Origin of the sequence: Arthrobacter sp. LjRoot14, assembly GCF_964253905.1 — a bacterium.
GTDB lineage: Bacteria > Actinomycetota > Actinomycetes > Actinomycetales > Micrococcaceae > Arthrobacter.
The window spans coordinates 2275354-2389739 of the sequence record NZ_CAXURL020000001.1 but is presented as its reverse complement, the minus strand read 5'-3'; the positions used below and the strand labels follow the sequence as shown (position 1 = coordinate 2389739).

The window sequence follows — 114386 nt, the reverse complement described above, 5'->3', positions numbered from 1 at the left end:
TCGACAACGATGTGTTCCGCAGCATCAAGGCGGTCACGCCGGGCAGCTACACGTTCATCCTTCCCGCCACGAAGGAAGTGCCCAAGCGCCTGCTGCACCCGAAGAAGAAGACCGTGGGCGTCCGCATCCCGGACAACGCTGTGGTCCAGGCGCTGCTGGCCGAGCTGGGAGAGCCGCTGCTCTCCAGCACGTTGCTGCTGCCCGACGAGGAAGAGCCGCTGACCCAGGGCTGGGAAATCAAGGAACGGCTGGACCACGTGGTGGACGCTGTGGTGGATTCCGGCGACTGCGGCGCGGAGCCGACCACGGTCATCGACTTCTCGAGCGGTTCGGCGGAAGTGGTCCGCCGCGGCATGGGAGATCCGTCCCGGTTCGAGTAGCCGCCTTGCCGCCCGGCAGGCGCCGCGGCCCGGCCGGGTTTAGTCTTTCTTGCGTGCCCTGCTGGGCTGGACCCGCGGAGGCTCGCCGGGCATCTTGGGATAGTCCGGAGGGAACGGAAGCTCCCCCAGCCCGGAGCCGACGTCCCGCTCCCACCACTCGAGCAGCACGTCAATTTTTCCCGGGTTGGCGTTCATGTCCGCCCACGGGTCCCCGACGGTCCGGAGCCGTTCCGGGACGGTGAGAATCGTGAAGTTCTTAGGGTCCGCGCTGCCCAGTTCGTCCCAGGTGATCGGGCAGGACACCGGGGCGTGGCCCAGCGCCCGGGGGCTGTAGGCGCCGGCTATGGTCCGGTCGCGGTTTGCCTGGTTGAAGTCCACAAACACCCGTTCGCCGCGTTCTTCCTTCCACCAGGCCGTAGTGACCTTGTCCGGCATCCGACGCTCCAGTTCACGTGCGGCAGCGATGACGGCGTGGCGGACGTCAAGAAACTCGCGGGTGGGCTCCACCGGCGCATAGACGTGCAGGCCGCGGTTCCCCGAGGTCTTGATAAAGGTGGTGAGTCCGGCTTCCGCAAGTACCTCCTTCAGCTCCAGGGCTGCAGGGATGGCGTCGTCGAAGTCGGTGCCCGGCTGGGGGTCCAGGTCGATCCGCAACTGGTCGGGGTTGTCAGTGTTGTCGGCACGCGACGGCCACGGGTGGAACACCACCGTGTTCATCTGGGCAGCCCAGACGGCGGCGGCCGGTTCGTCCAGGACCAGCATGGGATGCGAGCGCGCACTCGGAAAGACCACGTTCACCGACCGGATGAAGTCCGGCGTGCCCTTGGGCGGATTCTTGGAGAAGAACTGCTCGCCGTCGACGTTGTCCGAAAACCGCTGCAGTGCCACCGGACGGCCGCCGTTCGCCGCGATAAAGGCGTCCCCCACTTCCGCGAGGTAGCGCGCAAGGTCCAGCTTGGTCAGCCCGAGATCCGGCCACAGGACACGGCCGGGACTTGAGATCCGCATGTCGCGGGGGCCGTTCGGTCCGTCGACCGTGAGGGTGGTGGATTCGCTCGCCATGGTGACAACCTACCCCGCCCGGTCCGCTCCGTCAGCAGTTGGCTACCGAACGGAAGAAACTTCGGCCTGCTCACTGGGCACGCGACGTGCGTTCTGTAAGGATGTGAACTGGCCGGTCAACCCACGTGGCGGCCAACCGTCGAAGGAGACCCGTTCCATGATTGAAGCCGCTGGTGTGGACCAGGCAGCGAAGCAACTTGCACTGAACGCGCTGGCTGCGCATGAGGACCTCGTATCCAGCGGGCAGGACAGTGTGGACTTCCGGCGGCGCTTCGACCGTTATTTTCCTGACCTGTACCGGCTCTTCCACACCCTGTACGGCAGCAGACCGGACTTCCAGGAGCAGTTGACGGCGCTGGTTCTCCAGACCGCCCGCGCCTGGAACGAACGCCCGGCGGACCTCAAAGCCCTGGACGCGGAACGGGAACACCATCCCGGGTGGTTCCTCGCCAACAGCATGCTGGGCGGCGTCTGCTACGTGGACCGCTATGCGGAGGACCTCGAAGGAGTCCGCGCCCGGATTCCGTATTTCAAAGAGCTTGGCCTCACCTACCTGCACCTCATGCCGCTGTTCCTGGCACCTGAGCCGCATTCCGACGGCGGTTACGCCGTCTCCAGTTACCGCCGGGTCAACCCGAAACTGGGGACCATGGAACAGCTGCGTGAACTTGCCGCTGAGCTGCGGTCCAACGGCATCAGCCTGGTGGTTGACTTCATCTTCAACCACACTTCGGATGAGCACGAGTGGGCAAAGCGGGCCGCGGCAGGCGATCCCGAGTACAGCGATTACTACTGGATCTTCCCGGACCGGACCATGCCGGACGCCTTCGAGCAGAACGTGCGCGAGATCTTCCCGGAGAACCACCCGGGGTCCTTCATCCGGATGGAGGACGGCCGCTGGGTCTGGGCCACGTTCCACACGTACCAGTGGGACCTGAACTACTCAAACCCGGACGTCTTCCGGGCCATGGCCGGAGAGATGCTCTTCCTGGCCAACCAGGGGGTGGACATCCTGCGGATGGACGCAGTCGCCTTTATCTGGAAGCAGCTCGGAACTCCGTGCGAGAACCTCCCTGAGGCCCACACCCTGCTGCAGGCCTTCAACGCCGTCTGCCGCCTGGCCGCGCCGTCGCTGCTGTTCAAGTCCGAGGCGATCGTCCACCCCGACGAAGTGGCGCTGTACATCGATCCGGCAGAGTGCCAGCTTTCCTACAACCCGCTGCAGATGGCGCTGATCTGGGAGGCCATGGCCACCAGGGACGTGGCCTTGCTGTCGCAGGCCCTCGAGCGCCGGCACACCATTCCGGAGGGCACTTCGTGGGTGAACTACGTACGGAGCCATGACGATATCGGCTGGACCTTCGCGGACGAGGACGCCGCGGAACTGGGGATCAACGGCTTCGACCACCGCCGCTTCCTCAACTCCTTCTACGTCAACCGCTTCCCGGGCAGCTTCGCGCGCGGCGTTCCCTTCCAGGACAACCCGCGGACGGGTGATTGCCGCATCTCCGGCACGACGGCGTCGCTCTGCGGCCTGGAGGACAGCACCGGCCAGGCGGTGGACCGGATCCTGCTCGCCCATTCGGTGGCCTTCAGCACCGGCGGCATCCCCCTTCTCTACCTTGGCGATGAGGTGGGACAGCTCAATGACTACGGCTACGCCCTCGAGGAAGGCCACGGCGCGGACAGCCGCTGGGTGCACCGCCCGCACTACCCTGCCGGGAGATACGCGAAGCGCCGTGACCCGGCCACACCCGAAGGTGCGGTGTTTGAGGGCCTTCGGGCCATGATCTCGGTGCGGTCAGCAACCCCAGAATTCGCCGGAACACGGCTGGTCCACTTCGACACCAAAAACCGCGGCGTCCTGGGCTACCAGCGGCCGGGCGAAGGAACCCACATCCTGGTCCTCGCCAACTTCAGCGACGGAAACCAGACCATCACGGCGCAGACGCTTTCCGGATTCGCGGCCGGGGCGGTGGACCTGCTGACCGGGAACCCGGTGCGAATAGAAGGAGGGGTCACTCTCCGGCCACAGGAGTTCCGCTGGCTGCGGGTTACCCCGGCCGGCGGCTGAGCCCTGGCAGATCCGGCATCATGGATTCATGCCTGTACCCGAATCCTCCGTAACCATCACTGTCGGCGATGTCCAGGTCTCCGGCATCTACGCCCGGCCGGAGAAGCCGTCCGCAACACTTGTGCTTGCGCACGGCGCCGGCGCAGGCCTGGAGCATCCCTTCATGGCGGGCTTCACCAACGCGTTGAACGACGACGGCGTCGCCACTTTGCGCTTCAACTTCCCGTACCGCGAGGCCGGACGGAAATTCCCTGACCGGCCGCCGCTCGCGATCGCCACCTGGCGTGCGGCCATGGCGGAGGCCGGAGCCAGGGCGGCCGCACACTCCGACGCAGGCACGGTGTGGGCAGCCGGCAAGTCGTTCGGCGGAAGGATGGCGTCCATGGCCGTGGCCGAGGGAATGCCGGCGGCCGGGCTGGTGTACCTCGGCTATCCGCTGCATCCCCCGGGCAAGCCGGAGAAGCTGCGGGATGAGCACCTCTACGGCATCACCCTTCCCATGCTGTTCATGCAGGGTACTCGGGACACGTTCGCCACGCCCGAGCTGCTGGAGGGTGTGGTTGCCCGGATCGGGCCCACCGCTACCCTCCACTGGTACGACGGCGGTGACCACTCATTTGCGGTCGCCGGCAAAAAGCGGAGTCCGGAGGAGATCGGCGCTTCCGTCGCGGCCACGGTTGCGGCGTATTTGCGCTCACATGGCTAGGTTCACAATGCAAGGCCCACAAAGCTCCGGCCTTACTGCCTCGGAGCCGTATGGGCCATGTTCGGGGGCAGGGGCTCGTGGCGAAGGTAGGTCCGCCGGAAACGGCCGGTGCCCGCTGTCAATGCCCGCAAGTCCACCGCATAGCGCAGCAGTTCCTGTTCCGGTATCTCTGCACTGATTTCTGTGCCGCTGCCGTCGGCCGAGGCCGTTCCGGTCAGCCGCCCGCGCCGGGAGGAGAGATCGCTCATCACCGCGCCCACGTAGTCTTCGGCGACGCTGATGGTCACCGCCAGGACGGGTTCGAGGAGCTGGATCCGGCCCGCGGCCGCGGCTTCCCGCAGCGCAAGCGCCCCCGCCGCCTGGAAGGCCGCATCCGAGGAATCGACGCTGTGCGCTTTGCCGCCGGTGAGCGTCACCCGGATGTCCACCACCGGGAATCCCGCTGCCACGCCCTTCTGCATTTGCGCCCGGACACCCTTCTCGACCGAGCCGATGTACTGCCCCGGAATGACCCCTCCCACGGTCTTGTCAACGAACTCGAAACCCGCGCCGCGTTCGAGGGGCTCAACATCAATGTCACAGATGGCGTACTGGCCGTGGCCTCCGGACTGTTTGACGTGCCGGCCGTGGCCCGACGCCGGCGCCGCGAACGTTTCCCGCAGCGGGGTGACCACGTCCACGGTCTGCAGCTTGACCCCCTGCTCGCGCAGCCTGTCCAGCACCACCTCGCCGTGTGCTTCGCCCATGCACCAGAGGATCAGCTGATGGGTTTCGGCGTTCCGCTCAACGCGCAGGGTCGGGTCACCGGCTGCCACCTTCCCCAGGGACTTGGCCAGGGCGTCCTCGTCGCTGCGGGTTGCTGCTTCCACTGCCACGGGCATCAGCGGCTCCGGCATCTCCCACGAGAGCACCAGCAGCGGCGCCTCCCTGGCTGAGACGGTGTCGCCGGTCTCGGCATTGGCCAGCTTGGCGATTGCGCAGATATCCCCTGCCACGCAATACGGTACCGGCCGCAGGGTTGACCCCACCGGCGAGTAGAGGTGGGTGAGGCGTTCGTCGCTGTCGTGGTCTTCGTGGCCCCGGTCGGCCAGCCCGCGGCCGCTGACGTGCACGGCGGAGTCCTCGCGCAGCGTGCCGGAGAAAACCCGCACCAGGCAGACGCGGCCCAGGAACGGGTCGATAGTGGTCCGCACCACCTCGCCGGCGAGGGGGCCCGCGGGATCGCATGCCAGCGGCGGAACCGGTTCGCCGGCCAGACCGGTGACCTGCGGCAGGGTGCGCTCCAGCGGAGACGGAAAGGCGCGTGTCAGCATTTCCAGGAGTTCCGCCACGCCCAGGCCCGTTTCGGCGGACGTTGCCAGCACGGGAAAGAATGTTCCGCGGGCGACGGCGGTCTCCAGGTCGCTGACGAGGGCGTCGACGTCGATTTCCTCACCGCCGAGGTATCGGTCCATGAGGGTTTCGTCCTCGCTTTCCGAGATGATTCCCTCAATGAGCGTGCCGCGGGCACTTTCGGACGCCGCCATCTCCTCCGTGCCGGCGGGCCGCACTTCCGGTACGGGTGAGTGTGCGGAGTAGTCCGACACCGTTTGCGAGAGCAGTCCCAGCAGCCCGGTGGTGGTGTCTCCGGTGCGCACCGGGAGGTAGGCCGGTACCACCGAGTCGCCGAACGAGCGCTGGCACTCGGCCACAGTCGCCTCGAAGTTGGCACGCGGGTGGTCCAGCCGGCTGATCACAACCGCCCTCGGCATCCCTACCTGGTCGCATTCAGCCCAGAGCGCGGTGGTGGCGGCGTCGATGCCCTCGATGGCAGACACCACGAAAAGGGCCGCGTCCGCTCCCCGCAGTCCTGCGCGGAGTTCGCCGGTGAAGTCACCGTATCCCGGCGTATCCAGGAGATTGACCTTGATGCCGTCCACCACGAGGGGGGCTATGGAGAGCACCACGGACCGCTGTTGGTGCACTTCGGAGGGTTCGGCGTCGCTGACCGTCGTCCCGTCCGTGATCGATCCCATCCGCGAGATCACGCCGGTTGCGGCAAGCAGTGCCTCCACCAGCATTGTCTTTCCGGCACCGGAGTGGCCGACGAGAACCACGTTGCGGACTTTCTCCGGCGAATCGGCGGGCGCCCCGGCGGAGGCGTCCGCCCGCCGGGAATCAGAGGTGCTGCGGGCCGGGCTCTTGGCCCGGCCGTTTGAGCTTTTTACCGACATGAGCAACTCCAGGCGTCTTAGTCGTGAGCCGTCATGCGGCCTCTGTAAGACGATTCGACACCCTGAGGCCGCCGAACTTCAAGAGGGTGAGGTGCAGCCCCTGCCCGCGGGGTTAGCTTTCGTCGTGCCACCACCCTTCCCAGGGGGTGGATGTGAGCTGCCCGCTGGGGAAAGCGCCCATGGAGCCAGCCCCGCCGGCATGCGGATCCTTGTCCTTCCAGCCGGAGTGAAGGGAGAGTGTCAAAGTGCTCAAAAGAGTCATCATGGTGTGTCCTTCCGTTCGCTGCATGGACCGCTGTGTCCAGGTAGGAATGAGCGTAACCGTGCAATGTTTCGCGGCAACGACGCAAGGTTTCCGGTGTGTATCAGTTACCTCACTGGGGCACTTGCGGCCCTGGAGATCTACTCTGCAAGGATCAGGTACAGCGCGCGGCGGGCTTCGTCGATCTTTTCGACGGCGGCCAGACGCTGTTCGTCGGACGCCGCAACCCGGAACTGGTGAATGACACCCATGAGTTTGCCTACACTCTGATGAAACGCGGGACCCGTGCCCTCGGGGTCGGTGTTCCAGGCGTTGCCCAGCTCATCCTGGTGCTCCTCCACATACGCCTTGCCTGCATCGGTGAGAGTGAACTCCGTGCGCCTGCCCTCACCAACGGGCGCGATGAGTTCTTCGTCGACTAGCTGCTGCAGCGTCGGGTAGACAGAGCCGGGGCTGGGACGCCACGCTCCGGACGTTTTTTCCGCGATTGTCTTGATCAGCCCGTACCCGTTGGAGGGTGTCTCCGCCAGCAGGGAAAGAATCGCCGCGCGGACATCGCCCCTGTTGGCCCTGCGCGGGCCGCCCGGCCCAAAACCCGGCCCGAACCCTGGGCCAAAGCCAGGTCCGAAGCCGCGTCCGAATCCGCCGCCGCCATGTCCATGGGGTCCGCGGCGGCTGCGGCCGCGCTCAAAACGTCCCCGCTCGGGGCCATTGTCTGAAAATTTGTCGTGAATGCCTCTCATGGTGGCCTCATCTTTCCGTGTCATATCGCCGAGCACCGGCGATAGTTAACGATATATCGGTAGATATCGCCGGTCAAGAGCTCCGGGTTGCCGGCCGCGGGGAAACGAAACCGGGCGGCTACATCCTGTTCTTGGTCCGGGCGGTGGCCGGCGCGGTCCACGGGTCCTCCGGCCAGGGATGCTTCGGGTACCGGCCACGCATCTCCGCCCGCACCTGCGCGTAGGGTCCTGACCAGAACGACGCAAGATCGTCCGTCACCGCCAGGGGCCGCCTTGCCGGCGACAGAAGATGGAACAGCACCGGCACCCGGCCGCCCGCCAACCGCGGTGTTTCGGCCCAGCCAAAGCATTCCTGCAGCTTGACCGCCACAACCGGCCGGCCGTCGTCGTGCTCCGCGTCCGGGTAATCGATCCTGACGCGCGAACCGCTCGGAACCTCCAGCGTCTCCGGCGCCAATTCCCCGAACCGGGCCGCGTCCGGCCACGGCAAGAGTCGCCGCAGGGGTTCCGTGAGGTCGATCCCGGCGGTGGCGGCCCCGCCGGCAAGGGTTTCGAGTTCGGGCGCCAGCCAGTCATCAAGCCGGGACAACAGCGCCCCCTCGGACACATCCGGCCATGGACTGCCCAGTTCATGGTGCAGCAGCGCGAGGCGGCGGCGCAGGGCGTCCGCAGCCGTCGACCATCCGATGGTTCCCAACCCTTCCTTCGCCAGTGCGCGGGCTACGGCCGCCCGCCCCTCGGCGGCTGAGGGCCGCACCGGTGTCGAGGACAACACGATGGCACCCAGGCGGCGTTCCCGCCGGGCCGTGACCCGTCCCTGGGTGAAGCCGGCCTCCACGGTTTCCCGCAGCAGGTGCCGGGCGGAAGCCTCCGCCGTGTCAACGGAAAGCGGCGCCGCAGAGCGGATGACGGCCCCGGTTCCCGCAGCGTCGCGGCCTTCCGCGCGCGAGACTTCGGCAACCGCCAGCCACTCATGGCCGGACAGCGGGCTGCCCGCCGGAAGGCCCGCCCGGGTACCGGAAGAGAGCAGGTACCGCTCCCCCGCACCGGGCACGCGGCGCGCCACCCGGTCCGGGAAAGCGAGGCCGACGACGAACCCGACCGCCTCCGCGGCGGTCACCGGCGCCACGCCGCGTGACCGGTCGACGACGGCGAGTTCCTTGCGGACGATCCCTTCCATCCGCCGGACGTCCTCTTTCCAGCGCCGCGCCGCCGGATCCGTGCCTGAGCGCAGCGTGGCAAGCAACCGGGTGAGGTCGGCGCCGGGAGCGCGCTGGTCACCGGCGACGACGGCGACAGCCTCCGCGGCAGTCCGGTGGCCCACGGTTGCGGCACCGTCCAGCAGGGCGCGGGCCAGCCGCGGGTCGGCCGGAATCCTGGCCAGGGTCTTTCCAAGCTCCGTTGCGAGGCCGTCCGGTCCAACGGCGCCCAGCTCGCGGAGGACCTCCACGGCCTCATCCATCGCTGCCCCAGGCGGCGCGTCCGGAAGGGCCAATCCACGTCCGCCGGGTGATCCCCAGCAGGCCAGGACCAGGGCCGCTGCGGTCAGGTCGGCCACCACGATTTCGGGGGTCTGGTGCGCCGGCGCGGCTCCGAAGGCCTTCTGGTCATAGCACCGGACCACCCGGCCCGGGCCCTGGCGTGCGGCGCGACCGGCGCGCTGTTCAGCAGAGGCGCGGGAGCAGGACACGGTCACCAGGCCGGACATGCCGCGGTTTGTGTCGCGCCGCGGCTCGCGGGCCAGCCCGGAGTCGATGACCAGCCGGACTCCCGGAACGGTCAGCGAGGATTCGGCAAGCGCTGTGGAGACGATGATCCGGGCACGTCCGCCGGTGTCCCGGCCCGACACTGCCCGGTCCTGTTCCGTCGGGCTTACCTGGCCGTGCAGCTCGAGCACTTCGGCGTCCACCCTGCCCCGGAGGCGGCCGGCAACGTGCGAGACTTCCCGGGCGCCCGGAAGAAAGACCAGGGCATCGACTCCCGGATCCGCTGCCAGCGCTTCGGTGTGTGCTGCGGCGGCGGTGTCTGCCACGTGGTCCAGGAACCCACGGCTCACGCCCCGCGGGTCCAGCCGCGCCACAGCGGCCGGCGCCCACTCGGTTTCCAGGGGGTACAGCGCGGACGGACAGTCGACGACGGCAGCCGGGGCGCCGCCGTCGTGCGTCGCGTCCTGTCCTCCCGCTAGCAGTGCGGCGAAGCGCGGCGCGTCCAGTGTGGCGGACATGGCCACCAGCATGAGATCGCCGCGCAGCTCGCGGACCTCGGCGAGCATACCGAGCAGCAGATCGGTCTCCAGCCCTCGCTCGTGGACCTCGTCGAGGATCACGGCGTCCACGGTTTCCAGGCCCGGGTCGGACAGGAGCCGCTGCAGCAGGATGCCGGGCGTGACGAACTCGATCAGGGTGCCCGCCCCGCCGACGCGCTCGCCGCGGACTGTATAGCCGATGCGGTCGCCGAGCCGGCTGCCGTCCAGGTCGGCCAGGCGGCGCGCCGCAGAGCGCGCGGCGACACGCCGCGGCTGGGTCACAACAACCCGCGGGGTCCGGCCTTTTCCGCCTGGAGCCCCTGCGCCACCGCTCACGGCGGCGGATGCGATGTTGGCGAGCAACGGCGGAACAAGGGTGGTTTTACCGGTACCGGGGGGCGCCTGGACGACGGCGGTTCCGGCCGCGCCGCCGGCGCGCAGGGCCTCTGACAGCTCTCCCAGCGACGCGGCAAAGGCCAGGCCCGCGCTGATGATGCCCAAATCGAATGGTGGATTGGAGCGGGCGGCGGCCGGCGGGAGCGGAGAAGTCACGCCTCCATTGTGCCTACAAAGTTCGCACGGTCCTTCTCAGCGCCGGTCCCGGCCGGTGACCCGCCGCGCGGTGCCCCGACGGGCGGGAAGAGTCAACTCGCAGGAGCGCTGACCGCGATGAAGCCGCCCTGGGGGTCGCCGATTACCGCGTTGCGGAATCCCGGCGTGTTCATCGGCGCCATCAGGATACTGCCGCCCAGCTCTTCCGCGTGCCGGGCGACGGAATCCGTGTCCCTGACGGCGAAATTGACGCTCCAGTGGGGCGGAACGGCGACGCCGTCAGTCGCGGTGACGACAGCAACCACCTGGCCTGAGCGGCGCCACAGCGCAAAGGGGGCATCCGGCACCGGTTCCAGTTCCCAGTCGAACATAGTGCCGTAGAACGCCTGCGCTTTCCCGACGTCGGTGGTGTGCAGCGAGCTCATCGCCCAGGTGTTCGGCTCATCGGCCAGCACGGCGTCGTCGCTCCCGCCGGCCTGCCACAGGCAGAACGGAACTCCCGTGGCGTCTGCGACCACAGCCAGACTGCCAGCTGTGCCGCCACCAAACGGTCCTGCGAGGAGGATACCTCCGGCGTGCTCGGCACGGGCGAGCGCCGGACCGACGTCGTCGACGCGTACGTGGGTGTTCCACGTGGGCCGGGACAGCGCCGGAGCCTGGCCGATACCGGAAACCAGCCGCCCGTGAAGGCGGGCAGCATAGTAGTTGCCCTCGAGACCGGCCGGCATAGGGGCGGGATCGTCAAAACTCCAGCCGAAGAGCGGGCCGTAGAACTCCATGGCCGCCCGGGGATCCGGCTGGAAAGTTTCGACCCGGCACGGCGCGCCGGCTGTACGGGTATCACGGGTTGTCACTAAGGCGCCTTCCTGTTCCCTCCGGGTTCTTTCCTTTGTGCAGCGTATGCAGCCAGGGACTCGGCTTCAAGCCTTTGCGGACGTTGCTGCCTGCGCGTCCATCCGCGGGCGCCATGGCCCTCCTGGCAAGGCTAGGATCTGGATATGGGGTCCATGGAGGATTTGTTCGATGGGCCGGCCACCGGATTGCCTGACCCGACCCCGCGGGGCCGCGCGGTGTATGCGGAGGAGCCGGGCCGTGAAGCCCGGGTCAGGCATGTCGGGGGCTACTCCGCGTTCATCGGTTTCTGTGCCGGCCACAATGTGAGCGCGGAAGAGTTGGCCGACGACCCGGCGCGGCTCATCTGGTTCCTGCACGCATTCGCTGCCGGGATGGAACCCGGCAGTGATGTCAGCGCTGCAGCAGCAGTGTTCGCCGGAAACACCATTGCGCGGATGAGACCGGATGCGGAGTGGACCGCCTACGAAGGCGGTGCTCCCTTGGTGGGAAACCGGCGGACGAAGTTCGAGGTGGGCCGCCTGCTCGAGGTTTTACCGACTGCGGACGATGATTCCGTCCGGGGCCTCGTCGACAAGCTCCTGGACTGGGCCCGGGAAACGGAGGACCCGCCTGCAGCCCGGCCCGCGCCGGTCCCGCCGCCTGCAGGAAAGCCACGTTATGTCCGGACGCCACTGCCGACGACGACGTATTACTCGCCGGAAGGTGCACCCGTCCCCTACGGCGGGCGGTGGGGTGCCGACGGTCCTGACCCTGATTCATACAGCGTTGACAGCCATCCGGAGCGATTCGCGGGGCTTCATGTTGTCGCGTTGGCACTGATCGACCACCTGTCAGCCCTGTACGACGTGGACGTCGATAGCGGTCCGGCTCATGCCGCCGGGTTGCAGGTGGTTGCCCGGGACGTGCTGCAGGCCATCCGGGTCACGCCACGGCGCTCCGGAGCGGCGGCGCTGACGTTTGTGTTGACCGGGTATCCGGGAGTCCTGATCCGGGCCGGCCTGCTGCATGACTTTCCGTTTCCGGTGTGCGGTTGCGATGCGTGCGACGACACTGCCGAAACGGTGGCTGACCGGATGGAAATGCTCGTACTCGCGGTCGCCGCAGGAGGCTACAGCGAACGCTATCCCGTGGGCAGCCGGAGGTGGAGCGAGTACGCCCTGACCGCCGTCGACGGTTCCGGGTCAGAAAGCGGTAGTGGTGAACCGGGCACGGTGGATGCCGTCCGACTCCAGGAAGCGGAGGTCCGGCTACGGCAGGTGGCCGGCGGATGGCGACCATGGCCGCTCAGGTCCGGACGATGACGGCAGCAGCCAAAGCTGACTCCCGGAGGCGGGTTGCACCATGGATCTGATCATCGGGCTGGTGGTGGTGCTGGGGATTCCTGCCTTGATCGCCTGCCTCTGGTACTGGCTGTCGCGGCGGAACGGGCGCAACGGCGCCTGGCGGGGCGCGACCGGTGGCATGCTTGGCATCGCCGACGAGATCTTCCGCCCGGAAACCCACCACGCGCAGCAGATACAGGTGGTCCAGCACGAGCTCCCCGCCCCTGCCCCGAACCCTGCTGACCCGCCAGATCACCCACCCGGAGATTCCGTCCCGCGATAGCCTTGCCGCATGCATGTTGACGATCGCCTTGCCGGCGGCCTCACACGCGACCGGCTTAAGGCAGGGAAGACTGGCCGCGGGTAAAACGGGCGAAGCCGGCGTGAACGTCACGGATAATGACGGTTCCGGTGCCGAGGAGCTGTGTGCCGGCCTGGACCTTCCCGGCGTTCACGGTGGCTTCCCAGCGGAAGATGGCACCATGGGGACATGACTCCTGCTCACGGTTTTTCCGGATCGTTTCGGCGTCCCCAGCCCATCAAACCCAAGGCCGGTCAAGAATCGGTGTGGGACTACCCGCGGCCGCCACGGGTCGAGCCCCGATCGGAACGGGTTGTCGTACGGCTTGGCGGGCAGGTGATTGTCGACACCACCGATGCAGTGCGTGTCCTGGAGACGAGTCATCCGCCGGTCTACTACCTGCCATTGGACGCATTCGCTGCCGGTGTACTCGTTCCGGTCGAGGGCACCACCTTCTGCGAGTTCAAGGGAGAAGCACACTACTTCGACGTTGTTGCCGGCGGAGTCATCGTTCGCCGTGCCGGGTGGACTTACCCGGAACCCGCCCGAGGTTTTGAGGCGCTCAGCACCCGAGTGGCCCTTTACCCGGGCCACATGGATTCCTGCGAGGTCAACGGCGAGCAGGTGACTTTCCAGGAAGGTGACTTCTACGGGGGTTGGATCACCGCGAAGATCGTCGGTCCGTTCAAAGGTGGCCCTGGTACTGCCGGGTGGTGAGCACTGGCCGGGCACGCCATGTAGACGCCGTCACCAACCTCCGCGCGTCGGCGTATGTCCCTGCCGGGCATCCTCGGGCATGGCCATTTCGGCCCGCAGCCCCAGGAGACGGATGGGGCGGCCCGCTTCGATTCCGGCTGCGAGGTCCAGTGCCCGCGCGAGGATTTCGTTCCGGTCGAATGTTTCGGGAATCTTCCTCGCGTGGGTTTTGGTGAAGAACGGCGCGTAGCGAACCTTGAGGGTCAGCCCCACCACGGGCCGTCCTTCGGCCTCAACATCCTCTAGGACACGGGCTGTCAACTCCCGCACTGCGTCGTCCACCTGGGCGGGCTCGGTCAGGTCCCGCTGGAAGGTGGTCTCCCGGCTATGCCCGCGGGCAACCCATGGGGTGTCGTCCACAACACTGGCGCCGTCCCCGCGTCCGAGCTCCGCGTACCAGGGACCCATCCTGGGGCCGAACTCCGGGACCAGATCCTGGGGGTCGGACGCGGCGAGCTCGGCGACTGTGTTGATGCCGAGTTTGGCCAGCCGGGCCGACACTTTGGTTCCGACGCCCCACAGGTCCTTTGTGGGCCGGCTGCCCATGACGTCCAGCCAGTTCCCCGCAGTGAGCCGGAAGACGCCGGCCGGTTTGCCAAAACCGGTGGCGACCTTGGCTCGGACCAAGGTGTCGCCAATGCCCACGCTGCAGTGCAACTGCGTTCGCTCCAGGACAGCGGCCTGCACCTGCCGGGCGTAGGCTTCCGGGTTCTCTGTCTCAGTGCCTACAAAGGCTTCATCCCAACCCAGCACCTGCACGGTGGCGCCCGGCTGCGCGCGAAGGGTAGCCATCACCGTTTCGGACGCCGCGAGGTAGGCCTCCTGATCGACGGGCAGGATCACAGCGTCGGGCACTTTCCTGGCCGCAATGCGTAAGGGCATTCCGGAACCCACGCCGAACGCCCTGGCTTCGTAGGATGCGGTCGACACCACAGCTCGTTCCGTGGGGTCGCCTCGACCGCCGACAATGATCGGCTTGCCCGCAAGCTCCGGCCGCCGGAGCACTTCGACCGCCGCGATGAACTGGTCGAGGTCGACGTGCAGCACCCACCGGATTCCGCTCACGCCATCAGTCTGCCTTAAACATCCCTCACAAGCATCGGCTCTCCGCCGAGTTTGGCCGTCGGCCTGATCCCGGAGGCCACTGCCGGCACGTTCGGCGTCACGACCCGGGAATTCGTGTGGAAACGCATCCGGCCGCGTTTGAGGACAAAAAACCCGTCGTCGTGGAGAAACAGGGCCCTGCCTTTTCCGCCGTCCTGGAGGAGCCAGAGGAGGGATCCGTTCAGGGCCATCATGTCGACCGTCCCGGATGCAACGATTTTTCCGTCCTTACGCAGTTCGATCTCGTCGTTGCGGGAAAGCCTTGTCCAGTTGGGTGCCGGCTCCAGTGGCGGAGTCATCGCCTGCGGCGGGGATGGGCGCGAATGCTTAGTCATGGGTGGTCCTTCAGTTGACGGCTTCGGAAAGGCCGTGCGAGCCGGGCTGAACCGTCTCGAGACCAGGCCATGCGGGTTCTCTTGGGTGGTTAGTGCAGTGGGGCGGCGCGCGTTGCGAATAGGCGATGATCCCTGTGATCACCATTCGCCGCCCCACTGCGGTCTGGGTCCGGCCGGCTCATTGTGTAAGGGCCGTCTTTCCGGGTGCGTCGCCGTTTGGCTACATGATGCCGGTGGGTACCAGCAGGGCCCAGGCCAGGGCCGGGGCCACCAGCACCACTCCGCCGGCATAAGCCATCAGCTGCCGGTAGACGCGCTGCCGGTCGTCGTCGCGGGCGTTGGCTACCACCAGCGCGCCGTCGGTGGAGAAGGGAGAGACATCCACCACCGTGGCAGCGATAGCCAGTGCGGCGACCGTTCCCGAGGCGCTCAGCGAACTCGTGGCCAGCAGCGGACCGGCCAGGGGAATGAATGCGGTCAGCAAAGCCGTGGAGGAGGCAAAGGCTGAGCCGACGCCAATGACGTAACAGAGGACCAGCGCCACCAGCAGCGGTGCGCCCAGGGCCAGGGCCTGCTCGGCGAGGGTATCAATGACACCCACGTGCTGGAGCAGCGAGACATAAGTGATCATGCCGGCCACCAGCAATACTGTGGACCAGGAGACGCCGCCGATGAATGTTTGATGTTCTTTGATGTTGACCAGCGCCAGCAGGAGGCCGGCGGAAAGTGCCACAAAGCCGATCGGCATGTGGAAGCCCAGGGTGCAAACGAGCATCACCGCGATCAGGATCAGCGTGAGGATCTGCTGGCCGCGGGGACGGCTGGTCCGGGCGGTGTCGACGTCGGCATGCTGGCCGCCTTCGCCGTCGCGCAACCGGCCGATGAGGGCGAACAGGACGATGGTGAGGACGGAGAGAATGAGATTCAGGGCGAAGCTGGCAGAGAAGAGGGCGCCCTGGGAGATGGGAAAGCCGTTTTTGAGGGCGATGTCGTGCACCAGGACGCCGGCCACGGACAACGGGGAGAAGCCGCCGGCATGGGCTCCGTTGATGATGAACGCGCCCATCAGCACGGGATGGATGCGGGACTCGTAGGCGAAGCCGATGGCCGCCGGTGCCAGCAGCGCGACAGCGGCCGGCGAGAAGGTACCCAGTGACGTCAGCGCGGCTGCGATCAGGAAGAACACCCAGGGCAGCAGCATCGTCTTGCCCCTGACGAGGCGCACGCAGTTCTGGACGATGATGTCGATGGTCCCGTTCCGCTGGGCCATGCTGAAGAAGTAGGTGACGCCGATGATCGTCAGGACGATGCTGGCCGGGAACTCCTCCAGGATTTGCTTGTCCGTCATCCCGAGCATGAAATAGCCGACGCCGAAGGAGGCGACCAGCCCCATCACGCCGATGTTCAACGGCCACTTGGTGGCGACGATGAACATTATGACGAGGATGACGAGCGGGATGATCTGGACAGCGGTCATGGAGTGCTCCGGTTCGGGGGTGGCCGAAGAGTTGAAGATATCACCCCCCAGCAAGAGGACAATCAACGCCAGGATCGCGAAACCGGCTGCCGCCGACACCATTACGATTCGGCGGCGACGGGTTGGGCGTGGGGCACCGTTGCCCTGGGTCTCGCCCGCAGCGACAGCGGTGCGGTGCTCAGTTTTGGTCATTATGGTCTCCTTTAGCGGGTGGCTCCGGCGAGGGCGGCAGCGACGGCGCTGCCGGGAACCTCGGGGAGATGGATGGTGGTGGTGGCGATGGTGCGGGCCGTGCGGTCCACGCCTATGAGGATGCGCCCGTTGTGTTCCTCGCTCCACGTCTCGATCAACCCGGCCGGGGTACGCAGCCGGAGCGTTGTCGCCACCGTGCCGCCGGTGATGGTGTGCAGCACGGTGCCGGTGGTGCGGGCGGCCAGGGTCAAGGCAATGCTTCCGGTGATGGCCAGGGCCGGGTGGGGCTTGCCCATGGAAAGCATCATGACGTTGGCGTCGCAGCCGGGGTCGGCGTGCGCAGGTGCGCCCACGATGGCGAGCTTGGGGACTGCGCGGGCTGCCTCGGCCGCAGTGCGGACCAGCCCCATCCGCACCGCCGCCTGCCGCCGGATTTGCTCCAGGGTATCCAGCTGCAGCTCCACCGCAGCGCCCCAGTTGTCGTACCTGTCCAGATCCAGGCCCAGCTCCTCGGCGAGGACCATCACCACAGGCGCTCCGGCGTCGACCATCGACACGGTCCAACGGGTTCCGCCAGCGTTGATGGTGTCAGTGACCGCGCCGGTCGGCAGCAGTGCACCGGTCGTCTTGCCGGCAGGGTCCTGGAAGCCGAGCCCCACCGCGTGGCCGGGGAAGGGCACGCCGGGCATCCGGGCCTCCGGAACGGAGGCCAGGGCGCCGGCAGGCGTGGCCACCCGCTGGACGATGATTTGGTTGGTGTTGGTGTTGCGGGTGACGATCCGGGTCACGTCTCCCTTCGGGAGCACCCACCCCTTCTCGATGGCATACAGACCCACGACCGCAGAGCCGTTCCCGCAGTTGCTGCCCCAGTCCACAGCGGCTTCTTCGATCCCCACCTGGGCGAAGGTGTACTCAACATCGACGTCGTCGCTGACCGGCCGGTGCAGAATAATCGCTTTGCTGGTGGTCGACGTCGCCCCGCCGACCCCGTCGATCTGGCGCGGGTCGGGACTGCCGAACAGCCGGGGCAACAGTACGTCGAGGCTGGTGCCGCTCTCCTGAAGATGCTCCGCTTCGAAAACCCAGCACTTGCTGGTCCCTCCGCGCATCCATTGGGCTTCGATCTTCATGCTGTTACCGCTCCTCCTCGTGCCTCAAATATTGATTGAGGTCCTGAAACGAGATTGAGCCAGATCACAATTTTAGACAATGTCGGACTTTTGAAGAGGGATGTAGAATTACTTAATTCATACGGTTTTGAGGGGCAATTTCCCTCCCCTCATTCTCCTTACGCCAGGAAACCGGCCCGATTAGCAGGGCAGTGGGCCTGTTCTGGCAGGGAATGAACCAAATTCGAAGAAGGGTGAAGCGTTGCTTAACGATGATGGTCAGGAATTATTCGACATCAGGCGGCTGGCGCTACTGCTGGAGGTAGTTGAGCAGGGCTCCATCACCGCCGCGGCCGAGCTCATGATGTACACGCCCTCAGCCGTCTCCCAGCAGTTGCGCAAGCTGGAACAAGAAGTGGGGCAGCCGCTGCTCAACCGCCGGTCCCGCGGGGTGGTGCCCACCGAGGCCGGACAGATGCTGGCTGGCCATGCCCGCAAGATCGTCTGGCAGATGCAGGCTGCCCGGTCCGATCTCGGCCAGCTTGCCGGCCTCAAGCGCGGGTCCCTGACCGTTGGCACTTTCCCAACCCTTGCCGGATCTTTCCTGCCCGTCGTCATCCGGACTTTCAAGAAGCGCTACCCTGCCATCAGCCTCTCTGTGCGGAGCGCCCGCTTCGATGAACTTGTGGCAGATCTGCAGTCAGGGGTCACGGGGCTGTGCCTGCTCTGGGACTACCCCTGGAATCCGTTCCGGGACGATTCCGTCCGAGTCACAGAGGTCTTCCGGGAAAGTACCGTGATCCTGGTGGCCCGCGGCCACCGACTCGCCGACCGGGAGCAGGTCAGCATGGAGGACCTGCGCAACGAGTCCTGGATCGTGCGCGCCGAGGCCCACCCTGTGGTGGAGGTGCTGCAGCGTTCAGCCCACGACGCCGGGTTCGAACCGGAGATTGCCTTTTTGGCCAACGACTACCAGGAGGCCCAGGCGATGGTCAGCGTGGGAATGGGCGTGGCCATGGTGCCCAAGACGGCCGTGGCCCTCCAGCATCCCGACGTGAAAGTGCTGAGCCTGGGTGATGCGGCCCCGCTGCGCCGGGTACTGCTGGCGCAGCGCGAGGACAAGGTCTACGCTCCCGCAGAGGTCGCTTTCCACTCCACCCTGTTGGAGATCGCCCGCGAACGGGCAGGCGATTATCTCTAGTTGGTTCGGGTCATGCTGAAGACGACACTTACCTGAAGGTGCCTATTGCACTTCAAAGTGCGTCATCCGGCACTGGAATTGTTTCCTTTCGAGGGCGGTTGGCCATTGCAGAAGGCGCGCCGATCGGGCGCCCGGCAACCAAGGAGAATCCCATGTCCATTGTTATTGCAGGAGCCACCGGCCAGCTGGGCCGGCTCGTCGTCCAGGAACTTTTGAGCCGCGGTGTCCCGGCCGCACAGATCGTGGCCGCAGGCCGGTCGGCCGGCCGGCTCACGGAGCTGGCGGGGCACGGCGTTGAAACCGCGGCCGTGGACTACAACGACCCGGCCAGTATTGAGGCGGCGCTGACCGAAGGCGACACCCTGCTGTTGATTTCCAGCAACGACATCCAGAGCCGGGCGGCGCAGCATGAAAACGTCATCGATGCGGCCGCACGGGCCAAGGTTGCCCGCATCCTGTACACCAGCGTCCTGGCCGCCGACACCACCCCCGTGATTCTGGCGCCGGACCACGTCAAAGCCGAGGAGTACATCCTCGCCAGCGGACTCCCGTACACTTTCCTGCGCAACGGGTGGTACACCGAGAACTACGCCGACGCCCTGCTCGCGGCCCGCGAGACCGGAACACTGCTCGGAAGCGCCGGGGAGGGCCGCGTGGCCAGCGCCACCCGCGCAGACTACGCCGCCGCCATCGCCGCCGTCCTGACCACCACCGGACATGACAACAGCACCTACGAACTGTCCGGCGACTACGCCTGGACCTATGAGGAACTGGCGTCAGCCTTCTCCACGGTCCTTGGGCGCCCCGTCACATATCGCTCGGTATCTGCAGCCGAGCACGCCAGCACGCTGGAGGCTGCCGGCCTTGACCCGGCAACAGCCGGGTTCCTTGCCGCCCTGGACGGCAATATCCGCGAAGACGCACTGGCCCTCACCACCGGCGACCTCGCCCGGCTGGCCGGGCGGCCCACCACTCCCCTGGTGGACGGCCTGCGCCCGTTCGCCGCCTGAGGAGCTTCGGCTGCATGAACGCCCGCCCCGGCGGATAATGGCAACCACAGCCAACAGCCAGCATGGTCGGGAGGGCCGGAATGAACACGGTTCCGCGCATCACAGTGGAGGCGCCGGTGCTCAGCATCGGATCCGGCCCTTCGGACTACGAGGGTCTCGGCCGTTATGTCCGCGCCCTTCGCAGGCAGCAGGGGCTGCATCTGACCCTGCTGCACCTCGGGGTTCTGGAGGACTTTGCCCGGGACATCTGCGAGTGGACCAAAGGCATGACAAGCGTTGCTGCAGCCGCCGGCACCACCGTTACCTGGCTGGATGGCCTGCCCGTGCTGGACGATTTTTCCGGCACCTCGGAGCGGCTGATCCCCCTGGGCGGGGGCCGCGTTTCGGGCCTGGAAGTGGACGTCCCGGAGCAGGTCCACGAGTACCAGGTACGTCTCGTCCAGGCCCTGCACGAGTTACTGGACAAACTGCTGGTGGACAACGTCGATGACTTTATCCTCAGCTCCCGCGCCCTCGGTTACAGGTCCCCGCACTGGACGCCGCACGTTGCCGTCGGCAGCCCGAAGACGTACGGCAGCGGATCCTGGGACATTGAACGGCTGCCGATTCGATTCGGCCAGTCACGGATCAGGAATCGTCAGTTGCTGCCCGGCTCAGAACGCGGGAATCGTAAACCCAAGGCCGAGTAGACCCCGGCCCGCCTGCTCGAATCGGGTCAACAGTCACCGTCGAGTGATCGAGCAGAACGTCCACGTCGCGCCATTTTGAGTACATGGTGCTCGCGGGACTCTCCGAGGCCCCCGGCCGGACCCGGGCCGGGCAAAGGTGGTCAAACTGCACCCGGTCACATCGAAGCCGTGCGCAACCTCGTTTTCGATCCCCTCACCAAGCCACAGCCACGGCACTTTGGTGATATTGGCGACCGGATCATGCACGCCATCGACACCACCTGCCGGCACCGCAGCGCCGGCGGCGGATCGGGGCCGGTTTAGGAATTCTTCAGCAGTGCAACATCGGAGACGAGCTCGATGTGCTCAAGCATTGCAGCGGCAGCCGCGGCCGAGTCCTTGGCCCTGATTGCCTCGGCGATCTTCCGGTGTGACGCGAGCGATTGCTCCGGGCGCCCTGGCTGACCAAGCGACTCAAGCCGCGTTTCCAAGACCATTCCGGCGATGAATGTCATCAACTGGGCCAGCACCGCGGAGTGTGCGGCAGCGGTCACGGCCTGGTGGAACAGCTCGTCGCCGTGCGCACCCCGACTGCCCGAAGCCACCTCTTCAGCCATTGCAACGAGCGCCTTGTCGATGGCTTTCATGTCCCCGGCGGTGCGCCGGGAAGCGGCCAGCTCGGCAAGCTTGACCTCGAGGGTGCTGCGCGCCTCAACGATCTCCGGCAGCCGGCTGCGGTGCTCGCGCAGCCCCTTGATGACGGACGGGACGTTGGGACGGTAGACCAGCACCGCCCCCGTGCCGTGCTGGACATCGATCACCCCGAGCACTTCCAGTGCCACCAAGGCCTGCGCCAGGGTGGCGCGCGAGACCCCAAGCCGCTCGGCGAGCTCACGCTCTGCGGGCAAGGTATCTCCCGGACCCAGCTGGGCGGTCTCAATGAAGTCCATGAGCTGCTCGACGAGCTGCTCATAGAGCCGGGGCCTGGAGACCCGAGAGATTTGTTGCGTTGCTGCTTTCTTTGGCACGGCGCGTCCTTCCGGCGATGTCCTGTGCCTAGCCTACCGAAGAACTATTGACAAAGTCACCTAGTGTCTAGGAGGCTAGGCCAGTGAGCCAGTAATCCAGCTCACACATCCACCCCATGATCCGGAGGAACAACGATGTCCGCTCCCGTCCTTTCCATCATCATCCTGGCGGTGATGTTCCTGCTGGCCACGGTGCTGCCCCTCAACATGGGCGCCCTGGCATTCGTGGGGGCATTCCTGCTGGGGTCGGTCGTCCTCGGAATGTCCACCAACGACATCCTTGCCAACTTCCCCGGCGGTCTATTCCTGACTATCGTCGGCGTCACCTATCTCTTCGCCATCGCGCAGAACAACGGCACCATCGATCTCTTGGTCCGGGGCGCCGTTCGGCTGGTTGGCAACAAAGTGGCGCTGATCCCCTGGGTCATGTTCGCCATCACGGCGCTGATCACCGCCGTCGGTGCGCTGTCACCGGCCGCCGTCGCCATCATCGCTCCGATCGCTCTGAGTTTTGCCGCGAAACACAAGATCAATCCGCTCATGATGGGCATGATGGTCATCCACGGCGCCCAGGCAGGAGGCTTTTCGCCCATCGCCGTATACGGCGTAACGGTCAACGGCATCATCGCCAAGACCGACCTGGAAGCCAGCCCCATGGCCATCTTCCTGGCCAGCTTCTTCTTCAACCTTGCCATTGCCGTGGTGCTGTCCCTCGTCCTCGGCGGCAACAAGTTCCGCTCCACGAAGGCCGGCCGGGTGGTGGAACAGGCCGCCGAAACACGGATGTCCGTCAGCGTCGGCGCCCGCGCAGCCGGCGTGACCCTCCAGGGATCCGGCTCTGACATCTCCCCCGCCGGCGTTTCGGCCAAGGGCACCTCGGGCGGCTCCGGCACCCCCGCAGCAGGCGACGCCGCGGCTCCCGCGAACGGAGCCCGCGCCAACGTGCCGCAACTCGTCACGATCCTGGGCCTGATCGCCCTCGCTGTCATCTCGCTCGGCTTCAAGGTTGACGTGGGCTTCGTCTCCATCACGATCGCGATCGTGCTGGCGCTCGTGTCCCCTGCCGCCCAGAAGGGCGCTGTGAACAAGATCAGCTGGTCCACCGTCCTGCTCATCTGCGGCATGCTCACCTTCGTGGGCGTCCTCGAGGAAGCCGGCACCATCAAATTCGTATCCGACGGCGTTGCCCATCTCGGCATGCCGCTATTGGCTGCCCTGCTCATCTGCTACATCGGCGGCATCGTTTCAGCCTTCGCCTCCTCCACCGCCATCCTGGCGGCCCTCATCCCGCTGGCTGTTCCGTTCCTGGCCACCGGCGAAATCGGTGCAGTGGGCGTCATCGCCGCCCTCGCCGTCGCCTCCACGATCGTTGATGTCTCCCCCTTCTCCACCAATGGCGCCCTGGTGCTGGCCAATGCCCCCGAAGACGTGGACAAGGACAGGTTCTACAAGCAGATCCTGGCCTACAGCGGCGTCGTCGTCGTCGCCGGGCCGGCCATCGCCTGGCTGGTCATGGTGGTACCGGGCTGGTTGTAGGCCGGCCAGCAACAGCAGCAACCCAGGCACCTAGAAGTAGAGAAGGAACACCATGAAGAGCACTGAATCCACTCCCCAGGCAGAGGGTCCCCTGTCGGGCTACCTCGTGGTGGACCTGAGCCGCGCCCTGGCAGGCCCGCACGCAGGCATGATGCTTGCCGACCTCGGCGCCCGCGTCATCAAGGTGGAGAACCCCGGCACCGGGGACGACACGCGCGGCTGGGGCCCGCCCTTCGTCGGCCCGGAGGACGATCCGCAGGCGACCTATTTCCTGTCCTGCAACCGGAACAAGGAATCCATCGCTTTGGATCTGAAGAACGACGACGGGCGGACAGTCCTGCGCGAACTGCTGGAACGCGCCGACGTGGTCATCGAGAACTTCCGCCCCGGCGTCCTGGACCGGCTGGGCTTCTCCGCCGCGGAAATGCACGCACTGAACCCGGCACTGGTGATCCTGTCCATCACCGGCTTCGGTCACGACGGGCCTGAATCCCGGCGCAGCGGTTACGACCAGATCCTGCAGGGCGAAGCCGGCCTGATGTCCCTGACCGGTTCGGGACCGGACGACCCCCAAAGGGTGGGTGTTCCCATCGCCGATCTCCTCTCGGGCATGTATGGCGCGTTCGGGACCCTGGCGGCGCTGCTGCAGCGCGAGCGGACCGGGCAGGGGCAGATCGTCCGCACCTCGCTGCTGGCCGCTCTTATCGGCGTGCACGCATTCCAGGGCACCAGGGCGACTGTTGCCGGCGAGGTCCCGAAGGCGCAGGGCAACCACCACCCTTCCATCGCTCCCTACGGACTGTTCCACTGCCGGCAGGGACGGGTCCAGATCAGCGTGGGCAGCGAAAAACTGTGGAAAACGTTCGCTTCCACGTTCGGAATCGACGCAGCGCGTCCCGAATTCGCCAGCAACGCGGACCGGGTGCGCAACCGCGAGAAAGTCATCGAAGAGGTGGAGCAGGCGTTCTCCGATTACGAAGCCGGGGATCTGCTCGCCAAACTCAACGACGCCGGCATCCCGGCCGGCAAGGTCCGCACCCTGGACGAGGTGTACGCCTGGGAGCAGGTGCATTCGCAGGGCCTGATGATCGACGTCGACCACAAGATCCTGGGGAACGTGAGCCTGCCCGGTCCGCCGCTGCGGTTCTTCAGCACTGCCGACACCGCAGAAACGACCCTCACCACGCACACGGCGCCGCCCCTGCTGGACCAGGACGGGGAGGAGATCCGGCAGTGGCTGGGGCTGCTGCCGGCCGGTACAAAAGGCACTGCCGCCGGCACGGAGCAGAAAGGGCACTGAACATGCTGACTGAACAGAAAGCCAGGCATCTGGACGCCGCCGGGCTCATCACCGCTGTGCTGGATCCCGGCTCCTACCGAAGTTGGGATGCCCCGGTGGTTGACCCCGATCCCGGTCCTGAATACCGGCAGGAATTGGCGACCGCCCGCGCTAAGACCGGCGTGGATGAATCCGTCCTCACCGGCGAAGGGTTCATCCGCGGCCGGCGCGTAGCCGTCATCGTGAGCGAATTCCGCTTCCTCGCCGGTTCCATCGGCCAGGCAGCCGCGGAACGCATCGTCACCGCCGTCGAACGGGCAACCCGTGAGGGCCTGCCGCTCCTGGCGGGCCCGGCGTCGGGCGGAACCCGGATGCAGGAAGGAACCATCGCCTTCCTGTCCATGGTCAAAATCAGTGCCGCCGTCCGCGCCCACCGCCAGGCCGGCCTGCCCTACCTCGTGTACCTGCGGCACCCCACCACCGGAGGGGTTATGGCGTCCTGGGGATCCCTCGGCCACATCACTGTGGCCGAGCCCGGGGCCCTCCTCGGCTTCCTGGGGCCGCGGGTCTACGAGGCCCTCTACGGCACGCCGTTTCCGGAGAACGTGCAGGTGGCGGAGAACCTTTTCGACAAGGGCCTGATCGATGCGGTGGTCCCGCCCTCGCAGCTGTCCGACGTCGTGGACCGCGCCCTCAGCATTCTGGTCACCGGCCCGCACGGCCGGATTGAGCCGCCGAAGACCCTTTCAGTCAGACCGTCGCATGCCCGTGCCTGGGAATCGATCGAAATCTCCCGAAATCCGCGGCGGCCGGACCTGCGCCAACTGCTCGCCTACGGCGCCCGCGATGTGCTCCCCCTCAACGGCACCGGTCAGGGGGAAAAGGACCCCGGACTGCAGCTTGCCCTGGCCCGCTTCGGCCAGGAGTCCTGCGTGGTCATCGGCCACACCCGGCCCAGGCCGTCGCAGCAGACTGCGATGGGACCGGCGTCGCTCCGCGAGGCCCGTCGCGGCATGCGGCTGGCCGAGGAGCTCGGTTTGCCGCTGCTGACGGTCATTGACACCGGCGGCGCGGCGCTGTCCAAGGAGGCCGAGGAAGGCGGGCTGGCCGGCGAGATTGCCCGGTCCCTGCATGACATGATCGGGCTGAACTCCCCCACCGTCTCGGTTCTGCTGGGCCAGGGTGCCGGCGGCGGGGCGCTGGCCCTCCTGCCCGCGGACCGCACCATTGCCGCTCAGCACGCCTGGCTGTCTCCGCTGCCGCCTGAAGGCGCCAGCGCCATCGTCCACCGCAGCACCGATTTCGCGCCGGCCATGTCCGAAGCACAGGGCGTCAACGTTGCCGCCCTGTACGCCAACGGACTGGTGGAGCACATCGTGGACGAACGCGGGGACGCAGGACACAGCGACGCTGCCGTTGAGGGAAGGGCGTTCTGCCGGCGGCTGGGGCAGGCCATCGAATACGAACTCGCCACGTTGTCCTCCGTCGGGGTCGGCGAACTGCTCCCGCGGAGGCTGGAAAAGTACCGGAACCTGGGCGGGCTTACCGCCGGGTGATCCCCGGGCGGAAACTTTCCAAAGATGACCGATGGAAATCCGTGTGCCAAACATCGAGGTCCCGTCCGTCTCCGTCGGTGAGGACGTATTCGGGCCAGCGGTCGAAGGCGGAGCAGGGGTGGGATATCCCGAAGTCCACCACGTCCGTAACCGCCAGGCCGGTCACCCCGGTGAGGACGGCGTGGTGGTCGTAGAGGTTGCGCACCACAGCGGCCGCCCCGGCCTTCGGGGCACCATCAGCGGTGCGGGCAGCCAGAACCATCGGCAGTCCGGCGTCGTAAGGAAGGTCCCGTTTCCCGGCCCCGACGACGGCGATTCCCTCTTCTGGGGTGGAGAGCACCACGGCGCGGACGGTCAGCGCGGGCATCAGTCCCGGCACCGGGCTGACACCGGCGTAGGTGCCGTGATCGTGGGTGACGTAGCAACCCGACCGGAGGAGCCGCCGTGTTCCGGGCACCTGGCCGGCGTCCGGGAGGAATTCCGCCACCCGGTCCGGAAATGCCGATCCACCCATGGAGTAGACGGGGGCGGACGTTTCGAAGAACGGGGCAACCTCCAGGTACACGTCCCGCACCAGCCGGCAGTGCCGGTCAACGGCTGCGATGGTCGCTTCCGCCCTGCTGTTGGGCACGACGCCCTCGTACCCGGCGACTCCAACGAGCCTGAGGCCGGGCGCGGCATGGACCAGCCCGGCGAGCTCTACGGCCTCCTGGAGGTTGCGTACGCCCGTGCGTCCGCCCGGCGTCCCGACGTCGATCAGCACCTCCAGCGGAACGCCGCCATCGGCGCCGAACACCTTCGCCGCGGCGTTGATGCCCGCCTCGGAGTCCACGAAGCAGCGGATCTCGCGCGTAGAATCCTCCTCCAGCCAAGACCGGATGCGGGTGAGGCCGCCCCGGTCGACCACCTCATTGGCGATGAGGACGTGTTGGTGCCCCCAGCCCAGCGCAGAAGCGACCTGGTCCACGGTGGCAACCGTTACGCCGACTGCCCCTGCCGCCACCTGGCGGCTGATGATCGGCGCGGACATGGTTGTCTTGACGTGCGGTGCAAGATCGACCTGCCGTTCCTGGCACCAGGAGGCCATGACACGGATATTGTTTTCGAGGGCATCGGCATTGAGCCTGAGCTGCGGATAGGGCATGGGTCGATTGTCACGGGCGTAGGCTGCCAGTTCCAAATTCGCGAAAGGGCCGGAGTGGACACACGAAAGCTGAAGTATTTCCTGGCCGTTGTTGACCATGACGGATTCAACCGGGCGGCAGAGCACCTCCTGATCGCCCAGCCCTCGCTGTCCCAGACCATCGCGGGACTGGAGAAGGACCTCGGCGTGCCGCTCTTCCACCGAATCGGCCGCCGTGCGGTGCTCAGCGAGGCCGGCCGGTCATCGCTGTCGCCAGACGTTCGCTCCTCCCCCGGGAGCGGTGGCCGGAAATGGCCCTTACCCGGGTCTACACCTTGGCCGAGTACACCGACCAGGATTCCTCCAAGGACGCGGGGCTTTCCACCGCGTTGCTCCGGCGGATCGGCCAGGACATCGGCACGGCCCTCCTAGCTGGCAGCGGGAGCAGCCGTCAGCAGCCGGATCGGAGTTCCACGGAGCCAGGCCTGCACATCCTCAAAAGCGCCGCCGTAGAACTCCCGGTAGCTTTGCTCCGTGACGTAGCCCAGGTGCGGTGTCAGGACGGTCCGTGGTGCGGACAATAGGCGGTGGCCTGCGGGAAGCGGTTCCAGGTCATACACGTCCAGAGCGGCTCCGCCGATCCAGCCTTCGTTCAGTGCACGGACGAGGGAATCTTCGTCGACCAAGGGTCCGCGGGAGGTGTTGACCAGCACACCCCGCGGCCCCAAGAGGCGGAGCTCTTGTTCGCCCACGACGCCCCGCGAGCGTTCCGAGAGCCGCACATGCACCGAGACCACGTCCGAATCCCGGAAGAGTGCCTCCTGGCTGACTTTTCGGACGCCAGCCTCTGCGGCGGCCTCGTCGGTAAGGTTGGGACTCCATGCGATGACGTCCATCCCGAACGCCTGTCCGTACGCGGCAACCCGGCGGCCGATTTTGCCCAGGCCCAGCACTCCCAGGGTCTTGCCGGCTAGCTCAAAGCCGACGGTGGATTGCCAGCGGCCTTCGCGCAGGCTCCGGTCTTCGAACGGAATACTGCGGGCAAGCGCGAGCAGCAACCCCCACGTCAGTTCCGGTGCCGCGGTCGGGGAGCCGCCTATCCCGCACACTACGATGCCCTGCTCCTCTGCTGCCCGAAGATCAATGGACTGGTTCGCCATTCCGGTGGTCACCAGCAGTTTCAGGTCAGGCAGTTGGGCCAGGCGCCCACGTCCGAAGGCAGTCCGTTCCCGCATGGCAATGATGATGTCCATGCCGCGCAGGCCGGCCGCCGTGCTCGCGTCGTCCCGGAACGGCTCGGTGAAGAACGTGACGTCGACGCCGTCGGCTGCAAGCTGCTCCCAGGGCGCGTAATCCCGGGCGACAGACTGGTAATCGTCCAATATGGCGAGGCGCATGTACGGATCCTTCGGCGTAGGCAGCGTGCGGTCACTGCTGTCAGGCTACCGTCACAGGCCGTACCGGAGTGAACATAGGGGTGGCCCCGCATTGGGATGTCGGGGCCACCGGTTCGGTTACGCGCGCTGGAAGATGTTGAGGATGTTGCCCTCCGTATCCAGGAACCACGCGGCTTTGCCTACGGCGTTGGTGGCGATGCCGTTTTCAGTTTTCAGCCCCGGGAAGTCGTACTCCTCGAAAGTGGCACCGCGTCCCCGCAGTTCCTCGACCTCGGCTTCGATGTTGTCCGTCATCCAGCCCATCTGGGTGTTCTTTGCGGTGCCCGCGTTGTCCGTCTGGTACAGCAGGAAGGTTGTTCCATTGCCGCAGCGGTACATCACATTCTCGTCGTCCATGACCTCCGGGTCGTCCAGACCCACGACGTCACGATAGAAGCCACGTGCCCGGGCGATGTCCTTGGCAGGGAGGACCGCGGCGATTTCACGTTCCTTGAGCATGTCGAATTCTCCTGATTTTGAAGCGATCGAGATGCCCGCCCCGAAGGCGGCGCCTGCGGGGCGGCTATGCCGGCTCGCGCCGGCTCCCGGCCGTTGGCGGTGCACCGGGACGGTTGCCGGGGAGGCCTCGTCGCAGCTTGTCACGGCCGGCCCAGGGGTCTCCCCCGCGTTCATATCGTCATTATGGCCGCACTTCGGCCTCGCGGATATAGGCAGTGAAATGAAGGCCGACGGCGGGATTCGCTCCCGCCGCCGGCCTCCTTAGAGACCACTCACCGTGACGGCTTAACCACCATCGCCGAGCCGCCGCCGCGCCGCACAGGCTCAGCCGCAGCAACCATGCGCCCGTTCGGCTTGAACTCGATCGCCGTCGCCGCACCGATTTCCGCCGCCGAGGTAAAGGCGTCCCCTGCGGGTACCAGCTTGTGACCGAGCGCTGTCAGATCCGCCCCGTAGGCGTCGATAAATGCGGGCTCAGCCGTGACATTGGCGGTGTTGCGCTGTGCTGCCCGCGGCGCCGCGATCGCGTCCGAGATATCCATGCCAAGATCCACCCGGTTCAGGATGGTCTGGAGCACAGTGGTGATGATGGTCGATCCGCCGGGCGAACCGAGGGCCAGGAACGGATCCCCGTCTTTCAGGATGATCGTGGGCGACATCGAGGAGCGCGGGCGCTTCCCCGGCTGGATCCGGTTGGGGTCTTCCTGGTTGTAGACGGTGGAGAAGTCGGTCAGTTCGTTGTTGAGCAGGAACCCGCGCCCCGGCACCACGATTCCGGAGCCGCCGGTCTGCTCGATGGTGAGCGTGTACTCCACCACGTTGCCCCACTTGTCGGCAACCGTCATGTTGGTGGTGGAGATGTTCTCAGTGTCCTTCTCGTCAGCGGGCGCCGCAGCGGCGGCCGGGCATGCGCCGTCGTAGGACGCGATGTCTCCCGGGGCGACGGGCTTCATGGCCGCCTCCGTCGGGTTGATCCGGCATGCACGCTCCTTGCCGAATAGCGGATCAGTCAGCTCCTCGGTGGGGACGTTTACAAAAGCGGGGTCGCCCACATACTTGCCGCGGTCCGCAAAGGCCAGCGCGCTCGCCTCGAGGTAGTGGTGCAGGGCGGAAGGTTTCGACATCGCAGAAAGGTTGGACGGATCCAGGATATTCAGCGCTTCGCCCACGGTGGTGCCGCCGCTGCTTGACGGAGCCATGCCGTACACATCCAGTCCCCGGTACTCCACGTGCGTGGGATCCTGGTCCAGGGCTTCGTAGGCTGCCAGGTCCTCCGTCTCCATGAAGCCGACCGGAACAGGTAGCGCCGTGGTGGCCGTCTTCGGCGGGGCCTTCACCGCGGAGACGATCTCCTCCGCGAGCGCGCCGCCGTAGAAGGCGTCAGTGCCCTTTTTGGCGAGGAGGCGATACGTCGCGGCCAGGTCATGGTTCTGGAAAACGCTGCCGACGGCGGGAGCGTCGCCGCCCGGGAGGAACAGGTCGCTGGTGGATGTGAAGGCTGCAAAGCGGTCTTTGTTGTCGAGAGTCTGCTGGCGGAACGTCTCGTCCACCACAAATCCGCGGGTCGCAACCTTGATGGCGGGCTTCAGGGCGTCACCAAGATCCAGCGTGCCCCAGCGCTCGAGCGCGCGCTCCCAGGTGGCCGGCGTGCCCGGGACGCCGACCGATACGCCACTCGTGACGAGCTCGGGCGTGAAGTTGTAGGGCTTGCTTGTCGTGGGGTCGATGAACGCATCGCCGGGCATCGCTTCCGGTGCCGTTTCACGGCCGTCGATGGTGCCGACCTCGCCGGTCTTCGCGTCGTAGAAAACAAAGTAGCCGCCACCGCCGATTCCGGCGCTGTACGGCTCGGTCACCCCCAGGGTCGCGGCGGCGGCCACCGCGGCGTCCGCAGCGTTGCCGCCCTTGCGCAGCACCTCGATCGCCGCCGCGGAGGCCTCGGGGTCCACGGTGCTGACTGCGCCGCCGTAGCCTGTGGCGGTCGGGTTCTTTTCAGTTTCCCGAGGATCTGCAAAAGCGGGGCTCATCACCGCCCCGCTCGTAACGCTCATGGCCAGGGCCGCCGTGATGGCGGCAATTCGACGTCTCACCTTAGGCATGGTTGCTCCCGAGTCAGGGTGGTGCGGAGTGGGGTGATGGTCACGTTACTCCGCCCCGGAGTGACACTCAACACCAAATGCCTTGCGGGGTGCGGAACGCCAGGCGGGTGTTCACAGCTCCGTCTTGTCTCTGGAGGTGTTGGCTGAATCGGCCGGTGATCCCTGCCGGCGGCTCGCCAACAGGAACGGCACCGAGACCAGCTGGATCACGCCGCCGATCGCCAGCGAGGCCGCATAGCCATAGGCGTCGGCCGCCCGGCCGAGCAGCGGCTGGACCACCACGCCGCCGCTTGAACCAATGAGTGAATCGAAGCTCAGCACGGTTGCCCGCTGCTTCGAAGCGATCATGTCGTTCAGGTAGGCCTGCCGCACGGGCACGCCCGCGGCGTCCACCACTGCCCAGAGGGTCAGCAGCAGCAGGGCCGCCCAGAACACGTGGGTGAACCCGAGCACCACCAAAATCACTGCGGCGAGTCCGAAGCTGATGATCAACACGGTGGTGCGCTTGCGGAAAAGACGCCGGACCCGGGGCGCCAGCCAGCCACCGAGCACTTCGGCCCCGGCCACAACTGCCGCCGCGAGCCCCGCCACGGAGTAGGCGCGCGGGTCGCCGAAGAGCTCGAGGAGGTAGGGCTGCAGCGCATAGAACACATAGATCCCGACGCCGGCACTGAACGGCCCGGCCAGCATCACGTAGCGCACGGGCGGGTTCTTCAAACCGTTCTCGATGGACGCGGCGAGTACGCTACGGACCGCCTGCAGCGGGCGGGCCGAGCGCTCGGGGGTGAAGCCGACGTCGTGCATCAGGCGAAACGCCACCGCGAACATGGCCAACAGTACGCCCACACGGATCAGGAACGGGACGCCGAGGTTGGTGAATTGGGCGATGACGCCTCCGGCCACCGAGCCGACAAGCATCGCGACCCCGGAAACCATCACCCCGCGGCCCAGCACCGCCTCCATTCCGCCTTCATAGCCCTCGAAGCGCAAGGCGTCAACGAGCCAAGCTTCCACGGCACCCGAGAAGAAGGTGAAGCCCAGGCCCAGTAGGACCGACACCAGTGCCCACCACCAGAAGGGGGCCGCCAGCTGCCAGAGCAGATAGTAGAAGTAGGTGGAGACGGCGAGGGTCACCGTGCCGAGGAGGAATGAGACGCGGCGCCCCCAACCATCCGCAACCACTCCGGTGGGCACTTCGAACAGCACCATGCCCACTGTGAAAAAGGCGTTGGCGGCAAAGGCCTCCAGGTTGCTGAGCCCGGCATCCAGCAGAAAAAGCGTGTTGATGCCCCAGATAAACGACGCAGCAACGGTATTGCCCAGCGTCAACGTCAGATAGATGCGCTGGATCTTTCGGGCGCCGGCGCTCATCGCGTTGACGTCGCCGCCAGGGCGAGGTAGGAGCACGAGCCCATTCTCGTCCGGTTAGTCTGTGCGCACCAGAGCAAACACGTTGGGATCGGGGGGCAGACGGCCCGGCGGCGTCAGGCTAGACGGCTCCGAACGATCTCGCTGACGGTCTTGCCGTCAAACCGCCCCGCAACCTTGGCGGTGACCGGCTTCATCACGGAGCCCATCTGCCTTATGGACGGCTCCTGGCCGTCGGCCTTGAGCCCGGCGATCGCCTCGTCGACAATGGCTTCCACTTCATCCCGTGTCAGGGCTTTGGGCAGGTAGGCCTCGATGACCTCGGCTTCGGCGATTTCCGCGGCGGCGCGCTCAGCCTCGCCGGCTTCGGTGTAGATCCTCGCCGTATCCCGGCGCTTGGCTGCTTCCTTCTGGAGCAGGCCGGTTACCTGGGCATCGTCCAGTTCAATCGGGGTCTTGCCCGACTTCTCGCGTGTTTCGATCTCACCGAGGACGTTGCGCACCGTGGTGAGCGCCACCTTGTTCCGGTCTTTCATGTGGATCACAACGTCGCCATGGAGGCGTTCTTTGAGCGTGGTCATGGTGTACTCGTTTTGTTGGCTTTGCTTCCATTGTCCCCCGTCGACGCGTTCCTTAATCCCGTCGGTCGAGCGCTTCGAGGAGTCGCCTGACCGAACCTCCGAGGTTCCATTCGGTGCCAAGACGCTCCAGTTCGGCGCGCGAACCGCCGGCCACCGGGTCCAGCCGGGCGCCCGCGTCTTCGAGCGTCGGCAGCCCGAGGTCCCGCACGACATTCACGACGGCGGGTGCGACGTTGAGGTAGTCCGTTGCCGCAGCGAGCTTCGACCGCACCGATGCGGACAACCCGCTGTCCGGGTCGGTCGCCGCTTCGAGCAGCATCGCGAGCGTGCCGTACTCCCCGAGCAGTGACGCGGCGGTCTTCTCGCCGATGCCGGCGACGCCCGGCAGGCCGTCGGAGGTGTCGCCCCGAAGGATCGCGTAATCGGCGTACTGCTCGGGCAGCACACGGTACTTGCCGACGATTACCGCGTCAGTGACGACTTCAAGGTTCTTCATGCCGCGCGCGGTGTAGATAACGCGCACCTCGCGGTCGTCGCTGACGACCTGGAAGAGATCACGGTCGCCCGTGACCACGTCCACCGGCAAGCCGGCGTGGCTGGCATAGCTGCCAACGACGTCGTCGGCCTCATGCTCAGTAGCCCCCACGACGGCGATACCGGCGAGCTCGAGCACGCGGCGGATCATCGGGATCTGCGCCTCCAGCGCGTCCGGCACCACCTCCACGTCGGGGCCACCGGCCACCACCTCCGCGACCCGGTGCGACTTGTAGCTGGGAATGAGGTCGACACGCCACTGCGGGCGCCAATCATCGTCCCAACAGGCAATGAGATGCGTCGCTTCGTAATCCGTGGTGAGCCGCGCGATCATGTCGAGCAGGCCTCGAACGGCGTTCACCGGTGTGCCGTCGACGCGGCGGATCGTGTCGGGCACCCCGTAGAAGGCGCGGAAGTACAGCGACGCGGTGTCGAGGAGCATCAGGCGATGGGACATACCCTGATCCTGACACGGATGTACTCCGTTGAAAATCCGCGTGGGCCCGGGCTGCCCTTCAGAGCTCCCGGTAGTAATACAGCATTGGCTCCGTGCCGTTCGGTTCGGTGTTGGTGAACCCGCGAGCCTCATAGAACCGGCGGGCATCCATATCCTCGCCGTCGACGTTGATTTCGAGCAGTACGCCGCCACGGCCCCGTACAAGCTCGCATGACGCGGCGAGCAGGGCGCTGCCCAGGCGACGGCCCCGCCGGCCCGGACGGACGTAAAGTTCGTCCAGGATCGCGACCGGCCCCGGGTACCAGACATTCGGCCGGAAACTCAGCACGGCAAGTCCGGTTGGCGGCTCGCCGGCGAGCAGCACCACCACGTCCTCCCCCGCCAACAGCTGGGAGAGCCGCGACTCCAGTTCGCCAGTGCCCGGGCTGGGCGTTCCGAACTCGGTGTTGAAATCGTGGAGCATTTGGGCCACAGCCGCTGCATCGGCCGGAGTTGCCCGGCGTGGCACCTCGAGGTTGGCTGGGTCATCAGAAGTCACGGCTTCATCATGCACGGCGCTATGGCAGGCGTCCACCCTGGATTATTTCCTCGGCTTTCGCGGCTAGCCGGCCGGCGTCACGACGTCCTCCAGTATTGACCGGTCGAAAAAGCGGACCTCGCCCGTCGCCTCGAAGAACACCGGAACCACCGATGTGCTTGCATCCTTGGACGTTTCGTAGATTTCGGGCGCACCGCCATGCTTGCGGGCAATCGTTCCGACCAGTTCGGTACCGCGGACCCTGACGGTTCGGTATTTGTAGCTCATGTTGACTCCTTCGTCGACTATCGCAAACCCTACTCCCCGCACCTGTTTAGGGACGGGACCGGCTACGCTTTTCCCCCGGCAGCGGGCGGAACACGCAGGCTGCCGTACCTCTCCATCCGGTGCCAGCCGAGGTGCACACCCGCCAAAGCGGTGACCACGGACTGGATGACGACGAGATACATCAGCTGCCGATAGACGAACTGCTGGAGCGGAAGCGTCCATAGCGGCCCGAGCCGTTCCTTGTCGAGCCGGAACGCGTAGGTTGCCATGAGCATCTGAACGACAAGGAAGACGAGCCAGAGTGCCGCGATCCGGAGTGGATCGAGGAAGATCAGTCCATAGACAGCAAACACATCGACTACGGGGGCGAACAGGGGAAGCAGCACTTGGAGAACGAGCAGGTAGCCGAGCCCGCGTCGGCCAAGCTTGCCGGCCGCTCCCCGCTGCACCACCGCGCCCCGGTGCTTCCACATTGCCTGCAACGTGCCGTAACACCAGCGGTACCGCTGGCGCCACAGGGCGCCAAGGGTGGCAGGCGCCTCGGTCCAGGCCCGGGCATCATCCTGGTACACAACGCGCCAGCCGTCGCGGCACAACGACATGGTGAGGTCTGTGTCTTCGGCGAGCGTGTCGTCGCTCACCCCGCCGACCCGCAGCAGTGCGTGACGGCGGAAGCCGCCAATGGCCCCGGGAACGGTTGGCATGCACTCCGCGACGTCGAACAGCCGGCGGTCCAGGTTAAAGCCGACGACGTACTCGATGTGCTGCCACGCGCCGAGGATGCCGCCCCGGTTCGCCACCTTGGTGTTACCCGAAATTGCCCCCACGCGCGGGTCAGCGAAAGGCTGGATGAGGGCATGGACCGTGTCCGGTTCGAAGACGGTGTCGCCGTCGACCATCACCACAAGTTCGTGGCTGGCGGCGTCAAGTCCCGCATTAAGGGCGGACGGTTTGCCTCCGTTCTCCTTCCGGATAACGGTGACGCCCGGCAGGCCAAGGGCTTCCACGATGTCCGCGGTCCCGTCGGTTGAGCCGTCATCGACCACGATGATCTCAACCGGATGGTCCGAGGCGACGATGGACCGGACCGCGGCTTCGATGCCGACGGCCTCGTTGTAAGCAGGGACGATCACACTGACCGGCTCAGTGACCTCGGGCCTGACCGGAACGTCCACCCGTCGCCGGCCCCGGCTGACGGTCTGAAGACGCCGTGCGGCCCGGCTGTGGCGGGCCGCGAAGCCAATCACGAGGACAGCGCGGACCAGCGTCACGATGCCTGCCGCAACCAGCCCCCACGATATGGCCGTGACGACGAAGTCGCTCAGCTGGATGCCCCGCACGAACGCCGTTCCGGTCATCTGCTCCGCAGCGGAGGCTTCCCGCATGCTGTCAATACCGATGGCGTCACCGACGCTTGTCACGCGATAGCCCTGGCTGGCGAATCGCGACAAGGAGGAATCGAGTGCCGCGACCGTCTCCGCCCTGTCACTACCGCCGTCGTGCATGAGGAGCACCTGCCCCTGCGGTCCGGAGAGAGCGAGATTCCGCTCGATGGCTGCTGCGCCCGGGCGCCGCCAGTCCTCGCTGTCGACGCTGCTCAGCACCGTGATGTAACCCTCGTCCGCGGACGTTCGCATGGCTGACCAGGTGTTGTCGTTGATCGCATCGTTCCCCGAGCTGTACGGCGGACGCAGCAGCGAAGTGGCCTGTCCGGTGATGCCGGCGATGGCTTCCTGGGCGCCTTGGACTTCGAGTTCGCGTCGCCACGACGGGGCAGTGCCGAGGTCTGTGTGGGTGAGCGTGTGAACGCCGATCTCGTGGCCCTCGGCAATGATGCGGCGCACGAGGTCCGGGTTGTCGATTGCCGCCGAGCCAACCACGAAGAACGTCGCCCGAACGTGATGCTTCCGCAGGACGTCGAGGATCTGAGGCGTCCAGACGGGGTCCGGTCCGTCGTCGAACGTCAGCGCGAGAGTATGGTCCGGCGGACTCACGGTGCGGACCGCTCCGCCACGGGAATCGACCACCGGGCCGCCACCGGAGACAGCATGAGGCACGGTTGCCGCAGACGTGCTCGACGGCACGGAGTCATCGCCGATCCCGGCGAGGTGGTGCATGTATCCCTGCACGGCGAGGGCAACACCCAGCGCAAAGATGACGGCTATGAGGACGAACCAGTGGGCCCTGACGCTGACGGGAACTGCGGACTTGACTGCGGACTTGACCGGGCGGCTCACGCTCACGGCTGCGGCGGGGTGGACGGACGAGTGGCCTGGCCCGGGGCCGTACCGCTCTTGCCCGGCGCTGTCGGCTCCGTGGCCGGCGCAGGAACCGCAGCGGCCGCAGAGGGTGCGGTCTTCCGCACGTCAGTCCCGCTGGCCGTACCACCGGCCGGTGGCGCCACCGGGACGGCCGATGGCCCGGTTACCGGTGTCTGGAAAGCGACCTGGGCTGCAGGTTCGGCCGGTACGGCCTGGGGGGCCGGGGTCGCGGCGTTGGACGCCGGCGCCGAAGGGGACGCGGGAACGTCCTGGGCCGCGGGAGCCGCCGGGCGGGCAGGGAGCGGCAGGTACGGAGCCGCGATATTGGGTCCGCCAATGAATGCAACCACCAGGAGGACGACGTAGGCCGCCACGAGCCCGAGGGACCCGAGGCCAAGAAGCTTCACGAGCCGCAGGCGCCGTCCTGATGCATCTACAAATACCGGCCCGCGCGGCTGCGCGGACCTCGACTGATCGGACGTTTCATCAAAAGCTGCCATCGGGCATCAACCTTAGAGGATCAGCGATCTGCATCCCAAAAGCATGACCTCATCGGGACGCCGCGCCGGCCCTGGCCTCGCAGTACCTGTCGAAGCGGATTCGACCCACCCGCCCCAGCTTCTCGACGGTGTACCAGCTGATGACCGCCGCAATCAGCGTCAGCAGGATTGCCGACACAGCTACCAGCGGCGGCAAGTCGGCTGTGGATCCGCCGTTGAGCCAGAGAATGACCACATAGTTCCAGAGATACGCCGCGTAGGAAACAGTCCCCAGCATCTGCAGCGGGCGCGTCCACCGGGGCATCATGTGCGAACGGGAGGCGGCCAGCACCACCAGAACGGCCGCGGCAGCCATGGCCAGCGGACCTCCGACGAAGAAGAAGGCCGGCGACTCGTTGGCCTTGGGAAAGAACACCAGGGCTGCGAGGACAAGGACCGCACCCGGCAGGGCCAGACTCCTGGGCCGCCGGCCTGAGAACCAGCTGAACATCCGGACCCTGTAGAGGCGCAGTCCCGAGCCGATGATCAGCCCGAGGCCCCACGTCGTGGGAAGGGCGTAGACGAGGGAGTGAAGGTGCGGAGCCAGGATCAGCATGGCCAGGACGCTCGCCGTCATCAGGGAAAAGACCACGGCGGCGGACCAGCCGATCAGCCGTCCCTGGAGGTTCCTGCGCAGCGCGACCACCAGCAGTGCGGGCCAGATCAGGTAGAACTGTTCCTCCACCGCCAGCGTCCAGAGCGGTCCGATTGCCATGCTCACGTCAAAAGGCAGCGGCAGGTCCTTCAGGTAGCCGAAACCGGCGAGGAGGGTGTAGCCGATGATGCCCTTCGATCGGTCCCCCAGCACGTCCGACGTCAGTTCGACGATGGCATAGACCCCAAGGAAGGCAATGAGCGCCGGTAACAGCCGGAAGGCCCGGTGCGCATAGAAGCGGCCGTAGCGGACTTTGCGGTGCCGTTCGATGTCCCTCAGCAGCACCCCTGTGATCAGGTAACCGCTCAGCACGAAGAAGACAATCACGCCGACAATGCCGGCACCCTGAAATACCCCTGGCCACGAGTGTCCCAGCAGGACCGCACTAACGGCCGCACCGCGGAGGACGTCCAAACCATCCAGCCTTTGCCCGGCGGCATGCCGGGCGCTCTGCCCGGCGGTTGGCCCGGCAGCCGTCCTTACTGTTCCATCAACTAGCAACGCCAAATGACCTCCGCAGTTCCGTCTGGGTGATTTCGATTGCGCGCCGCCAGCAGTGATCCCGGGCGCCGCGCCTCGTCCAATTGTCCCCGGCCCGGCTGAATGAAACCTGACCCCGGCGGTCCTACACCTTCCGGTGAATGGATTTGTAGCTCAGGTAGGCGTTGAGGCCCTCGACGCCGTATTCGGTGCCGGGGCAGCGGGTCCGGAACGCAAAAGGCGGGAGGACGACGGCGGTACGTGCCGCCGTCGTCCTCCCGCCTTTGCTGTTCTACTGTCCCTGGACCGGCACCCCGAGCAGGTCATCGATGCTGCCCAGAACCCTGTCCGTGACCTCCTCGATTCCGCCGATCCCGTCCACCTGCGCGAGGATCCCGCGGCCGGCATATCTGGCCACCACGGCCTCCGTCTGCTGGTGGTACAGGTCCAGCCGGTGGCTGATGACGCTTTCGTTGTCGTCGCTTCGGCCGGTTTCCCTGGCCCGGCCCAGCAGACGGGAGACCAGCTCCTCGTCGTCGGCGGTCAGCTGGAGGACCACTCCGAGCTTCTGGTCGCCGGATGCGAGGATTCCGTCGAGGTAGTCCACCTGCGCCACGGTGCGCGGGTAGCCGTCCAGCAGGAAGCCCGCTTTGGCGTCGTCCTGGCTGAGGCGGCTCCGCACCATTTCATTCGTGACGCTGTCCGGCACGAAGTCTCCGTTATCCATGTACTTCCGGGCCTCGACACCGAGCGGGGTCCCGCCCTTGACGTTGGCCCGGAAGATGTCGCCGGTTGAGATCGCCACTACGCCGAGGCGTTCCGAAATGCGTTCCGCCTGGGTTCCCTTGCCGGAACCGGGCGGACCAATAATCAGCATTCTCGTCATTCACTGTTCCTTTGCTGGTTATATGGACGTCTTCGTCCTGGCCCGATGCGACTGCTCCGGAGGTTGCGGCCGGGCCGCATCGGTGCCTGAAAGCAGGGTACGACGGCGGAGGATCCCCGCCGCCGCACTCTGGCCATTTGTGCTGTTACCGGTAGTGCTGGTGCAGTGAGCGGGGGCGCCGGCTTGGCATATGACGAGGAACGACCGGTAAATTTGGGGTGATGATTTACATTGACCAGGACGACCCCGCGCGCGCGGACGTCCACCGGCTCCTGAGCGAGCACCTGGCGGACATGTTCGCCACATCACCGGCCGAAAGTGTGCACGCTCTGGACCACTCAGCCCTCTCCGGACCCTCAATCACATTCTGGACGGCCCGCGAGGAAGGTGAACTCCTCGGGTGTGGCGCGCTCAAACTCCTCGATTCCCGGTCCGGCCCGGCGAAGCACGGCGAAATCAAGTCCATGCGCACCACGGCAAGCGCACGCGGACGCGGCGTCGCCACCCTGATGCTCAGGCATATCGTGGACGAAGCCCGAAGCCGGGACTACGGGCGCCTCTACCTCGAGACGGGAACAGAGGAGTATTTCGCTCCCGCCCGGCGCCTTTACGTCCGCAACGGATTCACAGAGTGTCCGCCCTTTGCCGGCTACGCCCTGGATCCGAACAGCGTCTTCATGGAACTCCACCTCTGAGCCGTCAGTCAGCACCGGCTGCCACCGCTCCCACTGCAGCTCCCGCCGCCTGCTAGCATGACGGCGAGGTGGCTCATGGAAACCAGGACGGCAGGGCGTGCAGCGGCCGACGCGACGGCCGCAGTTGCCGCGTACGGGGTGGCGGGAATATGGCTCTCCACGTTGCACTCCCCCGGTATCGGGCTTCAGTCCGTGGGCCTGGGCGCCGGCGCCGTGGTCATTGGAGCCGCCGCCATTTCCGTCATACGACGCACTCCCCGCTTCTCCACGGCCGCCGACCGGGTAACCCTGCTGCGGGCAGTCCTCGTGGCCCTTTGCGGGGTATTGGCCGTTCCGGCGCTGGTCAGCGGGCAGCGTCCGGACCAGCTCCTCGTCGTTGTGGGTTCCGTGGCCTTCCTTCTCGACGCCGTGGACGGTTTCGTCGCCCGTCGCACAGGGACAGCCTCGACGGCCGGAGCGCGCCTCGATACCGCTACCGACGCCGCCCTGGTGCTCGTTCTGTCTGTTGCAACGTGCGCGGTCGTCGGATTCTGGACCCTCTGCATCGGTGCGCTGTACTACGTATTTGTGGCGGCTGGCCGCCTCCGGCCCCACCTTCGTGGCCCGCTTCCGCCCAGCGCTGCGCGCAAGGCAATCGGGGCCTTCCAGCCGTTCGCGCTGCTTCTTGCACTGGCCCCGGGTATCCCGCCCGCCGTTGCAGCCGCTGCGCCCGCGCTGGCTCTTCCGCTGCTCATCTTCTCCTTCGGCCGCGACGTCGTCGAGCTGGAACGCCGCCGCCATCGACCCCGCACCCACCCGGATTAGCGGTAGGGCGTCGCTGGCACCCCTTCCGTGCGCGGCGGGCACAGTGCTGCAGGCGGTGCCATGGCGGTCGAATTGTCCCGTGGATGGAACGCCATTGTTATCGTGGCCTGTCTGGGCGCGGTCGCCACGCTCCTCGGTCCGCGCCGGTCCCGGGTCCCCAGGAGGACCGAGGCATGACGTTTTTCAGGATCTGACCCCGGCCGCCGGAGCGTCCCAGACGTCCGCAAAACAACGTCAACGCACTTCCGCTTGCTAGTCGTCCAGGCGCACGCCGCGGACCAGCAGGAGCGTTCCGCCCACAACAACCGCTGACGCCAGGAACACCCCGGCCGCCCCGAGCCCAGCCGCCACAACCCCGATGGCGCTGGGCAGGACCACCTGGCCCACCCTGTTCCCGGCAAGCCGCAGCGCCAGGGCCTTTCCGCGCTGGCCGTCCGGGGCCTGGGCCGAAAGCCAGGACATGGTCAGCGGCTGTCCGATGCCCAGCCCCAGGCCCAGCCCTGCCATCACCACGAAGAGCAGCCACTCCGGCATCGGAATCGCGGCAACGGCCAGTGCAACCGTGGAGAGAGCGAGGCTTGAAACCATAAGCCGCCCCCGTCCGAATCTCCGGGACATGCGCCCGAGCCCCAGCCTCGAAACCATCGAGAACCCGGCCCGCACCGCGAGCATGAGGCCCACCGTGGCCGCGCTGAACCCGCGCTCCGTCCCGAGTGCCGGCAGGTAGACCACGGTCAGGTCAACCACTGCCAGCACCGTGGCGCTGGTAGCCAGCGCCCGGACCAGCCCCGGCGTCCTGAGCAGTGATGCAACACTTCCCTGCGCGCCGTCCGTTGCTGTGACAGCGGACTTCCTTCCCGCGGCCTTCGTCGAGATGAGGAAGGTGGTGAGGAAGAGAACCAGGCTCATGCCGGCCGAGAGGAAGAAGATCGCCTGCGTGTCCGGGCGTACGGAGGCTCCGCCCACCACGGAGATTGCCAGCGGGCCGAGCGCCTGGCCCAAGGACGCAGCGAAGGTCAGGTATCCGAACGCGGAGTCAAGCCCTGACGCCACGGCATTGTTCGCGACGACGGCCTGCTGCCCCACCACACACGCCAGCTGGCCTGCGCCAAGCAGCGCCGTACCGATAACCAACGCGGGGACTGAGGTCCCCCAAAACAGCAGGAAAATGGAACAGCCAAGCACGACGGCGGATCCGATCACCATGAGCTGCCGCTCGCCTAACCGGTCCACGAGGGCGCCCGTGGGGACGGCCAGCAGTAAGGGAAAGACGGCGTAGCTGGCCGCGAGGAGGCCGAGGGCATATCCCGGCACATCCAGCTCAAGCGCCCGATAGGTGGTTGCCGGCCGGACCAGGAAGGTCACCGCCTGAATCAGCGTCGAATGAAGGAGAAGTGCCAGCGCCGAACGGCGGCCCAGTTCGCCGATCACAGGATGACGGATGCGGTGCCGGAGACGGCGCGCACCGCTGCGTCCCGGGCGCCGACGACATGGTCGAAAGCGATCTTCGCAGCCGCTTCCGGCTTGCCCGAGGCAACGGCATCCACCAGGACGCGGTGTTCGGCGAGCGCCTGGTCTCGGCGCTCCTGCGTGCTGTTGGTGAAGTGGCGGTAGCGCTCCATCTGGTTGGAGACCTGGTCATGAAACCTCTGGGCCCAGGAATTTCCGGCAATGGCCGCGATTGAGGTGTGCAGCAACATTCCGTACTTCATGGCTTCGTCGGCGAACTTCACCATGGCCGCATTGCGTTCCACGATCCCCTCCAGGTTTGCAATGTCGGCCGGCGTCGCTTTGGCGCATGCCTCCCGGGCCATCAGGGACTCCAGGGCGGCGCGTACGCCGTACAGCTCTGCGATCACTCCTTCGTCCAGGATCGGGACGACCACGCCTCCCGTGGGTTGCTGCTCCAGCAGACTTTCCGAGATCAGCCGCCGGATAGCCTCCCGCAGCGGCGTCCGGCTTACCTGCAGCGCCGCCGCCATTGCCGGTTCATAGATCCGCTCCCCCGGCTTCAGTTCCAAACTGAGGATCCGGCGTTTTAGCTCTCCGTAGACCAGATGCGCTCCAGTGTTCCGGGACTGTGATTCGACCACTTACGAACTCCACCCTCGTGTACTTGTATACAACTATACAAGTAAGGGCCTTTGACGACGGTGACGAGCGGAATTCTGTCCTACGAGGCCCAGTCGGCGTCGTCGAAGGGGCGGCCGCGGAAATGGGCGCGGAGATATTCCCCCACGACGGCGGCCCCCAGGTCCCCGGCCTCGGGCGCAACAACCCGGCCGTCAATCCGGCGGACCATGCGCTGGACGAACCGCTCGAGCCCGGGGTCATTACCCAGCCGGAAGAACGTGGCCTGCGTTCCTGCGCGGCCAAGACGGTCGAGCTCGGCGATCGTGACGCGGATGGTCTCCGGGTCCGGCGGGTAATCGAACCAGGAGTCCCCCTCCGGCAACAGGTGTGCGGTAGGCTCGCCATCGGTCACCACAAGGAGGACATGCTGCATCGACGGATGCTGGCGGAAGAAGCGGTTGGCCAGCAACAACCCGTGATGGAGATTGGTTCCCTGCTCCCGCCGCGATGCCAGGGCCGTGAGCTCACCGATGTCCATGGTCTGCGCGTACCGGCCGAAGGTGATCAGCTGCAGCCGGTCCCCGCGGAACCGGCTGGAGACGAGATGGTGCAAGGCAAGTGCAGTGCGTTTCATCGGCACCCACCGCCCCTCGGCGGCCATCGAGAACGACACGTCGACGAGCAGGACGACGGCGGCCTGGGTGCGCGCCTCAGTCTCCGCGACCTCGATATCGTCCACCTCGAGGCGCACCCCTCGGCCCGGGTCACCGCCGCCGGCCATGGTGCGGCGGATCGCGTTTGTCATGGTGCGGGTAACGTCCCACGGCCCGGCGTCCCCGAACTCCCATTGACGGCTGGAGCCGGTCTGCTCTCCGGCTGTCCCGGCGACGCGCGTGTCCCGGCGCCCCTGCCGGCCGAACAGCTGCCTGGCGGTGTCCCGCAACAGTGACTTGCCGAGCCGCCGCATGGCCTGCGGGGACAAGCGGAGGTCGCCGTCGGCGCCGCGCCGCAGGTAGCCGCCGTCCTGCATTGCGCGCTCGATCTCGGCGAGGGTACGGGCCGTCACTGCTGCATTCTGCCCGAGCTGGCGGGCCAGCGCGTCAAGGTCCAGGTCATCAAGGCGTGAGCCGTTATAGGACTGCGAGAGCTGCTCGGCCAGCTCGTCGAGTTCGGCGATGTCCTGGAGTACGCCGGTGCCGTCGCCCAGCCCGAGTCCCTCCTGACCTTCAAAGCGTTCGGAGCCGGTCCAGTCCTCCCCCGGGCGCAGAGCGCGCAGGGTGTCGTCGAGTTGACCGAGCTGGGACATGAGTTCGGGCGAGCCGAATGCCTGCGCGGACAGCCGCATCAGCTCATCACGCTGCTCGGCGGACATGGACTGCAGGAGCCGTTGGGCGGCGGCCGCGCGCTGGGCGAGTGCGTCGATCAGCTCCCCGACGGATTGCGGGTTCTCCGGAAAGAAGTGGCCGTGCCTCGCCATGAACTCTTGGAAGTCCGCCTCCGTATCCTCGCCGCGCCGGTGTTTGTCGAGGAGCTCGTTGAGGTCCTGCAGCATCTCGCTGACCGCAGCGCGGTCCTCATCGGTGGCGCCTTCGAGGGCCTGTTTCATGCCGGCGAACCGCTGGTCGAGGACCTCACGCCCCAGCAGATCCTTGATCCGCTCGTAGGCTTCCCGGGCGGTGCTTGACTGCCAGTCATAGGAAGCGAGCTCGTTGACCGCTGCCGCGGTTGACTTTGGCAGGTTCTGCAGCTGCATCTCCCTGAAAGCGCGGTCCGTGTTGTCCATCATGGCGTCGCGGGCGAGCTGCTTGCGCTCCTCAAGCACCGCAGTATCGAGCAGCTTTTGCACTTCGCTGAGGGTGCCGTCCAGCCGGTGGCGGCCCAGAAGTTCGCTGCGGCGCTGTTGTACGCGGCCGGCGAGCTCGTCGAGCCCTTCACGGTTACGGCCGCCGCGCCGCAGGTACTCCTGCAGCGCATGCCGGGGCGAGTATCCGGCCATGACGTCCTCGGCTATCGCGTCGAGCGCCTCCGCCAGGTCGACCGGCGGGGCGAGCGGATCAGGCCCTCCCCTGTACCGGCCGTATCTTGAGCTGTGCACAGCCATGATGCCGCCTATCCGTAGCCCTGGTTCCTAGCCGTAGACCGTCTCCTCGTCGTCGGACTCCTTGGAGATCCGCCGGGCTAGGTAAAGACCTTCCAATGCAAGTTCGATTGCGGCGGCGCGCTGTCCGTCGTTCCTGGCGCCCAGGCGCCTGCTGATCTCGTCGTAGAGGCCGGATGAGCCAAGGGACGGGAGGTTTTCAAGGAACTCCCGTGCGGTGACGTGTTCGCCCGTTGTCACAGTCCGGTGGCCGTCGAGCGCTGCCACGAGCGGACCGAGGTCCAGGCCATGGAAGTGCGCCCGGACGGCTTCGGCCGTGGCCGTGCGAAGGAGGTGGTCTAGGACCGACTGTTCGCGCCCCTCCTCACCGGATTCGAATTCAATCTTGCCCGTCAGGACCTCGACTGCGGTCTCCAGGTCGATGATCCGCGCAACTGCCTGGTCTTCGCCGCGGACGCTGGCACGCCGTAGGGCCGCAGCGGCGACTGTTTCGGCGCCCGCGATGGCGAACCGCGCTGAGACTCCGGAGGTCTGGTTGATGGCCGGGGACTGCCGCAGCGCGCGGGTGTAGCGGGCCAGGATCTCAAGGATGACGGGCGGGACGTCGGCCACCAGCCGCCCCTCCTGCCGGATGACGGATACCTCGTCCTCCAGCTCTATCGGATAGTGGGTCCGGATCTCGGCGCCGAAGCGGTCCTTCAGGGGCGTGATGATCCGGCCGCGGTTGGTGTAGTCCTCCGGGTTGGCGGAGGCGACGACGAGCACATCCAGCGGCAGCCGCAGCACATAGCCGCGGATCTGGATATCGCGCTCCTCCATCACGTTGAGCATCGCGACCTGGATCCGCTCGGCAAGGTCCGGCAATTCGTTGATGGCGATGATGCCGCGGTTGGAGCGCGGGACGAGTCCGTAGTGGATGGTTTCCGGGTCCCCGAGCCGGCGGCCTTCAGCCACCCGCATCGGGTCGACGTCGCCGATGAGGTCGGCAACGGAGGTGTCGGGCGTGGCGAGCTTCTCGACGTACCGTTCCGAGCGGTGGCGCCACGACACCCGCAGCCGGTCCCCCTCGGTGAGCACACGGGCGCGGGAGTGTTCCGTGATTGGTTCGAAGGGGTGTTCGTTCAGCTCCGAACCCTCGATCACCGGGGACCACTCGTCGAGCAGCCCCACCAGGGTGCGGAGGAGGCGTGTCTTTCCCTGGCCCCGCTCGCCGAGCAGGACGACGTCGTGGCCGGCGATCAGGGCACGCTCGAGTTGGGGAAGAACGGTCCGGCTGAAACCGTACATCCCGGGCCACGGATCACGGCCGGCGGCAAGGGCGGCAAGCAGGTTGCCGCGGATCTCGTGACGCAGGTCCTTGAGGACATGGCCTGCTGCACGCAGTTCACCAACGGTGAAGATATCGGGACGATCATTCACTCCTCTACCGTAGTCCCCGGATGCGCGATGTATCGAGGGACTTCGGCAAAGTTCCCGCGCACGTGCCCGCGGTACGAGCACGGCCTGGGCCGGGCTTGCCGGACACGGGGCAGCAGGTGAGCGATACGCTGGAGGGTGATGACAGCAGCAACGCCGTCGGCACCAGCGGCACCGCAGAGCACCCTCCTTCTTCTGGTGCGCCACGGGGAGACGCCCACCACGGGGATGGTGCTGCCCGGCCGCGCCCCGGGACTGCACCTGTCCGAACGCGGGCGGGCCCAGGCGGAACGGGTCGCGGACCGGCTCGCAGGTCTTGCCGTTGACGCCATCTACTCATCGCCGCTGGAGCGTACGCGTGAGACTGCAGAGCCCACGGCAGCCCGCACCGGGCTCGGGGTTAACGAGAGCTCCGGCCTGATCGAGTGCGACTTCGGCGAGTGGACCGGAGCCGCGCTCGCCGAGCTGGCGGGATTGCCGCAGTGGCAGACCGTGCAGCACAGCCCGTCGGCCTTCCGTTTTCCGAGCGGGGAGAGCTTCGCGGAGATGCAGGCGAGGATCGTCGGAGCGCTGGAGGTGCTGTGCGCCGCACACTCCGGGCGCGTCGTCGTCTGCTTCTCCCATGCCGAACCGATCAAAGCCGCCGTTGCCCACGCCTTGGGCACGCAGCTGGACCACTTCCAGAGGATCGTCATCAACCCGGGTTCCGTATCGGTCATCTCGTATGTGGAGGGCAAGTCACCGGCGGTGCTGACGGTGAATTCGACGTTGGAGCCGTTGAGCGGGCTCAGGGCGTCGTGACACGGGGCGTCGTGACAGGGGGCAGCCGGTGTCCGCGCGGGAGTGGCGCATCGACCACGGGCTGTGCTTCTCCGCCGCTTTCAAACTCCGCACCGTGATCTGGGACTTTGCCCTGTTCCCGGCCCCCTTATCCACGACATCGCTGACGGTTCACGGCACTCGTGTCCGGACCAGACCCGGCGGACCTAGACCTGGTCCCTGAGTGCTTCAGTTCGTCCCTGGATAAACGTGCGGAGCGTGTCTGCCTGCTTCGCCAGTTCCGCCTCCGTAAGACTGTCAAGTCCACGATGGGCTGGACGTCCTCGGTGTCCTTCGCATTGAGCTGTTTGAACTGCTCCTCGGACGTCGCAAGGTCGTCGCCCTGGTAGATGAAGCTGGACTCGGCGTCGGACTTATAGAGGACCCCGGCGGTGCCGAAGAGGGCGTCGGCATAGGCTTCGTCCGGATTTTCAACGACCAGCCGCGTTTGGGTGGCGCTGCCGTTCACGGAATAGGTGGAGTACGCATAGCGCCGCTGAGCCCGCACCCGGCGAGGGCGAGGGCCAAGGCGAGTGCGGATGAGGAGAGAACGGCGCGGCGGGAACGTCGCATAGGTCCTGCTTTCAGGTTCGGAGCTGATTGATTCAACATTCCCCGCCACAGCCGTGAGACAGCTTTGGCGGGCCCCTGATGCCGGTATGCAAGGCTGCGCGGGAGCCCCGGTTCCGGTGCCACAGGATGCAAAGACCGGCGGGGCGGGCTGTCGTCCTCAAGAAAATGAGGGACTTGTGGCATGATGACCGCAACTGTCCAGCAGAGGGGGGTCTCGTGATCAGTCGTTCGCCGGTGCTTATGGCATGTAAATGCCGGACCCCGTAACGGGGAAGGCCAGGAACCGTGCGGCGGTCACGCCGGGAACGGGGCAGCTGCTGCGGCGCATCCGTGAAGTTCTTCCGACCGGCCTCCGCAGGATCCCGGCCGGGTGCTGGCTTGCCCTGGTGGTCCTGGCAGAGGTGGTGCTTGCCCTCGCGGTGCGAATTCCCTCGCTGTTCGCGCCGGACATCCGCGGCGGGACCGCTGGTCGGCTCTGGGCGCTGGATATTGTGGCGCTCTCGCTGCTGCCCATTGTCGTCTTCGCGGCCCTCCAGCTGTACCAGCAACGGAAGCGGGAGCGCGCCCAGGCGTCGGAATCTTCCGGATACATCGAAAAAGTGATGCGGACGAGCCGCGAATGGCTCTGGGCCGTCGACGCTACCGGGACGATCACGTTTTCAAGTCCGATGTGCGAGCAGCTCACCGGCTACAGCCCATCAGAGCTGGTAGGCAGTCCCATCGGCCTGGTCCTGGATCCCGCAGACCTTGCAGCGGCCCTCAAATCGCAACCGGTCGTCGAGGATGAGTCCACCTTCACCGGCCTGGTCCTTGTCTGCCGGCACCGGGACGGCAGCCGGGTGCTGATGGAAGTTGCCGGCCAAACAGTCTACGGCGCGGACGGAACGGGGACAGGTTTCGAGGGCACCGCCCGGGCCATTGACAACCCCTCCTCCTCAGACGGTGCCGCGGAACAGATCCGGGAGCGCGTCACAGCCCTGGTGCCCGGCCACGGCATCGTCACAGCCTTCCAGCCGATCCAATGCCTCAGCAGCGGGAACGTCGTCGGCGCCGAAGCCTTGAGTCGCTTTCCCCTGTCCGATGGCACCACCACCGAGGCCTGGTTCATGCAGGCTGCCTCCGTCGGTATGGAGGCAGACCTGGAACTCCTCGCCTTGCGCACTGCGCTGCGCACCGCGGCCAGGCTTCCCCGGGATATATACCTCGCCATCAACCTCTCCCCGGGCGTGTGCCTGGACCCTCGGGTCCTCGAGGCGATCTCGCAGGGCGACATCCACCCTTCGCGGCTGGTTATCGAAGTAACAGAACGCCAAAAGGTGGACGACTACGGGCAACTGCTGGGCGTGCTTGAACCGCTGCGGAGTTCAGGCGTGCGGGTGGCCATCGATGACGCCGGGGCAGGATTCGCCTCCATGCAGCACATCGTCCAACTCAAGCCGGACCTCATCAAACTCGACCGCGCCATCATCCGGGACATCGATTCGGACCCGAGCCACCGCGCCCTGGGGGCCGCCATGGTCGGGTTCGCAGCCGAGACAGCCGCCCTCCTGGTCGCAGAGGGCATTGAAACCGCTGCGGAGCTGGAGGCCGTCACTTCACTCGGCATGACGGCCGGTCAGGGATACTTCCTCGGCAGGCCGACCCTCGAACCACGCGACTGGGCGCGGTGGGACAAAAACACGCGGCCCGGCTAGCGGCCCCCTGTCACGTGCGCGAACCGCCCCGCGCACGATCGTGAGGTCGCCGCCGTCGTACTCCTCGTGCAATACGGGAAAGCTTCCTTTTCGAGGGCGAAGCGGCCGCCTACCTACTGACGCCAGAACGCGCTTCGGCTACACTCAGGCTGAGCAGAGAGGCCAGCCATGGATTTCGCCGCAGCCAATGAGCACCCGCTGAATCCTTTCCCCCATTACGAGCGAATGAGGGAAGCCGCACCAGTCTTCCACGACGAGCAATCGGGAAGTTGGCATGTCTTCAGGTATGACGACGTGCAGCGCGTGCTGTCCGAACACGCCACATTTTCTTCCCGGATGGGCGGAGACGATCCCTCGGAGGCAGGCCAGCTGTTCGCCTCGAGCCTGATCACCACGGACCCGCCGCGGCACCGGCAATTACGCTCCCTCGTGACCCAGGCGTTCACGCCGAAAGCCGTGGACGCGCTTGCTCCCCGTATCTCGGAACTCACGGAAATGCTTCTGGACGGGATCGCTTCCCGCGGTGGCGCCGACCTGATCGAGGAGTTGGCGTACCCGCTGCCGGTTATCGTGATCTCCGAACTCATGGGTATCCCCGCCGATGACCGGGACCGCTTCAAGCAGTGGTCCGACGTCATCGTCAGCCAGACTCGGAGCAATACGACGACGGAAGACCACCAGGCAACAAACCGGGAAATGACCGGGTACTTCCTGGATCTCATCGAACAGCGACGGAGGCGGCCGGGCGATGACTTGATCAGCAACCTGCTCGGCGCTGAGATTGACGGGCAGAAACTGAACGTGGCTGAACTGCTGGGCTTCTGCGCCCTGCTGCTCGTCGCCGGCAACGAAACAACCACAAACCTGATAGGCAACGCGGTCCTTTGCTTTACCGAGGTGCCCGGCACTATCGATCGGTTGGTGAAGGAGCCGGCCTTGCTCCCCCAGGCCATCGAAGAAGTGCTTCGCTTTCGGTCCCCCGTCCAGTCCATGTACCGGGTGACGGTCGCCGACACCGCCCTGGGCGACGTTCAGATACCCGCCGGCGCACCGGTGGTGGCGTGGATCGGTTCCGCAAACCGCGACGAGCGGCAATTTCAACGCCCTGCCGAATTCGACGTCGACCGGGGCCAGATCCGTCATCTGGCATTCGGGCACGGCGTCCACTTCTGCCTCGGTGCGCCGCTTGCAAGGCTCGAGGCAAGGATCGCGTTGGAAGCCATCCTGTCCCGGCTGCCTGGACTGACGCTCGCCCCGGGAGCGCGCCTGGAACGGATGGACAGCACCATCGTCTACGGGCTGAAAGCGCTGCCTGCGAGCTGGCAGGCAGCCTGACCGCCAGCTGCCCTGGCCCCGCACCGACAGGATACCCCTGATTTAGGGTCCGGGCTTTAGCGTTCGAGGGGCCGGGCTCTTCGAACGCGCCCATGTTGTGCAACGCTGGGTGCATGGATCTCGAGGTGTCACCGGCGCTCACTATTCCGGCCCCGGAACTCCGTTGGCGCTTCTCGCGTTCGTCGGGGCCGGGCGGTCAGCACGTTAACACCTCGGACAGCCGCGTCGAGCTCTCCTGGAACATCCGCGACTCGCGGGCACTCTCAGACGACCAAAGGCTGATGCTGCTCACGCGCCTCCAACGGCGCCTCATTGCCGGGGTAGTCACCGTGGCGGCCTCCGAGCAGCGCTCACAGCTGCGCAATCGCGAGATCGCCCTGGCCAAGCTCTCCGGCCTTGTGGCAGAGGCCGTGGCGCCCGAAGCTGCTCCCCGGCGCCCAACCAAACCCACCCGGGGGTCGAACCGCAGGCGCCTCGCCGCAAAGGAACAGAGATCGGCGACGAAACAACAACGACGGCGGCCGTCCGCCGAATAACACCCTCCGCTGCCCATTCAGCGGATATCTGGATTGCTACCGGCCGCCCGTCCCGGGGTTGAGTCTCGCGACTGCCGTCGACAAAGCGGTGGCGAAAGCGCACCAGAGCGCATAGGGGGCCAGCGCCACGCCGGCGCCGCGGTTCAGGTTGTATGTCCGCCGCACCAAATCGGCGCTGCTTGCAGCCAGGACAGCGGCCTCTGCCGCTGCAAGCCACGGCCGGCGGGCACGCCAGAAAAGCCAACTCCACGTCGCGTTGAGAACAAGGTTTGCGGCCAGCGCGCCCCGGTAGGCACGGATCTCCGGCCGCCTGTCCTGTCCGCCGGCAGGATCGGGGGCATCCTTGCTGTCCAGGGCGACGGCGGAACTCACGGCTAAGTCCGCGTAAAGAGCGGTCCACACGACGGGAAAGGCCAGTGCGGGCGGCTGCCAGCCCGGCTTGCGCAGCCGCCGGTACCAGCTGCTGTCAGGATCCGTCGCCACCGCCCCGGCCGCTGCCGTAGCTGCGGTCCCGGCCGCCGTCCACGCTACTGTCAACAGTTTCATCGTTGATCCTCTTTCCCCTCGTAGTCGCCGTACCCGGGCAGCGGTGCACCCATACGCTCGATAGTACGGTCTAGGGCCGGATCCGTCCGGTGTCGGGCGTATCACCAGGTCCCTGTCCGGGCCGCGGTTGTCAGCAGGAAGGTGTCAAGGCGTCTGGGACGCCGCCGCATCCGGTTCAAGATCGGACAGCGTGAGCGGATGTGCAGGGACGTCCGGGAAGGGAGATGTGACAGTTACCGTCAAGCACGGATCGACATGCGCCAGTTCGCCGGATGCCAGGGGGCGCCAGGCCGGGTTGTGGTCCATTGGTTCAGTGGCGAAAAGAACATGCGGGTTGCCGGCGAGTTCCGTGCTGCGGGAACGGATCCGGTTGCTCCGGGCGTCGAGGGGTGCCGCCGGGGCCGGAGCGGCGGCGGGATCCCGTTCAAGGATGTATAGCTCGTGGGCTGCCGGGTACCTGAGCGCCCACAGGTCCGTAGCCGTGGTCACAATCAGGTTCAGACTGAAGACGCGCAACTCCTCGGCGGCCCATGTGATTGCCCTGACAATACCTTCGCCGACGTCGCCGCCGGTCCGGCGGCTCTCGGCGGTGATAAGCGCGAAAAGGCGTTCGCTGTCGGTCTGGCCCTGCACGAGGTCCGCAACGCCACACTCGGCCAAATGGCGGTCGAGCCGTTCGAGATCACCGAAGGCACCGTTGTGGGCAAACAGCCGCCCGTCCTGCTGGAACGGGTGTGTGTTGACCAGGGTATGTGCGCCGGTACTGGCATACCGCACGTGGGCCAGGAACGTGGTGCTCTTCAGGTCCCGTGCCTCACGAGCGAAAGCGTGGTCCTCCCAGGCTGCAAGTGGCTGTTTGGCTACGCGTGCCTTCCCGTCCGCGTCGAAGGTCCCTATGCCTGCCCCGTCAGGCTCCCGCCGGCTCTGGTCCGCGAGGCTGTCCGGGGCGTCCAAGAGCCAGAACGTCGCCCGGACTGGCCGGGAACCGGCGTGAAGCCCGAATAATCGGCACATGGCAAGTGCTTTCTTTTGGGACCAGCTCAACGGCCGTATCGGGATCATGATTCGGTGTCGGGTGTGCCCTGCCCACGGCCCGCTCCTTAGAATTGCCCGCACGCAGCGCGGCCGGACCTTCGACCGGTGGAGAACGCCTTGCGGTTCAGTTAAAGAGCTTCCTGCACGTGGGCCCGGATGGCGCCGATCACCGGCGCCGATCCCTGTGTGCGGTACACATCTATTGGTCTGGAGCCCAGCTGCACATTGGGGCTGCACATCCAGATCATGGCCTGGGCCGGCGTGAAAGCACCATGGAGGTGCCCGACCAGGGCGTCCAGGTCAGCAAGCTGAAGCCGGCCGTCCGCATCCGGCGCTTCCTCGCCCGCTGCCCACCGATCCAAAAGTCCGACGCTCACGCCCAGCAGAGGGGCCGCTGCCTCAGCGCCCAGCGAATTTATGAGCCTTTCGGCTATCGCCTTTGGGCCATAGCCGGGGGCGTCCCTCAACTCCGCGAGACTGGCGAAAACTGTGGTGGCAGACAATTCCGGTTCTTCGGCGTTGGCTTCCTGCAACTGTTCCATGACGCAATGATATTAAGTGGCCGCCCCCTTGGAGTAGGGCCACAGTGCCTCCTGCGCTGGTCACTAGGCCGTTCGGGCCCCACTGCGGCGGACGTGACCGCCGGCCGGCGCGCTGTGACGGTATTGGAAAGCCGCGACCCGCTCTACACTATCCGGATGAAATGTACGGTCAATGGATTGCCAGTGCATTACGCCGAGTATGGCAACGGCACGCCGGTTCTCGCCCTGCACGGGGCCGGTGTGGACCATCGCGAAATCGCCGGCGCTCTCGAGCCAATATTCTGCAACGTGTCAGGCTTTCGCCGGCTGTATCCGGACCTGCCGGGGATGGGCCACACGCCGGCGCCTGGGACGATCACGAGCAACGATGACGTCCTGGATATTCTGCACGGCCTGATCGACAGCACTATTGGTGATGAACCGTTTCTTGTCATTGGTCAGTCCTACGGCGGCTATTTAGCCAGGGCCATTGCGAACCGGAGACCTGACCAGGCCATCGGGATGGCACTCATCTGCCCGGTCGGCGCGCATACGCGTGACGTGCCCAAGCACGAGGTCCTCGCCTCTGTGGTCGATATGCCCGGCGACCTGGGGCCCGATCTCGAGGCTGCTTACCGTAGCTACTTCGTTGTGCAGACTGCTGAGACCCTGCGCCGGTTCCGGGAGTCTGTGGCACCCGCAATGCCGCTTGTTGACGAGTCCGGCCTGACGCGAATCTTTTCGCACTGGGAGCTACGGGATCCGCCGGAGGCCTCGAAAGCCCATCCCCATCCAGTGTTGATCCTTGCCGGAAGGCAGGATGCCACGGCCGGGCATGCGGGCCCGTTGGAGTTAATCGGGCACTACCCCCGCGCTACCTTTGCGGTGCTCGATCGGGCCGGCCACGCTTTGGTGCACGAGCAACCCGACCTCCTGCAAGACTTCGTCGCCGAATGGTTGATGCGCGTGCGTGAGCACTCCGCCCGCCAGTAAGACGACTGGTAAAGCAGTGCCCGCCCGGGGATTTTCCCAGGCGGGCACTCCTACCATGCGAAGAGTCAGTTCGCCCCGGCGCCGGCTGCCGCGCCGGCGAGCCGGAGCCAGGTATCCACCACGGTGTCCGGGTTCAAGGAAACCGAGTCGATGCCTTCCCCGACCAGCCATTCGGCGAAGTCCGCGTGGTCGCTGGGCCCCTGGCCACAGATGCCCACATATTTGCCGCGCGCCTTGCATGCCTTGATGGCCATGCTCAGGAGCTTCTTCACGGCGGGGTCGCGTTCATCGAAGCCGGCCGAGACAATCGCGGAGTCCCGGTCCAGGCCAAGCGCCAACTGGGTCATGTCATTGGAACCGATGGAGAATCCGTCGAAATAGTCCAGGAAATCGTCGGCGAGCAGCGCGTTGGACGGAATCTCGCACATCATGATGACCTCGAGGCCGTTTTCGCCGCGGCGCAGGCCGTTCTCCGCGAGCAGGTCGATGACGCCGCTGGCCTCGTCCACGGTCCGCACGAAGGGGATCATCAGTTTGACGTTGGTCAGCCCCATCTCGTTGCGCACGAAGGATAGCGCCTCGCACTCCAGGTCGAAGCAGTCCCGGAAGGACGGTTCCAGGTAGCGTGACGCGCCGCGGAAGCCGATCATCGGGTTTTCTTCGTGCGGTTCGTAGGCGGGGCCGCCGATCAGGTTGGCGTACTCATTGGACTTGAAGTCGGACATCCGCACAATCACCGGCTCCGGAGCGAAGGCCGCGGCGATGGTCGCCACCCCTTCTGCCAGGCGCTTGATGTAGTAGTCACGCGGGCTCTCGTAGGCGGCGATCCGCTCCCGGATTTCCGCAATGACCTCCGCCGGCTGATCCTCCAGGTTCAGCAGGGCCTTCGGGTGGATGCCGATCTGGCGGTTGATGATGAATTCCAGCCGGGCCAGGCCGACTCCGTGGTTGGGCAGCTGGGCGAAGGTGAAGGCCTGTTCGGGCGTGCCGACGTTCATCATGACCTTGACCGGAGCCTCGGGCAGCTGGGTGATCTCTGTTTCCTCGACGCTGAAGTCCAGGAGCCCTTCGTAGATGACGCCGGTTTCACCGTCGGCGCACGAGACGGTCACTTCGAGACCGTCTGAGAGTGCGTCAGTGGCGTTCCCGGTGCCGACGACGGCGGGAATCCCCAGTTCGCGGGCAATGATGGCCGCGTGGCAGGTGCGTCCGCCGCGGTTGGTGACGATCGCGGAGGCACGCTTCATGATCGGTTCCCAGTCCGGGTCGGTCATGTCCGCGACGAGGACATCGCCGGTCTTGAAGGCGGCCATCTGGTCGATCGCGGTAAGGATGCGGACGCTGCCGGCGCCGATGCGCTGGCCGATGGCGCGGCCCTCGACGAGCGTCCGGCCGGTCCCGTTGAGGCGGAAACGGCTCAGGCTGCCGGACGAACGGCGGGACTGCACTGTCTCGGGGCGCGCCTGGAGGATGTACAGGCCGCCGTCGATCCCGTCCTTGCCCCATTCGATGTCCATGGGGCGGCCGTAGTGGTTCTCGATGGCGACGGCGTGCCGGGCGAGCTGCTCGACGTCGTCGTCCGTGAGGCTGAAGCGGTTCCGCAACGAAGCCTCAACGGGAACAAAATCGATGGTGTGGCCCACTTCGCGGTTGCTCGTGTAGGTCATCTGGAGGGCCTTCTCACCCAGCCCGCGCTTGAGGATCGCCGGGCGGCCGGCCTGCAGGGCGGGCTTGTAGACGTAGAACTCATCCGGATTGACGGCGCCCTGGACCACGGCCTCGCCGAGGCCGTAGGAGGACGTGACGAACACGGCGTCGTTGAATCCCGATTCGGTGTCCATGGTGAACATAACTCCGGAAGCGCCGACGTCGGAACGGACCATCCGCTGGATGCCGGCGGAGAGCGCCACCTCGGCGTGTTCGAACTTGTGGTGCACGCGGTAGGCGATGGCGCGGTCGTTGTACAGGGACGCAAAGACGTCCTTGATGGCGAGCAGGATGTTCTCGATACCGCGGACGTTCAGGAAGGTTTCCTGCTGCCCGGCGAAGGAGGCATCGGGAAGGTCTTCCGCCGTTGCGCTGGAACGGACGGCCCAGGACAGGTCGTCCGAGCCGCCGTGCTTGTCCACCAGCTGCTGGTAGGAGTCGCGGATCTGCTTTTCGAAGTCCGGCAGGAAGGGCGTCTCGCGCATCAGGGTCCGGATTTCCTGGCCGGCTGCGGCGAGTGCCGTCACGTCGTCGGTGTCCAGCCCGACCAGCCGGTCGGCGATCTTCTGGTCCAGGCCGGAGTCAGCGAGGAAAGTGCGGTAGGCGTCGGCTGTCGTGGCGAAGCCGTCAGGGACCTGGACGCCGGCAGAGGTCAGGTTCTGCACCATCTCACCAAGGGAGGCGTTCTTTCCGCCCACCCGGTCCAGGTCCTTGAGTCCGAGTTCTGAGAACCACAGGATGTCTGTCGTCATAGTTGCTGCTCCTTTGCAGATGATGGCATGCAGATGCGCCGCCCCGCTCCCGGCGATGACCGGTTGGTGGGCGCGAATCCTGTCCACAGTGACAGGTCTCGGGCGCTCTTTCCACATGATGTGCGCCACACTTAGTTTGTGAAAATTTTCCCTAGTGCTTGAGGTTCATGCGCTGCAGGATGGTCGCAGCCATCTCCTCCACGGACACCGTGGCTGAATTCAAGTATGGAATCCGGTGGGAGACGTACAGCTGCTCGGCGCTGCGCAGCTCGAAGCCGCACTGCCGCAGTGAGGCGTAAGGCGAGCCGCGACGGCGTTCGGTACGGATTTGGCTCAGGCGCAGGGGGTTGGAGGAGAGTCCGAAACATTTCTCAACGAAGGGCCTCAGCGGCTTGGGGAGCCCCTCCCGCTCGAAATCCTCGTCCACCAGGGGGAAGTTCGCGGCGAAGATTCCGTGTTGCAGCGCGAGGTACATGGTGGTGGGAGTCTTTCCGCAGCGGGACGGTGCCACCAGGATGACCTGGGCCTTTTCCAGCGCACGCAGGCTTTGCCCGTCGTCGTGTTCCATGGCGTACTCGACAGCGGCCATCCTGGACTGATACCGCTCCGCATTGCCCAGGCCGTGCGCCCTGCCGGGCTCGCCGCTGGCCGGTGAGCCGAGGGCCTGCTCCAACTGTCCGACATGCGTCCCGATAAGATCCACGACGATCCCCTGGCACTTGGCCAGGGCCCGGCGGATGTCGCTACTGACAGCAGTGGAGAAGACGACCGGCCGCGGGCCGGTGGCGGCGAGGTCGTCGATGGTACGGACGACGGTTCTGGCCTGCTCGACGGTGGTAATGAAGGGAACAGTGATCCGGTCAAAGTTGTTGGCGGGGAACTGGGTCAACAGCGTGTTGCCGAGCGTTTCCGCCGTGATGCCGGTGCTGTCCGAAAGAAAGTAGACAGGCCGAAGATCGTCATTGGTCATGAACGCATTCTCCACCAGGAGCGGTCCGGTATCCCAACGCGGAAGCCGGCGAATCCCAAGTCCGGGGGCACCGGACGCGGAACGTCAGCCGATCAGTACTCACCCTTGATCACGAAGTAGGAGCCGCGGATAACTCCTGCGAGCTTTGATCTCTGGCGGGCGAACTTGAAACGCGATGCCAGTTCTTCCGGAATCTCCATGCCTTCGGCCAGTTTGAATCCCACAGCCCGTTTCCCGCCGTCCTCAATGCTGTACATGACGTTGATCGACAGCCCCGACTCGTAGAACACGTAGTCCATTCGCAAGCCTTCGACTTCGAAGGTTGTCACTTCCAGCGGGCGCGAGCCGATGACGATGTCGCGTTCCTCCTTGAGGATGCGGCGCACGCGGTCGACCACCTCCGGGAGGCCGCCTGCAGGGCTCACAGTGAAAACGTGATCGTACTTGTTCCGGTAATAACGTCCCTCGTTGGCGCGCAACCCGGCGAGCGTCTCGGCAAACGGAGATGATTCCAGACCCACAGTGGAAACGTTCTCGAAGTCAACAACGTACGGCATGCGTCCTCCTGATGAGACGTGTTGGACAACGATAACGTGAGCACATGCTGCGCCAACGTCGGAACGCTCGCGTGCCTCCGCCGGCCCCCGGCGAGTGGACGACTGGCAATCGGTCCCGCGCTGAGTCCCTTTAGCCTCGGGCAATGCTGGTTTTCGCGTATATCGAAATGTATCGTTGAGTATCGTTCGCGATTCACTGAGGAGAGCAACATGCGTAATGCACACCCGGCTGGCGGATTTGGCGGCCCCAACATCGACAGCATGTGGCAGGCCGTTGAAGAGCTGCGTTCAAGGTTTGAGAAGCGCTCGGGCACCCGGGCGGGGCGAGGCGAGGTACGGTCGGCGGTGCTGGCCCTGCTGGCGGAGCGGCCGATGCACGGCTATCAGATCATCCGTGAAATTGAGGAGCGCAGCAGCGGCAGCTGGAAGCCGAGCGCCGGCTCCGTCTACCCCACGCTGCAGCTGCTGGCGGACGAGGGGTTGATCCGCGCCGAGGAGTCCAACGGCCGCAAGATCTATTCGCTGACCGAAGCGGGCCGCGAGGATGTGGCGGGTGCCCACGCATCATCGCCGTGGGAGCCAGGGGGTCCGACATCCGGCACCGGATTCGCGGCACTCCCCAGGGCCGGTGTCGAGCTCGCGCAGGCCGCGTCCCAGGTGGGTCGCACCGGCTCGCCGGAGCAGGTGCAGCAGGCCGTGGCGGTGCTCGACGAGGCACGTCGCCGGCTGTATTCGATCCTCGCCCAGGACTGACGGGAGTGTCGTCGGTTCGTCGGGACCGGGCTGATCCGGTGCCCGGCGCAGGTGACACCCGTGCCCGTTACCGTCGCATCCTGCGCTTCGCCGCGTGGCATCTTTCGGTGACCTGGTGGTTTGAGCTGTTCCTCCCCCGCGTCGGGCTAGGCAAAATTGCAGAGCGCACCCGGACGAGGAGGATGCGGCGCTTCGCGCAGCGCTTCCACGCGCTCGCGGTGGACCTGGGCGGCCTGATGATCAAAGTGGGTCAGTTCCTGTCGTCCAGACTCGACGTGCTTCCGCCCGAGATCACCAAGGAACTTGAGGGGCTGCAGGACGAGGTGCCCCCCGTCCCGTTTTCCGCAATCCGTGCACTTTCCGAGGCGGAGCTGGGCGCGCCGCTGGACAAGATCTTCGCCTCGGTCGAAGAGATGCCAATCGCTGCCGCATCCCTTGGGCAGGCGCACCGCGCACAACTTCTTCCCGCCAATGCCGCCGACGCCGGACTCCAGAGCGTGGTCTTGAAGCTGCAGCGCCCGGGCATCGACGCGATTGTCGACGTCGACCTGGCGGCACTGCGCAAAGTGGGCGGCTGGCTCAGCCGTGTGCGTCTGGTGTCCGATCGAGCGGACATGCCCGCCCTGGTGGAGGAGTTTGCACAAATTAGTCTTGAGGAGATCGACTACCTGCATGAAGCAGCGAATGCAGAACGCTTCGCGGCTGATTTCGCCGACGACGACCGGGTTGGTGTGCCCGAGGTCGCCTGGGAGTGGAGCACCCGCCGCGTGCTCGTCCTCGAAGATGTCGCGGCGATCAAGATCACTGACTCGGAGGAACTTCTTGCGGCGGGCATCGACGCGGCGCAGGTTGCCCCGGTTTTCGCGTCGGTCATGTTCGACCAGATGTTCAGCAACGGCTTTTTCCATGCCGACCCGCACCCCGGAAACATCTTTGTCACCCCGGTTTCCGATTCATCCTCAGGACGCCCCTGGAAGCTGACGTTCATCGACTTCGGCATGATGGGCGAGGTTCCTCCCAGTACTCGCAGCGGCCTGCGGAAGCTTCTGATTGCGGCTGCCTCGCGTGACGGTAAGGGCTTGGTGGCCGCGATCCGCGAGGTGGGGGTGCTGGTGCCGTCGGCCGACACGGCCGAACTTGAGCGGGCGATGACGCATCTTTTCTCCCGGTTCGGCGGGATGGGCTTCGCCGAGCTTCGCGAGGTGGACCCCCGGGAGTTCCTTGATTTTGCGGTGGAGTTCGGCGACCTGGTTCGCTCGCTGCCGTTCCAGTTGCCGGAGAACTTCCTGCTCATCATCCGGGCGATGTCACTCACCTCGGGAGTGTGCAGCTCACTGGATGCCAGGTTCAATCTCTGGGATGCGGTGGAACCCTATGCAGCGCAATTGCTGCGCGACGAGCGTGGAAACATCGTGCAGGACGTGGCTAAGCAGGCGCTCGACGCCGCCGGGGTCACACTTGGTCTGCCGAAACGCCTGGACGGTCTTCTCACTCGAATCGAGGACGGCTCGCTAACCGTGGCTAATCCGCGTCTCGAACGGCAGATGGCTCGACTGGACCGGACGGCGCAGCGAGCGGCATCGGCGCTCGTTTTCGGCGCCCTGCTTATCGCAGGCTCCGTGGTCAGGGCGGACGACGCGCTGCTCGGCAACCTGCTGATGGTCATGTCGGTCCTGCCGCTGCTGCACGGGCTGTGGGCGGGACGCCGAGGCCTCTAAGTGAAGTGGTGAGGAGCCCCGGCGGAAGCTCGCGGGTCAAGGCCCTTTGAATCGTTACATCGCTTGACTCTCCGCTCATCCATAGTCCAGACTTGGGGCGCAGAAAGCGCTTTCTGGCTTGTGCCTTCGGGCAGAAACGGAGTTCCATTGAAAACCCCATCCGGCACCGCCCCCAAGTCGCCCTCCCCGAGTGCGGATCCTGTCCGGCGCCAGGGCGGACTTCGTGCTGCCGGCCTGCTGACCGACGGCCTCGCCCCCTGCCTCACGGCATCGCTGCGCCCGGTGTTCGGGTGGAGGCTGAGCCAGCCGGAAGACGCCGATCCTGCCGCCGCCCGGCAGACCGGCTATGAGATCGCCGTCGAAGACTCGGCTGGAATCGAGATCTGGCACTCCGGACCAGTCCCGTCATCCCGCCAATCCGGGGTCCCCTACGCCGGGCCGGAACTGGCTGAGGACGCCGACTACAGCTGGCGTGTACGCGTGAGTGACGCCGCCGGGAGCCCCGGCCCCTGGTCCGAAGCGGCGACCTTCAGTACCGGACTTTCGGACAGCGGGTGGGGCGTCCACTGGATCCACCGGGCGGCAGGCGGCCGGCCGCCGCTGGACGTCCTGGACGGTGCCCTTCGTGTTTCAGGCTCGCCGTTCCTTCCCGTCCCCTGCGCGCCCGTGCGGGGGTTCACCCTGGACGCCCGCCTCCGTCCGGTGATGGGATGGGCCGGTCTGCTTCTCCGCAGCAGTGGCCCGGGCACGGGACTGCTGCTGGAACTGAACACCGCTGGCAGCGTTGTGCTCCGCCGCGCCCCGGCCTGGGAAATCCCAGCCACTGCTACTCCCGGCACCGAAGTACTGGCCAGCGCACAGCTGGAACGCGGGGCCGTGGCCAGCCAGGAGCGACTGCCCGGCAAGGACCTGGTCCCGGGCACATGGCAGCACCTGACCGTCACTGACGACGGCGTCACCATCACCGTGAGCCTCGACGGCGTTGAGCTGCTTTCCGTGGCTGAACCCTCTCAGGCCGGATCGGAGGGCCGGCTGGCACTCCACCAGGGACCCCGCAGCCAAGCCGAGTACGCCTCCTTACGGGTCACCGCCACGGGGCCCGCACCTGACGCGGCACCCCGTCAAACGGCGGATCCCATCAATGCCATGCTGCTCCTGGACCAAAGATTCGACACCGGGACGGAGGAAGCCCGTGCCGTCCTGAGCCATTGGGCGCGCACCACGGTTCACCGGCAGCCCGATGAATGGACCGTCCTCCGCACCACCATCCAGCTCACCGGCGCCGTTGCCCGTGCGCGCCTTTTCGCCGCAGCCAGCCATCATGCCCAGCTTGCCGTGAACGGCAGGCCCTGCCTCAGCACCACTTCGTTCAGCTACCCCGGCGAAGGATATTACGACGCCGCCGACGTCACTGCGCTCCTGGCTGCCCACACACCGCAAGACACGGCAGCGCAGCCGGGCCAGGCGACAACGCCCGGCCGGCAGCAGCCCACAGATGTTTCGCTCACAGCCCTGCTGCACTGGTACGGCCCCGGCCAGGGCAGGGCTGCCAGCGTCCCCGGCCTGCTGGTCCGGCTCAGCGTTGACTACACCGACGGGCGCCGCGAGATCTTCGGATCCGGCCCGGACTGGAGCGCGGCCGAGGCCCCGTACCGGCAGGCCGGCTACCGGAACGACGAAGGCGATCCCGTGGAGCACCTCGACGGTCAGGCCGCGGCAGCGTTCGGCGCCTGCCAGGACCTTCTGCCGGCCCTAAGCTACGGCCCCCACCCCGTCCCGGCATTCCCGGCACTGCACCCCCGGCGCACTTTCCTTTGCGAGACTTTTGTGGCCCCGGAGGCTTTCATGACAGCGGCAGACGGAACGCTGGTGGCGGACTTCGGCCGGGTCATCCCGGCGCGCCCGGAGGTGGACTTCGGCGCCGGCGTGGCCGGGCGGACCGTGATGATCCGGGCCGGGTACTCCCTGGACGCCGGCGGCAGGGTGGACAGGGGCAAAACGCCCAGCCAGAACACGGACATGTCCTTCCCGTATACGCAGGCGGAAGGCCCCCAGCAATTCCGTAGCAGCGTGCACCTGGGCTTCCGGTACTTGGAACTCCCCGGCGTGGAGGCCTCGGAATTGTCCCGGGTGGGCGCCGTCGTCGTCCATGGCCGGCACCCGCACGAGGGGAGCTTCAGCAGCTCAGACGCCGCACTGAATGCCGTTTTCCGGCTGCTGCGCGATTCAGCGCTGTACGGCGTCCAGGAGCAGTTCGTGGATTCGCCCACGCGGGAGAAAGGCCAGTTCCTGGCCGACGCCGTCAACATCTCCTACGCCACCATGGCACTCTTCGGCGAGCACGCCTACACGGCTCAGGCGCTGCGGGAGTTCGGCTGGTCGGCAGGTCGCTACTGGAACGCCGGCGAGGACCGGGGGCGCTACAACGCGGTCTATCCCAACGGCGACGGGAAGCGCGACATCCCCGACTTCTCGCTCATGATGCCGGAGTGGGCCGAGGAATACCACCTCCGGACCGGAGACCTCGCACTCGTGACGGAACTGCTCCCGCACCTCCGGAACACCGCCGACTACGCGCTGCGGTACCTCGCCACGGACGGCCCGACGGCGGGACTGGTCACCGAACTGGGCGGCGGCTCCGGCCCCTACCTTCACGGCATCGTGGACTGGCCAGCCCCCGGCCGCTTCGGCTACGACATGGAGTGCGCTGCAAAGACCACCGTCAACGCCCAGGCCTACTCGGCCCTCATGTCCACTGCGCGGCTGTGCAGCATCGCCGGCCAGGAGGACGATGCCGTGCGCTACGCCGGACATGCCAGGGCCCTCGCGGAAACCATCCGCACGCGCCTGCGCGTGGACGGCGTGATGGTGGACGGGCTGCACGCTGACGGAACACCCAGCACCCATGCATCCCAACACGCAACGTCCTTCCCGCTGTCCCTCGCAATCACCGATCCTGCGCACGCAGCGACTGACGCAGAGCGGATCGCGGCCCAGGGCATGCGCCAGGGACCCATGACCGTGCACCGCCTGGTGCGCGCCCTGGTGGCCGAGGGGCTGACCGACGCGATCCTCGACCTGCTCACATCGTCCGACCAGCCCGGCTGGGCGCGGCTCCTCGATCAGGGCGCTAGCTTCACCTGGGAAGCCTGGGAACTGGAAGACGGCACCGACTACAGCCAGTCCCACGCCTGGTCCGCCTCCGTGGTGAAGGAAATCCTGGAGTCCCTGCTCGGCGTGCGTGTGACGGTTCCCGGAGGCAGCGAACTGCTGATCGAACCGCCGGCCTGCCGGCTCGAGCACGCCCGGGGAAGTCTCCCGCTGCCCAATGGTGACGTTGCTGTTGCTTGGCGGCGGACCCCGGCTGGAACGCACTTGGAGTGCACGGTTCCCGCCGGCGTCACCGCCATCGTCCGGTTGCCCGACAGCACTTACGGAATCCAGGGTCCGACGGCGGGACCCGCCGTCGTGCGTTCCAGCCTAAGCAGCGCCTCAAACGGTAGCGGGCGTAGCAGCACCGCCCCGGCCAACGGACCTGCAACGCGTGACTTCCGGGTCCACGCGGGAACCTGGAACTTCACGCCGTCCTGCGAATCCTGACAGCAACCGGGTTAGCACCTTTCTTCCTCAGACTCACGTGCCATAGTGTGGGCACGCCAGCCTGCGGCCGTGAGGAAGGCGGATAGTAGGACACAGGACGTTTGGAAGGGGCCAACCATGCTGATTTGCGCGACCTGCGCCGTCGAACGCGACGAACCTGCCCCGGAGCTCTGCCCGATCTGCACCGATGAGCGGCAGTATGTGCCCGAGGACGGACAAAAGTGGCTGACACTGGACGGGCTGGCTCGAGGGGGTCAGCAGACAGTGCTGAAGGAGAATGAGCCGGGACTTATCGCGATCAAGACGGAGCCTAAAGTCGGGATCGGCCAGACCGCTCAGCTGGTGGTGACACACCAGGGCTCGCTGCTGTGGGATCCGGTGGGATATGTCGATGACAGTGCCGTGAACGCAGCGCTCGAGCGGGGCCCGGTCCTGGCAATTGCGGCCAGCCATCCTCACATGTTTGGCGTGCAGGTCGAATGGTCGCATCGGCTCGGTGGCGTCCCTGTGCTGGTGGCGGACGCAGACCGGCGATGGCTGGGGCGCAACGATCCGGTCATCGACTACTGGTCCGGCAGTCACACTGTCGCCGAAGGGTTGACACTGCACCAGACCGGGGGGCACTTCCCCGGCAGTGCGGTGGTGCACTGGGCTGCAGGAGCGGCCGGCAGAGGAGTCCTGCTGACCGGTGACAGCGTGTTTCCAAATCCAGACCGTCGGTCCATCTCCTTCACGCGCAGCTACCCGAATCATTTGCCGCTATCCGGCGCGGTAGCGTTGCGAATCGCCGCTCAGCTCGGAGAACTCGAGTTCGACCGGATCTACGGCAACTTCAACAATGTCATCGCGTCCGGAGCCAGGGCCGTCCTGCACGATTCCGCCCACCGGCACGCTGCTTGGGCGCGAGGAGACTTCGACCATCTGACCTGACCCGCCCCTTAGCTCTTATGCGTTCACCAGCTGGCTCAAGGCTGCTCCTGGGCCTCGACGGGCGTGGCCACCCAGACGGTCCGGGTGGCGCGGGGGTCCAGCTCAACGTCGTCGGTAAATCGCTCCAGCAGGTTTGCCACGGCCTCGTGGTCGTGGGCGGTGAGGGCCGCCAGGTGTGAGAAGCGCGCGAACCACTGCCGGGCGTACTCCCGCGCGGCCGGTGTCACTGGTGCGATGCCCGTCACCTCAGACCTGGTGACGGCGAACCCGGCGGCCTCGATGACCGGCGTCCAGTTCGGGTAATGGTTCCATCCCTCGGCCGCCGCAGCGGCGTGGCAGCGCAGCTCCAGCAGCGCTCCGCGCGGATGGCTCAGGAAGCGGGGCAGGGCGGCGAGCTCGACGACGACCAGCACCCCGCCCGGGGCCAGTGCCCGCCGGACCCCCGACAAGAGCCGGGCGGGGTGGGTTACATGGTGGAGGGAGGACGATGCCCACACCAGGTCAACCGGCGCCTCGGCCGCTACACCCGCCGCTATCAAGGAGCCGCCCAGCGCAGGGAAGCCGTGGTCGAGGTCGGCCCCGACCACGGCGAAGCCCTGCCCGCGAAGCAGCTCGAGCATCTGCGGGTCATTGTCAACGCACGTCACCGCGGCGTCGGGAAATCGCTGGCGAAGCAGCCGGCTACCTGCGCCGGTGCCGGCGCCGAGGTCAACGATGCTGCGCGCAACCGGCACCCCGGCCAGGTCCAGGACGGCTGCGACATGGTCGCCGAACACCTTGGCATCGAGGTCGAGGAAGCGGTTCTGGTCGTGACCGTCAGATGCCATCATCAAGGCCATGGCGTCGGTGTGTCAGCACGATCTGAGAGACGGCTGCTTCCGAGGCGGCCGAGAAGGGGCCGAAGTGACCCTCGACAGCCCACCGGGTTTCCTCTTCGATGAGGTCGGCGTTGATCCGTGCGCCGCTCATGACACCCTCGGCCGCTGCGGTGATCACCTGAGCCATGAGGTTGGAGACATTGCCGGCCGCGTACACGCCGCGGACGGCCGTCGCACCCATAGCATCGGTCTCGATAAACCGTCCGGCCCCCGACGGGTGCACCTGGGAACCTAGCCCGAGTGATTCCAGAAGCGCGGATCTGGCCTCCATCCGTGTTCCGACAGCGAGAGTTTGCACGTCGAACGTGGGACCCTGGCGGAGCGTGAGGCCCGTGAGGACGCCATCGACAGCGTCAACAGAAGCCACGGCGCCGTCAACGACCGTGACGGACCGGGCGGCGAGCTTTTCCCACTCGTCATCGGTGGGTTCAACGGTGTCGTTGAGGAAAAGAGTGATGTCCCGGGACCACTGCCTGAACAGGAGCGCCTGATGGACGGACAGCGGGCCTGTGCCCAGCACTCCAATCCGTTGCCCGCGAATTTCCCAGCCATGGCAGTAGGGGCAGTGCACAACGCCCTTTCCCCATTGCTCCCGCAGCCCGTCGACGGGAGGCAGTTCGTCAGTCAGGCCGGTGGTGACGAGAAGGCGCCTGCCGTGGAACAGGCGGCCATCGCCGAGAATCACCCCGAATCCATCGGACGTCCGCCGTGCCGAAACGGCTTCGCCGTCGATGATCGTTCCCCCGTAGGAGAGCACTTCGCTGCGTCCTGTGGACAGCAGTTCCCAGGGGTCCATGCCGTCCCTCGAAAGATAGCCGTGTACACCCGCGGCGGGTCCGTTGCGTGGACTTCCGGAATCGATGACCAGTACCGAGCGAAGCGCCCGGCCCAGAGTCGTGGCAGCGCTGAGTCCCGCCGCGCCGCCACCGACAATTACAACGTCATAGCGTGTGGTGTCCATACAGATCTTTCCTTCTTCGCGTCCTGGAAGTTCGTCGCCGGAGTCCTGCGGCGGTCACACCAGCTTCCATCGCACAATCCAGAATTGACAAATATGATTGCCGGTATGGCAAAGTGGGATCATGGAAACTGAGCTTGACGACGTTCTCGGGGCAGTCGGCCCCCGGCTTCGGGCACTCCGCACAGAACGAAACCTCACCCTTGGGGATGTGTCCGCCGCATCCGGAGTGTCGGTGAGCACCTTGTCCCGCTTGGAATCCGGCCAACGCAGGCCCAACCTTGAACTCCTGCTGCCACTCGCGAGGATGTACGGTGTTCCCCTCGACGACCTTGTTGGCGCGCCGCCCACCGGGGATCCGAGAATTCACCTGCAGCCCATCACCCATGGCGACATGACGGCTGTTCCGCTCACACGCCGTCCGGGCGGATTACAGGCCTTCAAGATGGTGCTTACAGGTGATGCGCGCGGGTCGGAGCCCGACCCGCGCGTTCACGAAGGCTACGAATGGCTCTACATCCTCAACGGACGGCTGCGTCTGGTGCTGGGCGACAAGGACTTCGAACTGCGCCCTGGCGAAGCCGCAGAATTCGACACCCACACACCGCACTGGTTCGCCAGCGCTGACGGCAGACCGGTCGAGTTCATCAGCCTGTTTGGACAGCAGGGCGAACGGATGCACGTCCGCGCGCGGCCCAAGCCTTCATAGCCGAGCGGGCCCGAGGGGCCTTTGTTGTGGAGCTGATTGCTTTGTCACAACTACTCTCCCCGTGGGCGCCCGGCCCGCGGAAGACGAGTGTACTTATGCCCGGTATGGACCGGATTTATACCGTGCCCGCGTCCCACTGATCAAAGCCCTAGCGTCGGAGGGCCGGCGAGCGTAGCGTCGATCACAGAGTTGGCTTCGACGGCAGCGGCCCGAAACCGGGGCCGCCGGGGCCTTGATTCCGAGGGAGGCCAAAATGGCTGGGTGGAACTCTGACACGGCGGCCGGTCCCATGGGGCCAGGGACCGTCACCCTGGTCGAGGGATCGTCCTTCTGTATCTCCTTGCCGAACGGCGACATCCACCCGGAACATCCCCATGGCCTTTTCGTCCAGGACACCCGGATCCTTTCCAAGTGGAGCCTGACCATCAACGGACAACCGCTCGAGCCACTGGCCGCGGAGACGAAGGAACCGTACCGTGCACTGTTTGCGGGTCGTGTTCCACGCACCGACGGATATGCCGACAGCCCCCTGATTGTTGAGCGGCTCCGTGAGGTGGGAGCTGGAATCCGGGAGCAGATTACCGTCCGTAATTTCTCGTTGGACCCTGTCGAGTGCTCTGTCTCTCTTACCGTTGAGGCTGATTTCGCCGATCTCTTTGAAGTCAAGGAAGCGCGGATCCAGCGGCAATGGAACGAAAACCGTCAAGCGGAAGGCCATGTGCTGACCATCCGGGCTGCCTGGCAAGACGTCCGGAAAGGCGTTGTAATCCGCGCCCCGGGAGCGGACGTGACTCCGGATGCCATCACCTACAGGGCCTCTATCGCAGCCCACGGCCAGTGGAGCGCCGTCCTCATCGCGGTGCCCGGCATGGACGGAGCCACCTCTGATTCGTTCGTGCATGCTGAGGGTGACGGGCTGTCCCCTAGTGACCGGCGCCGCCAGGAGTGGGTGGCCAGGATCCCGGTGCTCCACATGGGGAGCCCGTCGATCGAACGCACTTTAAGGCGGAGCTACGACGACCTCGGCGCGCTTCGCATCGAGGATCCGAACCACCCGGACCGGGTCGTGGTGGCCGCCGGTGCGCCCTGGTTCATGACATTGTTCGGACGGGATTCGCTGTGGGCCTCGGAAATGGCGCTGCCGGTGGACCCATCGTTGGCTTTGGGCACGCTCCAGACTCTGGCGGACCGCCAAGGGACCGTGGTCGATCCAATGAGCGAGGAAGAACCGGGAAAAATCCTCCACGAGGTCAGGCTCGATGTCTCCAGCGGGCTATCCCTGGGAGGTAAGTCCGTCTACTACGGGAGTGTTGACGCCACGCCATTGTTTGTTGACGTCCTCGGGGCGGTCAGCCGCTGGGGATTCGCCAAGGACACCATCGCCGCACTACTGCCCCACGCGGACCGGGCGCTGGACTGGATCCGTGACTATGGAGACAAAGACGGCGACGGGTTCGTCGAGTATCAGCGCCTCAACGACCAGGGGCTGATCAACCAGGGATGGAAAGACTCCTGGGACGGCATCAACTTCGCCGACGGCCGACTGGCCGAACCACCCATCGCGCTCTGCGAGGTTCAGGCCTATGTTTTCGCGGCGTACCTGGCGCGGGCATGGATGGCATACGACGACGGCGACACGGTTCTGGGCGACAAACTCGCCGGCTGGGCTTCGGCGCTGAAGAAGCAGTTCAACGAACAGTTCTGGATGCCTGAGCGCGGCTACTATGCAGTGGCCCTGGACGGCAAAAAGCAGCAGGTTGATGCCTGCGCATCCAATATGGGCCACTGTCTCTGGCTGGGCCTCATCGATGAGGACAAAGCAGCCAAAGTGGCCGAACGCCTCATGTCACCGGAGATGTTCAGCGGGTGGGGCGTGCGCACCCTCGCCAGCGACATGGGTGCCTACAACCCCGCCAGCTACCACAACGGCTCAGTCTGGCCGCACGACAATGCAATCATCGCGGCCGGCCTACTGCGGTACGGCTTTGTGGCGGAAGCACAACGGATCTCCACGGCACTGCTGGAGGCTGCAGAATACTCCGGCGGCCGGCTGCCTGAGCTGTTCTGCGGCTTCAGCCGTGAGCAGTTCACTGAGCCGGTGGCCTACCCCACGGCCTGTTCACCGCAGGCCTGGGCAGCGACCACACCGATCCTGCTGGTGACCAGCCTGATGCGGTATGACGCCCACGTTTCCCGCGGCGGATTCTGGCTGGATCCGGTTCTTCCGGAATCGTACGGTGACCTCCACATCACCAACGCACCCATGGCCGGCGGCAGGATCACCATAGATATCACCGGGTCCGTCCCATCCGTCCAGGGCCTGCCCGAAGGAATGGCTTTCCACCGCGGGCACCGCCCATGGATAACAGAACTGGTCGAGCAAGCCAGTAAACGCCATCCTCAAGGCCGCCGCCGGCCTTGAGGCTCACGGGCGCCAAGAACTACACGACGCATTCCCGCCGCGTCGCGATAAACTGGACCGATCATGATCGGTGCTCCGCTCCGTCTTCTTGTAGCCTGGTTCGTCGCCATAGCGACCCTCCTCTCGGCCTGCGCGCCTGCAACCAGGCTCGATGAAGTCACCACCGATCAACCGATCCAGACCCCATCGGCCCCGCCGGCCGCACGCGATGACGTCCCCCCTCCTCAACGGACGCCCTCCCCCACCCCGACGTCGGTTCCCGTGCCGCCCCCGGCACCCCAAGCGTTCGCCCTCAACCTCTACCAGGAGGGGGACTTCGTGCCGCAGTACACCTTTGAATGGTGTGTGGCGGCAAGCATCCAGATCATGCACAACCTCATCGACAAGACGGGGACCGTGACGTGGGCCGATAGCGTTCAGCAAGGCGAACTCTGGGAGATGGCCCGGGCACGGTCGACCGACTCGTTCAACGGTGCCAACCCCTTGGGTTGGGCGCAGGTGCTCAACGAGGTCGGGATGGGGCCGTACGCCGTCGTCAGCATCGCTGACTACGAGGACGCGCTGCAGACCGCTGCGCGCGCCATCGTCGACACAGGCCGGCCGGTCGGGCTGGTCCTGTGGCGCGGTCGCCACGTATCGGTGATGAGCGGCTTCGAATCACTCGGCGATCCCAGCCAGTTCCCGGAGTTCCCGGTCACCGCCATCCGTGTGCAAGATCCGCTCTACCCGTACGGCGGCGAACAGTGGGGTCCATCCCCTGCTCCTAACAGCCTGCTCACCCCCGAGCAGTTGGCGACTCAGTTCGTCGTCCGTGAGCCGCGGCGCTGGAGCACTGATCTGCCGACCGGCTACCTGCTGGTGCTGCCGGTCGCCAAGGCCTGATCCAATCTGGCGGACTCTCCCGCCATCGGCCGGCTCGCCTACCGCAAGGGAGCGCTGAGCTAGGCTGAAAGCCAGGACTCTCATTGGTCCGCGTTGGGGAGGGTAATGAGCAGCTTCGAGAGTGGGGCTTTGGGCAGTGATCTGTCAGGGAACAGCGGCGGCACTGAAGCTGTGAGCTCTGTCGAACAGGGGCGTTCAAGAATCAGACGGCCCTTGCTGTGCGTCGCCGGGCTGATGAGTGTTGTGCTCGGGTTGAGCATTCGTACGCTCAGCGATGCGGCGTGGACCGGCCCTGCCGGTGATGGCATGTACGCGGCTCTGGTCTACATTCTCGTGGCCATCCTGATTCCGTCAAAGCCCAAGGTGCTGATTGCAACCGCAGCCGTTACGGTCTGCGTGATGATCGAGCTGTTCCAGCTCACCGGTCTTCCTGCCGAACTCGGAGACTCCTGGCCACCCCTTCGGCTGGTCCTCGGAACCACATTCGGCACCGCGGACTTGTTGGCCTACGCCGTGGGTACTGCAGTCGCCTATGCGGTGGATCGGACGACGCACGGGGTGGTCAACACCACTAGCCATCACTAGCTGCCGTACTAGGTTCGGCGGCCACCGCAGGGTCGATGCCCGAGGAGGCGGTGGTCTTGTTGTCTGTGGCGGGCATCGCGATAACGGCGACGACGGTGAGTACGGCGGCGGCCAGTACGGCTATGAACACAGCCTCGGAGGCCGAGACGACGGTATGCGGATCGGTATTGCCGCCCGGAGTGCCTGCATAGATCGCGTTGGCAACCGCCCCGAAAACCGCGACACCGATGGAACTACCGATCGATCGCGCGAAAAGATTGGTACCGGTGACAACTCCGCGCTCGTTCCAGTCGACGCTGGACTGGGCGGCGATAAGGCTCGGGGTGGCAACCAGCCCGAGCCCGAGCCCTACGATGAAGCAGCTCGCCGCCGCCAGGAGAACGTTGGGTGCGGAGGCGGTGAGGGCAAGTACCGCTGTACCGATGACCGTGATGGTAATGCCGATCGTCGCCGTCTTCCGGAACCCCATCCGGAGATAGAACCGGCCAGATTGGGACGCACTGATCGGCCAGCCGATCGTCAATGCTGCCAGCGCGAGCCCGGCCAGGATCGGCGAGGTCGAGAGGGCTCCTTCGAGGAACGTGGGAACGTAAGAGGTGAGGCCAAGCATGACCGCTCCAACGCCAAAGGAGATCAGTGCCGTCGTCGCCAGCAGCCTCCGGGAGACGACCCACGGCGGCAGGACCGGCTCGGTCGCCCTGCGCTCGACGAGGATGAATATGGCGAACAAGATTGCTCCGCCGGCGAATACGGCAACGCTGATGGCGGAGGTCCAGTCCCACGCCTGGCCGCCTTCAAGGGCACCAAGAATAATCAGCGTCAGCGAGCCAGTCAGCAGGCCCGCCCCCAGATAGTCGACCCGGTGCCTGGCGCGCTCGACATTCTCGTGGAACGTTCGGCTCAGCATCCACCCTGCGAGGAGGCACAGTGGAATGTTCACGAGGAAGATCCCGCGCCACATGCCAAGTGCCGAAAACACTCCACCGAGCGTCGGCCCAACGACGGAGGACACCGCCCAAACGCTCGCAAGGTAGCCTTGCACCTTCGCCCGCTCAGTCAGCGAATAGATATCCCCAGCGATCGTGATCGCCATCGGCTGGACTGCGCCCGCGCCCAGGCCCTGCAATACACGGAACGCGATGAGGGCCGGCATGCTCCAGGCCACTCCGCAGAGGATCGAACCGAGTAGGAATAGCCCGATACCGATCAGGATGATCGGTTTACGGCCGACGACGTCGGAGAGTTTCGCGTAGACGGGGACAGACACGGCCTGCGCCAACAGGTAGGCAGAAAAGAGCCACGGAAAAGACGCGAAACCGCCAATGTCATGCACGATCGACGGCACCGCGGTCGCGACGATCGTCGAATCGATCGCCACCAAGCCCGTAGAGAGCATCAAGGAAATCAGTATGGGTCCTCGCTTGGAGCGGAAGCCGACTCCCTCTGCAGGCATTGTCGTCACGTGATCTCATTCCTGTCGTCATCCAAGAGCGCTGGGCACAAACTGGGTGCGGCCCTTGGGGCATAACTGCCCGATGCAACGAAATAGTCCCGGACCCGACAGGAATTCCAAGCAATGACGGCGGCCGCTCCTACGATAGCTACGCCAGTGCGGCGCACCCGATGAATGCCAACTCTGCGGCATGGTGGATTACTGTCAGGCCGTTCCTGCCCGGCGCTTAAGCGGACCAGGCGAAGTCGGCGGAGAAGGAGTTCTTCCCGGCGTTATCCCAGGTCATTCCGAACACGTCGACGCGGGCGGTGCTGGATGTGCCGGCGGCCAGGGTGTCGGCCGGGAATCCCACCCCGCTGATTTTCACTCCTTGTCCTGTGGGATCCAGGGGAGACACGAAATCCTCGACCACCATGTCGACGGCACTGCCAATCCGGACCTGGTGGACACGCCCGTCGTCGGCGTAGGCCATGTTGAGGGATTGTATGCCCGCCATTTCACCGATCAAGGGGGCGAGGCCCTCCATCGGCCCACCGAGTTGTCCGCCGAAGACTGCACCGAGAGCTTCGGCCTGCTCAGCTGAGGCGGTTGCATCCATCAGCAGTCCGACCTTCCAGCCCCCGTCACTCATAAGGGCCGGAGTATCGGCTACGACGCAGACTGTCAGGCCGCCGACGTCGACACCGTTCACTTCGCCGGTTTCGACGTGGAACGCCAATGCCACGTCGCAGCGTTCGTTATCCGCCGGCGCGGTCAGCCCTGAAGCGGAACACGGGCAGACCATGTCGCAGTTGCAATTCTCAAAATACGTGCCCTCGATATGCCACGGCATTTAGGGCTCCTTTCGAAAAGGCTTCCCCCAAAAAAGTCTCCTCGCCGCCCTGAGCAGTGTCAACGGAACGCAATGTGATTCGATTCCAGGCGTCTCTGGGGCGAAGATTTGCCTCTCGAAAGACGTCATGAGGCTCACCAAGATCGATTACCCGGATTGTATGGCGCTGGCGGCGAGGAGGTCCACGTAAGCACCGGCTTGCGGGCTCGCATCCCCGGGCGGCCCCGGCACGACTTCAGACTTTGTTTGCTTCGAGGACGAAGAAGATGAAGGACAGGAACGCTGTCCTCTCGCCGTTGAGGATGCGCGGCGGAAGGAGTTCGTGCGGTGCGTCTGGAGACGGCTCTGGTTCGCTTACGGTGGCTACGTTAAATCCCGCCGATGTGAAGGCGCTGACCATCGCGTGAAGTGGTCGGTGCCAAAAGGTCAGGACCGCAGGCTCGCCGTCGAACTCATAATCCTCCGAGTACTGGCGGATGGCGAAGTAATCCTCGGCTGGTTGGTTGATCACGCTGACCGTGGGGTGATTGACCGACAGGATCAGGCGACCGCCCGGCTTCAGCACGCGCCGCAGTTCGGCAAGTGGTGCTGACCAGTCCTCCAGATAGTGCAGCACCAAAGACGAGACAACGTCGTCGAAGGAGCCATCGGCGAAAGGGAGCGGCTTGCTGAGATCGGCCACGTACAGGTCTGCGGTCGCGCCCAATCGTTGTCTTGCCAATTCGAGCATCGCAGGACTGGAATCGAAGCCGGTCATGATCGCGCCTTTCGCGCTCAGTGCCGCGGACAGGGGCCCGGAGCCGCAGCCTGCGTCCAGGACCCGGTGACCGTCGACGTCGCCGGCCAGGCCAATCATCGCCGGTCGCTCGTAGTAGGCGTTGAGGAGGCTGGACTCGTTCTCCGCGGAGTAGTTCTCGGCAAAATTGTCGTAGTGGTTGACCTTCACTGATTTTCCCCTTCAGGCGAATCCTCACGGGCGGGACAACAGGGCTGATCCTAGCAAACACGAGCAGTCCTCCCCCTCCACTTACGAAAGACCCCTTAGAGTCACATGATGCGGGTGCCCCGTGAGGGTCAGCCGCGCTTGACGTCCTCGCCCGATGCATTGTCCGTGAAGAGCCTGCCCGGCTCGACGCCCCCCGTCGGCGCACACTGAACTACTTTTGATCAGACTTCAGGCGGGGAAACAGCGCCTCGGAATTGCCGCGGTCTATCGCCGTGCGCAGGAAGGGGTCCAGCGGATAATTCTCATACTGCATGTTCAGGAAATCGATCGCCACAGAGGGGGCAAATGGGAAGTCAGTGCCGTATGTAATGCTGCCCGGGTCAGCTACCTCGAGCAGACTGGGCAGGGTTGCCGGGCTCGCGGACAGTGCGACGTCGTAGTAGAACCGCCGCAAGACGGACTGTTTCTTATCTCCCAGCGCCGCCAGCGCGCTGAGGGCCAGGTCCTTATCGTTGAGCATCGTCAGCAGGATCCTATTGGCGATGTAGGGCACGAAGCCGCCGGCGTGGGCAAGGATGAACTTGATTCCCGAGAACTTCTCCATCGCACCGGACAGGATCAGACTGATAGCAGTGCGGGTGGTGTCCAGCAAGAAATCTGCGGCAAAGGTGGGTATGCCCGGCACCGCCGGCGCGGGCAGTTCACCGGGGTGGATGAACACAACGGCCCGGCGGTGGTGCAGAAACTCCAGCAGAGGCTCAAAGCCGGAGTCACCCAGATATCGGCCGTCGTTGTTGGCCAACAACACGATCCCGTCCGCGAGCAGGGTGTCCAGGGCGTACCGGGCCTCCGCCAAAGCGCCTTGCACGTCCGGCAGCGTGAGCGTCGTGAAGAACCCGAACCGCTCCGGCCGGGCGGCCACCACCTCTGCACTGTACTCGTTGACCTCCCGCGCCCGCCGCCGCGCCTCCGCCGCGTCCCCGAAATACACACCGGGCGTGGACAGGGACAGGATGCCGGTCTGCACGTCGTGCCTGTCCATGAACTTCAACGCGGAGCGCTCGGACCACGACGGCAGGTCTAAACCGCCGGGGCGGATGCCCTTTTCATGTATCCAGCGCGCATAACCAGGCGGAACGATGTGCTGGTGAGTGTCAATGCGGTACGGCCGACTCATCCCACTCCTCTGCCCAACCCATGAGTTTCGCTGCTCTGAGGCGCCATAGAGAACAGCGGATGCTGTTAATTTACTCGCTGTCCTCAAGCCTGGCTTCTACGAGAAGACCACGCCGTTAACAGCAACTAGGTTGTCGACGGTCGCTTCGAGCCACTGCCAGTCCTCGACTTTCATGCTCACCTCGACCGGGATGCCGGAGTCTGCCGGCGAGCCGCCAGGCACGTCAGGCCCCTCAACTGATCTGGCCGTTGCTTCGCGCATCATCCCGGAGTTTCACCGAATACGGGAAGTAATCCAGGGTCGTCTGGATGCGGGGATCAGGGTGGGCGAGGAACCATTCGTAGGCGTGGTCGTCCGCCGCCTCCCACCAGGGCTTGGGGAGGCCTTTGAGTTTCCGGGCCTTCCTCCCCCGCCATTCCCTGGTGACGTTGAAGTAGCCCTGGAGGACTCCGAGGCCGAAGAGGGCGGCGAAGAACAGCATGGCCAAAGTCATGAGCGGCATCTTCAGCAGCACAAGGAGCCCAAAAATGATACAGGCCAGGGTGGCCGGGAGAAAGATCAGGACCGTTGCCAGGAGGCTGAAGCAGAAGGAGCGGATCAGGTGCTGGTCGCCGCCGCCAGAACTTGCGCCGATGCCCCATTCTTCCTTCGTGTACGCGTAGACGGTTTTGCCTGTCTTGGCGTACCCGTAGTAGTACGGACGATTCACTGCCCGCAGGAAGTGCTCGTCGGCAGCCTTCTTTTCCCCCATGTCACCAACTTTATCGGGTGTCTTGACGCGGATAGCCACCGAGCAGCCCCGCGCCCAGGGTAGAGGCATATTTCCTGCCGGAAGCCGCCGGTCCTCACGCAATCAGGTTGAGCGTGAGTTCCACGGCGCCGAGGAAGAGTGCCAGAACCGACGTGCCAAGCCCTGCCACCAGAAGCAGGCCCGGGTGAGCGAGACCCACCACAACGCGCCGGAGTTGGGGCGAATGCCGCAGGAATCTCTTGGGCAGCCGCGAATCCTCAGGGTTCTGCCGCCAGCCGCGGAGACGGCGCAAGAACCACGCACAGCGCACAATAAGCGCCATCCACAACACCGACACAACCAGGGGAACCGCCGCCAGGAGCAGGTTGAACCCCAACGACGTCACCGCACGCTCCGAGTCCCCGGCCAGTGCCTGCACCGTTGTGGAAATCGAGGCGCTGGCCACCACGGAGAGGCCCCACACCATAAACGCAGCCGTCAGCGCGAGGAACCGGACAAAGAAGTGCGCGAGTACCGATTCTTTCTGCGGCTTGAGGTAACGGCGCGGGGTCGCATGGAGCACGGCCACAGTGCAGGCCAGTGTGGGCAGGGCAGCCATCCCCACCAGCACGTACCAGGTCCAGCCGGCCAGGTCCACGAACTCGTCAACAATGATCAGCAACGCCCAAAAACCCGTCCACACCCAGCCTGCATGCAGCGGATTCCGGACCAGCCAGGCGGGCAGCCGCTGAGGCAGCGGGGCAGCCGGCGCGGCAGAGGGCCGGGAACCAGGATTCCCGACCCGCCCATTTACCGGAACAACAGCTGCCGGACCGACGCCGGCCGGGCCGTTCGGCAGTGCCCCCGCGTTGGCATCCGCCGGGTCTTGCTCCCCTCTGGCCATGCTCATGGGCTCACTGTAGCAATGCGGGAGGCGGACCGCCGTCGGCCGTCCGCGCGGTTAAGTACGGCGCAGTGGCAGCGGAGGATCGCCGGGTATTGCCGATGAAACCTTCCGTCCCAAAACGCATCAGGCTCAACAAACCAGTAGGGTCCCGTGGCGACCCTCCAGCCTCGTTGCGGTAATCAACGGAACATCAGCATGTGCCCGTTCCAGGATGATCAAATGACGTCACGCAGGGGTACACCAACCGGACGGTTAAAACGCTCCACCACGCTTTATGACCCGCTCCTGCGGCGCGGACATGAAGTCCATTGGGACTTCTCTTCGCCCGTCGCCTTCTCTGCCTGTTCGACGCGCGACCCGGTACGGTTCACACCGCCATCGAGCGGGTGGTTAGGCTGGGGAGATGGCGACAGTTATTCTCGTGCGGCACGGCCGCACCACAGCAAATGCCACTGGACTGCTGGCCGGTCGGGCCGTCGGCGTCAGCCTGGACCAGATCGGGCGCGACCAGGCGGCTCTGACCGGAGACCGGCTCGCGGCCGTGCCCGTAGTCGGGGTGGTGTCAAGCCCCCTCGAGCGTTGTCAGGAAACCGCCCAGCTCATCCTCGATCGCCAGGCTGGCAATCCTTCTGCGCCGGCCGATCCCGATCTCACCGAGTGCGATTACGGCCAGTGGCAGGGCCGGTTGCTCAGTGAGCTCACCACCGAAGACCTGTGGGCTGCTGTGCAGTCGCAGCCGTCCGCCGTCGTATTTCCCGGCGGTGAATCCATGGCCGCGATGCAGGCTCGGTCGGTAGCGGCAATCCGGCGCCACGATGCAGCCTTCGAAGCCGGGAACGGGCCGGGAGCGGTGTGGGTGGCAGTGACTCACGGTGACATCATCAAATCAATCCTCGCCGACGCGCTCGGCATGCACCTCGACCTGTTCCAGCGTATTAACGTGAGCCCTGCCTCCGTATCGATCATCCACTATGGTGCTGTTCGGCCGACCGTCTATGCGACGAACACCGACGCGGGGGATCTGTCGTGGCTGTCGAACGGCATCAACTCCGGCGATGCGCAGGTCGGCGGCGGCGCAGGGCAAAAGGCACCGTAGACCTCATGTGCCTAAAATACTGACATGCCCACACTTGTTCACGAGTTTGCCTGGCCTGACCGGGTCGTCATCGGCACCATCGGCGTTCCGGGGGCCCGCACGTTCTACCTGCAGGTACGCACAGGTAAGCAAATTGTTAGCATCGCACTGGAGAAGCAGCAGTCAGCCCAGCTCGCCGAGAAGATTGACGAAATCCTCGATCAGCTCATTACCCTCGAAGGCAACCCCTTCAGCGTTCCCACGGGTACTCCCATCGAACTCGTCGACAATGAGCAGCTCGAGGCGGTCACGGAGCAGTTTCGAACCGGGGCCATGACCTTAGGTTGGGACCCGACGACCGCGCAGGTGGTCATAGAGGCATACCCAATCACCGAAGTCGATGCTGATGACGTCGAATCGCTGGCTGAGAACGGCGCTGACGTGCCCGAAATGTTGCTGGTGCGGATGCCGGTTGGCACCGCCCGAGCATTCGCCAAGCGGACCCGAGAGGTGGTGGGCGCCGGACGTCCGGCATGCCCGCTCTGCGGTTATCCCGTAGACGCCGACGGGCACGTCTGCACCTTGCCCGAGGTCTGATGCCGGCACCCGACCTGCTGACTGACGAGCTGATCCTCACCGGGCGCATCACGACGGCATCGAACGCCACCTTCCTGGGCAGCATCGGCGACACCACGGTCGTTTATAAGCCGATTGCCGGAGAGAAACCGCTGTGGGATTTTCCCGACGGCTTCCTTGCCCACCGGGAGGTCGCCGCCTACCTGGTTTCTGAGGTCCTCGGCTGGAACGTTGTGCCGCGCACATGGCTGCGGGACGGTCCATTGGGTAAAGGAATGGTGCAGCTGTGGCAGGAGTCAGACCCCGACCAGAACGCAGTGGACCTCGTTGCGGCGGACGACATACCGGAGACCGGGTGGAAACAAGTCCTTGAGGGTCAGGATGACTACGGACGGATGGTCGCCCTCGTCCACGAGGACTCTCCGGCTCTCAGGCGCATGGCGGTGTTCGACGCCATCGTGAACAACGCCGACCGCAAAGGCAATCACGTCCTGGCCATGACGGACGGACACCGGCACGGCGTGGACCATGGGCTCACTTTTCACCGTGACCACAAGCTGCGCACGGTGCTGTGGGGATGGCTGGGAGACGCTCTGACCGCCGAGGAACGCGACGGCATCGATCGTGTCAGCGAAGGACTGCACGGTGAGCTGGGCCGAAACCTGGCAGACTTGCTCAGCGCCGAAGAAATCGCATCGCTCGCCGCGCGCTGCGCCCGGTTGCGCTTGGCAGGGCGGTTTCCGGCTCCGAGCGGTGAGATGTCGGCGGTGCCCTGGCCGCTGTTCTAAGGGAATTAAGGCTAAGGGCTCCACAGGCTGCGTCACGTTGATGGCATGGATCCTAAGGTAGCGCTGTCCACTCTGATGAGGCCCTCCAATCTTCTGGAACTGGGATTACCTGGCAGGCACCCATCGTCGAACCACGCCGATGGCCCGCCGGGACCTATTCCTCTGGTCTGATGCCGCCCCCGGGGATGCACTTGTACCAGTAGGTGCCGACTGAATGCTCCTGCCCGAGAGGAGACGCAAAAATGGCCAAGAACGTCGTTCACAGCACCACGATCAACGCCCCGGTGGACAAGGTCTACTCCTTCCTGAGTGATCCGACACACTGGATGACCGCCATGCCCGGGGAGAGCGAAGTTACACACCTGGACATCAAACCTGGTGGTGCGGGTACGTCCGCAAGGTGGTCTGCCAAGATGTGGGGCGTTCCCATGTCCGTAACCCACGAGTACCGAGATGTGGTTCCGAACCAGCGCATCGTGTCCAAGGCGTCCGTGGGACCGGTCCTCACGTTTTCCCTGGAACCGGTCGACGACGGCACTGAGCTGACCGTTGAAGAGCATCTGGATATCAATGCTCCCCTGGTACGGGTGCCGGTTCAGGCTCTCTTTGCCCGCTGGACCGATAACGACCTCCGAGGCATGGTGGCCAATATCAAGAGCCTGATCGAGACCGGGGAAAAAGCGGTCCCTGAAACAGCCGGGACAATGCCCACCCAGACACTGACGTGGTCGGACGGGATCACCATCGCCGCGCCGGTGGAGCGGGTCTTCGATCTCGTCAAGAACCCAGCGTCTGGTTGGGACCGGACGTCCAGATCTCCGACCTCAACACCACACCGGAGGGCGTAGGAACGAGCTTCCAGGCTGCGTGGAGGGTCCTTGGTATTCCGCTCAAGACGACCCATGAGTACACCGAGTACGTCCCGAACGAGCACTTCACGTCAACAGCGGCCTTAGGTCCTGTCTTCAAGGTGGAGGTTGCTCCGGCCAACGGCGGAACCCGGCTCAGCATGCGATCAGATGTCGTCCCACGGAACATGGCAGAGGCCGCAGTTGATTCGCTGGTCATGAAGATGTCCGAGCGCAGCCAGGCAGAGCTCCTTGCGGGCATCAAGGCAACTGCGGAAGCAGGCACGGGGTCACGGTGAGAGGCCGCGGCAACGCGACAGCCACGAAATAGAGTCCGGGCGCCGTGGCAGCAATCAAGGCGGGACGGCCGCTATCCCTTCAAAGTGAAGGCGGGCCGAAGAACCATGAACCCGCTCACCCCGGGGCCTTGGTTTAATGCACCGGTCGAGGCCATGGATCTACTGCATCTCTGCGAACGTGGAGAGCATGATCGCAGCCGCCGCCACCGTCGCTGCAAGGGCCGCCAAGGTGGTGGCCCAGGTCAAGACCGAGCGTTCCTTGTGGTGAATAACGCTGACCAGCCCGAGGGCCGTTGCGGCGGCTGCAGGTGCCAGGCATGCCTGGCCCAGGGAGTTCCACACCCCGCTATAGAACGGGTAATCCATCATGGGCAGGAGCGTGATCCAGGCAGTGGCGGTCGCCAGCACGGTGATGGCAGCGAAGAGCAGGCTCCAGCGCCCAGCTGCTGTTTGCGGTGTGATCGCGAGCTACATCTCTTCTGCCTTAGGGGTGCGGTGTAAACATGCTGATGAAAAATGCGAGGTCAAGAAAGGCCACCTGCGCCGGGCCGGCGACCAGTGCGATTGCCGACAGCACGGACCGGTCCCGGTAACTGATAATTGCCGCCAGCGCGAGAGCTGGTCCGGACATCCCTGCCGCTGGCGTCAGGACAGCCCACGGGCTGAACCCGAGGACAAGGAAGGCTGCCAGGAAGACCACGGCCCACCACCCTGCGGGGGTTGTGGGCAGGAACCGGGTGGCTGCTCCTTCAGCGCGGAACGCCGCGAGAATGCCTAGCACGGCAGCAGCCATGAACGCGGCCGAAAGGATGAGGAACGCGAGGGCCCAGTAGCCGAGCCGCGTGCGGATTACGCGATGCTTTCGCGCCTCGGCTGCGATCGCTGTGGCGGCGCTGAGAACAAAGCAGCCGACGACGACAGTAGCCCAAATAACCGGCCCTGCTGGCGGAGTTCTGAAGGGTATTCCGTTTCTATAAAAGGATCGCCTGATCGATAGGCCGAGGCTAGGGCTCAAAGTCCTGTCAGCAGTGCTGAGCCGTTTCCGTGAGACGTGACCTAGACCTGCTAAAGTTGTGTTGAAATTCCAACACTCCATGTTCGCATAGCTACTAATGCGCGTGGCCACGACTTCCCGGGAGCAATATGGACCTGTCACCGTCCTTCAAGGCCTATGACGTGAGGGGCCTCGTCGGCGTTTCCATCAGTGAGGAAAGCGCCGAAGCAGTAGGCGCCGCGTTTGTGGACGTGCTGGGCCTGTCCGGCCAGACCATCGCCTGCGGAGGGGACATGCGGCCCTCTTCACCCGGCTTCAGCGGCGCCTTTGCGGCGGGTGCTGCCCGGCGCGGTGCGGACGTGAAGTCCCTGGGCCTTATCTCCACCGATGAGCTTTACTACGTGTGCGGCGCCCTGGACATAGCCGGGGCCATTTTCACCGCCAGCCATAACCCCGCGGAATACAACGGGATCAAGATGGCCAAGGCCGGCGCCGTACCGGTTTCCGCAGAAACCGGGCTCACGGCCATACGGGATCTGGCCCAGCAGTATGTCGACCGCGGGATCCCCGCAGCCGCGGCCCAGGGCACCGTGTCCACGCTTGACGTGCTCGCGGGTTACGCCGGAAAGCTCCGCTCGCTCGTGCCCTTGAATGCCGTCCGGCCGCTGAAGGTGGTGGTGGACGCCGGCAACGGCATGGCGGGCCTGACCGTTCCCGCGGTCCTTGGGGACCAGTTCCACCCTGCTTTGCCGTTCACTGTTGTGCCGCTGTACTTCGAGCTCGACGGGACGTTCCCCAACCATCCTGCCAACCCCCTCGAGCCGGAGAACCTCCGCGACCTGCAGGCCGCCGTCATCGCCCACGGCGCCGACATTGGCCTGGCCTTCGACGGCGACGCCGACCGCTGCTTCGTAGTCGACGAGAACGGAAGGCCAGTGACGCCGTCGGCCGTTACGGCATTGATTGCCGTCCGGGAGATCCGCCGCGCCCAGGCCGCCGGGGAAGCCGAACCTGTGATCATCCACAACCTGATCACGTCGCGCGCGGTGCCGGAAATTGTTGCCGCCGCGGGCGGACGACCGGTCCGGACCCGGGTGGGGCATTCCTTTATCAAGGCTCGGATGGCCGAGGAGGGCGCCGTGTTCGGCGGCGAACACTCGGCCCACTACTACTTCCGCGACTTCTACAACGCAGACACGGGCATGCTTGCCGCCATGCACGTCCTGGCCGCCCTCGGCGAGCAGGAGCGGCCCTTGTCCGAACTGGCCCGCGAGTTCGACCCGTACGCGGCCAGCGGCGAAATCAACTCATCCGTTGACGGCGTCGACGGCAAGGTGGCGGACGTGCGGGCCAGCTACGCGAACGGTGCCGTAATCGATGAACTCGACGGGCTCAGCGTCAGCAGCGAGGCCGGGGACTGGTGGTTCAACCTGAGGGCCTCCAACACGGAGGAACTGCTGCGGCTTAACGTCGAAGCCGCCGACACCGCCACCATGGCCCAGGTGCGCGACGCCGTCCTCCAGCAGATCCGGGCCTAGCGGCCCAGCACCACGTTCACCGGTTCCTCGCCCGCCAGCAGCAACGAGATCTGCTGCCTGACCAGCCGGACCATCCGCGGGAACATCGCCGAGCTCGCCCCGCCCACGTGCGGGGTGATGAGCACGCCGGGAGTGGTCCACAGCGGATGGCTGGCCGGCAGCGGCTCGGGGTCGGTGACGTCCAGGGCGGCCCGCAGCCGACCGGACGACGTTTCGGCCCGCAGGGCATCCGTGTCAGCCACCGGGCCTCGGGCCACATTCACCAGCAGCGCTCCGTCCGGCATCGCGGCCAGGAACTTCCGGTCCACCAGCTGATACGTGAGCTCACTCAGGGGGACACTGACCACCACGATGTCGTGCAGCGGCAACTGTTCGTACAGCGCATCGATCCCGTGGATCCGGCCCCGCCCATCGTCCCGCTCCCGGCTGGCCATCCGCGTCACGTGCGTTTCGAACGGCAGGAGCCTGGCCTCGATGGCCTTCCCCACTCCCCCGTAGCCCACCAGCAGCACGCGTCGGTCCGCAAGGCTGGGCCGCTGGGTGTTGTCCCACGTCCCGGACGCCTGGTTCCGCACGAAGTCGGGCATCCCGCGCTGGCTGGCGATCATCATGCCCACGGCGAGTTCCGCCGTGGACGTCTCGTGGACCCCGGCCGCATTGGCGAAAACACAGCCGTCGGGCAGGACGGCAGCCACGCCGTCATACCCGATCGACTGGCTCTGCACCAGCCCCACCTTAACGCCGTCCAGCGCGGCCAGCGCCGCAGGCTTGCCCATGTAGGGCGGCACCAACAGGTCTAAACGGCCCGACGGCGGCGGTCCGCTGAGGTCCCACAGGACATATTCGACGCCGGCAATCGGCTCGAGCGCGTCCAGCATCTTCCGGTCGGGCAGGGCCACCCGCAGCGGCACGCTCACGCGGCCACCACGATCTTCACGTTGGCGGCACCCAGTGCGTCCTCGATCTCCCGTGGCGGCGGCGCGTCCGTCACCAGCACGTCCACAGCGTCGAAGGCGGCGAGCCGCGCCAGCGCGTACCGCAGCATTTTCTGGTGCGTTGCCACCACCACCACCTGTTCAGCTGAGTCCATCAGCGCAATCTTGGTGGCGCGTTCCACGTCCCGCTCAATGTAGAACGCCTCGTCGTGGAGCCCGCTGACCCCGATAAACGCCGTTTTGGCCCGGAGGCCGGCGGCAGCGCTCACCGTCATGGGACCGTTGAACGCCTGGCTGTCCAGGAGCAGCTCACCGCCGAGGCAGATGGTCCGCGCCGCCGTCAGCTGCAGGCAGCGCTGGATGGCGGGCGCGGAGTGCGTGATGATGGTGCCCGCGAACGTCGGCGGCAGCTCCAGGGCAATTTGGTACGTGGTGGTCCCGGCGTCCAGGATGATGGCGTCCCGCTCGCCGATCATGGACACGCAGGCCCGGGCCACCCGCTGCTTGGCGCCAGCATCCTCCCGGACCCGGGCAGCGAAGTCCGCGTTCTGCCCGCTGGCGTTGACGGCGCTGACGCCGCCGTGGACCACCCGTGCCAGCCCTTTTTGGGACAGCACACGGGTGTCCCGGCGTACCGTCATGTCCGAGACCGCGAACGTTTCGGCGAGGTCCATCGTGGAGATGAAGCCCCGCTGCTCGAGGTGGTCCAGGATGGTGCGCTGGCGGGGCGTCAACGGCGCCTCTTTCGGTGAGCTGCTCATATCCCCTTCTCCTGCTTCCCTTAACCGGGCGAATGTGGCCTGCCAGGGTGTTGCAATTCCAACACAAATCTACTCAGTGACTGAGCCCGACACCGGCATTCGTCAGCTCTACGGGGCGTCCTTCGATGATGGAGCGCTCGGCCGCCAGGCCCATGCGCACGGACTGCAGGCCGTCGGCAACCGTAACTTCCACCGGCCCATCACCCAGGATGGCCTTGCGGTAGCCAAGGTGTTCATAGTACGTGGAGCCGTGGTGGGCGCCGGCGGCGAGGACGGCCTCGTCCACAGGAACTTCGTGCATTTCCGGCCCCAGCGGCGAGCGCGGGCTGAACTCCACCGTTGCCTCGGCCTCGTCGCCCTCGATCCAGTGGTTGGCTGCCACCGGGATGAGGGTCTCGATCTTGGCGGCGTCGCCCACAATGGAGATCCGCTCCTGGAACTTGGAGCCCTCGGCGAACATGGACAGCTCCAGCATGGCCCGGCGTCCGCCCTTGAAGTCCACAATCACGTAGGCGTTGTCGATCATGTCCGACACCCTGCCGTTGTACACCTCGTCCATATGGTTGACGTCGTGGCCGCCGCTGGCGTAGACGCGGACGGGTTCGTCCTGCAGGATCAGCCGCATCAGGTCAAAGAAGTGGCAGCACTTCTCCACCAGCGTGCCTCCGGTCCGCTCCGCGAAGCGGTTCCAGGCATCCACCTTGTGCAGGAAGGGGAAGCGGTGCTCCACGATGGAGAGCATGTACACGTTGCCGAGCCTGCCGCCGTGGGCTGCCTGAATGATCTCCTGCACCGGCGGCATGTAGCGGTACTCCATGGCAACCCACACCGGCGCGGTGTAGTCGGCTGCCAGCGCTTCAAGCTCGTCGGCCTGCTCCGCCGTGGTGCACACGGGCTTTTCCACCAGCACGGGCAGGTTGGTGCCGCTCGCGAAGATGTCCTTGAGGATGGCCAGGTGCGTGTCGTTGGGGCTGGCGATCACCAAGGCATCCACCAGCCCGGAAGCGAGCAGCTCCTGGTGGCGGGAGAAGGTCTGTACCTCGTAACCGATTTCCGCAACGGTCTCCGCCAGCGATGACGGCTGGGGATCGGATACGGCGGTGATGTGGCTTCCCGGGATCAGGGCAAGGTTCCGGACGTGTTCGCGGGCCATGTGGCCGGCACCGATAAGGCCGTAACGAATGGTCCGGACCGATTCCGCAGAAGGCAATGACATGAGCTGCTCCGTTTCTCTACGTTGAGTGTGGGACCTCGGCGTTGCATCCCAAACAGAACTATACAGAAAGTGTTGTTATTCCAACATAGCGTGTGTATATTTCTTCAGTACAAGCCGACTACAACGAGGTGGAACGTGTCCCAACCGTCAACCGGAACCCTGCTCTTTATAGGCTCCGCCACCCTGGACTCCATAGCCCTGGTTCAGGATTATCCCGCTGCAGACAGCCGCACCGTGGCCACAGACTTTACGACGGCGGGAGGCGGGCCTGCTGCCACCGCCGCCGTTGCTGCCGCCAGGGCAGGCGCGCGGGCCGCTTTCGCCGGAGTCATCGGCACCGACGATGAAGGCGACCGCATCATCAGCGGTCTGCAGGCTGAAGGCGTGGACACCTCAGCCGTGGTGCGCGATCCCGGCGTCAAAACCGGAGCCAGTGTCATCGTGGTCAGCAAGGCCACCGAAAGCCGAGCCATCGTCACCCGCCCGGTGCCGCCGGTCAGCTTCCCGGCCGAGGGGCGCTTCCGCGAGCTCCTGGAAGCCGCGGCGTGGGTGCATGTGGACCACCTGGGCTGGAACGCCGTCGCCAACCTCCCCGGGCTCAACAACGTCCACCTGAACCTCAGCGTGGACGCCGGCAACCCCATCCCGTCTTTCAGTCCGCGCGGCGTCGCCCTGTATGTCCCCACCATCGAACGGCTCAGCGCCGAGTACGGCGGGCACCTGGCCGTTGAGGAACTGCTCCAGAAAGCCATCGACGACGGCGCCTCCGCCGTCGTCGCCACCGCCGGCTCTGACGGCGCCTGGGTGAAAGCCGGAAACGGCCCCGCGGTCCACGTTCCGGCCACGCCGGCCACCATCCTGTCCACCCTCGGCGCCGGCGACGTCTACCACGGCGCCCTCCTCGCCGCTGTTGCCGCCGGCCTGCCGCTGGTGGACGCCGCGGCTTTCGCCGGTCGCACCGCCTCCGCCTCCTGCGAAGGACTGGACGGCCGTTCCAAAATCCCGCACCAGACCATCACCCCCGCCTTTGCCTCCAACCACAGCCCTAGCTGAAAGAAGCAGCACATGACCCTCACAGACCTCTCACCCCTCCAGCGCCCGTCCGGCGCCTTCGCGATGCTCGCCGTGGACCAGCGCGAGGCGATGCGCAACATGATCGCCGAACACCAGGAAGCCCCCGTCACGGACCAGGACCTCCAGGACTTCAAGCTCCGGGCCGCCAAAATCCTCACCCCCTATGCCTCCGGCGTCCTCATCGACCGGCAGTTCGCCCTCGACCAGGCCATCGAGGACAACGTGGTTGACCCCGGCTGCGGACTCATCGCCTCCGCCGACCACTTCGAATCCGCGCACGGCGAGCTGGTGGGCGAAGTGACCATCGACCGGCTGGTGGACCCGCACAAATACGCTGCCCTCGGCGTCAAGGCCCTCAAGCTGCTGGTGTTGTACCGCCCGGACGAGCCCGCCGACGGCCGCGTGGCCATGGTCCGCGAATTCGTGGAGATCTGTAAGTCCGCCGGGCTCATCAGCATCATCGAACCTGTATCCCGCAAACCCCTCTCCGGCGATGACTTCGACTGGAACGCAGGCATCCTGGCCGCTGCCAAGGAACTGGGGAGCCTGGGCGCCGACCTCTACAAGGCCGAGGTTCCCTTCCACGGCCAGGCTCCCGAAGCCGACGTGCGCGCAGCCTGCGCCGACCTGACCCGGGCAATCGACGGCCCGTGGGTGGTCCTTTCCTCCGGCGTCCCCGAGGATGTTTTCCCCGACGCAGTCCGGTGGGCCTGCCTCGAAGGCGCCAGCGGCTTCCTCTCCGGACGCGCCGTCTGGGCGTCCTGCATCGGCGCCCCCGACGTCGTCGAATCCCTTTCCACTGACGCCGTCCGGCGGCTGCAGCGCCTGTGCGCCGTGGTGGACGACGTGGTCTCGTCGCAAAAGACGAGTGCATGAGCAGTCCCGACGCGCCAGGCGCTTCCTGGTGACAGCCATTCTGTAGGCAACAAGCAAGGCACAGCAAAACACTCAACGAGGAGAATATTGTGAGTCAGATTTCACGCAGGCAGGCCATCGCGATTCTCGGAGCCCTGGGCTTCGGAGCAACTGCGGCAGCATGCGCCGGACCGGGCGGCACCACGGCGCCAGGCGGCGCCGCCGGACCCGCTGCACCCGCCACCGGTGCCGTCACCGGCAAGGTCTCGTTCGCCCACTGGCGCGGTGAGGACAAGGCGGTGTTCGATGAACTCATCAAGCGCTTCGCGGCACTGCACGACGGCGTGGACGTCGCCCAGGACATCTCCACCTCCAACGACTACAACGCCCAGGGCCTGCAGAAGGTCCGCGGTGCAGCCATCGGCGACGCGTTCGCCACCTTCCGCGGCGCACAGTTCAAGAACTTCACCGAGGCCGGCATCTACACCGAGCTCAAGGACAGCAAGGCAGTAGGCAACTACCAGCCGGGCCTGCTTTCCGCCGGGAAGTCCGGCGACAGCCAACTGGGCCTGCCGTACCAGGTGGTCTTCCCCATGCCGATGGCCAACGCCGACCTGTTCGATAAGGCCGGCGCGGAGATCGCCCCGAAGGACTGGGACGGCTTCCTGGCCATGTGCGAAAAGCTCGCAGCCTCCGGCGTCATTCCCATCTCCTGGCCCGGCGGCGACGTCGGAAACGGCGGCCAGCTGTTCAACTGCATGATCGCCAACAACGCCCCCGTCGACGACATGTGCACCCAGATCGAGCAGGGCAAGCTCAAGTGCACCGACGACTGGTTCATCAAGATGCTCAACCAGTACAAGGAACTCATCCCCTACCTGCAGCCCAATGCCACCGGCACCGCGGTGGAGCCGGCGCAGAACCTGTTCTCCCAAGGAAAAGCCGCGATGCTCGCCACCGGCTCGTACCACCTTGCCGCCGTCCGCGGGCTGGGAGCCAAGTTCCCCATCGAGCTCGTCTTCCCCAACACCTCCGACGGCTCCGGCAAGTACGAGGGCGCCTACAACGCCACGTTCATCCTGGGCGTCAACTCAGCCAGCAAGAACCAGGCCGCCGCGGCAGCATGGATCGATTTCCTGTCCGAGCCGGAGAACGCCGGCTACTACGCCAACCAGACAGCCCAGCACGTGACCGTGGACAAGGTGGAGTACACCAACCCGGACCTGAAGCGCCTGAGCCCCTGGCTTGAGAAAAAGACGGCGCTGGCCGCCCGGTTCCAGTTCCAGAACCTCGATGTCCGCAACGCGGTGGAGGCCAGTGCCACGGCTGTCATCTCGGGCACCAGCCCCGAGCAGGCCGCCGAAGCCGCCCAGAAGATTGTTGACGAACGGCTATGAGCACCCACACCAAAATGGCTGCCGAACGGAAGGCCCCGGACGGCGGGACTGAAACCGACGCAGCGAAGAGGCGCCGCCGCTCCCCCACGCGGGTGAATCCGGCACTGTACCTCTTCCCGCTTCCCGCCGTCGCCATCATTGCGTTCTTCCTGGTGATGCCCACCCTGCAGGCGTTCCAGTACGCCATCACGGACTGGAACGGCTTCTCGGCGGCGTTCAACTACGTGGGGCTGGACAACTTCGTCCGCGCCTTCACCAAGGACTCGCTTTTCACCAACGCGCTGACCAACAACCTGAAGTTCGTGCTGATGGTGGTCATCGCGCAGACAGCGTTTTCGCTGGTGCTGGCCCTGCTCCTGACGAAGAACTCCCGCGGCAGCATCCTGCTCCGCGCCCTGTTCTTCTTCCCCACCATCCTGTCCTCCGTCTCCGTGGCCTTCATCTGGAAGTTCATCTACGACCCCAACTTCGGCCTGGCGAATGCGGTCCTCGGCGGAGTTGGCCTGGAAGCCCTGCAGGGTTCCTACCTCGGCAACAACGCCCAGGCCCTGTACTGGGTGGCCGTGACGCAGGTCTGGTTCCACGCGGGACAGATGATGGTGGTCTACATCGCCGGCCTGCAGGCCATCCCGCGGGAACTGTATGAGGCCGCGGAGATGGACGGTGCCGGGAAATGGCAGCAGTTCAAGTCCATTACCTGGCCGTTTGTGGCCCCGGCAACGTCAATCGTCGTCGCCTACACCACCGTCCAGTCGTTCAAGGCCTTCGACCTGATCCTGGGCATCGCGGGGAACCCGCCCAAGCAGTCCCTGGATATCCTCTCCACCCGCATTTACAGCACCTTTGCCAACTCGGAATTCGGCTACGCCGCCGCCCAATCGATCATCTTTATGGCGATGATCGCCTTGGTCACCTGGCTCCAGCGCCGGTTGCTCCGGCTGACCCCGAAGGGGGAATGACAGCATGCTCGCTTCACTAAGCCGCCGCGCAATTCTCGGAATCTACGCGGTCATCATCATCGTTCCGCTGACCGTGGTGGGGTTCGGCAGCTTCAAGTCCACGCAGGAACTCTTCGCCGGACCGTTCAGCCTGCCGCAGTCCCTCTCACCCGCCAACTACGCGGAGGTGATCGGCGGTCAGGATCTGGGGTCGTCGTTCATGAACAGCGTCATTGTCACCTCCATCTCCGTCCCGCTCACCCTGTTCCTGGCCAGCCTCGCCGGGTACGCCATCTCCCGGCTCAAGGGGTTTATGGCCTGGGCCATTTTCGGCTTCCTGGTCCTGGGCATGGCCATCCCGGCGCAGGCCAACATGGTGCCGCTGTACGTCCTGTTCGGCCGGCTCGGCCTGCTGGACAGCCTGGCAGGCCTGGTGCTGGCCAACGTCGTGTCCACCCTGCCCATCGCCGTCTTTATCCTCGGTGGGTTCATGCGAACCCTGCCCAAGGAGCTGTACGAGGCATCCTCCATTGACGGCACCGGCCCGTGGCGAACGTACGTGTCCATCGCGCTTCCGCTCTCGGCCCCGTCAGTGGCCGCAGCAGCGATCTTCCTGTTCGTCATCCACTGGAACGAACTCCTCTATCCGCTCCTGTTTATCCAGTCCCCGGGCAACCGGACCCTGCCGCTGGCACTGCTCAGCTTCCAAGGCGAGTTCCAGACCAACTACCCGCTGCTGTTCGCCGGCGTCATCCTGGCGTCCCTGCCCGTGGTGGTGGCCTACGTCTTCCTGCAGCGCTACTTCGTTGCCGGGATCACCGCCGGAGCAAGCAAGGGATGAGGACCCCGGACCTCCACCAGCCCAACGAAAGGCAACATACGTGAACCTGAAATCAGCCCGACACCTGGTGAATGGAACCTGGCACACGGCCGGCAGTTCCAAGGACGTGACCGACCCCGGAAACGGCAGCACGGTTGGCGAAGTGGCCTGGGGCACCGCCGAAGACGCCACTGCGGCCGCAGGCGCCGCGGCCGACGCCTTCGGTTCCTGGTCCCGGACCACCGCTCGCAACCGGGCAGATCTGCTCCGGAACGCCGCCGACCTGCTGGCCGAACGCCGGGACGAACTGGCCCACACCCTGGCCCTGGAAGCCGGAAAACGGCTCCCGGAAGCCCAGGGTGAGGTGGACTTCTCGGTGGAGTACTTCCGCTGGTTCGCCGAGGAAGTCCGCCGCTCCACCGGCACCGTCAGCCCGCCCGAACTCCAGGGCCGGCGCCACCTCAGCCTCCGCAAGCCCATCGGCGTAGCACTCAGCCTCACCCCGTGGAACTTTCCCGTATCCATCCAGGCCCGCAAACTCGCCGCAATGCTGGCCGCAGGCTGCACCGTTGTGGGCCGGGTCTCCGAAAAGGCGCCGCTCGCCGCCACCGGACTGTTCGAGGTCCTGCACGAGGCCGGGTTCCCTGCCGGCGTCGTCAACCTGGTCCACGGACCCTCGCGCGAAATCACCGCAGCCCTGCTCCAACACCCCGCCGTGCGGGCCGTCAGCTTCACCGGATCCACCGGCGTAGGCCGCCAGATCATGGCCTCCGCTTCAGAACGCGTGGTCCGTCCGCTGCTTGAACTGGGCGGCAACGCGCCGTTCATCGTCTTCGAGGACGCGGACCTGGACGCAGCCGTCGACGGCGCCGTCCTGGGCCGGCTGCGCAACACCGGCCAGTCGTGCGTGGCAGCGAACCGCTTCCTGGTTCAGGACAGCATCGCCGACGAGTTCACCCGGAAGCTGGGCGCGCGCTTCGACGCGATGAGCATCGGGCATGGCGTCCCCGAGGGCGGCGCATCGGTCCCGGACCTTGGTCCCATGATCGACGCCGAGCGGGTGACCGCCGTTCAGGCCCTCGTGGATGACGCCCTGAACCGAGGCGCCCGGCGCGTCACGCAGCGGACCGATGTCCCCCGGCAGGGCGCGTTTATGGCCCCCACACTGCTCACGGACGTCCCCGACGACGCACCCTTGGTGAGCGAAGAAGTGTTCGGCCCGGCGGCCGGCGTCGTGACCTTTTCTTCCGAGGAGGACGCCATCCGCAAGGCGAACGCCACAGAGATGGGCCTCGCCGCGTACGTCTGGAGCCGCGATCCCAAGCGCGCCTGGGACGTCCCTGAACGCCTGGAAGCCGGCATCGTGGGGGTCAACGATCCCCTCCCCTCCGTGGCGTTCGCCCCCATGGGCGGCGCCAAGCAGTCCGGCCTGGGCCGCGAAGGAGCAAGCCTTGGCCTCGAGGAGTTCGAGGAGGTCCAGTACGTGGCCTGGAGGCCGTAAATGCTGACCACCGGGCTCGTGCTGGGCGCCGTCGTCATGGGAGCCGGGATGCAGCGCATCACCGGCATGGGCTTCGCCCTGGTGGCAGCCCCCTTCCTGGTACTGCTCCTGGGCCCGGTGGAGGGGGTCGTATTGGTGAACGTCTGCGGCGCCGTGACAGCGGGGGCCATCATCTTCCGGGTGGTGCGGGACATCGACTGGAAGCGGTACGCGGCATTGGCGGCGTCGGCGCTGCTGGGAATCATCCCCGCAGCCTTCCTGATCCGGCTCATCCCGCCGGCGGTGCTGGAGATCTCGATCGGGGTGCTCCTCGCCGTCGGGCTCACCGTTTTGCTTGGACTCAAGTCCGCCACGCTTCCTCCGCGCCGCCGCTACCTGTTCACGGCCGGCGGCCTGAGCGGGTTTATGAATACGGCGGCCGGGGTGGGCGGGCCTGCCGTCAGCATGTACTCCATCGCCACCCGGTGGCAGCACAAATCCTTCGCTGCCACCATGCAACCGTACTTTTTTACCATCGGCGTGTTCTCCCTGATTTCCAAGGCCCTCACTGCCCCGGCCACCTTCCCCGCACTGCCCTGGGGAATGTGGGTGGCCGTCGCCGTGGCCTGCCTCACAGGCCTGGTGCTGGGCGACGTCGCTGCCCGGTTCGTCCCGGCCCGGGCCGCCCAGGTCCTGCTGATCGTCCTGGCCTACCTGGGAGCGGCTGCCACGATCATCCGCGGTGTGCTCGATGCCGTCGGCTAGCAGATGCTGCTGCACCACCCCATCCCCTCAACCATCAACGAAAGGGCTGCCATGGCTCTCGTCTCCCCCCAAGAAAACCTACTGCGCGTGTCCACCAACAAGGGCGAGACCGTCACCCTGACGATTGATGGGGGCGCTCCAGTGACCATCCAGCTTGATGTTGGAGGGCACTGCAGCTGCGGGGGCACTGCCAGTGTTGCTGGCGCATACACAGACACTGACTTCGGCACTCACTAATCAGGCATCATTCTCAATCTGCACCCGCACCATGGAAAGGAAATAACATGACGTGGCTGAACAGCGCCGCTCACGCGCGATGGCTGGAGTCCGAAACCGATCGGCTGATCAATTTCGCCGCGGGTTCAAAGGTTCCCACCGGATTCGGCTGGCTCGACAACAACGGTGCGGTGTTCACCGACAAGCCGACCCACCTCTGGATTACCGCGCGGATGGTTCATAGTTTCGCCGTCGCTGCCCTGATGGGGCGGCCAGGCGCTGCGACACTCGTCGACCACGGCATCGCCGCCCTCAACGGAGTCTTCCACGATGATGAGTTCGGCGGCTGGTATGCCGAGGTAGACGGGAACGGACCGGTAAACGACACCAAGTCCGGTTACCAGCACTCCTTCGTGCTCCTCGCCGCTGCCAGCGCCGTTGCGGCCAACCGCCCGGGCGCCAGGGAATTGCTCGACGAGGCACTGCGAATCGCTGACACCAGGTTCTGGGACCACGACGCCGGCATGTGCTTCGACTCGTGGAACCGGGAATTCACGGAAACCGAAGCATACCGTGGCGGGAACGCGAGCATGCATTCCGTCGAGGCGTACCTCATCGTCGCCGATGTGACTGGCGAGAACCGCTGGCTCGAACGGGCCCTCCACATCGCCGAGGTGCTCATCCACAACTTTGCGCGCAACAACAACTACCGGGTCTTCGAGCACTTCGACCCGGAGTGGAACCCCATGCCGGAGTACAACACCGATGACCGGGCCAGCCAGTTCCGCGCGTACGGGGGAACCCCCGGCCACTGGGTTGAGTGGGCACGCCTGCTCCTGCACGTCCGCGCCGGGCTCGAAGCCCGCGGCATGGAGGTCCCAGCCTGGCTGCTGGACGACGCACGGGGCCTGTTCGACGCCGCCATCCGCGACGCCTGGGAGCCGGACGGTCACCCGGGATTTGTTTACACCGTCGACTGGGAAGGCAAGCCGGTTGTCACCACCCGCATTCGCTGGGTTCCCGCCGAGGCAATCGGGGGCGCGGCAGCCCTCTATATCGCCACCGGCGACCAGAAGTACGCGGACTGGTACGAGCGAATCTGGGACCACGCCCGCGATTGGTTCATCGACTACGAGCACGGGTCCTGGAAGCAGGAACTCGACGAGAAGGGCAATGTCACCTCGACCGTATGGTCCGGCAAGGCGGACATCTATCACCTCTGGCACTGCCTGGTGGTCCCGCGACTTCCACTGGCACCAGGGCTTGCTCCAGCAGTCGCGGCCGGACTGCTGGATGCACGGCTTGCTGCGTCCAGGTAACACGAGGAACCTGCGGCCCCTGATTTCGCGGATCCTGGGGAAAGCCGCTAGTTAGACATCCGGCAACCCAGAATAGGTGACCATATTGGTCACCTATTCTGGGCAGTACGGAAGCCTCCTTCAGGGATCCGACGGTTTCCTTCTCCAGACGTACCGCTGCTGTACTGGCCAGTCGAAGTCTGTGTCCGTTGGGTAGGCCGACAGCGGATGTCGGTCAAGCAGGAGTGAACTGGTTGTCATTTGGCGCATGGCCCGCCCCGCCGTCAGGTGAAGGCTTCTCGGGCGCGGGCGACCCGACGGATCCGCGGCGGACCAGTCGCGCCGTGAGTTCCGTGGAAGGTGCGGATGGTTTGCGTCCTTCGATCTGCCGAATGAGGGCACTGGCGGCCGCTATCCCCATCTCATAGACAGGCTGGGCAATAACGGTGAGGGGCGGTGTAGTGAGGCGAGTCCACGCGAAGTCGTCGTACATCAGGAAGGAGACATCTGCGGGAATGGACAGCCCCAGTTCCTGGATGGCCTCCACGATGCTCAATGCGATAAGACCATCCGAGGCAACGATGGCCGTCGCCGCATCCGGTCCCTCCAACAGGTGCCTTGTGATCCTTTTGATGGATTCGGCGTCGCCGGCATTGAGCCGGACCAGATCCACAGGTTGGCTGAGGCCCTTCTCCTCGAACGCACGCCGCATGCCGTCCAGCCGCTCGGAGATCTGCGAGGAGGCCAGTTCCATACCGGCGACATAGGGTCGGTCCGTTTTGAGGGTCGAGACGAAGGCGATCCGCCGGTGCCCGGCCTCAAGCAGGTACCGGGTGGAATCGTAGGAGATCGCCGTCATGTCAACTGCGAAGGTTTCCACCTCAAGCCCCGCGGCGGCCCGGTCAAGAAGGACCAAGGGACGCCCGGAATCGTAAACGCGCCGCAAATGTTCTGTTTCCACGGACGACGCGGGTGCCACGATGAGGCCGTCCACCCGCTTGTCCAAGAGCACTTGGACGGCCTCTACTTCGGCCGTTTCTTCCTCGTCGGTGTTGACGAGAATAACGTTGTAGCCGCTCTTCTTCGCGGTGTCCGTAATGCCTCGCGTGGCAAGGCCGAAGTGAGGGTTTTCGATGTCTCCCACCACAACGCCGATAGTGTGCGATTTTCCCGTATTCATGCTGCGGGCCAGCTCATTCGGGCGGTAGGAAAGCTCCTCCGCAGCAGCCAGGACCCGCTCCCGCACGTCGTCGCTCACGGCGCCGTAATTCCCCAAAGCGCGTGCCGCCTGGGCCTTTGACACGTTGGCGGCTTTTGCGACGTCCGCGACCGTAATATCACGTCGCCTGGATCCATTACTGATCATTTCGGCCTTCCGAAAAGAGGCCTTGACGGCCAATGTGGCTTGGGTTACATTCATAGCAACCCCTTGTTGAGTCCGGTCTCAATCGTAGCGGTTGAGACCGGACTCAACAAGAGATACCCCACCACAAAAGCTATCCGCCCTGCTTCCACGATTGGAAAACCCTTGAGCAAACGATTCAACTTCCGCCGCCCTGGAGCGGTCGTCGCTGGTGCCGTCGCGGCACTCCTCGCGCTGTCAGGCTGCGCAGGATCGACTCCCGCATCATCCTCGACTTCAGCGGACAACCCCTACGGCCTGATACAGCCGGGCACCATCAGGGTAGCCAGCCTTGGCGACTCAAAGCCTTATACCTTCGCTGATGCGCAGGGTAACTTCACCGGTTTCGACGTCGAACTCTTCAAGGACGTGGCGCACCGCGCCGGCGTGGACAATGTGGTTTTCACCGGACAGGACTTCTCCGGACTGCTCTCCGCCGTGGCCAACGGCCAGTTCGATGTCGGCGTGGCCGCCATCGGCATCACGGACAAGCGCAAGGAAACAGTCGACTTCTCCGAGGGCTATCTCGCAGGCTACCTGACCGTCATCACCACGAGCACCTCGGGCATCAAGGATGCCGCCGGCCTGTCCGGCAAACGGCTCGGCGTGGTCCAGGGAACGCTGCAGGAAGCCTACGCGGTCAAGAACTTCACGTCGGCCAACCTGGTGCGATTCCCGGACAACAACACAGCCATTGCCGCTGTGAACAGTGGCACCGTGGACGCCCACTTCCTGGACTACGAAGCCGCCAAGGCCTATGAGGAACAGCACGGACTGGTCAGTGCGGCAGACATTCCGTCCTTCGACGCGCCCGCCGGGTTCGCCATCGCCAAGGGCAAGACAGCCTTCAGGGACGCGTTGAACAAGGGGCTCGCTGCGGCGATGGAGGACGGCACCTGGAAGAAGCTCTACCAGAAGTGGTTCCCGGGCTCCCCGATGCCCGAGCAGTACTTGCCCAAGGCTGAGCAGAAAGCCACACCGACCCCCGGCAAGTAAACACCAACGCCGGCGAACAATCCGGCTCAGGACCGGGCGGGCCGCGCACCGCGGCCCGCCCGGGATTCACAAGCTACCTACGTCTGAGAGCAACCCATGGACTGGTTCAACACCATCATCCGCACCTTCTTCGACTTCGGCGCAATGGCCGAAGTCCTGCCCCAGCTACTGGGAGTCGGTCTTCTTAACACCCTCATCATCTCCATCGCCGCCACCATCATCGGGGTGGCGCTTGGCATGGTCGTCGCAGTCATGGGCATCTCCCCCTTCGAAATGGCTCCGTGTGCCGGCCCGCATCTACACCGATCTCTTTCGCGGCCTCCCCGCCATCCTCACCATCCTGTTGATTGGCCAAGGATTCGCCCGTCTCAGCCAGTCGATCTTCGGCCCGTCGCCCTATCCCTTGGGGATCATCGCGCTGAGCCTGATCGCCAGCGCCTACATTGGCGAGATCTTCCGTGCGGGTATCCAGAGCGTCGACAAGGGCCAGGGCGAAGCCTGTCGCGCACTGGGCATGAGCTACGCCAAGTCCATGGCGCTGGTAGTGGTTCCGCAGGGCATCCGCAGAGTCCTGCCGGCGCTGGTCAACCAGTTCATCGCGATCGTCAAGGATTCCTCGCTGGTCTACTTCCTGGGACTGCTCGTTACTGAACGTGAGCTCTTCCGCGTGGGCCAGGACGCGGCAGTACTGTCCGGTAACCTCTCCCCCCTGGTCATGGCCGGGATCTTCTACCTGGTGATCACGGTGCCCCTGACCCACCTGGTCAACTACTTCGATAACAGGTTCAGGACCGGCCGCCGCCGCCCCTCCGCCCCCACAAGCGGACTGCAGGAAGTCAAGGAACTCGACGCGGCCTCGCCGCTGATCACCGGGAGCAACACATGAACCTCACAAGCAGCAGCACCAGTACGAACAATTCGGTTCCGGACATCGAGACCTTCCACGGCTCCAGCCTGGAACTAAAGACCCTGACCATGGCCTACGGCGACGTCAAGGTGCTGCGCAACGTCAGCCTCACCGTCGCACCGGGTACCACCACCTGCATCATCGGGCCGTCCGGATCAGGCAAGTCCACCCTCCTGCGCGGGGTCAACCGCCTGCACGAACCCACGAGCGGGGACGTCCTGCTGGCCGGCGAAAGTGCCCTCGAGGTCAAACCGGACATCTTGCGGGCCCGCATTGGAATGGTCTTCCAGCACTTCAATCTCTTTCCGGACCACACGGCCCTCGAGAACGTGGCCCTGGCGCTCTGGAGCGTCAAGGGAATGTCCAAGACCGAAGCGCGGGAACGCGCCCGCCGCCGCCTCGCCGAGGTGGGTCTCGCGGAGCGCGCGGACCACCGGCCCAGGGACCTTTCCGGCGGCCAGCAACAGCGCGTCGCCATCGCGCGCGCCCTGGCCATGGAGCCCGAGGTAATGCTCTTCGACGAGGCCACCAGCGCCCTGGATCCCGAGCTCGTCAAGGGCGTGCTGAACCTCATGGCCGGGCTCGGCAAACGCGGCATGACCATGCTGGTCGTCACCCACGAAATGGGTTTCGCCCGTAAGGTAGCCGACCAGGTCGTGTTCATGGATGAAGGCGAAGTGGTGGAGGCAGGTACGCCCGCCGAACTCTTCGATAATCCCCGCAGTGAACGCCTCCAGCGATTCCTATCGGAAGTGCTCTGATGGGAAACACCGCAGCTGCGGCGGCACCCATCAGGACCGCCGTCGTGGGTTTTGGGATCTCAGGCAGCGTGTTCCACGCACCGCTGATCGAGGCGGATCCCGGTTACTCCCTCGACGTGATCGTAACGGCGGATCCGGAGCGTGCGGCTGAGGCGACCCGGCGCTACCCGAAGGCCCGGATTGTTCCGACAGCGGAGGCCATGTTCATCCTGGCCGCGGACCTTGACCTCATCGTCCTCGGCACTCCCCCGCTCACGCACTTCGATCTGGCAGCAACGGCAATAGCGCATGGTCTTCCGGTGGTGGTGGATAAGCCGTTCGTCACCACATCGGCAGAGGGCCAGTCTCTTATCTCCCAGGCATCCGACGCCGGTGTGCATCTGACGGTGTTCCAGAACCGCCGATGGGACGCCGACTTCCTGACGCTCCGGAAACTCGTCCGGGAAGGAGCGCTGGGCGAAATCCGCACATTCGAGTCGCGGTTCGAGTGGTGGCGGCCGGAAGGATTCGGGAACTGGCGGGACACTGCCGCCCTGACGGACGGCGGCGGCATACTCCACGACCTCGGCGCCCACCTGATCGACCAAGCCATCCAGCTCTTCGGTCCTGTCCAGGACAGCTACGGAGAGACCGCCAACCACGGACATCCAGAGGGGGCTGATACCGAAGCCTTCGTGTCCCTGTTCCACGAATCCGGGGTGCGGTCCAGGTTGTGGATGAACGGCATGGCCGCCCAAGTCGGCCCGCGCTTCCACGTCCTGGGCTCCAAGGCCGGCTACACCAAATGGGGCCTGGATAGCCAGGAACCGGCCCTTGCGGCCGGACTGAAACCCTCGGATCCCGCCTACGGCGTTGAGCCCCAGGACTCATGGGGGGCCCTGGGAAGTGACGGCAGCACCACGCCCGTTCCCGCCCAGCGGGGCAACTATCCGGGGTTCTACCGCCAACTCGCTGAGGCCACCCACGGCCGGGAAGAGTTGCCGGTCAAGCCTTTCGAGTCCCTCGAAGTCCTGAGCATCATCGAAAAAATTCACGCCCTCGCCTAACCGCCGGGGCAGCCCGCGGGCAACTGACCAACCAACGAACAGGAAGGGAAGACGCATGTCCTCCACCACCTCACCCAAACGCGTCGCCATCATCGGCGGCGGCATCCTCGGAGTCTCCACTGCCGTCCACCTGCTCCGCCAAGGCGCATCCGTAATCCTTTTGACCGAACGCGGCCTAGCCAGTGAAGCCACCGGCCGATCACTCTCCTGGCTCAATTCCGCCGGCGAGCGGTCTGCGCCGTACCACCAGCTGCGGGTGGCGGGCGTGGACCGCTACCGCACCCTCTTCGCTCAAGATACGGCAAGAGAGTGGCTCCAGTTCGACGGCGGCCTGATGTGGAATGCGGCCGGACAGCACTCCGTCACCGAAGCCCGCCACACCTACGAAAAGTCCATCGGCTACGACTCAAAACTGCTCGCACCCGAAGACATCGCAGCCGTCACCCCCGGCATCGACGCCGGCGCCGTGCCGGAAAACGCCATCTTCAATCCGGGCGAAGGCTGGGTGAGCCTCCCGGACCTGGTGGAATTCCTCATGGAGGAATTCCACGCCCGCGGCGGCCGACTCGTCCTCAACGCAGGCAAAGCCTCGGTAACGGTCAATGGCGCACGGGCTACCGGTGTCGAGACAGCGGCCGGCGAGAACTACGAGGCCGATGCGGTGCTGGTGGCGTGCGGCGCCGCGACGCCCGCCGTCGTCGCACCCCTCGGCGTCGAGATCCCGAACGGTTCCCCTGTCTCCATGCTGGTCCTGACCAAACCGGTGGATCACGATGTAAAGACCGTGATGAATACGCCGCGGGCCGCGGTACGTCCCAACCCCGGCAACACGTTTGCACTGGATCACGACTGGTACGAGGAGCACATCACCGAGCATGCGGACGGCACGTTCAGCATTCCCGACGAAGTGGTCCAGGAACTGGCCGACGAGGCATCCAAACTCATCGCCGGCAGCCCTGACCTCAAGCCGGCATCGTGGAAGATCGGCTACAAGCCCATCCCTGGCGACGGCGAACCTGTCTTCGGCGAACTGAGCCAGGTGCCCGGCTGCTTCGTGGCCTTCACGCACTCCGGCGCCACGCTCGGGCTCATTGCCGGCGAACTCCTCTCCGGCGAGATCATGACCGGCAACAAGCACCCCATGCTTGCTACCTTCAGGCCGGGGCGCTTCTCCTAGACCGTACGCAGGCAGGGCCGTCACATCGGCCCTGCCTGCACTGCCCGGGTGACAGCGGAGCACGAGCCCCTTTGACGGCTGGCCGTGCGAAGGAGGTTCCGCTTCAACTTCGATGCCGTGGCCGTCTCATTGGTTGCGAGGAGTTCCCGCCAGGTCTCGTCGCAGGTGACCTGAGGCGCGACTTGCGGTCGGCTCGGTTGAGAGGCCCGGGCACCGGGCTTCTGTGTCGAGCGGACGCGGGTGACCAGGAAGGCCGCTGCGAACGGACCTGCAAACAGGCCCACCTGATTGATGCCTGCAGGCCGCGACGAAGGCGACGTCTGCCTGGCGGGGGAAACCCGCGCTAACCGCCCGACTTGGGTGCGAGGAGGATCTGCACGGCCTCGATCCGTTTGCCCATACCCGATGTGCCCGCCGTTCCGCCGTCGGCGACCCATGACTGCCAGCCCAAATCTTGCACGTGGGCGCGGTAGTGGATCCCATAATGGTTTGCCATCTCACCGGTCAGCCTGATTTCAAACGCTTCCAAACGTAGCCCTTGCCCGGTCGTGCCGATGGGATTGGCCGAGGATGTCCACGGCTGCCAGCCGATCGACTGCACATGCCCCCGCCACTCGATGTCCCCGCTATAAGCAGTACTGGACACATTGAGGCGCAACGCCTCGACCCGAAGGGCCCGACCCGTTGTCCCGGCGACGGTCCCATCCGAAACGTTCGCCATCCAGCCGAGGTTCTGAACGTGGGCGGCGTAAACGGCAGTGAATGCCGGTGCGACCTTCGGAACCAACTCGATCGTAACGGCTTCCACCCGCAGACCTTGCCCGACAGTGCCGGCCGTGGCTCCGTCGATCCCGTACGGCTGCCAGCCGACGTTCTGCACGTGGGCGCGGTACCTGATGCTGTACTGCGAGGCCAGATCCCCTGTCAACCGGAGCTCGAACGCTTCCAGGCGCAGACCGCGCCCGGTCGTTCCGATCGGGGACGCCGACGTCGTCCATGGTTGCCAGCCGATGTCCTGGACATGCCCCCGCCACAGGATGTCGCCCGACAGGCGGTCTCCTGCCACCGACAGGCGCAACGCCTCCATCGGCAGTGACCGGCCGGTCGTTCCTGCGGTGGCGCCGTCCGAGACGCTCGGCTGCCAGCCGATCGTCGCGACGTGGGCCTGGTAGACCCCGATGCACGTCATGTCGTAGTCGTAGGTGCCGTCGGTCCATTGCGAGATGTGGACGGTACCACCGGAGAAGCTGCGATTCACACAGAGATCGGATGCTTCACTGGCGAAGTCGAGACGCCCTGCCGGTGACCAGACGGGCACATCGGGAAGCTGCCACGACCCGGTGATGGCCTGCCAACCGCTCAAATAGGAGTAGATCCCGTGCGGGTACCCGGCGTCCGCCAGCGCAGCCAGGAGCCCGGAGACGACGTACCGGTTCTCCTGCTGCTGGGCTGCTGTCGAGCTGGGCCAGGGCTGTTGCGGACGGGGCTCGACGTCGACCCAGATTCTCTCCGGTCGCCATCCCACCTCACCGAGAGACGCGAGAGCCGCGCGACCCTCGGCGTACCCGACGTTGCGCAGCCGGTCCGGCCTGGTGCTTGCGGGCCAGGGGCCGTCGTCGCCATAGGTGTCGTATTGCGCGGTGGTGGGGAACGTAGCCATGGCGTAGGCCTGAGCCCGGACGCCTCGGTCGAGCACCCACTGGAACTGCCCGTCCAGGCAGGGGTTCTCGGTGAATGCGAGTCCGTTCGTCAGCCCCACGACCAGGAACTCCGTGTCTTCCGGCGGCATCGGAAGACCGCCCGGACACTGCGGCCACGAAACATCATGTCCGTAGTCGACCGCTCGGGCGGGTGCAGCGAACAGCACGCCGAGTGCGAGCACAAGTAAAACCGCCAGGAGCCGGGGCGCGGATGCCCGGGAGCGGCGGCCAGGTCGAAGAGCACGAAGGCCGGCCATGATGGCCCCCCTATTCGAAGGATGACCAAATCATCCCACTCGGCCGCCTTCGCCGCTAGGGATCCCGCCCCTGTGCACGCCCCTGCCAACGTGATTAATCGGCTGGCAGGAAGTGGCTTGGTTCGCCGACGTAATAGTTTTGATCACTCTGCGAGGCGAAAGACATTTGCTTCTCGGACGGGACGGCGGGAGCCTCGGTGGTGGCCCGGCCATGCGGGCCACCACCGATGTCGTCGGCGTAGGAGTCGCCGAGACGCTCGCAATCCTCCGCCTCCATGACTGCGAAGTATTCGGTGACGAAGTCGGCGGTGCTCTGGTCGGTCCGCTCTTTCGGCAGTCCTGCTAGCCGCCCTGATGATTGGGCTGCAACGCTTCTGGAGGGCAGACCTTACTGCCGGCGCAACCAAGGGGTAGGAACGCCCTCAGCCCTTCCGTTCCGCCCGGTATGCACTGGGACTCACTCCGTGCATCCGGCGGAACTGGCGGGAGAAGTAGAACTGGTCATTAAGGCCGACTTCGCGACCCACCTCGGCAATAGTCAGGTCGGTTGTATCCAGCAGCAGCCTGGCCCGCGCCATCTTCAAAGCAGTGTGGTGGGCAAGTACTCCGCCTCCTGTGGCTTCCCGGAAGAGTTTGCTCAGCTGGGAGGAGGAAACGCCTACCACCCTGGCAAGGTCGGGGAGTCGTATGGAGCCGTCAACCCGGTCCTCTAGAAATTTCATCGCCTGCTGCAAAGGGCTTCCCTGCTCGGGGAGGCGTCGGTCCACGGCCAGGCTGGTCAGCAGTCTCCACGCCATCCCGGCCGTTGCCACAAGGCGCGCCGGTGACTGATCCTGTTCCAAGGCTGTGATTATTTCATCCAGCATGGCGGTCAGACGGTCCACGGCTACCAGCGGAATGAGCGGGCATTCTGAGCTCACCCCTGACTCCTCGATCAGCTCGGCGGCATCGGATCCGCGCACGTGGCACCACCAAATCGTCCAAGGGTCCTCACTGGAGGCACCGTAGGAGTGAGCTTGTCCTGTTCCGCCAGGAAGTACGACAGCTGTGGATTTTCTCACTTCAAACCGCGAATTTCCGGTTTCGACCCAACCGGTTCCGGCGACGCACAGTATGACTATGGTTTCGTTGGCGCCGTGGGGCCGGTGCCGTCCATGCTGCCGCGCGGTGGGAAAAACTCCTGCATCGGTGACGACCAGCCGCTGCGTAATGGGCCGCGCCAGCGCCTCCCGGATCAGCGGTCGGGGAACGACTACAAGCCGCTGGTTTTGAAACCCCGTAGCACGCGCCAATGGGGACCTTTCTGTCAGGAAAGGTCCCATAGTAGCCTCTGATGAACTCATCAGCGGCGCTCTTCCCTCCACTTGGTCCAGTGCAGCAACTCCAGTTTGTCCAAGGCAACCAGGTCGGTAGCGGCGGCGTCACGCCTGCTCTGGGCCTCGATCGGCAATCCGACGCGTGCACCTTTAGCCAAGGGCAGGATCTGAAGCCGGATGTCCCGTCCCGGAAGGATCCCGGCGTCGTGCGTGTCAACTATCCAAGGGGAACCGTCCCAGAACCGGTCAGCGACCACCCGCCCATCTACTAGCAGACGGGCGACGTCACCGGCCCAGCTGATCTCCAGCTCTGTTGGCACTTCGTCGGTCAGCGCCATTCCTGTGAGATCTACCCTGTAGATCTCTGCCAAGTCGTTGATGGCGCTGTCGAGGGGTGCGGCGGCCCTGCCGGCGCGGGAACCGAACGAGTCCGGAACGCGTTTGGCCATCTGAACCCGTTCCCCTGCAAGGGCCTGCCGTTGGATGGCAGGGCCGGTCGATTTCGTCTTTACCGTTTCGAACCGGCCGTATTCGGTGGCATAGCGCCGGACCTGTGGTGCTCCCACCGACACTCCTGCCAGGCGACCGTCGGCTTCCACCCACAGCGGGTCAGTGGACAGGACCAGATCCCGCCCGTGCTGCGTGTCCAGAACCCAAGCCTGATCCGCCACTGCCGGAGGAAGGACGAGGATACGCAGCAAACCATGAGGTGACTTTGCGGCGAAGGTGGCCGGCTTCCCGGAGTCCAGGGGTACGTCCAGTGTGTAGACGTTCCCGTCCAGCGCCTCGACCGACCCGTCCAGCGTGGCTCCCCCAGGAAGGCCAACTTGTACGGCTATCCCGTCATCGGCTGCGAGCACCAGGGTGGGCGCGGCTGCCGGGCCCAGCACCGTCAGAAGCGATGCGGTCGCCCAGTTCAGCCGTACCCCGGCGATTTCGAGATTAACGGGCCAGCGCGCGAGGGTGCCGGAAGGAATGGTGACCGGAGCCGGAGGAAAGGTGAGAGTTTCGTCTGCAAGTCCGAGCCTGAACTGGGCTCCCTCGTAGTCCGGCAAGGGGATGTGCGGCTGGTGCCAGGTAATGAACAGGAACCCGCATTGGCCATCACTGCGCAGGGCCCAGCGCAGGGTCCGCGAGTCGTCCACCCCAGTGGGAATGTTGCTCGGCAGCGTGGACGGCATAGGAGCGAGTCGTTCTCCGAACGCGGCCAGAAATGCGTGCTGCTTGCGTAACTGGGCGAAGCTGGGCGCCAGCCTTCCCGTGCCTCCAATGGGGGCATGAAAGTCGTAGTCGAACTCGGGAAAGTCATTCGGGTAGCCCGTGGCCTGGGATTCCTGCAATCCGCCCGGCGGATTGGTCCCGCCCGCGAACATGTAGTAGCCCTGCCAGCCGGAGCCGCTGCCAATCTTGTTATTGGCGACGGCGGCAACGTCCCTGGCAGTGGGCCACGGACGGCGTTGATAGGCCGTCGCCATGCCTCCGGTCAGCTCGCAGGTTGCCGGCGGGTACAGGGCGGACGGGGAACGCGGCGGTGCGGCTTCGCTTCCCGTCAGTTGCTCGCGCAGGTCGGCACCGATGCCCGGATCATCCCATTGGTGACTGAAGAAGTAGTGCTGCCGGAAAGTGGGGTCCCAGGGGGCCGACGCGTCCACCCAGAACCCGTCACCGTAGCCGCCGAAGACGGGCAGGACCTCATCACCGGGAATGTCGGCGCCGCCCCAGGCTGTTGCGGTCCAAATCGGCGCACTGAGGCCAGCTGCACGGGCGAGGCGCTTGAGTTTCCGGATGTGTTCGGGCTGGTCGTACAGCTCATTTTCCAGCTGGATACCAATGACGTTGCTGTCCGGACCGGTCAATCCCCTTAGCTCTGCCCCCAGCCGGTTGAACCAGCGCTCCACCAGGGTTATGTAAGCGGGATCGTTGGTGCGGTGTTCGACGGCGGCCGCCTGCACCCAGTCGGGGAACCCGCCATTGCGGGCCTCGCCGTGGGCCCATGGCCCAATGCGCAGGACAACATCCAGGCCAACCATGGAGCAGAGCCGCACGAAGGCGGCCACGTCCAGGTTGCCGTCGAAGCGTGCTTCGCCCTCGGTTTGTTCATGATGGATCCAGAAGACATAGCAGGCGACGACGGTGATCCCCCCTGCCTTCATCAACCGGAGCCGCTGTTCCCAGGAACTCCGGGGCAGCCGGCTGTAGTGGATTTCTCCCGATACCGGCACTGCGGGACCCCCGCGGCACTCTACGTAGTGGTTCGTCAGGCGCCATCTGCTGTGCCGGTCCACTGAGTTGCTCATACTGGGTGACTGCAGCGGCAGCTCGTGGGGCCGGTGGGTGGCGCTGAGCAGTTCGAGGATGCTTTGTTCGCGGTGCATGGATGCTCTTTCAGCTGGCGGGGGCGGCGAGGATGAGGCTGTTCATGCGGCGCTGCCATTTTTCGTTTGTCCACATGGGGTGGTGGGGTGCTGCGTTGGAACAGAGGACCATGCCCCAGACACCGTGGTTTAGTGCAGTTCTGATGCCGCGTTCGGCAAGGTCGCGGCCGATGGGGCCTTCCTCAAAGGTGCCGTAAAGCGGGGTGTAGCCGATCCATCCCTCCCCCACGACGGCGGGGATCTTTTTCCAGCGCGCCCAGCCAGCGATGGCCATGATGCGTGAATCGATCTCCCGCCGCATGACTTCCCGATAGGGACCGTATTCGTTGTAGAGCCAGGTGTCCCAGGCTTCGGGGTCTATCCAGTCGTAGCCGTAGAACATCTGGTCGGTGACGACGGTGGCACGGTATTTCCACTCTGCAAGCCGTCCATATTCCGTTACTGACGGGGCGTCGGGCTTGAGCAACGCAGCCAGCATCCTGTTGGGGAAGTCGGGGGTACCTTCGGACCGGATGTCGATCTGCTTCTGCAGGGCATCGAGCACCCCGTAGCTGTAGACGTGGAACTGGGCTGCGCCGAAGCCATCAGGAAGGGTGTGCATGGCAAGATGCGGAGGCTTGCCGTAGCTCGCGGTGATGAGAAGGTCCGGGTGGAGTTTTTGAAGGCGGCGCAGTTCCCTGCTGCCTCCCTCGGCCAAGGCCGGCAGGACGGAAAAATCAACCTCGTTGTGAAGTTCCACCATGGCGATGCGTTCACGGTGCCCCGCCGTTGTCAGCGCGCCGATGAGGCGGTCCCAGGAATCTGCGAGAACACGATACCTACTCTCCAACGGGACAGCGTCTATGGTTTCGAACCACCGCGAAGAATGGGCGAACACCGTTGACTGCTGGTACTCCCAGCTCGCGAGGATGACCACGAGGCCATGCCGGGCGGCGGTGTCAAAAAGCTCCAGAAGCCTCTGCCGCAGGTTGATGCGGTAGCCGCCGGGGGCGTCGTACCAGCGCGTGCCTCTGCCATAGCAGCCGCTGTCCGGTGCCGTCCCGAGCCCTTCGATGGACAAGTCCTTGGCCAGGTCATCCAGGCCAAGATCGCCGAAGAGGAGCAGCGGGGCGGCGCAGATCCGGATGGTGTTGTATCCGAGTTCCGCCGCTTTCGCGCAGGCGGCGTCCAGATCGGCGTATGGCCCGTCGTTTTCGGCCCGTGTGTACCAGGAGAAGTCCCACAGCGTGATGGTCAGGCGGGCGGGAAGGTGCGACGGCGGTGCACCGGTCAGTGACGAGGTCTCGTCTTGGAGCGTTCCTGATCCGAGGTATCGCGGCGATTCGTTCACAGGATTGCCCCTTCCTTTTGGTGGATGCGGCCTTGCGCGGCCAAATCCCGCATCGTGTTCGCAGACTCCTTTCGGGCAGCGGTCGTGTCGGTATCAAAGAGCAAGAGCTCAGGCAGCGACGTTGCAAAATAGTCGGGCATTGCGGGAGCAGACTCCAGTTCGTCGGCGCGGGTTTCCAGGTCCCCCCACACACGTTCAGCTTCAGCATGCCGCCCAAGCCTGGTGAGGGCGATGCCTCTCCAGTAGTCGGCCGGTCCGGCGGAGCCGGGATCCACTGCCAGGGCATTGATTCCTTGGCAGGCCTTCGCCCAGGCTTCGCATGCGGAGTCCGTTTCTCCGGCCAGTTCGAGAGCGTCTCCCAGGGCAACGAAGCGTTCGGCCATACTGTGGGCGGGGTGGCGTCCCTCGCCGAGATTGGCGGGCGCTTCGATGCCTTCGGTGAGCAGCGTGATGGCCGCCGTCGGATCCTGGGCCATCAGCATCCGGGAACACTGGACGACTGCCCGGTCGTAGGCGTCAATGGCCAGTCCCTCCCCGCCCTCAAAGGGCTGAAAAATACGTGTGGTCATAATCTGCAGGGCTTCCTCAGCCCGTTCTGACTCGAGGAGCAGGTTGACGTAGAGGAGGGCCAGGTCGTCCCGCTTCAGGACGGAACGATCGTGGCGTTCAATCGATGCGATCCGCTCTGGGACCGGAAGCCCGCGGATTCCTGCGAGGACGGCACGTTCGAAAACCAGCCGTGCATCATCCGCGCTCAGTTGAAGGGCGCGCTCAAAAAAGCCGTCTGCGTCCGCGGCGTCCCCGCCGGCGTTCACAGTAGCGAGAGCGGCGTTACGCCAGACGACGGGATCCCCGGAACCACGGGACGTGGATTCTTGCAGGTGCGCCAGTGCGTCACCTGTCCGCCCGGCGTCAAGGAGCCAGCTCCCGATCAAACCGTGGGCAACCTTGTCTTCCGGGTCAGCTTCCAGGGCACGACAAAGGGCGTCGTAGTCGTCGAGTCCATAGGGGAAGGCATAGGTGGTGTTGCTCAACCGGGCCGCGGACCGTTCCCGGGAGGCGGCCTCCGGTTCCAGCAGTTCTTCATGCCAGCTGGCCCGCATGTAGTGGCGCAGGGGCTCGGGGTTGCCGAAAGCTTTGTGCGCATTTGGCGGAATCGGGTTGTTGGTAAGTTCGAGCGCGAGTTGCCACTGGCCCGCACGGGCGAGCCAGCACGCCACTGTCAGGGACGTCTTGGGGTCCGCGGCGGCCAAGGAACCGTCCAAAGCCAACGCCACGGGGTCAAGCGGATCTGTCGCAAGGATGTCGCGCAACAATCGGGCGCTTTCGTCCTGCCGCCCACGTTTGCGCAGGGCCAGGACCAGGAGATGTTTCGCTTCAGGGCTTGCCGCGTCCAGCTCCAGCGCGGATTCGGCGTGCCGTTGTCCCCGGGCCAGCCTCCCCGCCCTGAGGTCAAGCCGGGCTAATGCCAGGTACGAAGGGTGTGCCCATGCTTTGTCCCACGTCGCCTTTCCGTATCGATCCTGGGCTGCATCCAGCCGGCCCGTTCGCTCCAGGACAAGGCCGAGACGATAACTTGCCTCCCCGCTGGGCGGGTTGAGGTTCCGTCGGGTCAGCCTAGCCAGGGCGTTTTCCAGCAACTCTTCCGCCCGGATGTAGCGGCCCGTTGAGTACTCGGCGGACGCAATGGAAATGGAGGCACGAGAATCGAGGGGATCCCTGCGCAGCATTTCTTCGAAGTAAGGCAAGGGCGACCTGGTGGGGTGCCGGTTCTGAGTCAGGTGGGTTCCAGTGACATACAGTTCGTCCTGGCTCTCGATCCTGGCTGGGGTTTCCGGCTCGGTCGCCACCCAAGGTTCCCCATTTCCCGGTCCGTCTTTACGCGGCGTCCACGAAATAAGTGTTCTGCCTTCTTCCAGCACCTCCACAGTGAGGTCGGCTTGGTTGACCGGGGTCGCGAATTCAAGGGTTTCGCTGAAAGGGGCAGTGGGCGAAATCCGGGTGTTCCAGGTATGGACGGTAGTGCTGTGGTGGTTGAGCCGTACGGTAGCCTGCCGGTCACCTGTGGTAGTGACTCCCACCGTCACCTGCCCTCCGTCAGGGTCCAGGCGGAGGGCAACGGCGGCGTCCAGGTTCGCCTGGTGCGCCGCACCTATGGCACGGATGGGGTACCAGAACTCGCTGAAGGTGCGAGTTTCTCCTGGCGCGAGGTAGCTGAAATCCGGCTGGTTATCGGTATAGACGCCGGACATGAGCTCGACGTAGGGGCCATCGGTGTCTGTGAGCTGTGCGTCCCAGGCATGACCCACTGGCCCATTTCCCCACGTCCACTGCTTCTTACCCGGTGAGATGGATCGTGCTGCCCAGTGGATGAAGCCAGCGTTGGCGTCATGGTCGTAGCCACCGAAAAAACTGTCCTCGGTATCCGTGATCATGTACGACGTGGGGACCGGGATGTTCGAATAGAAATCAATACGGTCAGCACCTGCTTTGCCTTTCTCCAGGGCAGGGTAGTCCACGCCGTAGTAGGGGCGGTCAGCGCGCGGGAACGCCGTGATGGCCCGACGTGCATGGTCCGCTACGTAACGAACGTCGGTAGGGAAAAATGACTGGTATTTTCCATGGACCCGGGCTGCCACGTTCGCCCACCAGAGAAAAGTCTGCGGCACATCCGTGCGGTTGTAGAGCCTGGCCTCCACCTCAATGCGGGAGTTACCGGGACGGAGCCGTATGCCGTGTGTCCCGCGCATGCGCTGCAGCGGATCCAGATCGCTGTGCCAGACCGTGACCTCGCCGTCAGCACCGCGTTCGATGGAGGTTTCGACCGGCAGGAAGGTAGCCGGGCGGTGGTGTTGAGGCCAGTTGAATTCCACCCCGCCGGAAATCCACGGTCCGGCAAGCCCCACCAAGCCTGGCTTGATCACGTTGTTCCGGTAGAAAAAGTCGTAGCCCGCCGTCTTGTCGAACCCGATATGGATCCTGCCGCCGATCTCCGGCAGCAGCATCAACCGAACATACTCGTTTTCCATGTGGATCGCTTGCCACAACCGGGGTTCCTTGGAGCTGGCGATACTGTCAATGAACGGCATTGGGTACACCTTGCCGCTGGAACCCTGGTAAACACGCCGATCCAAATACAGAGGATACCGATCGGGCTCTCCCGGGGCATAGGTATCGATGAGAACAGGCTCACTCCAGCAGGCAACGCCTCCTGAATCCATCATCACTTGCTGATCGGGCGGAACATCCGGCAGGGAAATCCGGCTCACGGATTCATTGATATCAGTCACCTCTAAAGGCTATTCACTGCCGACCCAGCTTCCCATGGCAGAACATCTCAACTATATGGACGATCTTCTAGTGCCAGGCACCTTCGCGATCCATCGGCAGTCTCCCACTGTGAACAAGGTTCCCCGGCAGGTCATGGCGGGCCCCCGATCAGCAAACACGCCGCGGCGTCAACCCCGGAACTAAGCCGTGCCACGAAAATCGCTTGTGCCACCGCGGGCGCGCTACCTGGATAAAACCTCCAGTACCGCGGCCACATTTGCGGTAATGCCGTCTGGAAACTCAAACCGTGCGCCTATGTCACTATCAGAATCGACGAACCGGACACCCGCAGCACCATCCGCACTTCCCTCCCCTGCGAGGATGACGACGGCGGCATAGTCGCCGTCGTTTGCCGCACCTGAGGTGCCGATCCAGGGGATGGCAAGGCTCTCCCCCATGGGGTGCGGCGCGTCCCGGTGCCAGGTTCCGGCGTCGCCAAGGCGCGTTCCAAAGCCGGGCACGGGGCGCACCGCGCTGGCCATGCCGGACGACGCATCCACCGGCCAGCCGCCGATCCGGAGCTTCGCTTCCTGTGCCGGATCCGTGCCCCGGACCCGGCACAGCCGCAGTTCCACGGCCCCGCGGGTCAGCGACACTACCGTCACCTCCGGGCCCGCCGTCGCTGTGCCGCTGGCGCCGCTGCCGTGGTCCGGTCCGGCGTCCGGATCCACGGCAATCCAGTTGACGGTACTCCGCGAGGCGCCCGCCAGCACCCCGCCCAGGTCCTGCTGCCCGAGGTACTCAAAGCCAGTCCTGTGGGTGATGTGCCCTGCACTGTCCACCAGGACGACGGCGTTGTCCAGGGACTCCGGCTCAAGGTCCGGAAACGTGTGCGTGGAGTAGCCAAGCCGCGCATAGAGCGGCGAATCCGCCACCTTCACACCGGCGTTGGCGTGGTCCGTGCCGTGGTTCCGGATCCGCACCATGCCGTCGGCCACCGTCCCGTCCACCTGCCAGCCGGGAACCGCGATGAGCCGCCGGGTGTCGCCGGCTTCCACGGGCAGCGGTTCCTCGACGGCTGTCCAGACTCGGTGGTCCGCCGGCAGCGCAAGGCCCAGCATGCCCTTGGCCGCCCAGTACGGCGACCCGGCCCCGGAGTAGGACTGCTTCATCCCGGGGAACTCGCCATGCCAGCCGATGGAGAGCAGCCCGTCATGGGTCATGGCACCTTGCCGGATGAAGTAGTCCAGGATTCCCGACGCCGCCCGCCGGGTGACACCCGGGCTGAGCCGCGTGTGGCCGGAGAGCTCACCGGTCCAGAACGGCGCGGCCGCGGCGAACCGGTAGATCAGGCTGCGGCCCTGGATCAGCGGGGCGCCGTTGGCCCCCACCAGGTGGACGGCGTCGTCGAGGAAATCGGCCAGCCTGTCGCCGTCAAGCTTTGCCCGGGCCTTGACCCGCGGATCCCCGGGCGCCATCAGCTCCCACAGCTGCGGGTACACCTGGAAGGCCCAGCCAACGTAGTGGTCATAGGCACGCTCGGGCCCATCGGCAAACCAGCCGTGGCTCCGGTACAGGGAGTCGTGGATGGCCAGGCCGGCGTCGATGTCCTGGTCCGAGTACCGGCCGCCCACCGAGGCCAGGAAAGTCTCGACGACGATCTGGAACCACACCCAGTTGATGGGCGGGTATTCCTCCCCGATCACTGTCTCGAACCACGCGA

Annotated in this window: 100 protein-coding genes and 2 pseudogenes (2 of these 102 only partly in view); 48 read left to right on the top strand and 54 right to left on the bottom strand. The window is 65.5% G+C overall.

Annotated elements, in window-relative coordinates:
- Positions 1-380: the 3' portion of an L-threonylcarbamoyladenylate synthase gene (locus ACSQ12_RS10620; RefSeq protein WP_043481340.1), read on the top strand. It extends 241 nt beyond the left edge of the window; 380 of the gene's 621 nt are visible here — the last part of the coding sequence; its start codon lies beyond the left edge, outside the window; the stop codon is at positions 378-380.
- Positions 381-419: 39 nt separating this feature from the next.
- On the opposite strand, the gene ligD is transcribed toward ACSQ12_RS10620, so the two are convergent.
- Positions 420-1442: a non-homologous end-joining DNA ligase gene (gene ligD, locus ACSQ12_RS10615; protein WP_436065380.1), complete on the bottom strand. Its 1023-nt coding sequence runs from the start codon at positions 1440-1442 to the stop codon at positions 420-422.
- A 157-nt stretch (positions 1443-1599) separates the two neighbouring features.
- On the opposite strand from ligD, the gene ACSQ12_RS10610 reads away from it, so the two are divergent.
- Together ACSQ12_RS10610 and ACSQ12_RS10605 are read left to right on the top strand one after the other, a co-directional pair.
- Positions 1600-3516: an alpha-amylase family glycosyl hydrolase gene (locus tag ACSQ12_RS10610; RefSeq protein WP_436065379.1), complete on the top strand. Its 1917-nt coding sequence runs from the start codon at positions 1600-1602 to the stop codon at positions 3514-3516.
- A 28-nt stretch (positions 3517-3544) separates the two neighbouring features.
- On the top strand, positions 3545-4222 hold the full coding sequence (locus tag ACSQ12_RS10605; protein WP_436065378.1) for an alpha/beta hydrolase family protein: 678 nt from the start codon (positions 3545-3547) through the stop codon (positions 4220-4222).
- A 32-nt stretch (positions 4223-4254) separates the two neighbouring features.
- Here ACSQ12_RS10605 and ACSQ12_RS10600 read toward each other — a convergent pair whose 3' ends face one another.
- The 5 genes from ACSQ12_RS10600 to ACSQ12_RS10580 form a co-directional block, all read right to left on the bottom strand.
- Complete coding sequence (locus ACSQ12_RS10600; RefSeq protein ID WP_436065377.1) at positions 4255-6435, bottom strand: elongation factor G-like protein EF-G2; 2181 nt, start codon at positions 6433-6435, stop codon at positions 4255-4257.
- Positions 6436-6547: 112 nt separating this feature from the next.
- Positions 6548-6688: a hypothetical protein gene (locus ACSQ12_RS10595; protein WP_156810667.1), complete on the bottom strand. Its 141-nt coding sequence runs from the start codon at positions 6686-6688 to the stop codon at positions 6548-6550.
- A 149-nt stretch (positions 6689-6837) separates the two neighbouring features.
- A complete protein-coding gene (locus ACSQ12_RS10590) occupies positions 6838-7440 on the bottom strand; it encodes a PadR family transcriptional regulator (protein ID WP_436065376.1) in 603 nt (200 codons plus the stop codon).
- Between the two features lie 118 nt (positions 7441-7558).
- Positions 7559-10237, bottom strand: a complete 2679-nt coding sequence (gene hrpB, locus ACSQ12_RS10585; protein ID WP_436065375.1) for an ATP-dependent helicase HrpB — start codon at positions 10235-10237, stop codon at positions 7559-7561.
- A gap of 92 nt (positions 10238-10329) precedes the next feature.
- The gene (locus tag ACSQ12_RS10580) at positions 10330-11091 is read right to left on the bottom strand and encodes a VOC family protein (RefSeq protein ID WP_436065374.1); all 762 of its coding nucleotides are present in this window, start codon (positions 11089-11091) and stop codon (positions 10330-10332) included.
- A 144-nt stretch (positions 11092-11235) separates the two neighbouring features.
- On the opposite strand from ACSQ12_RS10580, the gene ACSQ12_RS10575 reads away from it, so the two are divergent.
- From ACSQ12_RS10575 to ACSQ12_RS10565, 3 genes are all read left to right on the top strand, one after another.
- Complete coding sequence (locus ACSQ12_RS10575) at positions 11236-12393, top strand: DUF6226 family protein (RefSeq protein ID WP_436065373.1); 1158 nt, start codon at positions 11236-11238, stop codon at positions 12391-12393.
- A gap of 40 nt (positions 12394-12433) precedes the next feature.
- On the top strand, positions 12434-12697 hold the full coding sequence (locus ACSQ12_RS10570) for a hypothetical protein (RefSeq protein WP_436065372.1): 264 nt from the start codon (positions 12434-12436) through the stop codon (positions 12695-12697).
- A gap of 207 nt (positions 12698-12904) precedes the next feature.
- The gene (locus tag ACSQ12_RS10565; protein WP_436065371.1) at positions 12905-13432 is read left to right on the top strand and encodes a DUF427 domain-containing protein; all 528 of its coding nucleotides are present in this window, start codon (positions 12905-12907) and stop codon (positions 13430-13432) included.
- A 30-nt stretch (positions 13433-13462) separates the two neighbouring features.
- On the opposite strand, the gene ACSQ12_RS10560 is transcribed toward ACSQ12_RS10565, so the two are convergent.
- From ACSQ12_RS10560 to ACSQ12_RS10545, 4 genes are all read right to left on the bottom strand, one after another.
- A complete protein-coding gene (locus ACSQ12_RS10560; protein ID WP_436066979.1) occupies positions 13463-14518 on the bottom strand; it encodes a DNA polymerase IV in 1056 nt (351 codons plus the stop codon).
- Positions 14519-14550: 32 nt separating this feature from the next.
- Complete coding sequence (locus tag ACSQ12_RS10555) at positions 14551-14910, bottom strand: hypothetical protein (RefSeq protein WP_436065370.1); 360 nt, start codon at positions 14908-14910, stop codon at positions 14551-14553.
- A 220-nt stretch (positions 14911-15130) separates the two neighbouring features.
- Positions 15131-16579 carry an SLC13 family permease gene (locus ACSQ12_RS10550; RefSeq protein WP_436065369.1) on the bottom strand — a complete coding sequence of 483 codons (1449 nt, stop codon included), beginning with the start codon at positions 16577-16579 and terminating at the stop codon, positions 15131-15133.
- An 11-nt stretch (positions 16580-16590) separates the two neighbouring features.
- Positions 16591-17709: a PrpF domain-containing protein gene (locus ACSQ12_RS10545; RefSeq protein WP_436065368.1), complete on the bottom strand. Its 1119-nt coding sequence runs from the start codon at positions 17707-17709 to the stop codon at positions 16591-16593.
- Positions 17710-17950: 241 nt separating this feature from the next.
- Here ACSQ12_RS10545 and ACSQ12_RS10540 point away from each other — a divergent pair, with 241 nt between their 5' ends.
- From ACSQ12_RS10540 to ACSQ12_RS10525, 4 genes are all read left to right on the top strand, one after another.
- Positions 17951-18889 (top strand): LysR family transcriptional regulator, encoded by a 939-nt coding sequence (locus ACSQ12_RS10540; RefSeq protein WP_209744999.1) that lies wholly within the window; start codon positions 17951-17953, stop codon positions 18887-18889.
- A 152-nt stretch (positions 18890-19041) separates the two neighbouring features.
- Positions 19042-19899, top strand: coding sequence for an SDR family oxidoreductase (locus ACSQ12_RS10535; RefSeq protein ID WP_436065367.1), 858 nt, complete (start codon positions 19042-19044; stop codon positions 19897-19899).
- Positions 19900-19979: 80 nt separating this feature from the next.
- On the top strand, positions 19980-20588 hold the full coding sequence (locus ACSQ12_RS10530) for a hypothetical protein (RefSeq protein WP_436065366.1): 609 nt from the start codon (positions 19980-19982) through the stop codon (positions 20586-20588).
- Positions 20589-20756: 168 nt separating this feature from the next.
- On the top strand, positions 20757-20891 hold the full coding sequence (locus ACSQ12_RS10525) for a hypothetical protein (RefSeq protein ID WP_436065365.1): 135 nt from the start codon (positions 20757-20759) through the stop codon (positions 20889-20891).
- Here the strand turns inward: ACSQ12_RS10525 and ACSQ12_RS10520 are convergent.
- Entirely contained in the window at positions 20888-21595 is a 708-nt protein-coding gene (locus tag ACSQ12_RS10520; protein WP_436065364.1) for a FadR/GntR family transcriptional regulator, read from the bottom strand. The two genes, ACSQ12_RS10525 and ACSQ12_RS10520, sit on opposite strands and share 4 nt — an antisense overlap.
- Before the next feature lie 135 nt (positions 21596-21730).
- On the opposite strand from ACSQ12_RS10520, the gene ACSQ12_RS10515 reads away from it, so the two are divergent.
- From ACSQ12_RS10515 to ACSQ12_RS10505, 3 genes are read left to right on the top strand one after another with little or no spacing between them, the layout of a single operon-like run.
- On the top strand, positions 21731-23131 hold the full coding sequence (locus ACSQ12_RS10515; protein WP_209745011.1) for an SLC13 family permease: 1401 nt from the start codon (positions 21731-21733) through the stop codon (positions 23129-23131).
- 52 nt (positions 23132-23183) lie between these two features.
- Entirely contained in the window at positions 23184-24431 is a 1248-nt protein-coding gene (locus tag ACSQ12_RS10510) for a CaiB/BaiF CoA transferase family protein (protein WP_436065363.1), read from the top strand.
- A gap of 2 nt (positions 24432-24433) precedes the next feature.
- Positions 24434-25966, top strand: coding sequence for a carboxyl transferase domain-containing protein (locus ACSQ12_RS10505; RefSeq protein WP_436065362.1), 1533 nt, complete (start codon positions 24434-24436; stop codon positions 25964-25966).
- On the opposite strand, the gene ACSQ12_RS10500 is transcribed toward ACSQ12_RS10505, so the two are convergent.
- Complete coding sequence (locus tag ACSQ12_RS10500; protein WP_436065361.1) at positions 25953-27110, bottom strand: alanine racemase; 1158 nt, start codon at positions 27108-27110, stop codon at positions 25953-25955. The two genes, ACSQ12_RS10505 and ACSQ12_RS10500, sit on opposite strands and share 14 nt — an antisense overlap.
- A 54-nt stretch (positions 27111-27164) precedes the next feature.
- Here ACSQ12_RS10500 and ACSQ12_RS10495 point away from each other — a divergent pair.
- A pseudogene (locus tag ACSQ12_RS10495) lies at positions 27165-27365 on the top strand (LysR family transcriptional regulator); the annotation flags it as partial.
- 152 nt (positions 27366-27517) lie between these two features.
- On the opposite strand, the gene ACSQ12_RS10490 reads toward ACSQ12_RS10495, so the two are convergent.
- The 12 genes from ACSQ12_RS10490 to ACSQ12_RS10435 all read right to left on the bottom strand — a co-directional run bounded on the left by ACSQ12_RS10490 (position 27518) and on the right by ACSQ12_RS10435 (position 39640).
- Positions 27518-28486: a D-2-hydroxyacid dehydrogenase family protein gene (locus tag ACSQ12_RS10490; RefSeq protein ID WP_436065360.1), complete on the bottom strand. Its 969-nt coding sequence runs from the start codon at positions 28484-28486 to the stop codon at positions 27518-27520.
- A 117-nt stretch (positions 28487-28603) separates the two neighbouring features.
- On the bottom strand, positions 28604-28984 hold the full coding sequence (locus tag ACSQ12_RS10485) for a VOC family protein (RefSeq protein ID WP_011691855.1): 381 nt from the start codon (positions 28982-28984) through the stop codon (positions 28604-28606).
- Positions 28985-29256: 272 nt separating this feature from the next.
- On the bottom strand, positions 29257-31083 hold the full coding sequence (gene ggt / locus ACSQ12_RS10480; protein ID WP_436065359.1) for a gamma-glutamyltransferase: 1827 nt from the start codon (positions 31081-31083) through the stop codon (positions 29257-29259).
- Between the two features lie 111 nt (positions 31084-31194).
- The gene (locus tag ACSQ12_RS10475) at positions 31195-32454 is read right to left on the bottom strand and encodes an MFS transporter (RefSeq protein WP_436066978.1); all 1260 of its coding nucleotides are present in this window, start codon (positions 32452-32454) and stop codon (positions 31195-31197) included.
- A 113-nt stretch (positions 32455-32567) separates the two neighbouring features.
- Positions 32568-33032: a GatB/YqeY domain-containing protein gene (locus ACSQ12_RS10470; RefSeq protein ID WP_436065358.1), complete on the bottom strand. Its 465-nt coding sequence runs from the start codon at positions 33030-33032 to the stop codon at positions 32568-32570.
- 52 nt (positions 33033-33084) lie between these two features.
- The gene (locus tag ACSQ12_RS10465; protein ID WP_436065357.1) at positions 33085-34023 is read right to left on the bottom strand and encodes a 5'-3' exonuclease; all 939 of its coding nucleotides are present in this window, start codon (positions 34021-34023) and stop codon (positions 33085-33087) included.
- A 58-nt stretch (positions 34024-34081) separates the two neighbouring features.
- A complete protein-coding gene (locus ACSQ12_RS10460) occupies positions 34082-34486 on the bottom strand; it encodes a GNAT family N-acetyltransferase (RefSeq protein ID WP_436066977.1) in 405 nt (134 codons plus the stop codon).
- Between the two features lie 138 nt (positions 34487-34624).
- Entirely contained in the window at positions 34625-34828 is a 204-nt protein-coding gene (locus ACSQ12_RS10455; protein WP_436065356.1) for a hypothetical protein, read from the bottom strand.
- Between the two features lie 62 nt (positions 34829-34890).
- The gene (locus tag ACSQ12_RS10450) at positions 34891-37065 is read right to left on the bottom strand and encodes a bifunctional polysaccharide deacetylase/glycosyltransferase family 2 protein (protein ID WP_436065355.1); all 2175 of its coding nucleotides are present in this window, start codon (positions 37063-37065) and stop codon (positions 34891-34893) included.
- A gap of 2 nt (positions 37066-37067) precedes the next feature.
- Complete coding sequence (locus ACSQ12_RS10445) at positions 37068-37589, bottom strand: hypothetical protein (RefSeq protein ID WP_436065354.1); 522 nt, start codon at positions 37587-37589, stop codon at positions 37068-37070.
- A gap of 49 nt (positions 37590-37638) precedes the next feature.
- Complete coding sequence (locus tag ACSQ12_RS10440) at positions 37639-38697, bottom strand: acyltransferase family protein (RefSeq protein ID WP_436065353.1); 1059 nt, start codon at positions 38695-38697, stop codon at positions 37639-37641.
- Between the two features lie 358 nt (positions 38698-39055).
- Positions 39056-39640 (bottom strand): adenylate kinase, encoded by a 585-nt coding sequence (locus tag ACSQ12_RS10435; protein ID WP_436066976.1) that lies wholly within the window; start codon positions 39638-39640, stop codon positions 39056-39058.
- A 230-nt stretch (positions 39641-39870) separates the two neighbouring features.
- Here ACSQ12_RS10435 and ACSQ12_RS10430 point away from each other — a divergent pair, with 230 nt between their 5' ends.
- Entirely contained in the window at positions 39871-40344 is a 474-nt protein-coding gene (locus tag ACSQ12_RS10430; protein WP_436065352.1) for a GNAT family N-acetyltransferase, read from the top strand.
- Between the two features lie 75 nt (positions 40345-40419).
- On the top strand, positions 40420-41148 hold the full coding sequence (locus tag ACSQ12_RS10425) for a CDP-alcohol phosphatidyltransferase family protein (RefSeq protein ID WP_436065351.1): 729 nt from the start codon (positions 40420-40422) through the stop codon (positions 41146-41148).
- Positions 41149-41400: 252 nt separating this feature from the next.
- On the opposite strand, the gene ACSQ12_RS10420 is transcribed toward ACSQ12_RS10425, so the two are convergent.
- The 4 genes from ACSQ12_RS10420 to ACSQ12_RS10405 form a co-directional block, all read right to left on the bottom strand.
- Positions 41401-42579, bottom strand: a complete 1179-nt coding sequence (locus ACSQ12_RS10420) for an MFS transporter (protein WP_436065350.1) — start codon at positions 42577-42579, stop codon at positions 41401-41403.
- Positions 42576-43241, bottom strand: a complete 666-nt coding sequence (locus tag ACSQ12_RS10415; protein ID WP_436065349.1) for a GntR family transcriptional regulator — start codon at positions 43239-43241, stop codon at positions 42576-42578. The genes ACSQ12_RS10420 and ACSQ12_RS10415 overlap by 4 nt, the downstream gene beginning before the upstream one ends.
- A gap of 80 nt (positions 43242-43321) precedes the next feature.
- Positions 43322-45322 carry a vWA domain-containing protein gene (locus ACSQ12_RS10410; protein ID WP_436065348.1) on the bottom strand — a complete coding sequence of 667 codons (2001 nt, stop codon included), beginning with the start codon at positions 45320-45322 and terminating at the stop codon, positions 43322-43324.
- A gap of 27 nt (positions 45323-45349) precedes the next feature.
- A complete protein-coding gene (locus ACSQ12_RS10405; protein WP_436065347.1) occupies positions 45350-46738 on the bottom strand; it encodes a sigma 54-interacting transcriptional regulator in 1389 nt (462 codons plus the stop codon).
- A 138-nt stretch (positions 46739-46876) separates the two neighbouring features.
- On the opposite strand from ACSQ12_RS10405, the gene ACSQ12_RS10400 reads away from it, so the two are divergent.
- The 4 genes from ACSQ12_RS10400 to arfB all read left to right on the top strand — a co-directional run bounded on the left by ACSQ12_RS10400 (position 46877) and on the right by arfB (position 51692).
- The gene (locus ACSQ12_RS10400; protein WP_436065346.1) at positions 46877-47536 is read left to right on the top strand and encodes an MSMEG_4193 family putative phosphomutase; all 660 of its coding nucleotides are present in this window, start codon (positions 46877-46879) and stop codon (positions 47534-47536) included.
- Positions 47537-48378: 842 nt separating this feature from the next.
- The gene (locus ACSQ12_RS10395; RefSeq protein WP_436065345.1) at positions 48379-49821 is read left to right on the top strand and encodes an EAL domain-containing protein; all 1443 of its coding nucleotides are present in this window, start codon (positions 48379-48381) and stop codon (positions 49819-49821) included.
- Positions 49822-49989: 168 nt separating this feature from the next.
- Positions 49990-51156 carry a cytochrome P450 gene (locus ACSQ12_RS10390; RefSeq protein ID WP_436065344.1) on the top strand — a complete coding sequence of 389 codons (1167 nt, stop codon included), beginning with the start codon at positions 49990-49992 and terminating at the stop codon, positions 51154-51156.
- Between the two features lie 113 nt (positions 51157-51269).
- Complete coding sequence (gene arfB, locus ACSQ12_RS10385) at positions 51270-51692, top strand: alternative ribosome rescue aminoacyl-tRNA hydrolase ArfB (RefSeq protein ID WP_436065343.1); 423 nt, start codon at positions 51270-51272, stop codon at positions 51690-51692.
- A 36-nt stretch (positions 51693-51728) separates the two neighbouring features.
- On the opposite strand, the gene ACSQ12_RS10380 is transcribed toward arfB, so the two are convergent.
- From ACSQ12_RS10380 to ACSQ12_RS10370, 3 genes are all read right to left on the bottom strand, one after another.
- Positions 51729-52238 carry a TspO/MBR family protein gene (locus ACSQ12_RS10380; RefSeq protein WP_436065342.1) on the bottom strand — a complete coding sequence of 170 codons (510 nt, stop codon included), beginning with the start codon at positions 52236-52238 and terminating at the stop codon, positions 51729-51731.
- A gap of 144 nt (positions 52239-52382) precedes the next feature.
- Positions 52383-53252 carry a class II glutamine amidotransferase gene (locus tag ACSQ12_RS10375; RefSeq protein ID WP_436065341.1) on the bottom strand — a complete coding sequence of 290 codons (870 nt, stop codon included), beginning with the start codon at positions 53250-53252 and terminating at the stop codon, positions 52383-52385.
- Between the two features lie 149 nt (positions 53253-53401).
- Entirely contained in the window at positions 53402-53815 is a 414-nt protein-coding gene (locus ACSQ12_RS10370; RefSeq protein WP_436065340.1) for a hypothetical protein, read from the bottom strand.
- A gap of 183 nt (positions 53816-53998) precedes the next feature.
- On the opposite strand from ACSQ12_RS10370, the gene ACSQ12_RS10365 reads away from it, so the two are divergent.
- Positions 53999-54787 (top strand): alpha/beta fold hydrolase, encoded by a 789-nt coding sequence (locus ACSQ12_RS10365; protein WP_436065339.1) that lies wholly within the window; start codon positions 53999-54001, stop codon positions 54785-54787.
- A gap of 65 nt (positions 54788-54852) precedes the next feature.
- Here ACSQ12_RS10365 and ppsA read toward each other — a convergent pair whose 3' ends face one another.
- The 3 genes from ppsA to ACSQ12_RS10350 form a co-directional block, all read right to left on the bottom strand.
- On the bottom strand, positions 54853-57246 hold the full coding sequence (gene ppsA, locus ACSQ12_RS10360) for a phosphoenolpyruvate synthase (protein ID WP_436065338.1): 2394 nt from the start codon (positions 57244-57246) through the stop codon (positions 54853-54855).
- Between the two features lie 151 nt (positions 57247-57397).
- A complete protein-coding gene (locus ACSQ12_RS10355; RefSeq protein ID WP_436065337.1) occupies positions 57398-58216 on the bottom strand; it encodes a pyruvate, water dikinase regulatory protein in 819 nt (272 codons plus the stop codon).
- 92 nt (positions 58217-58308) lie between these two features.
- Positions 58309-58773 (bottom strand): phage tail protein, encoded by a 465-nt coding sequence (locus ACSQ12_RS10350; RefSeq protein WP_436065336.1) that lies wholly within the window; start codon positions 58771-58773, stop codon positions 58309-58311.
- A gap of 210 nt (positions 58774-58983) precedes the next feature.
- Between ACSQ12_RS10350 and ACSQ12_RS10345 the strand changes: the two genes are divergently transcribed.
- From ACSQ12_RS10345 to ACSQ12_RS10330, 4 genes are all read left to right on the top strand, one after another.
- Positions 58984-59526: a PadR family transcriptional regulator gene (locus ACSQ12_RS10345; RefSeq protein ID WP_436065335.1), complete on the top strand. Its 543-nt coding sequence runs from the start codon at positions 58984-58986 to the stop codon at positions 59524-59526.
- A gap of 5 nt (positions 59527-59531) precedes the next feature.
- The gene (locus tag ACSQ12_RS10340) at positions 59532-61244 is read left to right on the top strand and encodes an ABC1 kinase family protein (protein WP_436065334.1); all 1713 of its coding nucleotides are present in this window, start codon (positions 59532-59534) and stop codon (positions 61242-61244) included.
- Between the two features lie 147 nt (positions 61245-61391).
- A complete protein-coding gene (locus ACSQ12_RS10335; RefSeq protein ID WP_436065333.1) occupies positions 61392-64844 on the top strand; it encodes a family 78 glycoside hydrolase catalytic domain in 3453 nt (1150 codons plus the stop codon).
- Between the two features lie 117 nt (positions 64845-64961).
- Positions 64962-65774 carry a hydrolase gene (locus ACSQ12_RS10330; protein WP_436065332.1) on the top strand — a complete coding sequence of 271 codons (813 nt, stop codon included), beginning with the start codon at positions 64962-64964 and terminating at the stop codon, positions 65772-65774.
- 35 nt (positions 65775-65809) lie between these two features.
- On the opposite strand, the gene ACSQ12_RS10325 is transcribed toward ACSQ12_RS10330, so the two are convergent.
- Entirely contained in the window at positions 65810-66601 is a 792-nt protein-coding gene (locus ACSQ12_RS10325) for a class I SAM-dependent methyltransferase (protein WP_436065331.1), read from the bottom strand.
- On the bottom strand, positions 66591-67613 hold the full coding sequence (locus ACSQ12_RS10320) for an NAD(P)/FAD-dependent oxidoreductase (RefSeq protein ID WP_436065330.1): 1023 nt from the start codon (positions 67611-67613) through the stop codon (positions 66591-66593). Before ACSQ12_RS10320 ends, ACSQ12_RS10325 begins: the two co-directional genes overlap by 11 nt.
- A 121-nt stretch (positions 67614-67734) precedes the next feature.
- On the opposite strand from ACSQ12_RS10320, the gene ACSQ12_RS10315 reads away from it, so the two are divergent.
- The 4 genes from ACSQ12_RS10315 (at position 67735) to ACSQ12_RS10300 (ending at position 72208) form a co-directional block, all read left to right on the top strand.
- Positions 67735-68319 carry a helix-turn-helix domain-containing protein gene (locus ACSQ12_RS10315; protein WP_209745106.1) on the top strand — a complete coding sequence of 195 codons (585 nt, stop codon included), beginning with the start codon at positions 67735-67737 and terminating at the stop codon, positions 68317-68319.
- 253 nt (positions 68320-68572) lie between these two features.
- Positions 68573-70741, top strand: a complete 2169-nt coding sequence (locus ACSQ12_RS10310; protein ID WP_436065329.1) for an amylo-alpha-1,6-glucosidase — start codon at positions 68573-68575, stop codon at positions 70739-70741.
- A gap of 318 nt (positions 70742-71059) precedes the next feature.
- Entirely contained in the window at positions 71060-71623 is a 564-nt protein-coding gene (locus tag ACSQ12_RS10305) for a hypothetical protein (protein WP_307864412.1), read from the top strand.
- Between the two features lie 105 nt (positions 71624-71728).
- Positions 71729-72208 (top strand): DUF2809 domain-containing protein, encoded by a 480-nt coding sequence (locus ACSQ12_RS10300; protein ID WP_436065328.1) that lies wholly within the window; start codon positions 71729-71731, stop codon positions 72206-72208.
- Here the strand turns inward: ACSQ12_RS10300 and ACSQ12_RS10295 are convergent.
- The 6 genes from ACSQ12_RS10295 to ACSQ12_RS10270 form a co-directional block, all read right to left on the bottom strand.
- Entirely contained in the window at positions 72195-73661 is a 1467-nt protein-coding gene (locus tag ACSQ12_RS10295; protein ID WP_436066975.1) for an MFS transporter, read from the bottom strand. The genes ACSQ12_RS10300 and ACSQ12_RS10295 overlap by 14 nt on opposite strands.
- A gap of 226 nt (positions 73662-73887) precedes the next feature.
- Entirely contained in the window at positions 73888-74493 is a 606-nt protein-coding gene (locus ACSQ12_RS10290) for a DUF1326 domain-containing protein (RefSeq protein ID WP_436065327.1), read from the bottom strand.
- Between the two features lie 235 nt (positions 74494-74728).
- A complete protein-coding gene (locus ACSQ12_RS10285; RefSeq protein ID WP_436065326.1) occupies positions 74729-75439 on the bottom strand; it encodes a class I SAM-dependent methyltransferase in 711 nt (236 codons plus the stop codon).
- 211 nt (positions 75440-75650) lie between these two features.
- On the bottom strand, positions 75651-76616 hold the full coding sequence (locus tag ACSQ12_RS10280; RefSeq protein WP_436065325.1) for an amidohydrolase family protein: 966 nt from the start codon (positions 76614-76616) through the stop codon (positions 75651-75653).
- 232 nt (positions 76617-76848) lie between these two features.
- On the bottom strand, positions 76849-77367 hold the full coding sequence (locus ACSQ12_RS10275; protein ID WP_436065324.1) for a hypothetical protein: 519 nt from the start codon (positions 77365-77367) through the stop codon (positions 76849-76851).
- Positions 77368-77461: 94 nt separating this feature from the next.
- The gene (locus ACSQ12_RS10270; protein ID WP_436065323.1) at positions 77462-78256 is read right to left on the bottom strand and encodes a hypothetical protein; all 795 of its coding nucleotides are present in this window, start codon (positions 78254-78256) and stop codon (positions 77462-77464) included.
- A 400-nt stretch (positions 78257-78656) separates the two neighbouring features.
- Here ACSQ12_RS10270 and ACSQ12_RS10265 point away from each other — a divergent pair, with 400 nt between their 5' ends.
- The 5 genes from ACSQ12_RS10265 to ACSQ12_RS10245 all read left to right on the top strand — a co-directional run bounded on the left by ACSQ12_RS10265 (position 78657) and on the right by ACSQ12_RS10245 (position 81839).
- Positions 78657-79349: an MSMEG_4193 family putative phosphomutase gene (locus ACSQ12_RS10265; protein ID WP_436065322.1), complete on the top strand. Its 693-nt coding sequence runs from the start codon at positions 78657-78659 to the stop codon at positions 79347-79349.
- A 24-nt stretch (positions 79350-79373) separates the two neighbouring features.
- On the top strand, positions 79374-79925 hold the full coding sequence (locus ACSQ12_RS10260) for a DUF3090 domain-containing protein (protein WP_209745148.1): 552 nt from the start codon (positions 79374-79376) through the stop codon (positions 79923-79925).
- Positions 79925-80692 (top strand): SCO1664 family protein, encoded by a 768-nt coding sequence (locus tag ACSQ12_RS10255; RefSeq protein ID WP_209745151.1) that lies wholly within the window; start codon positions 79925-79927, stop codon positions 80690-80692. Before ACSQ12_RS10260 ends, ACSQ12_RS10255 begins: the two co-directional genes overlap by 1 nt.
- 242 nt (positions 80693-80934) lie before the next feature.
- Positions 80935-81540 (top strand): SRPBCC family protein, encoded by a 606-nt coding sequence (locus ACSQ12_RS10250; RefSeq protein ID WP_436065321.1) that lies wholly within the window; start codon positions 80935-80937, stop codon positions 81538-81540.
- Entirely contained in the window at positions 81489-81839 is a 351-nt protein-coding gene (locus tag ACSQ12_RS10245; RefSeq protein WP_436065320.1) for a hypothetical protein, read from the top strand. Before ACSQ12_RS10250 ends, ACSQ12_RS10245 begins: the two co-directional genes overlap by 52 nt.
- A 159-nt stretch (positions 81840-81998) precedes the next feature.
- Here ACSQ12_RS10245 and ACSQ12_RS10240 read toward each other — a convergent pair whose 3' ends face one another.
- Both ACSQ12_RS10240 and ACSQ12_RS10235 read right to left on the bottom strand, forming a co-directional pair.
- The gene (locus tag ACSQ12_RS10240; RefSeq protein WP_436065319.1) at positions 81999-82247 is read right to left on the bottom strand and encodes a hypothetical protein; all 249 of its coding nucleotides are present in this window, start codon (positions 82245-82247) and stop codon (positions 81999-82001) included.
- 76 nt (positions 82248-82323) lie between these two features.
- Entirely contained in the window at positions 82324-82620 is a 297-nt protein-coding gene (locus ACSQ12_RS10235; protein WP_436065318.1) for a hypothetical protein, read from the bottom strand.
- A 362-nt stretch (positions 82621-82982) separates the two neighbouring features.
- Between ACSQ12_RS10235 and ACSQ12_RS10230 the strand changes: the two genes are divergently transcribed.
- Complete coding sequence (locus tag ACSQ12_RS10230; RefSeq protein WP_436065317.1) at positions 82983-84371, top strand: phosphomannomutase/phosphoglucomutase; 1389 nt, start codon at positions 82983-82985, stop codon at positions 84369-84371.
- Here the strand turns inward: ACSQ12_RS10230 and ACSQ12_RS10225 are convergent.
- The 3 genes from ACSQ12_RS10225 to ACSQ12_RS10215 form a co-directional block, all read right to left on the bottom strand.
- Positions 84368-85288 carry a 2-hydroxyacid dehydrogenase gene (locus ACSQ12_RS10225; RefSeq protein ID WP_436065316.1) on the bottom strand — a complete coding sequence of 307 codons (921 nt, stop codon included), beginning with the start codon at positions 85286-85288 and terminating at the stop codon, positions 84368-84370. The genes ACSQ12_RS10230 and ACSQ12_RS10225 overlap by 4 nt on opposite strands.
- Positions 85285-86067: a DeoR/GlpR family DNA-binding transcription regulator gene (locus ACSQ12_RS10220; RefSeq protein ID WP_436065315.1), complete on the bottom strand. Its 783-nt coding sequence runs from the start codon at positions 86065-86067 to the stop codon at positions 85285-85287. The genes ACSQ12_RS10225 and ACSQ12_RS10220 overlap by 4 nt, the downstream gene beginning before the upstream one ends.
- 73 nt (positions 86068-86140) lie before the next feature.
- Complete coding sequence (locus ACSQ12_RS10215; RefSeq protein WP_209745200.1) at positions 86141-87283, bottom strand: Gfo/Idh/MocA family protein; 1143 nt, start codon at positions 87281-87283, stop codon at positions 86141-86143.
- A gap of 135 nt (positions 87284-87418) precedes the next feature.
- On the opposite strand from ACSQ12_RS10215, the gene ACSQ12_RS10210 reads away from it, so the two are divergent.
- The 8 genes from ACSQ12_RS10210 to ACSQ12_RS10175 all read left to right on the top strand — a co-directional run bounded on the left by ACSQ12_RS10210 (position 87419) and on the right by ACSQ12_RS10175 (position 96147).
- Positions 87419-88336, top strand: a complete 918-nt coding sequence (locus ACSQ12_RS10210; RefSeq protein WP_436065314.1) for a PfkB family carbohydrate kinase — start codon at positions 87419-87421, stop codon at positions 88334-88336.
- Between the two features lie 12 nt (positions 88337-88348).
- Positions 88349-89233, top strand: a complete 885-nt coding sequence (locus tag ACSQ12_RS10205; RefSeq protein ID WP_436065313.1) for an aldolase — start codon at positions 88349-88351, stop codon at positions 89231-89233.
- Positions 89234-89322: 89 nt separating this feature from the next.
- Positions 89323-90609 carry an ABC transporter substrate-binding protein gene (locus ACSQ12_RS10200; RefSeq protein ID WP_209745209.1) on the top strand — a complete coding sequence of 429 codons (1287 nt, stop codon included), beginning with the start codon at positions 89323-89325 and terminating at the stop codon, positions 90607-90609.
- Entirely contained in the window at positions 90606-91568 is a 963-nt protein-coding gene (locus tag ACSQ12_RS10195) for a carbohydrate ABC transporter permease (RefSeq protein WP_209745212.1), read from the top strand. The genes ACSQ12_RS10200 and ACSQ12_RS10195 overlap by 4 nt, the downstream gene beginning before the upstream one ends.
- 4 nt (positions 91569-91572) lie before the next feature.
- On the top strand, positions 91573-92388 hold the full coding sequence (locus tag ACSQ12_RS10190; protein ID WP_436065312.1) for a carbohydrate ABC transporter permease: 816 nt from the start codon (positions 91573-91575) through the stop codon (positions 92386-92388).
- 40 nt (positions 92389-92428) lie between these two features.
- Complete coding sequence (locus tag ACSQ12_RS10185; RefSeq protein ID WP_209745215.1) at positions 92429-93868, top strand: NAD-dependent succinate-semialdehyde dehydrogenase; 1440 nt, start codon at positions 92429-92431, stop codon at positions 93866-93868.
- The gene (locus tag ACSQ12_RS10180) at positions 93869-94612 is read left to right on the top strand and encodes a sulfite exporter TauE/SafE family protein (RefSeq protein ID WP_436065311.1); all 744 of its coding nucleotides are present in this window, start codon (positions 93869-93871) and stop codon (positions 94610-94612) included.
- A 284-nt stretch (positions 94613-94896) separates the two neighbouring features.
- Positions 94897-96147 carry an AGE family epimerase/isomerase gene (locus tag ACSQ12_RS10175; protein WP_436065310.1) on the top strand — a complete coding sequence of 417 codons (1251 nt, stop codon included), beginning with the start codon at positions 94897-94899 and terminating at the stop codon, positions 96145-96147.
- 214 nt (positions 96148-96361) lie between these two features.
- Here ACSQ12_RS10175 and ACSQ12_RS10170 read toward each other — a convergent pair whose 3' ends face one another.
- The gene (locus ACSQ12_RS10170; RefSeq protein WP_436066974.1) at positions 96362-97492 is read right to left on the bottom strand and encodes a LacI family DNA-binding transcriptional regulator; all 1131 of its coding nucleotides are present in this window, start codon (positions 97490-97492) and stop codon (positions 96362-96364) included.
- A 162-nt stretch (positions 97493-97654) separates the two neighbouring features.
- On the opposite strand from ACSQ12_RS10170, the gene ACSQ12_RS10165 reads away from it, so the two are divergent.
- From ACSQ12_RS10165 to ACSQ12_RS10145, 5 genes and pseudogenes are all read left to right on the top strand, one after another.
- Complete coding sequence (locus tag ACSQ12_RS10165) at positions 97655-98524, top strand: ABC transporter substrate-binding protein (protein WP_436065309.1); 870 nt, start codon at positions 97655-97657, stop codon at positions 98522-98524.
- 96 nt (positions 98525-98620) lie between these two features.
- A pseudogene (locus ACSQ12_RS10160) lies at positions 98621-99410 on the top strand (amino acid ABC transporter permease).
- The gene (locus tag ACSQ12_RS10155; RefSeq protein ID WP_436065308.1) at positions 99407-100192 is read left to right on the top strand and encodes an amino acid ABC transporter ATP-binding protein; all 786 of its coding nucleotides are present in this window, start codon (positions 99407-99409) and stop codon (positions 100190-100192) included. Before ACSQ12_RS10160 ends, ACSQ12_RS10155 begins: the two are co-directional and overlap by 4 nt.
- Positions 100192-101238 (top strand): Gfo/Idh/MocA family protein, encoded by a 1047-nt coding sequence (locus tag ACSQ12_RS10150; protein ID WP_436065307.1) that lies wholly within the window; start codon positions 100192-100194, stop codon positions 101236-101238. The genes ACSQ12_RS10155 and ACSQ12_RS10150 overlap by 1 nt, the downstream gene beginning before the upstream one ends.
- Positions 101239-101293: 55 nt before the next feature.
- Positions 101294-102415 carry an NAD(P)/FAD-dependent oxidoreductase gene (locus ACSQ12_RS10145; RefSeq protein ID WP_436065306.1) on the top strand — a complete coding sequence of 374 codons (1122 nt, stop codon included), beginning with the start codon at positions 101294-101296 and terminating at the stop codon, positions 102413-102415.
- A 343-nt stretch (positions 102416-102758) separates the two neighbouring features.
- On the opposite strand, the gene ACSQ12_RS10140 is transcribed toward ACSQ12_RS10145, so the two are convergent.
- From ACSQ12_RS10140 to ACSQ12_RS10115, 6 genes are all read right to left on the bottom strand, one after another.
- On the bottom strand, positions 102759-104297 hold the full coding sequence (locus ACSQ12_RS10140; protein ID WP_436065305.1) for a hypothetical protein: 1539 nt from the start codon (positions 104295-104297) through the stop codon (positions 102759-102761).
- 497 nt (positions 104298-104794) lie between these two features.
- Positions 104795-105694: a helix-turn-helix domain-containing protein gene (locus ACSQ12_RS10135; RefSeq protein WP_436066973.1), complete on the bottom strand. Its 900-nt coding sequence runs from the start codon at positions 105692-105694 to the stop codon at positions 104795-104797.
- 20 nt (positions 105695-105714) lie between these two features.
- Positions 105715-108063: a beta-galactosidase gene (locus ACSQ12_RS10130; RefSeq protein ID WP_436065304.1), complete on the bottom strand. Its 2349-nt coding sequence runs from the start codon at positions 108061-108063 to the stop codon at positions 105715-105717.
- A 10-nt stretch (positions 108064-108073) separates the two neighbouring features.
- Positions 108074-109393 carry a cellulase-like family protein gene (locus ACSQ12_RS10125; protein ID WP_436065303.1) on the bottom strand — a complete coding sequence of 440 codons (1320 nt, stop codon included), beginning with the start codon at positions 109391-109393 and terminating at the stop codon, positions 108074-108076.
- Positions 109390-112482 carry a DUF5107 domain-containing protein gene (locus ACSQ12_RS10120; protein WP_436065302.1) on the bottom strand — a complete coding sequence of 1031 codons (3093 nt, stop codon included), beginning with the start codon at positions 112480-112482 and terminating at the stop codon, positions 109390-109392. The genes ACSQ12_RS10125 and ACSQ12_RS10120 overlap by 4 nt, the downstream gene beginning before the upstream one ends.
- A 423-nt stretch (positions 112483-112905) precedes the next feature.
- Positions 112906-114386, bottom strand: the 3' portion of a protein-coding gene (locus ACSQ12_RS10115; RefSeq protein WP_436065301.1) for a DUF2264 domain-containing protein. Its footprint extends 454 nt past the window's final position; 1481 of the gene's 1935 nt are visible here — the last part of the coding sequence; its start codon lies off the right edge, out of view — the gene reads right to left on this strand; its stop codon occupies positions 112906-112908.

What these genes read in the sequence shown, in the direction of transcription:
- ACSQ12_RS10175 (WP_436065310.1), top strand. Translation starts at nt 94,897, where the DNA reads ATGACGTGGCTGAACAGCGCCGCTCACGCGCGATGGCTGGAGTCCGAA.
- ACSQ12_RS10445 (WP_436065354.1), bottom strand. Translation starts at nt 37,589, where the DNA reads ATGGCAGCTTTTGATGAAACGTCCGATCAGTCGAGGTCCGCGCAGCCG.
- ACSQ12_RS10320 (WP_436065330.1), bottom strand. Translation starts at nt 67,613, where the DNA reads ATGGACACCACACGCTATGACGTTGTAATTGTCGGTGGCGGCGCGGCG.
- ACSQ12_RS10345 (WP_436065335.1), top strand. Translation starts at nt 58,984, where the DNA reads ATGCGTAATGCACACCCGGCTGGCGGATTTGGCGGCCCCAACATCGAC.
- ACSQ12_RS10255 (WP_209745151.1), top strand. Translation starts at nt 79,925, where the DNA reads ATGCCGGCACCCGACCTGCTGACTGACGAGCTGATCCTCACCGGGCGC.
- ACSQ12_RS10535 (WP_436065367.1), top strand. Translation starts at nt 19,042, where the DNA reads ATGTCCATTGTTATTGCAGGAGCCACCGGCCAGCTGGGCCGGCTCGTC.
- ACSQ12_RS10300 (WP_436065328.1), top strand. Translation starts at nt 71,729, where the DNA reads ATGAGCAGCTTCGAGAGTGGGGCTTTGGGCAGTGATCTGTCAGGGAAC.
- ACSQ12_RS10510 (WP_436065363.1), top strand. Translation starts at nt 23,184, where the DNA reads ATGAAGAGCACTGAATCCACTCCCCAGGCAGAGGGTCCCCTGTCGGGC.
- ACSQ12_RS10575 (WP_436065373.1), top strand. Translation starts at nt 11,236, where the DNA reads ATGGGGTCCATGGAGGATTTGTTCGATGGGCCGGCCACCGGATTGCCT.
- ACSQ12_RS10135 (WP_436066973.1), bottom strand. Translation starts at nt 105,694, where the DNA reads ATGGGACCTTTCCTGACAGAAAGGTCCCCATTGGCGCGTGCTACGGGG.
- ACSQ12_RS10350 (WP_436065336.1), bottom strand. Translation starts at nt 58,773, where the DNA reads ATGCCGTACGTTGTTGACTTCGAGAACGTTTCCACTGTGGGTCTGGAA.
- ppsA (WP_436065338.1), bottom strand. Translation starts at nt 57,246, where the DNA reads ATGACGACAGACATCCTGTGGTTCTCAGAACTCGGACTCAAGGACCTG.
- ACSQ12_RS10390 (WP_436065344.1), top strand. Translation starts at nt 49,990, where the DNA reads ATGGATTTCGCCGCAGCCAATGAGCACCCGCTGAATCCTTTCCCCCAT.
- ACSQ12_RS10370 (WP_436065340.1), bottom strand. Translation starts at nt 53,815, where the DNA reads ATGGAACAGTTGCAGGAAGCCAACGCCGAAGAACCGGAATTGTCTGCC.
- ACSQ12_RS10325 (WP_436065331.1), bottom strand. Translation starts at nt 66,601, where the DNA reads ATGGCATCTGACGGTCACGACCAGAACCGCTTCCTCGACCTCGATGCC.
- ACSQ12_RS10205 (WP_436065313.1), top strand. Translation starts at nt 88,349, where the DNA reads ATGACCCTCACAGACCTCTCACCCCTCCAGCGCCCGTCCGGCGCCTTC.
- ACSQ12_RS10410 (WP_436065348.1), bottom strand. Translation starts at nt 45,322, where the DNA reads ATGGCTGTGCACAGCTCAAGATACGGCCGGTACAGGGGAGGGCCTGAT.
- ACSQ12_RS10395 (WP_436065345.1), top strand. Translation starts at nt 48,379, where the DNA reads ATGCCGGACCCCGTAACGGGGAAGGCCAGGAACCGTGCGGCGGTCACG.
- arfB (WP_436065343.1), top strand. Translation starts at nt 51,270, where the DNA reads ATGGATCTCGAGGTGTCACCGGCGCTCACTATTCCGGCCCCGGAACTC.
- ACSQ12_RS10545 (WP_436065368.1), bottom strand. Translation starts at nt 17,709, where the DNA reads ATGAAGATCGAAGCCCAATGGATGCGCGGAGGGACCAGCAAGTGCTGG.
- ACSQ12_RS10270 (WP_436065323.1), bottom strand. Translation starts at nt 78,256, where the DNA reads ATGAGCATGGCCAGAGGGGAGCAAGACCCGGCGGATGCCAACGCGGGG.
- ACSQ12_RS10490 (WP_436065360.1), bottom strand. Translation starts at nt 28,486, where the DNA reads ATGCGCCTCGCCATATTGGACGATTACCAGTCTGTCGCCCGGGATTAC.
- ACSQ12_RS10435 (WP_436066976.1), bottom strand. Translation starts at nt 39,640, where the DNA reads ATGCTGATTATTGGTCCGCCCGGTTCCGGCAAGGGAACCCAGGCGGAA.
- ACSQ12_RS10265 (WP_436065322.1), top strand. Translation starts at nt 78,657, where the DNA reads ATGGCGACAGTTATTCTCGTGCGGCACGGCCGCACCACAGCAAATGCC.
- ACSQ12_RS10530 (WP_436065366.1), top strand. Translation starts at nt 19,980, where the DNA reads ATGAACACGGTTCCGCGCATCACAGTGGAGGCGCCGGTGCTCAGCATC.
- ACSQ12_RS10310 (WP_436065329.1), top strand. Translation starts at nt 68,573, where the DNA reads ATGGCTGGGTGGAACTCTGACACGGCGGCCGGTCCCATGGGGCCAGGG.
- ACSQ12_RS10600 (WP_436065377.1), bottom strand. Translation starts at nt 6,435, where the DNA reads ATGTCGGTAAAAAGCTCAAACGGCCGGGCCAAGAGCCCGGCCCGCAGC.
- ACSQ12_RS10275 (WP_436065324.1), bottom strand. Translation starts at nt 77,367, where the DNA reads ATGGGGGAAAAGAAGGCTGCCGACGAGCACTTCCTGCGGGCAGTGAAT.
- ACSQ12_RS10475 (WP_436066978.1), bottom strand. Translation starts at nt 32,454, where the DNA reads ATGAGCGCCGGCGCCCGAAAGATCCAGCGCATCTATCTGACGTTGACG.
- ligD (WP_436065380.1), bottom strand. Translation starts at nt 1,442, where the DNA reads ATGGCGAGCGAATCCACCACCCTCACGGTCGACGGACCGAACGGCCCC.
- ACSQ12_RS10460 (WP_436066977.1), bottom strand. Translation starts at nt 34,486, where the DNA reads ATGCTCCACGATTTCAACACCGAGTTCGGAACGCCCAGCCCGGGCACT.
- ACSQ12_RS10195 (WP_209745212.1), top strand. Translation starts at nt 90,606, where the DNA reads ATGAGCACCCACACCAAAATGGCTGCCGAACGGAAGGCCCCGGACGGC.
- ACSQ12_RS10260 (WP_209745148.1), top strand. Translation starts at nt 79,374, where the DNA reads ATGCCCACACTTGTTCACGAGTTTGCCTGGCCTGACCGGGTCGTCATC.
- ACSQ12_RS10590 (WP_436065376.1), bottom strand. Translation starts at nt 7,440, where the DNA reads ATGAGAGGCATTCACGACAAATTTTCAGACAATGGCCCCGAGCGGGGA.
- ACSQ12_RS10400 (WP_436065346.1), top strand. Translation starts at nt 46,877, where the DNA reads ATGACAGCAGCAACGCCGTCGGCACCAGCGGCACCGCAGAGCACCCTC.
- ACSQ12_RS10465 (WP_436065357.1), bottom strand. Translation starts at nt 34,023, where the DNA reads ATGTCCCATCGCCTGATGCTCCTCGACACCGCGTCGCTGTACTTCCGC.
- ACSQ12_RS10470 (WP_436065358.1), bottom strand. Translation starts at nt 33,032, where the DNA reads ATGACCACGCTCAAAGAACGCCTCCATGGCGACGTTGTGATCCACATG.
- ACSQ12_RS10565 (WP_436065371.1), top strand. Translation starts at nt 12,905, where the DNA reads ATGACTCCTGCTCACGGTTTTTCCGGATCGTTTCGGCGTCCCCAGCCC.
- ACSQ12_RS10215 (WP_209745200.1), bottom strand. Translation starts at nt 87,283, where the DNA reads ATGTCATTGCCTTCTGCGGAATCGGTCCGGACCATTCGTTACGGCCTT.
- ACSQ12_RS10130 (WP_436065304.1), bottom strand. Translation starts at nt 108,063, where the DNA reads ATGCACCGCGAACAAAGCATCCTCGAACTGCTCAGCGCCACCCACCGG.
- ACSQ12_RS10555 (WP_436065370.1), bottom strand. Translation starts at nt 14,910, where the DNA reads ATGACTAAGCATTCGCGCCCATCCCCGCCGCAGGCGATGACTCCGCCA.
- ACSQ12_RS10120 (WP_436065302.1), bottom strand. Translation starts at nt 112,482, where the DNA reads ATGCCGTTCATTGACAGTATCGCCAGCTCCAAGGAACCCCGGTTGTGG.
- ACSQ12_RS10250 (WP_436065321.1), top strand. Translation starts at nt 80,935, where the DNA reads ATGGCCAAGAACGTCGTTCACAGCACCACGATCAACGCCCCGGTGGAC.
- ACSQ12_RS10505 (WP_436065362.1), top strand. Translation starts at nt 24,434, where the DNA reads ATGCTGACTGAACAGAAAGCCAGGCATCTGGACGCCGCCGGGCTCATC.
- ACSQ12_RS10145 (WP_436065306.1), top strand. Translation starts at nt 101,294, where the DNA reads ATGTCCTCCACCACCTCACCCAAACGCGTCGCCATCATCGGCGGCGGC.
- ACSQ12_RS10610 (WP_436065379.1), top strand. Translation starts at nt 1,600, where the DNA reads ATGATTGAAGCCGCTGGTGTGGACCAGGCAGCGAAGCAACTTGCACTG.
- ACSQ12_RS10380 (WP_436065342.1), bottom strand. Translation starts at nt 52,238, where the DNA reads ATGAAACTGTTGACAGTAGCGTGGACGGCGGCCGGGACCGCAGCTACG.
- ACSQ12_RS10570 (WP_436065372.1), top strand. Translation starts at nt 12,434, where the DNA reads ATGGATCTGATCATCGGGCTGGTGGTGGTGCTGGGGATTCCTGCCTTG.
- ACSQ12_RS10220 (WP_436065315.1), bottom strand. Translation starts at nt 86,067, where the DNA reads ATGAGCAGCTCACCGAAAGAGGCGCCGTTGACGCCCCGCCAGCGCACC.
- ACSQ12_RS10230 (WP_436065317.1), top strand. Translation starts at nt 82,983, where the DNA reads ATGGACCTGTCACCGTCCTTCAAGGCCTATGACGTGAGGGGCCTCGTC.
- ACSQ12_RS10515 (WP_209745011.1), top strand. Translation starts at nt 21,731, where the DNA reads ATGTCCGCTCCCGTCCTTTCCATCATCATCCTGGCGGTGATGTTCCTG.
- ACSQ12_RS10425 (WP_436065351.1), top strand. Translation starts at nt 40,420, where the DNA reads ATGGAAACCAGGACGGCAGGGCGTGCAGCGGCCGACGCGACGGCCGCA.
- ACSQ12_RS10190 (WP_436065312.1), top strand. Translation starts at nt 91,573, where the DNA reads ATGCTCGCTTCACTAAGCCGCCGCGCAATTCTCGGAATCTACGCGGTC.
- ACSQ12_RS10155 (WP_436065308.1), top strand. Translation starts at nt 99,407, where the DNA reads ATGAACCTCACAAGCAGCAGCACCAGTACGAACAATTCGGTTCCGGAC.
- ACSQ12_RS10550 (WP_436065369.1), bottom strand. Translation starts at nt 16,579, where the DNA reads ATGACCAAAACTGAGCACCGCACCGCTGTCGCTGCGGGCGAGACCCAG.
- ACSQ12_RS10315 (WP_209745106.1), top strand. Translation starts at nt 67,735, where the DNA reads ATGGAAACTGAGCTTGACGACGTTCTCGGGGCAGTCGGCCCCCGGCTT.
- ACSQ12_RS10180 (WP_436065311.1), top strand. Translation starts at nt 93,869, where the DNA reads ATGCTGACCACCGGGCTCGTGCTGGGCGCCGTCGTCATGGGAGCCGGG.
- ACSQ12_RS10290 (WP_436065327.1), bottom strand. Translation starts at nt 74,493, where the DNA reads ATGCCGTGGCATATCGAGGGCACGTATTTTGAGAATTGCAACTGCGAC.
- ACSQ12_RS10150 (WP_436065307.1), top strand. Translation starts at nt 100,192, where the DNA reads ATGGGAAACACCGCAGCTGCGGCGGCACCCATCAGGACCGCCGTCGTG.
- ACSQ12_RS10355 (WP_436065337.1), bottom strand. Translation starts at nt 58,216, where the DNA reads ATGACCAATGACGATCTTCGGCCTGTCTACTTTCTTTCGGACAGCACC.
- ACSQ12_RS10430 (WP_436065352.1), top strand. Translation starts at nt 39,871, where the DNA reads ATGATTTACATTGACCAGGACGACCCCGCGCGCGCGGACGTCCACCGG.
- ACSQ12_RS10280 (WP_436065325.1), bottom strand. Translation starts at nt 76,616, where the DNA reads ATGAGTCGGCCGTACCGCATTGACACTCACCAGCACATCGTTCCGCCT.
- ACSQ12_RS10170 (WP_436066974.1), bottom strand. Translation starts at nt 97,492, where the DNA reads ATGATCAGTAATGGATCCAGGCGACGTGATATTACGGTCGCGGACGTC.
- ACSQ12_RS10500 (WP_436065361.1), bottom strand. Translation starts at nt 27,110, where the DNA reads ATGCCCTATCCGCAGCTCAGGCTCAATGCCGATGCCCTCGAAAACAAT.
- ggt (WP_436065359.1), bottom strand. Translation starts at nt 31,083, where the DNA reads ATGCCTAAGGTGAGACGTCGAATTGCCGCCATCACGGCGGCCCTGGCC.
- ACSQ12_RS10605 (WP_436065378.1), top strand. Translation starts at nt 3,545, where the DNA reads ATGCCTGTACCCGAATCCTCCGTAACCATCACTGTCGGCGATGTCCAG.
- ACSQ12_RS10330 (WP_436065332.1), top strand. Translation starts at nt 64,962, where the DNA reads ATGCTGATTTGCGCGACCTGCGCCGTCGAACGCGACGAACCTGCCCCG.
- ACSQ12_RS10375 (WP_436065341.1), bottom strand. Translation starts at nt 53,252, where the DNA reads ATGTGCCGATTATTCGGGCTTCACGCCGGTTCCCGGCCAGTCCGGGCG.
- ACSQ12_RS10485 (WP_011691855.1), bottom strand. Translation starts at nt 28,984, where the DNA reads ATGCTCAAGGAACGTGAAATCGCCGCGGTCCTCCCTGCCAAGGACATC.
- ACSQ12_RS10455 (WP_436065356.1), bottom strand. Translation starts at nt 34,828, where the DNA reads ATGAGCTACAAATACCGAACCGTCAGGGTCCGCGGTACCGAACTGGTC.
- ACSQ12_RS10295 (WP_436066975.1), bottom strand. Translation starts at nt 73,661, where the DNA reads ATGCCTGCAGAGGGAGTCGGCTTCCGCTCCAAGCGAGGACCCATACTG.